The sequence below is a fragment of the Klebsiella sp. 2680 genome, assembly GCF_900198535.1.
GTDB classification, from domain to species: Bacteria; Pseudomonadota; Gammaproteobacteria; order Enterobacterales; family Enterobacteriaceae; genus Klebsiella; species Klebsiella indica.
Map to the genome: position 1 here is coordinate 1 of NZ_FZNJ01000005.1, position 115343 is coordinate 115343.

The window sequence follows — 115343 nt, forward strand, 5'->3', positions numbered from 1 at the left end:
CCGTTCGACTTGCATGTGTTAGGCCTGCCGCCAGCGTTCAATCTGAGCCATGATCAAACTCTTCAATTTAAGTTTGATGCTCGTGAATTAAACTTCGTAATGAATTACGTGTTCACTCAGAGACTTGGTATTCATTTTTCGTCTTGCGACGTTAAGAATCCATGTCACTTTGAGTGCCCACACAGATTGTCTGATAAATTGTTAAAGAGCAGTTGCGACGCGCTTCAGCGCTCTGTCGCGAGGTGGCGTATAATACGCTTTCCTCTTACAGAGTCAACCCTGTTTTTCAGAGTCTTCCCCGCTGACCCGGCGGCTTGCATGCCGTTTCTCCGTGTCAGTGGGAGCGCATTATAGGGAGTTATTCGGCGGTGACAAGCGGTAAAATGCAATTTTATTTCAACCGCTCATCTTTTATACGTAACGCTTATTTTTGCTGCTTTTTAATCGCATTCGGCAGCTCTGCCAGGCTATTTAGCACCCAATCCGCAGCGCTTTCTGCTTCCGGGGTGACAGGCTTGCCGGTGCGCACTAATACTTTTGTGCCCACTCCCGCAGCCTGAGCCGCCTGCATATCTTCTACTTTATCGCCCACCATATAGGAAGCCGCCATATCGATATGCAGGTAATCGCGCGCCGAGATCAGCATTCCCGGATGCGGTTTGCGGCAGTCGCAGGTCTGGCGAAACTCTTTAACGGTTCCCTGCGGATGATGCGGGCAATAATAGATACCGTCCAGATCAACGCCGCGATCGGCCAGCGACCAGTCCATCCACTCCGTCAGCGTTTCAAACTGCTCTTCAGTAAACTTACCGCGGGCAATACCGGACTGGTTAGTCACCAGCACCAACGCATAGCCCATCTCCTTTAATTGACGCATTGCGTCGATAACGCCATCGATAAATTCAAAATTGTCGATTTCATGGACATAGCCGTGATCGACATTAATTGTGCCGTCACGGTCAAGAAAAATTGCGGGTACTGACTTTGCCACCGGTTTGCTCCTGATAAAGGCTAGTGCGCGTAGTATCGCATGTTTATAGACGCAAGAAAGTGCTCATTATACAGAGTCAGATTGATTTAGACGTCTGGATGCCTTAACATCCATTTCATTGACAGGCATCGCCTGAACACGGCAGAAGAAAATGCCACGGCAAACGGCTAAACGATAATAAATAACTGATGATAAAACTTTCAAATATCACCAAGGTGTTCCAGCAGGGGAACCGTAGCATACAGGCGCTGAATGATGTCAGCCTGCATGTCCCTGCCGGACAAATTTATGGCGTCATCGGCGCTTCTGGTGCGGGTAAGAGTACATTAATCCGCTGCGTTAACCTGCTTGAGCGTCCGACTCAGGGCAGCGTACAGGTTGGCGGTCAGGAGCTAACGGCACTTTCCGAAAAAGAGCTGACCCGCGCTCGCCGTCAAATCGGCATGATCTTCCAGCACTTTAACCTGCTTGCCTCGCGTACCGTATTCGGTAATGTCGCGTTGCCGCTGGAACTGGATAACACGCCGCAGGCAGAAATTAAACGCCGGGTGAGCGAACTACTGGAGCTTGTGGGCCTTGCCGATAAGCATGACAGTTATCCCGCTAATCTTTCTGGCGGACAAAAGCAGCGCGTAGCCATCGCCCGCGCTCTGGCCAGCAATCCAAAAGTGTTGCTTTGCGACGAAGCCACCAGCGCTCTGGATCCAGCCACTACCCGTTCGATTCTGGAACTACTGAAAGATATCAACCGTCGCCTGGGGCTGACCATTCTGCTGATCACCCACGAAATGGATGTTGTGAAACGCATCTGTGATTGCGTCGCCGTGATCAGCAACGGCCAGTTAATTGAACAGGATACGGTGAGTGAAGTCTTCTCTCATCCCAAAACGCCGCTGGCGCAGCAGTTTATTCAGTCAACGCTGCATCTGGATATTCCGGATGATTATCAGGCTCGCCTGAAGCCTGAGGCATATCCCGATAGCGTACCGATGCTGCGCATGGAGTTTACCGGCCATTCCGTTGATGCGCCGCTGCTCTCTGAAACCGCGCGTCGCTTCAATGTGAACAACAATATTATCAGCGCGCAGATGGATTACGCCGGCGGCGTGAAATTCGGCATTATGCTGACCGAAATGCACGGCGCACAGGAAGATACCCAGGCCGCAATCGCCTGGCTACAGGAACACCATGTAAAAATAGAGGTACTGGGATATGTCTGAACCCATGATCTGGCTGCTGATTCGCGGCGTATGGGAAACGCTGGCTATGACATTTGTCTCCGGCTTCTTCGGTTTTGTTCTCGGTCTGCCGGTTGGTGTACTCCTGTACGTCACGCGTCCAGGGCAAATTGTCGCTAACGCGAAGCTTTACCGTACACTGTCGGCGGTAGTAAACATTTTCCGTTCGATTCCGTTTATTATCCTGTTGGTCTGGATGATCCCTTTCACCCGCGTGATCGTAGGAACATCCATTGGATTGCAGGCGGCTATCGTTCCGCTGACGGTCGGCGCGGCGCCATTTATCGCGCGGATGGTCGAAAACGCACTGCTGGAGATCCCAACCGGCCTTATCGAAGCATCTCGAGCCATGGGGGCGACGCCAATGCAGATCGTCCGTAAGGTTCTTCTGCCGGAAGCGCTGCCGGGACTGGTCAATGCGGCAACCATTACGCTCATTACGCTGGTCGGCTATTCCGCGATGGGCGGCGCTGTCGGCGCTGGTGGTCTGGGGCAGATTGGCTATCAGTACGGCTACATCGGCTACAATGCAACCGTGATGAATACCGTACTGGTATTACTGGTTATTCTGGTTTATTTGATTCAATTCTCTGGCGATCGTATCGTCCGGGCAGTGACTCACAAATAACATTGCACACAATACAAAATATTACAGGAAGGAAATATCATGGCCTTTAATTTCAAAACCTTTGCGGCGGTAGGTGCGTTAATCGGTTCGCTAGCGCTGGCGGGTTGCGGTCAGGACGAAAAAGATCCGAACCATATCAAAGTTGGCGTTATCGTCGGGGCGGAACAGCAGGTTGCTGAAGTCGCGCAGAAAGTGGCAAAAGAAAAATACGGCCTTGATGTTGAACTGGTCACCTTCAACGACTATGTGCTGCCGAACGAAGCGCTGAGCAAAGGTGATATTGATGTTAATGCCTTCCAGCATAAACCGTATCTTGATCAACAAATTAAAGACCGCGGCTACAAACTGGTTCCAGTCGGAAACACTTTTGTTTATCCGATTGCCGGATATTCGAAAAAAATCAAATCCCTGGACGAACTGCAGCCGGGTTCTCAGGTCGCCATTCCTAACGATCCGACCAACCTCGGTCGCTCCCTGCTGCTGTTGCAGAAAGTTGGCCTGATCAAACTGAAAGAGGGCGTTGGTTTACTGCCTACGGCTCTGGATATTATTGAAAACCCGAAAAACCTGAAAATTGTTGAGCTGGAAGCCCCGCAGTTGCCGCGTTCACTGGATGATGCACAAATCGCTCTGGCGATTATCAATACCACTTACGCCAGCCAGATTGGCTTAACGCCGGCCAAAGACGGTATTTTTGTGGAAGGCAAAGATTCTCCGTACGTCAACCTGATTGTCGCGCGTGAAGACAACAAAGATGCGGAAAACGTTAAGAAATTTGTCCAGGCTTACCAGAGTGACGAAGTTTACGAAGCAGCCAACAAAATCTTTAACGGCGGTGCGGTGAAAGGCTGGTAATCTTTTTTCAGCGTAATATCATTCAGGACGGGCTTTATGCCCGTCTTGTCATTTATGCAATCACCTGATTCAATAGCGCCCTGTTTTATTATTTTTCGAGGAAATACTATGCGTGCTTTACCGGTCTGTTTTTTAGCACTCATGTTAAGCGGCTGTTCTATGCTAAGCAGATCTCCCGTCGAGTCTGAACAAAGCACTGCAACTCCGCCAGCCAAATCGGAACCGGCAAAACCAAGAGCGACGCGCCCGGCACCGGTAAGAATCTATACCGATGCAGCAGAACTGGTAGGTAAACCTTTCCGCGATCTGGGGGAAGTCACCGGTGAATCATGTCAGGCCTCAAACCAGGACTCTCCGCCGAATATCCCTACGGCCCGTAAGCGTCTACAAATTAATGCGGCAAAAATGAGAGCCAATGCGGTTCTGCTGCACCGTTGCGAAGTGACAAGCGGTACCCCAGGCTGCTACCGACAGGCCGTCTGCCTGGGTTCAGCGCTTAACGTTTCGGCGCAATGAGTGCTTTTCAGTTTGCGCAGATAGGCGTGATTCGCTCACCCTATAAAGAAAAGTTTGCCGTCCCTCGCCAGCCGGGAATTATCAAAAATGGCGGCGGTGAATTACAGCTGTTGCCCCCCTATAACCAGGCTGAAGCGGTGCGCGGCCTGGAGAACTTCAGCCATCTCTGGGTGCTGTTTGTCTTCCATCAGACAATGGAAGGCGGCTGGCGCCCGACCGTGCGTCCCCCCCGCCTCGGCGGCAATGTGCGAATGGGCGTTTTCGCCACCCGTTCGACCTTTCGTCCTAATCCCATCGGAATGTCGTTGGTCGAGCTCAAAGCCGTTCGCTGTCATAAAGAGCAGGTTATTCTGGAGTTAGGTAGTCTGGATCTGGTGGACGGCACTCCGGTCGTGGATATCAAACCTTACCTGCCCTTTGCCGAGGCGTTGCCGGATGCCAGCGCCAGCTATGCTCAGCAGGCACCGTCGGCGGAAATGGCGGTGCGCTTTACGCCGGAAACAGACGCGCAGCTTTTAACCCTCGAAAAACGTTATCCTCGGCTCAAATCGTTCATTACCGAGGTTCTGGCGCAAGATCCGCGTCCGGCATATCGTAAACAAGAAGAGGAAGGGAAAACATACGCCGTCTGGCTACTCGATTTTAACGTGCGCTGGCGGGTGATTTCGTCTGGTTTTGAAGTCTTTTCTCTCGAACCACGCTAATTTTATTTTCCTCTCTTTTGGCATCTTTGCCACGCTGGTAAACTAAACCACTTTTTTGTGTCAGGCTGGTTTTCAGCCTGTATCGATCGTTCAACTGGAACCGTAACAACATGCGTACTAGCCAATACCTGCTCTCCACTCTGAAGGAGACGCCTGCCGACGCCGAGGTTATCAGCCATCAGCTGATGCTGCGCGCCGGGATGATCCGCAAGCTGGCCTCCGGGTTATACACCTGGCTGCCGACCGGCGTGCGCGTCCTGAAAAAAGTCGAAAACATCGTGCGTGAAGAGATGAACAACGCCGGTGCCATCGAGGTGTCGATGCCAGTGGTTCAGCCCGCTGACCTGTGGCAAGAGAGTGGTCGCTGGGAACAGTACGGCCCGGAACTGCTGCGTTTTGTTGACCGTGGCGAGCGTCCGTTCGTACTCGGCCCAACCCATGAGGAAGTCATCACCGACCTGATTCGTAACGAGCTGAGCTCTTACAAACAACTGCCGCTGAACTTCTATCAGATCCAGACCAAATTCCGTGACGAAGTCCGTCCGCGCTTTGGCGTGATGCGTTCTCGCGAATTCCTGATGAAAGACGCTTACTCTTTCCATACCTCTCAGGAATCCCTGCAGGAAACATACGACGCCATGTATGCCGCTTACAGCAAAATCTTCAGCCGTATGGGCCTGGATTTCCGCGCGGTACAGGCAGACACGGGGTCAATCGGCGGTAACGCATCCCACGAGTTCCAGGTACTGGCGCAAAGCGGTGAAGATGATGTGATCTTCTCTGATTCTTCTGACTACGCGGCTAACATCGAATTCGCCGAAGCCGTTGCGCCGAAAGCGCCGCGCGCGGCTGCCAGCCAGGAGATGACGCTGGTTGATACGCCAAACGCGAAAACCATCGCAGAGCTGGTTGAGCAGTTCAATCTGCCGATTGAGAAAACCGTCAAAACGCTGCTGGTGAAAGCGGTTGAAGAGAGCCAGTTTCCGCTGGTTGCCCTGCTGGTACGTGGCGATCACGAGCTGAACGAAGTGAAAGCGGAAAAACTGCCGCAGGTTGCCAGCCCGCTGACCTTCGCAACCGAAGACGAGATTCGTGCGCTAGTGAAAGCCGGCCCGGGTTCTCTGGGGCCGGTGAATATGCCGATTCCGGTGATCATTGACCGTACCGTAGCCGCGATGAGCGATTTCGCCGCTGGCGCGAATATCGACGGCAAGCACTACTTCGGCATCAACTGGGATCGCGATGTCGCGACGCCAGACGTCGCCGATATCCGTAACGTCGTGGCAGGCGATCCAAGCCCGGACGGCCAGGGCACGCTGCTGATTAAACGCGGCATCGAAGTGGGTCATATCTTCCAGCTGGGCACCAAGTATTCCGAAGCGCTGAAAGCCTCCGTACAGGGCGAAGATGGTCGTAACCAGATCCTGACGATGGGTTGCTACGGTATCGGGGTAACGCGCGTGGTGGCGGCGGCGATTGAGCAGAACCACGACGAACGCGGGATCGTATGGCCTGACGCCATTGCGCCATTCCAGGTTGCCATTCTGCCGATGAACATGCACAAATCCTTCCGCGTGCAGGAACTGGCGGAAAAACTGTACGGCGAACTTCGCGCCCTGGGTATTGAAGTGCTGATGGATGACCGTAAAGAACGTCCGGGCGTGATGTTTGCGGATATGGAACTGATCGGCATCCCGCACACTATCGTGCTGGGCGACCGTAACCTCGACAACGACGATATTGAATACAAATACCGTCGTAACGGCGAGAAGCAGCTGATTAAAACTGGCGAGATCGTCGATTTCCTGGTGAAAGCCATTAAAGGTTAATTAGCACCTTCAAATGCAAAAAGGCCTCGGAAATAAGAGGCCTTTCTTTTTTACGCCGACAATTTTTACTGGTTACACTCTTTTCCCGGAATAAATTTAATATTCTTATCCGCCACCAACGTTTTGACCATCGCGCCGCTATCCGGGTTGGCATCAAAGGTAAAATGTCCTTCCACCTGTAGCAGCACCGGGCGACTATCCGTACCACGCGCAGCGGCATAATCGCGCTCTAGATGAGCATTGCTGGCTACCACGACGCGTTTGCCGGTTGCGCAATCGGTAAAGGTCGCGGCATCCGCCATAAAGAAGTACATTCCACGCATCGCCATCGGCGTGATGGGCAGACTGGCTTTTACTGATGCCAGCGTATAGTTCAACGCCGATTCAATTGGGTTACCATCACGATCGAGCATTTCAAGCCTGTCGCCTTTATCCCGATAATAAGACTTCTCGCCTTTGCTATCGGTCAGCACCAGCTTATCCGCCGTTCGTGCCCAGGTACCGTATGACGCAAAAGAAGAAGGTTCGCGACTCACGCCCTGATAGCGTTCATTCATCACCCAGGTACCGTCTTTTTCCAGAAAGAGCGACGTTTCGATACCTTCGCAATCGGCACAAGGCAGCACGCCGCGCCAGCTTTGCTGCATGGGTTTCATTTCTGCCATCGGTGCGGCCTGAAGCGTTTCAACCTCCGGGCGATTATTACAGCCAAATAGCACAAAAAGCGAGCAGACTGCGACAACTGAAAATATAGCGGTCTTCACTGTAAATTCCTTATCATCCATTCAACCAGTTTGCCATTCCCTTAATTAATGGCGAACTTTCCCACGCAGCGCTTTGACTGACGACTTTTGCGCCTTCGAAGCGAGTCGGCGCTCTTTTGACGCCCGGGTCGGCCGCGATGGCCGCCGACGCTTTTGCACTGCGGTTAATTCTTGTATTAAGGCAACCAGACGGGCAATCGCCGCTTCGCGATTCATTTCCTGGCTGCGATATTCCTGAGCCTTAATAATAACCACCCCATCGGCAGAAATTAAGTGGTGTCTGGCGGTAAGCAGACGTTCCTTATAATATTCTGGCAGACTTGAGGCCCTAATATCAAAGCGCAAATGAATAGCCGTTGATGCTTTATTTACGTGCTGTCCCCCCGCCCCCTGCGCGCGTATCCCGGAGAGCACAACTTCTTCATCCGCAATGGCCACGCGATGGCTAATCGTAATCATGCGGGTGTTTGCCAGGCCGTCAAATGAATTTCCAGATTATTCTGAGCATCAGATAACCAGATACTGCCATCCTGAATGGTCGCCTGGAGCGACATCGTGCGATCGGCAAAGGTACTGAGCTGAGCCAGTTGAGTATCATCTAAATACCATACCGTCAGCTTCGAAAACTGCGTCATTTTGCTCTTGTTCTGCTGCCACCAAATTTCAGCCGCCCGGCTATTATAGGCAAATAGCACAACCTCTTGCGCCCGTGAGCAAGCCTTTTTAATTCGCCGTTCATCCGGCAGCCCCAGCTCAACCCACAGGTCTACGCCCAGATGATCGTTCAGCAGCCAGAGTTCCGCTTCATCTTCAGAGGACAAACCGCGGGTGAACACCAGACGCTCATCGGCATATTTAATCCACGCCAGCAGACGTAGCATCATGCGCTCCTGGGTTTCTGACGGATGCTGAGCCAGCGTCAGACTGGCATCCAGAAACCGGTTGCGGTCTAGATCGGCTACATTCACCGTTGCTTTATAAATCGTCGCTTTCAGCGCCATGAATCATCTCCTGATAAAAATGGTGTACATTGTAGCGAAACTGGCAACAAAAGGCTGTCAGCATTCAACGGCTCCTGTTTCATCCTGCTGATATTGTTTAAATGCCTATGGTATAGTCACCTTGCTAAACAGAGTTTATCTTCGTAGGCTTAAACTTACATCCCACGGTTGAGTCAGAGCGCTGACAGGAGGGCATGTGGACAAATATTGTGAGTTAATACGCAAGCGGTATGCGGAAATAGCCAGCGGGGACCTGGGATATATCCCGGATGCGCTCGGTTGCGTACTGAAAGTATTGAATGAGATTGCGGTGGATCAGGCTCTTTCTGAGTCAGTCAAGGAAAAGGCCGCGTATGCGGCGGCAAACTTACTGGTGAGCGATTATGTCAATGAATGATACTTATCAACCCATCAATTGCGATGATTATGACAATCTCGAGCTTGCCTGCCAGCACCATCTTGTCCTGGCACTGGCGCTTAAAGATGGCGAGCAGTTGCAGGCGAAGGCCAACGATCTTATCTCACGCAAAAATATCGAGTATCTGGTGGTGGAACTCGCCGGTAACGTCCGCGAGCTACGCCTGGATAAAATCGCCAGCTTCAGCCACCCGGAAATCGGTACCGTGGTGGTCAGCGAGTCCTGACCCCAAACGGGTGGCTCAGCCGCCCGTTTTCCTCCATTCCATCTGTACGCCTTCGCCTTCCCGAACGCGCCCATCTTCCGTAATAAACAGACTGTCTGCCGCGGTAATGAGCGCTTCGCCATAAAACAGTAACGGCGTAGTATTGCGACGCCAGGGAGCAACGCCCAGCTCCTGCCAGAGCTTCTTCAGCTTGCGTCCTCCCTGACGACCCACGATATGCAGATTCCCGCTGGCGCGAAAGCGGATTGTTACCGCTTCCCCCGGATTTGGCCTGCGCAACGGCCCGGCGGGCAGTATCGCCAGCTCACCGAGGCCATCCGGTAACGGCAGCGACTTAAAGATATCATCCCATACCAGCACCGTCTCACTCTGGCCGGGAATATATTTCACCCAATGCAGCCGCTGCTGATAGCGACGAACGGTATAATGGCCAAGACGCAGGCAGGGATAAGCATCTTCACGCGCCAGCGCCACTTCACGCCAGATACGCTCCGGCACCTCGCGGGCAGGCATCGGCGCATTGCGTCCTGCCAGCCAACGGCGCAGCAGCGCCGCCCGACGCGGTGCGCTCATTGTTCGCAATGGCGCAATAGCCAGCGAGCCGTCTTCAGCCACCAGCGTCGCCAGTTCCGTCGCCAGCATTTCGTCCAGCAGTTGTTCCTGTTCGCCGCACAAACTGGCACTGCGCGCAACAGCATCGACAAAGTGCGGCCAGCGAGCCCGGAGCTGCGGGACAATACGCAGACGGAGAAAATTACGGTCGTAAGCGTCGTCCTGGTTGCTTTCATCTTCAATCCAGGTGAGCTGATGGGCGAGCGCCCACTGCTGCAGCGACTCGCGGCTTTCATTCAGTAACGGGCGCAGCAGTTTCGTCGCGGCAAAGTCGGATTCGCCGGCCATCGCCGATAGTCCGGTTGGGCCACTCCCCCGTTTAAGAGCCAGCAGGAAAGTTTCACACTGATCGTCAAGGTGCTGCGCGGTCACCAGCGCTTCACCTGGCAAAAGCGCCTCACGGAATGCCTGATAGCGCGCCTGCCGCGCGTGGGCCTCAATCCCCAGGCCCTCATCGCCGAGCGTCACCCGTTCGACCAGCAGCGGCACCTGCCACTGCTGGCAAATTTGCTGGCAGTGCGCCACCCAACCGTCGGCGTTAGCGCTGAGCCCGTGGTGAATATGCATCGCCCGCAGATGAATTGTTGGGTCCAGTTGGCGCCAGAGCACCAGCCGATACAGGAGCACGGTCGAATCCAGCCCACCGCTGAAGGCCAGCAAAAACTGGCGATGCGGCTGGAGCGTTTGAGCAATATCCGGGATCATCATGATGAGCGTTCTGACTGAAGAAAGCGTGTCCGGCACGTTACCCGGCAGGACACGACCTGACAAGAATTACTGTTGATAAATCTCCAGCGGCAGGCCATCCGGATCCTTAAAAAAGGTGAAGCGTTTATCGGTAAACGGGTCAATACGAATACCTTCGCAAGCGATGCCGTGCAGCTCAAGATGGGCAACAGCGTCGTCAATATCCTCAACGCTAAACGCCAGATGGCGTAACCCGCAGGCTTCGGGACGGCTCGGACGCGAAGGCGGAAACGGGAAAGAAAACAGTTCAATAACATATTCACCATTCAGCGCCAAATCGCCCTTCCATGAATCACGTTCTTCACGGTAAAACTCCGCCAACAGAGTAAAACCCAGAATATCGCAGTAGAAAGCCTTACTCTGCGCATAATCTGTCGCGATGATGGCAATATGATGAACCCGTTTTAAACCCAGCATATTAAAATTCCTCCCGTTGAAGCCGATAACGTTACTCGCTCAGTTGATGACTGCGCAAGCCGCTGAGTCATTTTTTAACACCCGGACCCGATATACGCCATCTTCATCACGCTTCGCCCCGTGGATATCGGTTTCAAAACCAGGATAGTGGCGGCCAATTGAACACAGCATTAACAGGAAATCGAGCACTGCGCGGCTCTCCTCCGTGATCATCTCCCCGGGCATCAGCAACGGCACGCCAGGCGGATACGGCAGGATCATATTCGCTGAAATGCGTCCGACCAGATTCTCCAGTTCAATGGTTTCCACTTCGCCTTTAATCTGCCGCTGCCATGCCTGATGCGGCGTCATTTTCATCTCCGGCAGGACATCAAAGGCGCGTAGCATCAGCTGCGAAAGCTGATGCTGGCGGATCAGACGATGAATGCCCTGCGCCAAATCCTGAATGCGCATATTGCGGTAAAAATCCGGATCTTCGGCGTACAAATCCGGCAGCATATTCCTGACCCGTAAATTCAGATCGTAGGAGCGCTTAAACTCGGTTAACCCGCGTAATAGCCCCATCGCCCGGGTTTTATCAATACCAATGCTGAAGAGAAACAGAAGGTTGTACGGCCCGGTTTTTTCGACCACCACCCCGCGTTCATCAAGAAATTTAGCCACCAGCGCGGCCGGTATGCCTTCGTTATCCATATGACCCTGTTGATCCATACCTGGCGTCAGGATCGTGACTTTCACCGGATCGAGGAACATATGGTCGGCATCGGCATCCTGAAAACCGTGCCACGGCTCACCAGGCGCCACCGGCCAGCACTGCGCATCATTGATCTCCTCCGGCTGCCAGATATCAAAGAACCAGCCGTCAGACTCTTCGCGTAACCGCTGCACTTCTTTACGAAAATCCAGCGCTCGTTCAATTGAACGCTCGATGAGTCGCCTGCCGGAATTACCGCGCAGCATCGCCGCCGCGGTTTCAATGGAGGCGACAATCGGGTAGCTCGGGGAAGTTGAGGTATGCATCATAAAGGCTTCATTAAAGGTATCTTCATCGTAGTTGCCTTTAATATGGATAAGCGAAGCCTGCGAGAGCGCAGCCAACATTTTATGCGTCGACTGGGTTTCAAAGATCACTTTTCCCGGGATGCGATCGCCGCTCATTCCGCTTTTTCCCTGATAGATCGGGTGAAAATGGGTGTAAGGTACCCAGGCGGAATCAAAGTGGATCGACGGCACGTCAAGGGTCTCTTTGATCCAGGTGGTGTTATACAGCAGTCCGTCGTAAGTGGAGTTGGTGATCACCGCATAGGCGGGCCATCCGGCGCCCCCAACGGTATTGACTTTTTGCTGTATCGCATCGCGGGTAAATTCACGCTTCGGAATACCGCCGAGTATCCCCAGTGCGTTACGCGTCGGCTTTAACCACAGTGGCACCACATCGTTCATCATCAGCAGATGCGCCAGCGATTTATGGCAATTGCGATCGATAAGCAGCGTGCTGCCCGCCGGGGCGGAATACATGCCGACAATTTTATTCGACGTCGAAGTGCCATTGGTGACCATGTAGCTCTGTTCGGCACCGAATGCGCGGGCAATATACTCTTCCGCTTCCAGATGTGGACCACTATGATCGAGCAGCGACCCCAGTTCCGTCACCGAAATCGAGACATCCGCCTTTAAGGTATTGCCACCGAAAAAATCATAAAACAGGCATCCCACCGGGCTTTTTTGATAGGCAGATCCGCCCATATGGCCGGGGGTACAGAAAGTATATTTCCCCTCCTGGACATAGTTGAATAATGCTTTGGTAAACGGCGGGGTAATGTTATCAAGGTATTCGCGGGTGTACTGACCAATGCGGGTAGCGATCTCTTCCGCCAGCCCCAGCGCGTATTCAAAGAACCACAGCGTCATACGCAAATCCTGGCCGCTGACATCCATCGTCGAATGTGCGTTGATAAAAGCGTACAGGGGCAGGTATTCATTCAGACGATTAATATCGCTGCACAGATCAACGCTATATTCATCCCAGTCAAAAATAACGCCGCAGATCCGCGGATTATGCTCGATAAACAGCAAAAGGTCGGCGCTGTTCTGCGGCCAGATAGTCTGGAAGCCTTGCCGTTGCAGCGCGGCTTCCAGCTCTTGAATCGGTTCGTCTTTATAATAGACACCCTGGGGACCCATGATCGCGATGATATTCACGCCTTCCTCCTGAAATTTACCCGATGAAAGCATCATAACAACCACGCCAGCGCTTAGCACTGGCGTATTTCTCTTGTTGCATCGCGTTACGCGACAATATCATCCGCTTGCTCATTTCATCGCATCTTCGCGAATGACACATAAAAAAGGCCGGAGAATCCGGCCATTAGCGATAAGAAATCAGATAAATAATCAGGCGTAACCGTAGCTCATCAAACGTTGATAGCGACGGTTCAACAGCTCGTCCTTATCCAGAACATCGAGATCGGCAAGATCGGCCAACAGCTGTTCTTTCAGAGATGCCGCCATCGCTTGCGGATTACGATGCGCGCCACCCAGTGGCTCAGGAATGATGGAATCAATCAGCTTCAGCTCTTTCAGGCGCGACGCGATAATCCCCATCGCTTCGGCAGCCAGCGGCGCTTTGTCCGCGCTTTTCCACAAAATGGACGCGCAGCCTTCCGGGGAGATAACGGAATAGGTGCTGTACTGCAGCATATTCACTTTATCGCCCACGCCAATCGCCAGCGCGCCGCCGGAACCGCCTTCGCCAATAACGGTACAAATCACCGGTACGCTCAGGCGCGACATTTCACGCAGGTTACGGGCGATCGCTTCGGACTGACCGCGTTCTTCCGCCCCCACGCCAGGGTAAGCGCCAGGGGTGTCGATAAAGGTAATAATCGGCATGTTGAAACGCTCGGCCATTTCCATCAGACGCAGCGCTTTGCGATACCCTTCTGGTGCCGGCATGCCGAAATTACGACGGATTTTCTCTTTCGTTTCACGGCCTTTCTGATGACCAATAATCATCACCGGGCGACCATCCAGACGCGCGATACCGCCAACAATCGCTTTATCATCCGCATAGGCGCGGTCTCCCGCCAGTTCGTCAAATTCATCAAACGCCAGACGAACATAGTCCAGCGTGTATGGACGTTGCGGGTGGCGCGCCAGTTGAGCAACCTGCCATGCGCCAAGATCGGCAAAGATTTTGCGCGTCAGTTCTACGCTTTTTTCACGCAGACGATGCACTTCTTCATCGATATTAATATCCAGTTTCTCGTCCTGGCGGCTTACCGCTGTCAGAGAATCGATTTTTGCTTCCAGCTCTGCAATCGGCTGTTCAAAATCAAGGAAATTCAGACTCATAGTATTCCTGTATTAGTCAAACTCCAGTTCCACCTGCTCCGAACCAATGAGGCCACGGAGATCGTTTAGCAAACGATCGCTCGGAGAGACACGCCACGTCGCGCCAAAACGCAACCGCGCGCGTGCATCCGCCCTCTGATAGTAGAGATGTACTGGAATTGTCCCCGAGCGGTGGGGTTCCAGAGACTGACGGAGTCGGTTTAAAAGCTGGTCATCAATTTGCCTGTCCGTCAGCGAGATAGCAAGCCCGCGAGCATATTTTTCCCGGGCTTCGTCAATATCCATGACCTCGCGGGCGGTCATTTTAAGTCCCCCGCTGAAGTCATCAAAGCTGACCTGTCCGCTGACAATAAGTATGCGGTCTTTTTCCAGCAGTTGCTGATATTTATCCAGAGCGTCGGTAAACAGCATAACTTCCAGACGTCCGGAACGGTCATCCAGGGTACAGATGCCGATACGATTGCCGCGCTTGGTGACCATAACCCTTGCGGCAATCACGAGCCCCGCAGCCGTGGTCACTTTGCCACGTTCTGTTGGATGCATGTCTTTCAGCCGGTAGCCTCCGACATAACGCTCAATTTCCTTTAAATACTGATTGATGGGGTGCCCTGTCAGGTAAAGCCCCAACGTTTCACGTTCCCCGTCCAGCACCACCTGCTCTGGCCACGGCTGACAGCTGGCATAGGATTGTTCAATTTGCTCCGGCTCTTCCGCCAGTACGCCAAACATATCGGCCTGACCGATGGCCTCCGCTTTAGCATGCTGATCGGCGGCTTTTAGCGCATCGCCGAGCGAGTTCATCAGCGCGGCGCGGTGCGGACCCAGACGGTCAAACGCCCCGGACATGATCAGTTTTTCCAGCACCCGGCGGTTAAGCTTTTTGGTGTCGGTTCGCGCGCACAAATCGAACAGTTCACGGAAATAACCGCCGTTATTGCGCGCTTCAATAATCGCCTCGATCGGGCCTTCACCCACGCCTTTGATCGCGCCGATACCGTAAACGATCTCACCGTCGTCATTAACATGGAAGTGATACAGCCCGGAATTGATATCCGGCGGCAGAATTTTCAGCCCCATACGCCAGCATTCGTCCACCAGACCTACCACCTTCTCGGTGTTGTCCATATCGGCAGTCATTACCGCCGCCATAAACTCAGCCGGATAGTGCGCTTTCAGCCACAGCGTCTGATAAGAGACCAGCGCATAGGCGGCGGAGTGCGATTTGTTAAACCCGTAACCGGCAAATTTCTCCACCAGGTCAAAGATTTTCATCGCCAGCTCGCCATCGACGCCATTTTTCTTTGCGCCATCTTCAAAAACAGAGCGCTGCTTGGCCATCTCTTCCGGCTTTTTCTTACCCATCGCTCGACGCAGCATATCCGCGCCGCCGAGGGTATAACCGGAGAGCACCTGGGCAATCTGCATAACCTGTTCCTGATACAGAATGATGCCGTAGGTCGGCTCCAGTACCGGTTTCAGGCTCTCATGCTGCCACTGCACATCCGGGTAAGAAATCTCTTCGCGCCCGTGCTTACGGTCGATAAAGTTATCCACCATCCCCGACTGCAGCGGACCGGGGCGGAACAGCGCCACCAGGGCGATCATATCTTCGAAGCAGTCAGGCTGCAGACGCTTAATCAGATCCTTCATGCCGCGGGATTCAAGCTGGAAGACCGCTGTGGTTTCCGAGCGTTGCAGCATGTCGAAACTTTTCTTGTCATCCAGCGGGATCGCGGCGATATCCAGCGGCGGCTCGCCGTTTTTCTCGCGGCGGGCGTTAATCATCTCCAGCGCCCAGTTAATGATAGTGAGCGTGCGCAGCCCCAGAAAGTCGAATTTGACCAGCCCGGCGTATTCCACATCGCTTTTATCAAACTGGGTAACCGGATGGCGCCCTTCTTCGTCACAATACAGCGGCGCAAAATCGGTGATTTTAGTTGGCGCGATAACCACCCCACCCGCATGCTTACCGGCGTTACGCGTGACGCCTTCCAGCTTGCGCGCCATATCGATCAGCGCTTTAACTTCCTCATCCGCCTCGTAAATTTCCGGCAGCTGTGGTTCCGCCTCAAACGCTTTCGCCAGCGTCATGCCCGGATCTGGCGGTACCAGCTTGGAGATACGGTCGACAAAACCGTACGGATGCCCCAGCACGCGCCCCACGTCACGGATAACCGCTTTCGCCGCCATCGTACCGAAGGTAATAATCTGCGATACCGCATCGCGGCCGTACATATCCGCGACGTGCTCGATAACCTGGTCGCGTTTCTCCATACAGAAGTCAACGTCGAAGTCAGGCATGGAGACACGTTCCGGGTTAAGAAAACGTTCGAACAGCAGGTCGAACTCCAGCGGATCAAGATCGGTAATTTTTAGCGCATAGGCCACCAGCGACCCTGCACCGGAACCGCGTCCCGGCCCTACCGGTACGCCGTTATCTTTTGACCACTGGATAAATTCCATCACGATGAGGAAGTAACCCGGGAATCCCATCTGGTTAATCACCTGCAGTTCAATATCCAGACGTTCATCATACTCAGGGCGGCGCTTTTTACGCTCCTCTTCATCCGGGAATAAAAACGCCAGACGCTCTTCCAGACCTTGCTTCGATTTTTGTACCAGGAAGTCTTCGGTGGTCATATCCCCTGTAGGGAACTGTGGCAGAAAATATTCGCCAAGACGCACCGTTACGTTACAGCGTTTGGCGATCTCAACGCTATTTTCCAGCGCTTCCGGGATGTCGGAGAACAGCTCGCACATCTCGTCTTCGCTACGCATATACTGCTGAGGAGAATAATTACGCGGCCGTTTCGGATCGTCGAGCGTAAAACCATCGTGAATCGCGACGCGGATTTCGTGCGCGTCAAAGTCATCGCTGTTAATAAAGCGGACATCATTCGTCGCGACAACCGGTAAGCCACGCGTTTCCGCCAGCTCAACCGCGGCGTGCAAATACGTTTCTTCATCCTGGCGCCCCGTACGGATCAGCTCCAGGAAGTAGCAATCGGGAAAGTGTTCTTCATAAAACGCGACGCACTCTTCGACTAACGCATTGTTGCCGCGCAGCAAGCTACGCCCGACATCGCCCATCCGGCCGCCGGAGAGAAGAATCAAACCTTCTTTCAGCTCGATCAGCCAGTCGCGATCAATGACCGGCCCCGCCGCCCCGTAGCCGCGTTGATAAGCTCTGGAAATCAGCAGCGTCAGGTTCTGATAGCCACTATTGTTGGCGGCAAGTACCGTCAAATGCGTGAGTTCATCGCCCATCAACTCGCTCTGAACATTAAAGTCAGCGCCAACGATGGGTTTAATCCCGACGCCATGACCCGCTCCGTAAAACTTCACCAGACCACAGAGGTTGGTAAAATCGGTAATCGCCAGCGCAGGCATGCCTAACGCGGCAGCCTGTTTCACCAGCGGACCGGTTTTCGCCAGCCCATCAATCATGGAATAGTCGCTGTGCACCCTCAGGTGTACGAAACGTGGTTCAGCCATCTTCAGATCCTGCGTTACTTAATTGCTTGCATATCAATTCAGGATGCCAGGCCCAGCGCACGTTTCACCGGGCCGAAACTACGCCGGTATTGCTCGATGACACCATGTTCCAGCAGCTTTTGCAGATGAAAAGCGGTGGGATAACCTTTATGTTGCGCAAAGCCGTACTGGGGAAAGGCCCGATCAAGTTCAGCCATTTCAGCATCGCGTGTCACCTTCGCCAGAATCGACGCAGCGCTAATTTCCGCCACCCGGCTGTCTCCTTTAACAACCGCCAGCGAAGGCATGGGTAGTGAGGGACAGCGGTTACCATCAATCAGGACAAACTCAGGAGGAATACTCAGGCCAGCGACGGCGCGCTGCATTGCCAGCATAGTCGCATGCAGAATATTCAGCGTATCGATTTCATGCGGTTCCGCACGGCCAAGGCTCCAGCACAGCGCTTTTTCTTTGATCTCGTCAAATAGCGCCAGACGGCGTTTTTCACTTAGTTTTTTTGAGTCATTAAGACCGACGATCGGCCTTTCCGGATCGAGAATAACCGCCGCAGTCACCACAGCGCCAACCAGCGGACCGCGGCCAACTTCATCAACGCCGGCAACCAGACGGGCGTGCGGATAAACGAATTCCATCATTTTGCTAACTCCAGTACTGCATCCGCCGCCTGCTCATCAGCGTTGCAACGGATCTGCTGATGCAGCGTACGGAAAGTCTCATGCATATCGTGGCTGGCTTTGCTATCGTCCAGCAGTGGCTTCAGCGCATCGGCTAACGCCTGTGGCTGGCATTCATCCTGCAGCAACTCTTTCACCAGTTCGCGTCCGGCAAGCAAATTCGGCAACGACACATAGTCGGTTTTAACCAGTCGCTTCGCCAGCCAGAAGGTAAACGGCTTCATCCGATAGCCAACGACCATCGGGCATTTCGCCAGCATACACTCCAGCGCCGCCGTCCCGGAAGCCAGCAGCGCGGCATCACTGGCGATCATCGCATCCCGCGCCTGGCCATCAAGCAGATGCACAGCCAGATCAGGCGCTGTTTGCGCTTTGATGCGCTCAAACTGTTCGCGACGCTTTACATTAACCAGCGGCACGACAATCTCCAGGTCAGGATAATCATTTCGCAGGATCTGCGCCGTTTTCAGGAAATCTGCGCTGAGCATCTCCACTTCCGCGCCGCGGCTACCGGGCAGTAGCGCCAGGCAGTGCGCCTCCCGGGCGATTCCCAGGCGATCGCGCGCCGCACCTTTATCCGGGTCCAGAGGCATCGCATCGGCCATTGTATGGCCGATAAACCGGCACGGAACGTTGAATTTGTCATAAAACGCTTTTTCAAAAGGCAGAAATGCCAGCACCAGATCGGTGGATCTGCCAATTTTGAAAACGCGTTTTTGCCGCCATGCCCAAACCGATGGGCTCACGTAATGGATCGTTTTAATACCCTGTTGCTTCAGGTTGCCTTCGAGCGTGATATTGAAATCAGGGGCATCAATACCGACAAACACATCGGGTTTAAGTTCGGTGAATCGTCGGGTCAGATCGGCGCGAATATGCAACAGACGACGCAGGCGACCGAGCACTTCAACAATGCCCATGACCGCCAGCTCTTCCATCTCATACCAGGCTTCGCAGCCTTCGGCCTGCATTAGCGGCCCCGCTACGCCAACAAAGCGGGCATCAGGTACGCGAGCCTTGAGTGCGCGGATAAGGCCGGCACCAAGAATATCGCCGGAGGTTTCTCCGGCGACCAGGGCAATCGTTAAGGGACGCTGTCCAGCCATTAACGAATCAGACCGCGCGTTGAACGCGCAAAGAAGTCGGTAAATGTCTGAACTTCTGGGTGCTGTGCCGCCAGTTCGGCGATCTCTGCCTTCGCTTCATCCAGCGTTTTGCCGCTGCGATACAGCAGCTTATACGCGTTGCGAATCGCGGTGATCGCTTCACGGCTGAAACCACGGCGCTTCAACCCTTCGATATTGACGCCAAACGGCGTTGCGTGGTTACCCTGCGCAATAACAAATGGCGGAACGTCTTGCGCGACGCCAGAGCAGCCGCCAACCATGACGTGCGCGCCAATAATGCAGAACTGATGCACAGCGGTCATTCCGCCGATGATAACAAAATCATCCAGCGAAACATGACCCGCGAGCGTGGCGTTATTCGCCAGAATACAGCGGTCGCCAAGCGTACAATCATGTGCCACATGGGCGTTGATCATTAGCAGGTTATCACTGCCCACCTTCGTTAATCCACCGCCCTGTACTGTGCCGCGATGAATGGTGACGCTTTCGCGGATGCGGTTGCGATCGCCAATTTCCACACGTGTCGGTTCACCAGCATATTTCAGATCCTGGTTAACTTCACCAATGGAAGCGAACTGATAGATCTCGTTATCGCAGCCAATTTTGGTATGACCGTTAATAACAACATGAGATTTCAGTACGGTGCCTTCGCCAATTTCGACGTCAGCGCCAACAATACAAAACGGGCCAATATGAGCATTTGCGCCAATACGAGCGCCGTCTTCCACAATAGCGGTTGGATGAATAAAGGCGGTTTTATCAATCACGTATCAGGCCTCCCGGCTACGGGCACACATCATCGTTGCTTCGCAAACCACTTTCCCGTCCACCAGCGCAACGCCTTTGAAACGCGTCAAACCGCGACGGGTTTTCTCAAAAGTGACTTCCATAATCATCTGATCGCCTGGCACGACCGGGCGTTTAAAACGCGCTTCATCAATCCCGGCAAAATAATAGAGCTCGCCCGGTTCCAGTTTTCCGACGCTTTTGAACGCCAGAATACCGGTAGCCTGAGCCATTGCTTCCAGAATCAGTACACCAGGTAAAATCGGCTTACCAGGGAAGTGCCCCTGGAAAAACGGCTCATTTACAGAAACATTTTTTACTGCGCGCAGAAAACGGCCTTCTTCAAAATCCAGCACCCGATCGACCAGCAGGAACGGGTAACGGTGGGGCAGAAGTTCCAGAATCTCTTCAATGTGCAGAGTATGAGTGTCAGTAGTCAAAATACTCTTCCTGTCAAATATACTAAAAGACAATAATAACACGGCCTGCAGCAATCCCATGGACGCAACAGGCCGAAAATTTAATGTGCCGGGCAGGGGGACACTAATCTTGTTGATTAACCTTGCGCTCAATGGCTTTGAGACGCTTGCTCATATCATCAATATTCAGCACTAATGCCGCGGTTTTACGCCAAACCTTGTTTGGTTGCAGCGGAATACCCGAAGAGTAAACCCCTGGCTCGGTAATAGGACGCATCACCATCCCCATTCCCGTCACGGTGACCTTATCGCAGATCTCCATGTGCCCGTTAATCACGCTGGCGCCACCAATCATGCAGTAGCGGCCAATTTTCAGGCTACCCGCCATGATTACACCACCGGCAACTGCGGTATTGTCGCCAATCACCACGTTATGCGCAATCTGGCACTGATTATCAATGATGACACCGTTACCGATCAAGGTATCGTCCAGCGCGCCGCGGTCAATTGTTGTGCAGGCGCCGATTTCCACACGATCGCCAATGATGACGCGCCCAAGCTGCGGGATCTTCACCCAGTTGCCGCGATCGTTGGCATAACCGAAGCCGTCCGCGCCAATCACCGTACTGGACTGAATCAGGCAATTTTCGCCAATCTCTATATCGTGATAAACGGTGACATTGGCCCATAAACGCGAACCTGCACCTATTTTCGTATTTTTCCCAACGAAACACCCTGCGCCGATAATGACGTTATCACCGAGAACCACGCCCGATTCGATAACGGCATTCGGCCCAATAGCAACGCCGGCTCCCAGCTTCGCTGTCCCATCAATGACCGCGCTGGGCGCAATATCGTGCGCCGGCTGCGGCGTGGTATCAAGAATCTGAGCCATACGCGCATAGGTCAGGTAGGGATTGCGCACGACCAGCGCGGCACTATGAGCAAAAGGGAGATCATCCTGCGTCATCACAACGGCAGATGCCTGGCAAGCGGCCAGGCGTTCACGGTACTTAGGATTTACCATGAAAGTAATATGGCCCGTTTTCGCGGACTGCATGGACGCAACGCCGGTGATGACGATATCGCCATCACCGTGTAGTTCTGCATCCAACTGCCGGGCTAAATCAGCCAGTCGAATTGAAGGCATTACTTATTTAACCTGTTTCAGCACATCAGCGGTGATGTCTTTCACATCGCTGCTGTTGTATGCAACGGCATTGGAGTCGACAACCAGATCAATATCCTCATCTTTGGCAACTTTCTGCACCGCAGTCTGAATACGCGTCACCAGTTTGCCGCGCTCTTCGTTAGAGCGACGGGCGCGATCCTGTTCGAAAGACTGGGCTTTCTGAGAGAAAGTCTGGCGCTGCGCCATCACGTCTTTTTCCAGTTTGGTCCGGTCAGAGCCCGCTTTCATCGACTGCAGACGCTGCATTTTAGACTGCAGATCGCCTTCCATTCGCTGCAGCTCGCTGGCGCGGCCTTTGAACTCGTTTTCCAGCGTGTTAGAAACGCCAGTTTTCTGGGCAACCTGCTGGAACAGGCTGTTCATGTTAACCATTGCAATTTTATCTGCCGCCTGAGCGGACGTTACTATTGCTAACCCCAGACCTGCAGCTAATAACCACTTTTTCACAATTAACTCCTTACCATCCCATGAGTACCCTGGGGTACCGTTCTTTGCGTGGCCAGGCGATAACCTCGGTTATCGCCAATAGCCAGCGCTATACTGCACGCACATTCCATTGTCGCCAAACACAATTACCAGGTTTTACCGATGTTAAACTGGAACTGTTCAGCTTTGTCTCCATCGTACTTTTTAAACGGCTGAGCGTAGGAGAATACCAACGGCCCTAACGGCGACATCCACTGTACTGCGATACCCGCAGACATACGAATGTTGTTTGGATCGCTGTAGTCCGGATAACCAGCATACGCACCAGAATCCCAGTGAGTATCCCATACGGTCCCCATATCCCAGAAGACGGAAGTACGAACCGAGTTCGCATATTTATCACTGATGAATGGCGTCGGGGTGATCAGCTCAAGGCTGGCGACCGCCATGGCGTTACCGCCCACCGCATCATCAGACTTACATGGCGCGGTTTCCGTACTCTTACATTCATTATCATAGCTATCGTCGTCGTCATGACGGCTGGTCGCCGGATAGTACACAGCTTTAGGACCAATGGTATTAGACTGGAAACCTCGTACTGAGCTTGAGCCGCCAGCATAGAAGTTCTCATAGAACGGCATCTCTTTACCGCCCAGACCATTACCGTAGCCAAAACGAGTACGCCCCAGAACGACCCATTTATGATCGTCATCGATCGGCACATAGGTCGCCGTATCAAGGGTCGCTTTGTAGTATTCGTTATCGGAACCCGGGATGGTTACTTTACCGTTCAGGTTGACGCGCGAACCTTCCGTTGGGAAGAAACCACGGTCCAGTTTGTTGTAGGTCCAGCCATAGTTAAAGGTGAAATCATCCGCGCTGAACGAGTTTCTGTCGTTCGTATCGTCCGGGTATTGCCCCATCGAATGCAGATAACGCCACATCGCTACCTGAGGCTGCATATTCGACAACTTGTTATGCACATAGCCAAGACCCGCGCGCAGCGTATTGTATTCGTTAACCGGGAAGCCCAGCGTAACATCTGTACCATAGCTTTTGTTAGTATAGTCAGAGAGATCCGCATCGCTGGCATCGAAGTCGTTATAGAAAATACGACCACCGAGGCTGACGCCATCCACGGTAAAGTACGGGTTCGTCACCGACAGTTCAGTATAGGTCTGGTAATCATTTTTCGTGCCGCTAATCCCAACGGAGTAGCCGGTACCTAACCAGTTATCTTGTTGAACGCCAGCCTGGAAGCTCACGCCGCTCTCGGTACCGTAGCCGATACCGAAGTTAAAGCTACCGGTATTACGTTCTTTAACCTTATAGACGACATCAACCTGATCCGGACTCCCCGGTACGCGCTGCGTATCGGTATCGACCGTCTCAAAATAGCCTAAGCGATTCAGACGCTCTTTACCCTGCTCGACCAGATCGCTACCCAGCCAGGCACCTTCCATCTGACGCATTTCGCGACGCAGAACGGAATCCTTCGAGGTATCGTTGCCTTCAAAGCGAATTTTACGCACGTAATAGCGGTTGCCCGCATCAACGTTGACATGCAGCTTAACGGTCTTATCAGCATCATTGATTTCCGGCTGAGACTGAACTCGCGGGTAGGCGTACCCGTAGCGACCAAGGAGTTTCTTAATGTCATTCTCCATTTTAGTCACTTTGGTGCCGTTATACAGCTCGCCCGGTTCGACTTTGGTCAGCGCTTCAATTTCTGCCGAATGGCCCGCCAGATCGCCCGTCACCTGCACACCGGAAAGCTTATACTGATCGCCTTCGGTAATGTTGATGGTGATGTAGATACCTTTTTTGTCCGGCGTCAAGCTAACCTGCGTGGAATCAATATTGAAACGGGCATAACCGCGATCCAGATAGTAGCTGCGCAGCGTTTCAAGATCCCCTGCCAGTTTCTGTTTCTGATATTTACGATCGCCAACCACGTTCCACCACGGCACTTCATCGCGCAGCTGGAAGGTTGAAATCAACTCATCGGTGCTGAATGCGTGGTTGCCGACAATATTAATCTGCTGGATTTTCGCCGAGACCCCTTCCTGGAACACCAGCTTCAGGTCGACACGGTTACGCGGCAGCGGCGTCACCACAGCTTTCACGCTGGCGCTATACTTGCCAACACTGTAGTAAAAATCCTCCAGCCCTTTTTCGATATCAACAAGCGTGGTGCGATCGAGGGATTCCCCTACGCGTACGCCAGATGCCTCAAGGTTTTGCTTGAGCATATCGTCCTTCACCGACTTGTTGCCGGAGAAAGTGATGCTGGCAATCGTCGGACGCTCTTTCACCTGCACCAGCAGGGTATCACCATCGCGCAGAACACGGACGTCCTCGAAATTGCCAGTGGCAAACAGAGCACGAATGGTATTACTGATATCATCATCGGTTACGGTATCGCCAGGACGCACTGGCATACTGAGGAGGGCCGCACCAACAGCGACACGCTGCAGGCCTTCGAAATGAATGTCCTTCACCACGAACCCGTCAGCACCGTATACGGTTGCGCTGCTAAACAGCAGCGACGCTATGAGCAACTTTTTCATCGCCATCGTTATTATGCGTTCTTCCTAACAAACTCTCTTACAACCGAGAGAAATCATTGAAAAGTGCAAGCCCCATTAACAGCACCAGCAACAGAGAGCCAATGCGATAACTAAAGTCTTGAACTCGCTCGGATACCGGTCTGCCTTTCAGCTTTTCAAGCGCCAAAAACAGTAAATGTCCCCCGTCAAGAACGGGAAGCGGGAACAAGTTGATTATTCCGAGGTTCACGCTAATCAGCGCAAGGAACATCAGATAATAAATCAACCCAAACTCCGCTGACATCCCAGCCCCCTGGGCGATAGAGATCGGCCCGCTGAGGTTGTTCAGTTTGACATCACCGGTTATCAATTTGCCCAGCATCCTGACCGTTAACGACATCAATCGCCAGGTTTTATCCGTGGCTTCAGCGATGGCGGTAAACGGCCCGTACTGACGCACTGTCTTATATTCATCAGGCAGCGGGATGACCTTCGGTACCACCCCTGCAAACCCTTCAGCTTTGCCCCGGGTGGACTTCGTATCTGGCGTCAAGGTTACCGACAAAGGACTCCCCTGCCGTTCGATCTCCAGAACTAACGCCCTGCCCGGATTATCACGCACCAGATTAACAAACGTCATCCACTGTGTTAACGGTTGACCATCGACTTTCACGATCCTGTCGCCCGCTTGCAAACCCGCCTTCTGCGCCGCCGAGTGAGATTGTACTTCCGCCAGAACCGTATCGATCTGCGCGCTACGCGGCCGAATACCTAACGACGTGACCGGATCTTGTTTATCCGGCTCGAACGCCCAGTGCCGCAGATCGAGGATTTTATCCTGGCGTTGGTTACTCCCGAAAGGGGCGACGGTAACAATTGTCTGCCGATCGCCTATCTTCGCCACCAGAGCCATACGTACCGCATCCCAATCAGGCGTTTCGATACCATCTATCGCTTTAAGTTCCATACCTTTTGCAATTTGTGCCTGCGCGGCGATCGAGTTGGGCGATATATCGCCAACAACCGGACGAACGCCTGGAACACCGATAATGAAGACTAACCACCAGGCAAAAATAGCAAAAAGGAAGTTCGCAACTGGCCCGGCAGCAATCACCGCCGCACGCTGACCAACAGATTTGTTGTTGAACGCATAGTGGCGCATCTCTGGCGCCACTGGCTCGACGCGTTCGTCAAGCATTTTGACATAACCGCCCAACGGGATAAGCGCGATGACAAATTCTGTTCCCTGCTTATCATAGCGATGCCACAGCGCCTTACCAAAGCCAATAGAAAAACGCTCAACGCGGATGCCACAGCGGCGGGCAACCCAGAAATGGCCGAATTCATGGACGGTAATCAGCACGCCCAACGCAATAATAAAAGCAGCCAGATTCCAGAGAATGCTCAGCATAACACCTTCCGTCAAATCGTCCTGAATACTAACAATAGCAGGCATGCGAACACAGGTACCGCAGCCGTCAGGCTATCGATGCGATCCAGAATACCGCCATGTCCAGGTATCAGATTTCCGCTATCTTTGATGCCGGCCTCCCGCTTAAACATACTCTCGGTTAGATCGCCGAGCACTGAGGCCAGGGCCGCGACAACAGAACAAACCAACAGCACCGCAGGCGTAACATCCAGTTGCGCCCACCAACCGTAAACCCACGAAATCACCGCCGCCGTTAATAACCCACCGAAAAAACCCTGCCAGGTTTTACCCGGAGAAACCTTCGGCGCCAGCTTATGCTTGCCAAACATCTTACCAAACATATAAGCCCCGGAATCCGCGCCCCAGACCAGGATCATCACATACAGTAACCACAGCGCGCCGCTATAGTGGTCATCAGCATAATGCCAGGCCCGCAGCGCCAGCATACCCCAAAAAAAAGGGACAATGGTCAGGAAGCCAAAAATCAAACGTAATGTTTTTGAATGCCGCCAGAAGGCCGCTGAAGCGGGATAAGTGAGGACTAAAAAGAGTGCAGCGATCCACCAGCCAAATGACGCCCATAGCGCGCCTTCCACCAGCGGTTGATGAGCGTCATAATGGTATTCTGGCATCAGAAAAAGCATCAACGCCAGCAGCAGACCGCAAAGCAATGATAGCCAGACACGCTGGGCCGTTGAAGTGAAACCGCTAAATTGCCCCCACTCCCAGGCGGCGAGCATACAGACAACCAGCGTGACGATGGCAAACCCCGCGGGCGGCAATAGAAAAAGCGCCGCAATAACGACGGGAATTAAGACGAAAGCAGAAATCAGCCGATACTTCAGCAAAAGTGACCCCCATCAGTCATTGTTGCCACCCGGTTCAGTACCGCCAAATCGACGCTCTCGATTAACAAAGGCATGGAGTGCACCTTCAAAGTCCTCTTCCGCAAAGTCGGGCCAAAGAACATCCGTAAAATAGAGTTCAGCATAGGCAATTTGCCAAATCAAAAAGTTACTGATGCGATGCTCTCCCCCGGTCCTGATAACTAAATCGACGGGCGCCAGTTCATGCATACAGACTTGCTGACTCAGCATCTCTTCCGTAATTTGATCGGGTTGCAGCACCCCATCCTGAACCTGCCTTGCCAGATGGCGAACGCCCTGGACAATATCCCAACGCCCCCCGTAGTTCGCCGCAATGTTCAGGGTCAACCCCGTATTGTTCTCCGTCAACGCTTCCGCTTTACGGATACGATCCTGTAAACGCGCGTTGAAACGCGTCGTCTCGCCGATAATACGCAGCCGCACATTATGCCTGTGCAAACTCTTCACTTCGCTATCCAGCGCCCAGACAAACAGTTCCATCAGCGCACTGACTTCCTGCGCCGGTCGACTCCAGTTTTCACTACTGAACGCGTATAACGTTAACGCTTCAATCCCATTATTTGCCGCGAAAGAGACTGCACGACGAACAGATTTCGCCCCGGCTTTATGACCAAAGGCACGAATCTTCCCCTGGCGCTTCGCCCAACGACCGTTGCCGTCCATAATAATGGCGACATGGCGACAGCCATGTGCAGGCGACATTTCGCTGACAGTTTGATTAGCAGACAACATCACGCGTTTTAAGTCCATAATAAGGATTAGCTAAGCTACCAAACACGGCCACAGGTCAGCGCTGGATACGCATTTTCATCCGGTGCCAGTGCTACGGCCAATCGCAGAGAACAACCAAATGCTTTACGCAAAAAAGCCGTGTCTTGCCACGGCCACCGTAATCTTTCACAACAACATGCAACGATCGGATGGCGCAGACTATATCACCGAAGCCCAGCGCCCACAAATATCACAGCGCGTATCAGATTAGCCCCTCATCGTCAGCAACTGACGCGCGCAGGCCCGGGCCATCGCGTCAATGGTGAGCACCTCATCAATACTTTGCGGGTCGTTCAGCGCCAGTTGATCGAGGACCGCCTGGTTTATCGCCGCAATATCGGTGAAGCGGATATCGCCATTCAGGAAGGCCGCCACCGAAACCTCATTCGCCGCATTCAGTGCCGTTGTCGCCGCCTGACCGACGTCAAAGGCGTCCATCGCCAGCTTCAGACAGGGATAACGCGCATAATCCGGCGCCGAGAAGCTCAGATTGCTCAACTGGCAGAAATCCAGCGGTTTCACCCCGGAACGAAGACGCGTTGGCCAGCCCATCGTGTGGGCAATCGGCGTACGCATATCCGGCTCGCCGAGCTGCGCCAGGACGCTGCCATCCTGATAACGCACCATCGAGTGAATCACCGATTGCGGATGAATCAGGACTTCCATTTGCTGCGCGGAAGCATTAAACAGCCAGCGCGCTTCAATATACTCCAGACCTTTGTTCATCATGGTCGCGGAATCGACGGAAATCTTGCGCCCCATTGACCAGTTTGGATGACGGCAGGCCTGATCCGGCGTCATTGCCGCCAGTTCAGAGATCGCCGTTTCCCGGAACGGACCGCCGGAGCCAGTGAGAAGAATCGACGCCACGCCATTCTGCGTTAGATCAGCATATCCGAGATGATGCTGAACGGTTTCCGGCATACTCTGAAAAATCGCATTATGTTCACTATCCACCGGCAACAGACGTGCGCCATTTTGCTGCACGGCCTCCATAAACAGACGACCGCAGGTCACCAGCGATTCTTTGTTCGCCAATAGCACCGTTTTTCCGGCACGAATCGCCGAAAGCGTTGGTACCAGGCCTGCCGCACCAACAATAGCCGCCATCACCTGATCAACGTCGTCCAGTGCCGCAACATCAGCTGCGGCTTGTTGACCGCTCATGACCTCAGTACGGCTGCTATGCTCACGCAGTTTTGTCCGCAGCAATTCAGCGCTGTGCGCATCATCCATTACCGCGTAACGAGGGGAGAATTCCAGACATTGTTCAACCATACGGTCAACATTTTTCCCCGCAACCAGCGCGGCGATGGAAAAGCTGCCGGGGTTATGACGCACCACATCCAGCGTGCTACAGCCGATAGAACCCGTTGAACCGAGAATGGTTAATTGCTTCATGAGGCGTCCAGAAGAAATAACGACAGGATAAAAAAGCAAAACGCCGTCAGCGCCCGCTGGCATCAATCATCAGGTTATCGGACGGCGGTGCCAGCCTTTGATATAACCAAAAACGGCAAAACCCGCCATCTATACCCGTCATACTTCACGTTGCATGTGCGTTGGCAATACTCGCCCTTTTAGCGTTAACGCCCGCGCAGTTCAAAACGGTTAACCATTTTGCCCTGCAACGCGAATGAATTAGGGTATATACGCAATCCCGAAAATTGAGCGTACGGTCTCCTGTACGGCGTTTCAGATTTTACGCAGACGATTACGGCTACGTATCGGCAAAGAATCAGAACTGCATCAGTTCCGCTTCTTTTTCCGTCAGCGCCGCATCGACTTTTTTAATCGCGGCGTCAGTCAGTTTTTGTACTTCGTCCTGAGAACGGCGATCGTCATCTTCGCTGATCTCTTTTTCTTTCAAAAGAGCCTTCACTTTATCGTTGGCATCACGGCGAACGTTACGAACGGCCACGCGCGCCTGCTCTGCTTCGCCGCGAACGATTTTAGTCAGGTCTCTACGACGCTCTTCAGTCAGCGGCGGCAGCGGAACACGGATATCGCTACCGGCAGAGCTCGGGTTCAGACCGAGATCGGAAGCCATAATCGCTTTTTCAACCGCCGGGCTCATGGAGCGGTCAAAGACGTTGATTTTCAGCGTACGGGAGTCTTCTACCGTCACGCTCGCCAGTTGACGCAGCGGAGTCGGGGTGCCGTAATATTCCACGACAATGCCATCCAGCAGGCTGGGAGAAGCACGACCCGTGCGAATTTTGCTGATTTGGTTTTTAAACGCTTCTACGCATTTTTCCATGCGTGTTTCAGCATCTTTTCTGATATCGCTAATCACGTTACGAATCCTTGAAAACTTGTCTCAGTCAGACCAGACGGTCGCACACAACGGCAGTGTGCTAAGTATAGCCCTGTTAAAATAGTGCGGGTAAGCCCCGCGATTCTGACGCAGAATATTACTCTTATTTCTACACAAAATCATTCAAGTTGTATCAAGACGGCGACTGAGTAACAAATTCGCCAGGAACGAATTTGAACAGCCAGAGATTGCCCCCGGTGAGGAACAAAGACGCCCCTCATTTACCCCCAGGCATTTGACTTCCGTAAGCGACAGGGGTGAGCGAAGACAGCCAACGCAGAGACAGCTTGAAGGATGAAGTGTATCACGGGAATTATTCCGTGATTAATGTTCCTTCTTTTTCACCCATCACCACACGACGCAGTGCGCCAGGCTTATTCATATTGAAAACGCGAATAGGCAATTTGTGGTCACGCGCCAGGGTGAATGCGGCCAGATCCATCACCTTCAGCTCTTTATCCAGCACTTCGCTGTACGTCAACTGATCGTACATGGTGGCTGAGGGATCTTTAGCCGGATCTGCGGTAAACACACCATCGACTTTTGTTGCTTTCAGCACAACATCGGCCTCAATCTCAATACCACGCAGGCAGGCCGCAGAGTCGGTGGTGAAGAAGGGATTACCGGTACCCGCAGACAGAATAACCACCCGGTTATTGCGCAGCAGACTGATGGCTTCTGCCCAACTGTAGTTGTCACACACGCCATTCAGCGGAATGGCGGACATCAGACGGGCGTTCACATAGGCTCGGTGGAGCGCATCGCGCATCGCCAGACCGTTCATTACGGTGGCCAGCATGCCCATGTGGTCGCCCACAACGCGGTTCATACCCGCTTTCGCCAGGCCAGCACCACGGAATAAGTTACCGCCACCAATCACCACACCAACCTGAATACCCAGTTCCACCAGTTCTTTGATTTCCTGAGCCATACGATCCAGTATGCTTGCATCAATACCGAAGCCTTCCGAACCCTGCAGAGCTTCGCCACTCAATTTAAGCAGAATACGTTTATAGACGGGTTTTGCATTGGTAGCCATGTTTCTTTCCTGAGACTGTCAACGATTGAGATGAGTTAATTCCGGCGACATTGTATGTCGACTTTCAGCATGTCCACTAGAGCGACTGGCTGATTTTACACATTAAGCACAAAAAGAAGCCGCCCTCAGGCGGCTCCTTTAGAAAATTAAGACTGCTTGGACATCGCAGCAACTTCTGCTGCAAAATCACTCTCAACTTTCTCGATACCTTCACCCACTTCAAAGCGGATGAAGCCAGTGACGTCAGCGTTGTGCTCTTTCAGCAGTTGACCAACGGATTTGCTCGGTTCCATAACGAACGGCTGGCCGGTCAGAGAAACTTCGCCGGTGAATTTCTTCATGCGGCCTTCAACCATTTTCTCTGCGATTTCTTTCGGCTTGCCAGACTGCATGGCGATGTCCAGCTGAACCTGGTACTCTTTTTCTACCACGTCAGCAGACACATCTTCCGGTTTAACGAATTCAGGCTTGCTTGCCGCAATGTGCATCGCCAGCTGTTTAACCAGCTCTTCACTCGCGCCTGTAGCCGCAACCAGAACGCCGATACGCGCGCCGTGCTGGTAGGACCCCAGAACCTCGCCTTCCAGAGAAGAAACGCGACGGATGTTGATGTTCTCACCAATTTTCGCCACCAGCGCAACACGTTCTTCTTCGAACTGTGCTTTCAGCACTTCAACATCAGTTATTTTGCCAGCAACTGCTGCATCCAGAACCTTGTTAGCAAACGCCTGGAAACCACCATCTTTAGCAACGAAGTCAGTCTGGCAGTTAACTTCCAGAATAATGCCATAGGTGCCGTCGATTTTAGTAATGATCACGCCATCAGCAGCAACGTTACCTGCTTTTTTCGCTGCTTTAATCGCACCAGACTTACGCATGTTTTCGATTGCCAGTTCGATGTCGCCATTCGCTTCAGTCAGCGCTTTTTTGCAATCCATCATGCCTGCGCCGGTACGCTCGCGCAGCTCTTTTACCAGGGATGCGGTAATTTCAGCCATTCTTTAATCCTCGGGAGATGTAATCTGCCCGGTTCAGGGAACCAGACAAACTTGAAAGTGAAAAAGGGGCCGCGAAGAGGCCCCTATTTATACACGGTACTAAATAAGGGTATGCCTTATTATTCAGCTTCTACGAAGCTTTCTTCCGCTTGAGAAGCCAGATCCTGGGAACGGCCTTCACGAACGGTAGCAGCAACAGCGCTCAGGTACAGGCTAACTGCGCGGATTGCGTCATCGTTACCCGGGATAACGAAATCAACGCCGTCCGGATCGGAGTTAGTATCAACGATAGCAAATACCGGGATCCCCAGGTTGTTTGCTTCTTTGATTGCGATGTGCTCGTGGTCAGCGTCGATAACGAACAGTGCGTCCGGCAGACCGCCCATATCTTTGATACCGCCCAGGCTGTTTTCCAGCTTGTCCAGCTCACGAGTGCGCATCAGCGCTTCTTTTTTGGTCAGCTTGTCGAAAGTACCGTCCTGGGATTGCGTTTCCAGGTCTTTCAGACGTTTGATAGACTGACGAACGGTTTTCCAGTTAGTCAGCATACCGCCCAGCCAGCGATGGTTCACGAAGAACTGGTCGCAGCTGTTAGCCGCGTCTTTTACCGCTTCGCTTGCAGCGCGCTTAGTACCAACGAAAAGGATTTTACCTTTACGAGCAGCAATCTTGTTCAGTTCAGCCAGCGCGTCGTTGAACATCGGTACCGTTTTCTCAAGGTTGATGATGTGAACTTTGTTACGCGCGCCGAAGATGAAAGGCTTCATTTTCGGGTTCCAGTAACGGGTCTGGTGACCAAAGTGAACACCAGCCTTGAGCATGTCGCGCATGGAAACAGTTGCCATGTTTAAAACCTCTATAGATAAAAGTTGGGGTTATGCCTCCACGTATCCCATATTACCGACCCCAAAGGGCACCCCGGAATATGTGCCGATACGTGTGTGTTGTTACACAAAGTGAGATTTATCGCTTCCGTCCATCTTGTGTAGTCTTCGAATGGAGCAGAAGTCCGGCGCGCTTTATACCACAAAACAGGACCGGAAACCAACAGTTGTTGACGCGGCCTTGCCGTTAATGATTCTCAATTTGGCAGCAGGACACCCGGACTGTTAACATTGATCGCACATCATTTATTATTGTCGCAAAAACGACGCAGCTGGACACTATCCATGGCTATTTCTATCAAGACACCTGAAGACATCGAAAAAATGCGCGTTGCTGGCCGTCTGGCCGCTGAAGTGCTGGAAATGATCGAACCCTATGTGAAACCGGGCGTCAGCACCGGCGAGTTAGATCGTATCTGCAACGATTACATCGTTAACGAACAAAAAGCCGTCTCTGCCTGCCTCGGCTATCACGGTTTTCCCAAATCCGTCTGTATCTCTATCAATGAAGTGGTATGCCACGGGATCCCTGACGACGAAAAGCGGCTGAAAGATGGCGATATCGTCAACATCGACGTCACCGTGATTAAAGATGATTTCCACGGCGATACCTCAAAAATGTTTATCGTCGGCAAACCAACCATTCTTGGTGAGCGTCTGTGCCGTATCACCCAGGAAAGCCTCTACCTGGCGCTAAAAATGGTCAAGCCTGGCATCAACCTGCGAGCCATCGGCGCGGCAATCCAGAAATTCGTTGAAGCCGAAGGATTCTCCGTCGTACGCGAATATTGCGGTCACGGTATCGGCCGCGGCTTCCACGAAGAGCCGCAGGTATTGCATTACGACTCCCCGGAAACCAACGTGGTGCTCAAACCGGGTATGACCTTCACTATTGAACCGATGGTCAACGCGGGTAAAAAAGAGATCCGCAGCATGAAAGACGGCTGGACGGTAAAAACCAAAGACCGGAGCTTGTCTGCGCAATACGAGCATACTATTGTGGTAACAGATAACGGCTGCGAAATCCTGACGTTACGTAAGGATGACACCATCCCGGCGATAATCTCGCACAACGAATGATGAGAAGCCGGCGCCAGCCGGTTTTTTTATGACGGGCACGCCCGATACCTTCGGGCAGCCACAAGCGATTGTTGATGACGGGCGCCCTGCCCGTCCCCCCTTGGGCCGCCGCAAGCGACGTTAAAAATCGCTCCCGGCGATTTTTTATGGGCGATAGTTTTTTTATGGTGACGCAATGAGCAACTCTTTACCTGACGCTGTCCCCCCCGACCTGTCCGCTCAACCGGATAATCCGGGAGACTGGCCGCAGAGCGACTTTAACTGTGCCGACATTAAAGCGCATCTCGACACTTTCCAGCACTGGCTGGGAGAGGCTTTTGATAACGGTATCGCCGCAGAAAAGTTGATCGAAGCGCGTACCGAATTTATCGATCAGTTGCTCCAGCGACTGTGGATTGAGTACGGTTTCGGTTCGGTTAACCATATCGCTCTGGTGGCGGTCGGCGGCTACGGTCGCGGCGAGCTTCACCCGCTCTCCGATATCGACCTGCTGATTCTGAGCCGTCACAAGCTGCCCGATGGGCAGGCGCAAAAAGTCGGCGAATTGTTAACCTTATTGTGGGATATCAAGCTGGAAGTCGGCCACAGCGTGCGCACGCTCGAAGAGTGCCTGCAGGAAGGGCTGTCAGACCTCAGCGTCGCCACCAACCTGATTGAGTCCCGCCTGCTTATCGGCGACGTCGCGCTCTTCCTTGAACTGCAAAAGCATATATTCAGCGATGATTTCTGGCCATCGGAAACGTTTTTTGCGGCAAAAGTCGAAGAGCAGAATGCACGTCATCAGCGCTATCACGGTACCAGCTATAATCTTGAGCCGGACGTCAAAAGCAGCCCCGGCGGCCTGCGCGATATCCACACACTGCAGTGGATTGCCCGTCGTCATTTCGGCGCCACTTCGCTGGATGAAATGGTCGGCTTCGGCTTCCTCACAGAAGCCGAACGGAACGAGCTTAACGAGTGTCTGCACCAGCTCTGGCGCATTCGCTTCGCCCTTCATCTTGAGCTAAATCGCTATGACAACCGACTGCTATTTGACAGGCAGTTCAGCGTCGCCCGCCGACTGCGCTATGAAGGCGAATGCAATCAGCCTATCGAGCACATGATGAAGGATTTCTTCCGCGTCACGCGACGGGTGAGTGAGCTGAACCATATGCTGATCCAGCTGTTCGAAGAGGCGATTCTCGCGCTCACTGAGGATGAAAAGCCGCGGCCAATTGATGATGATTTTCAACTACGTGGGACGCTTATCGATTTACGTGATGACACGCTGTTTATCCGCGAACCGCAGGCTATCCTGCGCATGTTCTTCACGATGGTACGCAACAGCAGTATTACCGGCATCTACTCCACCACCCTTCGCCACCTGCGCCACGCCCGGCGTCATCTGACGCAGCCGCTGTGCTACATTCCGGAAGCGCGCACCATTTTTCTCAGTATGCTGCGCCATCAGGGCGCGGTGAGCCGGGGACTGCTGCCAATGCACCGCCATAGCGTGTTGTGGGCCTATATGCCGCAGTGGTCGCATATTGTCGGCCAGATGCAGTTCGACCTGTTTCACGCCTATACCGTGGATGAACACACCATTCGCGTGCTGCTCAAGCTCGAAAGTTTCGCCAAAGAGGAGAACCGCGGCATTCATCCACTCTGCGTGGAACTCTGGCCACGCCTGTCGCATCCAGAACTGATTCTTATCGCTGCCCTCTTCCACGACATCGCCAAAGGGCGCGGCGGCGATCATTCGATTCTCGGCGCCCAGGACGTGCTCAAATTTGCCGAACTGCATGGCCTTAATTCCCGCGAAACCCAGCTGGTCGCCTGGCTGGTACGCCATCATCTGTTGATGTCGGTAACCGCCCAGCGCCGGGATATTCAGGACCCGGAAGTGATCAAGCAGTTTGCCGAAGAGGTACAGACGGAAAACCGACTTCACTATCTGATCTGTCTGACCGTTGCCGATATCTGCGCCACCAACGAAAATTTGTGGAACAGCTGGAAACAAAGTCTACTGCGCGAGCTCTATTTCGCCACCGAAAAACAGCTTCGTCGCGGCATGCAAAACATCCCGGATATGCGCGAGCGGGTTCGCCACCACCAGCTACAGGCGCTGGCGCTATTGCGAATGGAAAATATTAATGAACAGGCGCTGCACCAGATCTGGAACCGTTGTCGCGCCAACTATTTTGTGCGTCACACGCCAAACCAGCTCGCCTGGCATGCGCGCAACCTGCTGCAACACGATCTCAGCAAACCGATGATCCTGCTGAGTTCCCACGCTACGCGCGGCGGCACCGAGATTTTTATCTGGAGCCCGGATCGCCCATACCTGTTCGCGGCGGTCTGCGGCGAGCTGGATCGCCGTAACCTTAGCGTCCACGATGCGCAAATCTTTACGACCCGCGACGGTATGGCGATGGATACCTTCATCGTTCTTGAGCCGGATGGCAGCCCGCTTTCCACCGACCGGCACGAGATGATTCGCGTGGGCCTGGAACAGACCATCACCCAGCGCAGCTGGCAACCGCCGGCCCCTCGTCGCCAGGCATCGAAACTCAAACACTTTTCGGTCCCGACCGAGGTTAATTTCCTGCCGACGCATACTGAGCGGAAATCCTTTCTTGAGCTTATCGCCCTCGATCAGCCGGGTCTGCTAGCCTGCGTCGGCCAGGTGTTTGCCGACCTCGGGATCTCACTCCACGGCGCGCGAATTACGACAATCGGTGAGCGAGTAGAAGATTTATTTATAATCGCCACCGCAGACCGGCGTGCCCTTAATAATGAGCTGCAACAAGAAGTGCAACAACGGTTGACAGAGGCCCTCAATCCAAACGATAAAGGGTAGTGTGTTTATTCATATGGAAAGAGTTTAACAATGCAGCAGTTACAGAACGTTATTGAGTCCGCTTTCGAGCGTCGCGCCGACATCACGCCGGCAAACGTGGATACCGTAACCCGTGAAACGGTTAACCAGGTCATTTCTTTGCTTGATTCCGGCGCGCTGCGTGTCGCTGAAAAAATCGACGGCCAGTGGGTAACGCATCAATGGCTGAAGAAAGCGGTTCTGCTCTCTTTCCGTATTAACGATAACCAGGTTATCGATGGTGCGGAAAGCCGCTACTTCGATAAAGTCCCGATGAAGTTTGCGGATTATGATGATGCGCGTTTCCAGAAGGAAGGTTTTCGCGTGGTTCCGCCAGCGGCCGTGCGCCAGGGGGCGTTTATCGCTCGCAATACGGTACTGATGCCCTCCTATGTGAACATCGGCGCATTCGTTGACGAAGGCACCATGGTGGATACCTGGGCAACCGTCGGTTCCTGCGCGCAAATCGGTAAAAACGTTCACTTGTCCGGCGGCGTCGGCATCGGTGGCGTACTGGAGCCTCTGCAGGCTAACCCGACCATCATTGAAGACAACTGCTTTATCGGCGCGCGTTCTGAAGTCGTTGAAGGCGTTATCGTCGAAGAAGGCTCGGTTATTTCTATGGGCGTGTACATCGGTCAGAGCACCCGTATTTATGACCGTGAAACCGGCGAAATACATTATGGCCGCGTACCGGCAGGCTCCGTGGTGGTGTCGGGCAACCTGCCGTCAAAAGATGGTAAGTACAGTCTGTACTGCGCCGTCATCGTGAAAAAGGTCGATGCGAAGACCCGCGGGAAGGTCGGAATCAACGAACTCCTGCGAACCATCGACTAAGCAGTGTAAAAGCGGGATATCTCCCGCTTTTTTTCTCTTTGACGCTGGCGGAAATAGATTTTTTCGTTAATTATTCATAGATTACGATGACATCAAAGGTACCGTTATGTACGATAATCTGAAAAGTCTTGGTATTACCAATCCTGATGAAATCGATCGCTATAGCCTGCGACAGGAAGCCAACAACGACATTCTGAAAATCTATTTTCACAAGGATAAAGGCGAGTTTTTTGCCAAAAGCGTTAAGTTTAAATATCCGCGTCAGCGCAAAACCATTGTTGCTGACGGCGTGGGTCAGGGGTATAAAGAGGTTCAGGAAATTAGCCCCAATCTGCGCTATATCATTGATGAGCTGGATCAAATCTGTCAGCGCGATCGCACTGAAGTCGATCTGAAACGCAAGATCCTTGACGATCTGCGTCATCTGGAAAGCGTCGTTACCAACAAGATCAGCGAAATTGAAGCCGATCTGGAAAAACTGACGCGCAATAAATAAGTTTTGCTCTGTTTCCGGCGGGGATCAGCTCTGCCGGGAACAGCAGACTATCTTTGCTCATCAAGCTGCAGCGCGATATACAGCAACAGACGATCGTCAAAACTCCCCAGATTCAGCCCCGTCAGTTCAGCAATGCGATTCAAACGATATTCCAGGGTATTACGGTGAATAAATAGCGCCTTTGAGGTTGCCAGCGGCTGTACATTATGCCGAAACCATGCCAGCAAGGTACGCCGCAACAGACCGTTATTATCCATCGCTTTCAGGCGCACAAGAGGACGCGCCAGCTCGTTGGCCTGCCAGCCGCCACGCAGGCTATCGAGCAACACCGGCAGCATCAAATCCTGGTAATAATAGCTCCGGCTCTCCGGTATTCTCTGTTTGCCGACCATCATTGTGGTCCGGGCGGTACGATAAGAACGCGCGATGCTGCCCGGGCCGGTGAAGAAGTTGCCCAGCGCCACACGAAAACGCAGCTGGCCATTCTCTTTCATTCTGCTAATTAGCTGCTCAACACGTTTGCGGTGATCTTCCGCATCCCAGCGACCAAAAGCATTCAGAGCCGGTTTCAGCACCACCATTTCAGTCAGCGAAACAATGGCCACCAGATTATTTCGATCCGGGGTTGTCAGCGCGGTTTGTAACTGCTGAAGCTCCGCCATCGCGCTATCGACGCCCAACTGGCCGCTATCCACCTCAATCGTCGCGACCACGCGCGGCTGGTTCAGATCGATCCCCAGGCGCTGCGCCCATTCAGTCAGCGCTGGCGTATTCTCTTCCGCCTGAATCAGGTTCATGACCAGCTCTTCACGCAAACGGCTATCCTGGGCCAAAAGATGCATCAACCGTGATTGCTCCAGCATCATCTCGGCAGTCATACAAACCAGTTCGCCATATTTACGTAGCGACTCCGGTTCACCGGTCAGGCCGATAACGCCAACGATTTCGCCTTCCAGACGCAACGGCAGATTGATCCCCTGACGCACGCCGTGCAGATGCCGGGCTACGGCATCATCAATATCCACAACGCGTCCCTGAGATAATACCAACAGCGCCCCTTCGTGCAATTCCCCAATTCGTTCGCGGTCTCCGCTGCCAATAATGCGCCCGCGAGCATCCATTACGTTAATATTGGTATCAATGATGCGCATCGTGCGCGCCACGATATCCTGCGCCATTTTGGTATCAAGATGCCAGCCAGCCATGTAACCCTCCCGTGAGCAGGCTAACAGAATAGAAGAGTTGGCAACACGTCGCATTGTGCATTTGCACAAAGCCGGAAGAATAAGTATGGAGTTGTGGGAAGCATCACAGAACGCCGGAGAAAATAACCGGCAGCGCCCAAAAAGCCCCTTCCCTTCGCAAGAAGAAAAGAGGCTTCAACGACAGAGAACGATTACTGCATCAGCAGATAGATAGACGTGTCGCCACGCTGAATATTCAGAGCCAGAACCGACGGTTTGGAATCGAATATTTTGCGCAGGTCGGCAATATTTTTCACCGGCTGCTGGTTAGCGCCAACAATAATATCGCCTTTCTTCAGACCAATCTGCGCAGCCGGGGTGCCAGCTTTTACGCTGCTCACCACCACGCCTTTATTCTGGCCTTTATTGCTCATTTCCGCCCCTTCAATACCATTGAAGATGGTGCTGGAGTCAACCTGATTCTGGTTGCTTTGCTGCAGTTCAACGGTCACGGTGACCGGTTTACCCTCACGCAACAGCCCAAGCTCAACTTTGCTGCCGACAGGCATCGTCCCCACCTGAGCACGCAGCGCGGCAAAACTGCTGATCGCCTTGCCATTCAGAGAGGTGATCACATCCCCCGCTTTAATGCCCGCTTTAGCAGCCGCAGAATTCGGCAGAACCTGGCTCACGAATGCCCCGCGCTGAGCGTCAACTTTCATCGCTTTCGCCAGTTCGGAATTCAGCTCGGTTCCCATGATCCCCAGTTCGCCACGTTTAACCTGACCATACTTAATCATCTGATCGGTCAGGTTTTTCACCATGTTGCTGGGGATCGCGAAACCAATACCAATGTTGCCGCCGTCCGGCGCCAGAATCGCAGTATTGATACCGATCAATTCACCGTTCAGGTTAACCAACGCTCCGCCGGAGTTACCGCGGTTAATTGCCGCATCGGTCTGGATAAAGTTTTCATAATTTTCAACATTAAGACCACTACGACCTAATGCGGACACGATCCCTGACGTCACGGTTTCACCCAGACCAAAAGGGTTACCAATCGCCACGGTGTAATCCCCAACGCGCAGAGCATCGGAGTCAGCCAGCTTAATCGCGCTCAGGTTTTTTGGATCCTGGATTTGAATCAGTGCGATATCGGAGCGCGGGTCTTTACCCACCACTTTCGCATCAAATTTGCGCCCATCGCTCAGTTGAACCTTGATGGTGGTGGCATTCTCTACAACGTGGTTATTAGTGACGACATAACCTTTAGCGGCATCAATAATTACCCCAGAGCCGAGAGCCATAAATTTCTGCTGCTGGCTACCATCGTTATTACCTGACGCGCCGCCCTGACAGAATGGAGAACCCTGGAACGGCGAACCATCCTGGCAGAACGGTGAATTATCGCCGAAGAACTGCTGGAAGTTACGCGGCATCCGCGGGGTATTAACGGTGGTGCTCCCCTCAACGTTAATGCTCACAACCGACGGCATCACCTTTTCCAGCATTGGCGCCAGACTCGGCATCTGCTGTGCATTCGTAGCCGAAGAAGCCGTTTCCGCCGCGCTCGCAGAGAGAGGGGACAACGCCAGACCTAAACTCAGAGCCAGAGCACTCATTGCTAACGTGGTTTTTTTCATATGTTTCAATCTCGATTTCAGATAATGAATAGTTGCTGTGTACGTGACTATCAGAGTCATTTTATAGCGCGAAGTTCCGGCATGATGTTTCGGCAAAAAGTAAAAATTTATTGTCCATCTTTACAAAACTCATGCTTATTCCACGGCCATCAGTCGTCGATATTCATCCCATGCGTACAAATCAGTCATCCCGCTGATATAGTCCTGAATGAGACGGCAGCGATAATAATATTCCATCACCGGAAATTCTTTGCTGTCTCGCGGGATCTTATTTACGGCTTCGACATAAGCCAGCCGATGACGGGCTGAAAGTTTCTGCAACAGGCGTGATGCGATGGGTAAGCTTCGCACCCGTTCTTTTTCCACCAGCAGACTGAACTCATCCAGCGATAATTTGAGCAGCGGCTGGTAAATATCTAACAAACCACTAATAACGCGGTAGCCCTGCAATTCCAGCTGCTCAACATCAGGATGACTAAACACATGTTTCACTGCGACATTTTTATAAAGTTCAAGCAACTGACTGCAGTCACTGTCATCCTCAAGCAGCGCGTGATTAAAATCGCCGTGAAAAATTCTCGGCAAGTTATCAATAAATCTACGGGCCGCATATGGCGCCAGCCTATTCAGCGTATTGACCCGTAAATACATAAAGAATTGATCTTCAGTGCCTCGACTAAGAGAATTCGCACGCGATTTTTCCCAGGCATTTTCGACAATTTGATTAAACAGGGAACCTTTTTCGTGAACGCCCCAGGCATCATACAAATGTTGATAAAGCTGTTCCACGCTGAAGATCCGTTTTTCTACCGCGTCTTCAAGATCGGCGACACAATATGAGATGTCATCCGCCGCTTCCATAATCCAGGTTAACGGGAATCGATTGTAAGGGGCCAGATCAAGTTCTTTACGCAACCTCGCGACATACTCTTCTTCGGCTAAATAATAACCAGGCTTCTTCATTAAATAATTATGGCTAACCGGCGGTTCGCCGCGCCACCATGCCGGACGAGTATATTTTAAAATACAGCCTACCTGCGCCCAGGTCAGATTCATACGCATCAGGGTATGAACTAAACGAATACTCTGCGCATTTCCTTCAAACCAACATAAATCCTGGCGAACTTTACGGCGTAAGTCATTCAACGGGCTCTCCCCTTCCAGCAAACGCAGCACCTCAACCACGCAGCGATCGTCCGTTAATGGCTGGCTGGCCGCATCGCCGGGAAACAGCCGCTGGCTGAACCAGTCGTTAATCGCCGCCTCACCAAAATGACCAAATGGCGGATTGCCAATATCGTGCATCAGGCAGGCCATCTCAACGATACTTTCGAACGGCCCGGTGAGCTCATCCAGCCCATAGCTCTCGAGCAGCTTTTGCTCTTTCAGACGACTCAGCACCTCTTTAGCGATGTAGCGCCCAACCTGCTGGACTTCAAGGGAGTGGGTGAGACGCGTACGCACCGCTGCGTTACGCTCCAGCGGAAAAACCTGGGTTTTTTGCTGCAATCGACGGATCGCCGGTGAATTGATGATACGCCCGCGATCGCTTTCAAAAATGCGCAGGATTTCATGCTCCGTTTTGACCCCTTGCGGTGAACGGTAGCGGCGATGCCAGTTAATCTTATTGCGAAAATCAATCTTTGCCATGATCTCCCCCGAGCGAGCAATACGTTTCCTTCTAAGCGCATGATAGACTATGCCGTTAAAACCCACACATCGCGAGTAAATCTATGAAAATCGGCATTATTGGCGCTATGGAAGAAGAAGTTACCCTCCTGCGCGACAAAATCGACAACCGTCAGACTATCGCTATCGGCGGCAGCGAAATCTACACCGGCCAGCTTCAGGGCACCGATGTCGCGCTACTGAAATCGGGTATTGGTAAAGTTGCCGCCGCCATGGGAGCGACTCTGCTGATGGAACACTGTAAACCAGATGTGGTTATTAATACCGGCTCCGCAGGCGGTCTGGCGTCGACCCTGAAGGTTGGTGATATCGTTGTCTCCGACGAAACGCGCTACCATGATGCCGACGTCACCGCGTTTGGCTATGAGTATGGTCAACTGCCGGGCTGCCCTGTTGGTTTCAACGCCGACGAAAAACTGATTGCCGCCGCGGAAACCTGCATCAAAGCGCTGAACCTTAACGCGGTACGCGGCCTGATTGTCAGCGGCGACGCCTTTATCAACGGCTCCACGGGTCTGGCCAAAATCCGTCACCATTTCCCGCAGGCCGTCGCGGTAGAAATGGAAGCGACCGCCATCGCACATGTCTGCCACAGCTACGGTGTGCCCTTTGTTGTCGTTCGCGCCATCTCCGATGTTGCCGATCAGCAGTCTCATCTGAGTTTCGATGAATTCCTCGCCGTCGCCGCTAAGCAGTCCACCCTGATGGTGGAAAACCTGGTGCAGCACCTGTCCCGTGGTTAAGTCGTTTAAAACAGCGCTTGCCGTTCTGCTGCTGGTTCCGGCGTGGCTATTCGCCGCGCCGCGAGTGATTACCCTCTCTCCCGCCAATACCGAACTGGCATTTGCTGCCGGCATTACGCCTGTTGGCGTGAGTAGCTATTCCGATTACCCTCCCGAAGCCGCAAAGATAGAGCAGGTTTCCAGCTGGCAGGGAATGAATCTGGAACGCATCGTCGCACTCAAACCGGACATGGTGCTGGCGTGGCGCGGCGGCAACGCGGAACGACAGGTCAACCAGCTAAGCTCGCTTGGGATTAAGGTTATCTGGGTCAAGACTTCGACCATCGAAGACATCATTGCCACGCTTCGTCAACTGGCGCAGTGGAGCCCGCAGCCAGAAAAAGCGCGACAGGCGGCGCAGAAGATGGAAGAGGCGTACCTGACGCTGAAAGCCCGCTATGCCAGAACGCCCAAAAAACGCGTGTTTTTACAGTTCGGAGCTAACCCTCTCTTTACCAGCAGCAAAGGATCGATTCAGGATCAGGTGCTGACGCTGTGTGGAGGAGAAAACATTTTTGCCGACAGCCGGGTCCCCTGGCCGCAGGTCAGCCGTGAACAGGTGCTGGCAAGGCAACCGCAGGCGATTGTCATTGCTGGCGACGCCAGTGAACTTCCCGCCGTTGCCCGCTTCTGGCGGAATCAGTTAAAAATTTCGCTTATTGCGCTACATGGCGACTGGTTTGAACGGGCAAGTCCACGTATTATCCTCGCCGCAAAACAACTCTGTACGGCGCTTGAGCAGATAAAATAATCACCTGCTAACCAGGTGTCAGGAGCCTATCCCGGTAGGCGTAATTGTTGCAGCCAGTTTGGACACGCACAGCGCGGAACAACCGGAGTGTACATGCAGTACGTGAGGATTGTGAGCGCTGCCTGAGGCCAAAATGGCAAATAAAATAGCCTAATGGGATAGGCTCTAAGTGGAAACTAACGATGCTTGTCTATTGGCTCGATATTATTGGCACTGCCGTATTTGCCATCTCCGGCGTCCTGCTGGCCGGAAAGCTGCGTATGGACCCTTTCGGCGTGCTGGTATTAGGCGTGGTCACCGCAGTGGGCGGCGGCACGATTCGCGATATGGCCCTCGCTAACGGGCCGGTATTTTGGGTAAAAGATCCCACCGACCTGGTGGTGGCGATGGTCACCAGTATGCTCACTATCCTGCTGGTTCGCCAGCCGCGTCGGTTACCTAAATGGGTGCTGCCGGTACTGGATGCCGTCGGCCTGGCGGTATTTGTCGGCATTGGCGTCAACAAAGCGTTTCTTGCCCATAGCGGGCCATTAGTGGCCGTCTGTATGGGCGTGGTTACCGGCGTCGGCGGTGGGATTATCCGCGATGTGCTGGCGCGTGAAATCCCGATGATTCTGCGCACGGAAATCTACGCCACGGCCTGCATCATCGGCGGTATCGTACACGCAACGGCGTATTACATCTTTCATGTTCCGCTTGAAAACGCGGCAATGACCGGAATGGTCGTTACACTGACAATTCGACTGGCGGCAATTCGTTGGCACCTGAAGCTGCCAACTTTTGCGCTTGATGAGAACGGGCGCTGAAAATCTTCTCCGGCGGAGGAATATCCGCCGGGGCAAGTATCAGATGCTGAACGAAGACCCACAGCCGCAGGTGCTTTTCGCATTCGGGTTAGTGACGATAAAACGCGACCCTTCAAGGCCTTCAGTATAATCGACGGAACCGCCGACCAGATACTGCAGGCTCATTGGATCAACCACCAGGCCAACCCCCTGCTTCTCGATAGTCATATCCCCATCGTTAACCTGATCGTCAAAGGTAAAACCGTACTGGAAACCGCTGCAACCACCACCGGTGATATACACCCGCAGCTTCAGGTTCGGATTATCTTCATCCGCAATCAGATCTTTTACTTTTATCGCTGCGGCGTCGGTAAACTCAAGCGGCAACGCTACATCATCACTCATTTTATGCTCCCATTGATACTTCTGACCGGTTAAAGAATGACCCGGTCTTTTGAGCCATTATCCAATACCCGAGTAATTCGTTCAAGTATTCTCCCCACCGACCGGCTGCGCCTTTGCTGCCTGTTCAGCCTCTTGTTTCGCCAGAGTACGCTGCAGAATTGTCGAGTATAAAGGCTTGCCGCCGAGGAACTGCGCCAATAGTGTTGCGCCGAGACAGGTAATAATCATTGGCAAAATGAGCTGATAGTTGTCGGTCATCTCCAGCACCAGCACAATACCGGTCAATGGCGCACGTACCGAGGCTGCAAGCAATGCCCCCATGCCGGCGATGGCAAAGGTTCCCGCATCCAGATGATACGCCGGAAACAGCGGCATCGCAGCCATACCGAATGCCGTTCCCAACAGCGTCCCCAGCGCCAGCATCGGCGCAAAGATACCGCCAGGCGCGCCGGAAGAGAAGCACAGCAGCGTGGTAATCACCCGGGCGATAAAAATAAACAGTAGCAAACCAACAGAAAAGTTGCCTTCTGCGGCAATTGGAATCAGGTTAAATCCACCTCCCGCCGCCGCTGGCTGAATAAAGCCAAGAACGCCGCAGCATCCACCAATCAAGCCGCCAATCAGTACCCACTTCCGGGTATTTCCGCCATGAATATACTGGAACATATCCTGGGTACGCAGCACCAGAGTGTTAAACAACGGGCCGATACAGCCAAAAATCATCCCCAGAATCAAATAGAGCCACAGCGTGTTAACCGGCGCATTGCTCAGTTTACCGACTTCAATAATCGCGTTCTCGCCATTAAAAATGCGATAAACAATGGTCGCCATAATCACGCCGGTAAACACAGCTTTAATGGAGATCAGATTGTAGCGAAACTGCGGGCGCATCTCTTCAATAATAAACAGAATACCGGCCAGCGGCGCGTTAAACGCGGCGGAAAGCCCGGCCGCCGCGCCGGTGGCCAGCAGCGTATGCCGGGCTTCCGCACTGCGCATGCGGAAAATATCGACCACCATACGCCCGATATTGCCGCCAAGCTGCACCATCGGCCCTTCACGCCCCAGCACCATACCTGCTCCCAGCGTTCCCATCCCGCCAATAAATTTTACCGGCAGCACGCGCCACCAGCGTACGGGCCGCAGTTCCTCCAGCGCGCCCTCAATTTCCGGGATCCCGGAGCCCCCGGCTTCCGGCGCAAAAAGACGCACCAGAAAATACCCCACCATCGCCAGCAAGCCGGAAAAAACAAAAGCCAGCAGCCAGACCAAAAAACCGTGGTCCGCCACCTCAACCAACGTACCGATACGTATGTTTTGCACCCACTTAACGCTTTTCTCAAAAGCGACGCCAATCAGCCCGGCCAGGATGCCAACTACAGCCGCCATTAATAAGACCGCGAGGGGCGTTTTATCACGCTGAATCAGTCGCCGCACAGCATCGCCACGGCGAATCCGCACAAACTGATGTTCTGCATAAGAGGGGTTTTCTGCTTTCATGCCATTATCAATTATTGGTAATACAAATGGAAAGAGGGCATTTTAGCCGCACTAATCGGTTCCGTCGCCAAAAAAATGCACAATTGCCATACTGTTTCACTTGGGCAAAGCTTTTATACCTTAAATAATTCGAGTTGCAGGACAAAACGGTTAACCGTTTTGAACAGCGCTTGCGCGGGCCTCACAGAGGTGAGGCCACAGGCGGAATCACGCGGCGACGCAGTGAATCTCCGGGAGCGTACTCCAGTACGTGACTGGGGTGAGCGACAAATCTGTCAGGAACAGATTTGCACGTCGCCGGGCGACGGCCCGTAAGAGTGAGTCTCATGGATGAGACGAGTCGCTCAGAAGCCAGGGCACATACAACAGAAGTATGACGGGTATATAACCTTTCGGGAATAACTTAGAATAGCCAGCAAAACATTTTTCACGAACCAGGACCCTGGCAATGAGCAAATCTGAAAACCTGTATAACGCTGCGCGTGAACTCATCCCCGGCGGCGTGAACTCTCCGGTACGCGCCTTCACCGGCGTCGGCGGAACGCCGCTGTTTATCGAGCGCGCCGACGGCGCCTATCTCTACGACGTCGATGGTAAAGCGTATATCGATTATGTCGGTTCCTGGGGCCCGATGGTTCTGGGGCACAATCATCCGGCAATCCGCAACGCGGTTATTGAAGCGGCCGGGCGTGGTCTAAGTTTTGGTGCGCCAACGGAGATGGAAGTCAAAATGGCGGCGCTGGTCACCGAACTGGTTCCGACGATGGATATGGTGCGCATGGTGAACTCCGGCACCGAAGCGACCATGAGCGCCATTCGCCTGGCCCGCGGCTTTACCGGCCGCGACAAAATCATCAAATTCGAGGGCTGCTATCACGGCCATGCCGACTGCCTGCTGGTGAAAGCCGGTTCCGGCGCACTGACCCTCGGCCAGCCGAACTCTCCAGGGGTCCCGGCTGATTTCGCTAAACACACCCTGACCTGCACCTATAACGATCTGGCATCGGTTCGCACTGCGTTCGAACAATATCCGCAGGATATCGCCTGTATCATCGTGGAGCCGGTCGCCGGAAATATGAACTGCGTCCCGCCGCTACCAGAGTTCCTGCCGGGGCTGCGCGCACTGTGCGACGAGTTCGGCGCGCTGTTGATTATTGATGAAGTGATGACCGGTTTCCGCGTGGCGCTGGCTGGCGCGCAGGATTACTACGGCGTCGTGCCGGATCTGACCTGTCTTGGCAAAATCATTGGCGGCGGTATGCCGGTCGGCGCCTTCGGCGGACGCCGGGAAGTGATGGATGCACTGGCACCGACGGGGCCGGTTTATCAGGCAGGTACCCTGTCCGGCAATCCGATAGCGATGGCGGCGGGCTTCGCCTGCTTAAACGAAGTCGCTCAGCCAGGCGTGCATGAAACCCTTACCGAACTGACTAACCAGTTGGCTCAGGGTCTGCTGGACGCCGCCGGCGACGCCGGAATTCCGCTGGTGGTGAATAACGTTGGCGGTATGTTCGGTATCTTCTTTACCGATGCGCCAGCCGTCACCTGCTATCAGGATGTGGTCAAGTGCGATGTGGCGCGTTTCAGACGCTTCTTCCACCTGATGCTGGAAGAAGGTATCTATCTTGCTCCGTCGGCGTTTGAAGCGGGCTTTATGTCCATCGCCCACAGCGAAGAAGATATTGATAATACCATCGCCGCGGCGCGGAACGCTTTCGCGAAGCTGTAAATAAAAATCCGGGCTATCGGGAGATGAGCGATAGCCCTGGCCTGTTCCGTTCACTGGCAATACGAGAATATTTTTGATATTCCTTGCGTGTGAACGGCATCAGGCCTGAAATCGGGGTTTTACGGTGCAGAGAGATACAAACTACCGACGCTGATTTCTTAGCAGATAAATAAAGTACGGCGCGCCAATAAAGGTCGACAACAGCCCAGCCGGGATCTGATACGGAAACATCATCATCCGCCCGCACCAGTCAGCAAACACTAACAACATTCCGCCAATCAGCCCCGACATCACCATATGCGGCATCGTACGCCGGAACCCCATCATGCGGGCAATATGCGGCGCCATCAGTCCCACGAAACTTAGCGGGCCGATTGTCAGGGTTGCCGCCGCCGTCAGGCATGCCGCTAACAGCAATAATCCAATACGCGACCACGTCAGCGCCATCCCGACGGCCCTCGCCGTCTCAGCACCTAATGGCAGAATCGTCAGCCAGCGACGACAAAATGGAGACACCCCCAGCAGGATCAGCATCACGATACCGCTACGCACCACTAATTCTGGCGTTGCGCTGTAGGTTGAACCGGAAATCCACGTCAGGATCTGCGCCATTCTCGGGTCTCCGCTGGCCTGCAGCATCATCAGCAGCATGGTAAACGCGGTACTCAACGCCATACCGGCCAGCAGCATACGATGCGGCGAAAACCCGCCGCGCCCGGCAGCGATCAGAATAACCAGCAGCGTTGCCGCCGCCCCAAGGCTACCGGCAGGCAGCAACCAACCAAACGCATTACCCGGCACAAAGAACAGCATCACAACCACGCCGAACGCTGCGCCGGAACTGATGCCGAGTACCTCCGGGCTGGCCATCGGGTTACCGGTCAAACGCTGAATAATACAGCCTGCAACCGCCAGCATCATCCCGGCAAACAGCGCCGCCAGGATGCGCGGCCAGCGCCAGGGCAACAGTTGATCCAGTAAGGTACCGCTGGCCCAGTGCCAGCCTTGCGCATCACGGCCAAAGGCCAACGCAACGATGATTGTCAGCAGCAGGATCAGTAGCCCACCGAGCGCAAACCCCAGCACATTTTGTCGTTCAGCCCGGATGTTATCGCCGCCGTTCATCACCGGGGCACTCATACTACGCAGACATGGCAACAGCCACAGCAGTAGCGGCGCCCCAATCAACGCGGTCACCGAACCGGTGGAAACTTCCATCCATACTCGGGTCAGCCACAGGATAAGCTGATCGGAGAGCCACAGTAACAATGCGCCCATCACGGTTGCCAGCAGCAGGCGCGATAGCAACCGGCGGGCGCCGAGCATCTTCGCCAGCAGCGGCGCAAACAGACCGATAAAGCCGATGATCCCCACCGCATTAACCAGCAGCGCACTGAGCACTATCGCCAGGGTCAATACCCCCAGACGCGCCAGAGACAGCGCCAGCCCGAGGTTACGCGCCACGCCATCGTCCAGCCCCATCAGGGTCAGGGGACGCAGGAGCAGTAACGTGAGGATCCCACCGCCCAACAGTTGCGGCCACAGGCGCTGTACCACGCTCCAGTCGGTCTGCGTCAACGTTCCGGTGCTCCACAGGAACATACTTTGCAGCTGGTCATGGTGGAAAATCACCATCAGTTGGTTAATCGCCCCGCAATACAGGCTCACCACCAGCCCCGCCAGGATCAGGGTGACCGGTGACAGGCGTTTTCCCCAGGCGACGCCAAACACCAGCGCCCCCACCACGCACGCGCCTGCCAGCGCCGCAAATTGCGTGGCCAGCGCGCCGGGAATCGCCCACAGCGTCGTTACCGTAATCCCTAGCTGCGCCCCTGTCGCCACGCCAAGGGTCGTTGGCTCCGCCAGCGGGTTACGCAGTACTTGCTGGAATAGCACCCCGACCAACCCAAGCCCGGCGCCAACCAGCAGCGATATCGCCAGCCGCGGCAGCAGGCTGTAGTGGAACAGCATTTGCGCGATATTGTCGATATCCGGCCGCCAGAGCGCCTGTCGCCAGGCGGTTCGCGGCAAAACCGTATTGAGGTTGGAAAGCGTTAACCCGAAAGCGGCGATAAATAGAATGGCGAGTAACACCATCGACAGAGGAGAAATTCGCGCTCTCACGCCGGACCTCCCTGCGCATCGGCCAGAATGCGGGCAAAATGCATCGCCGACAGCGTCGCGCCATAGAACCACACCGCCGGAACGCGCTGAAAACGCCCTGCGCGGACAAAGGGCATCGCTCGCCACAGCGGTGTCGCCATTAATTGCGCCATTTCCCGTTCATTACCATGATCGAAGCAGATAACGTCGATGTCTCTGTAGGCCGCCAGTCGGTCGATGCCGACGGTGACGCTGCCCCAAAAGGTCGTTTCGCCCTGCCAGGCGTTGTTGATACCAAAACGATTGAGCACATCCTGAAACAGACAGTTTTGCGCAAAGATCAGCGCATGACGGGCATCCAGCAAGGTCATCATCAGCAATGGACGATCGCCACGTTTTGCAAAGCGCGGACGAAGGTTCGCCATGAGCGCGTCAAATTCCGCCAGATGGCGCTTCGCTTCCCGCTGTCTGCCGAGCAGCTCAGCCATTTCATTAAGCGATTGCCGGGCCACCTGCAGCGGTTTTTTGCCGTCGCTGAAGGTAAATCCTCTCCCCGGCGCAATACGCGCCAGCTTTTCCACCGAAGGACCATATCCTGCCGACCAGACGAGGAACGAGGGTTTCATCTGCGTCAGCAGTTCCAGATTCGGCTCGGTGCGCAAGCCAACATCAATCACCGATGACGGAAGCGCCGGTTCGTTTACCCATAGCGTATAGTTCGGAATATCGGCGACGCCGTAAGGGGTCACCCCCAGCGCCAGCAGCAACTCCACCGGCAGCCACTCCAGAGCGACAATTCGCCGCGGATCAACCTCTGCCGCCCGTGCGTCGCGCATCTGCCACAGCAGCGGTGACAACGCCATTGCGGCCAGCAAACGTCGCCGCGTGATTACATTCAAATTTTCCATCAATAGACAAAACTTACCGGTGCAGCGCCCGCCGGATGCGGCAGAATTCCCATCGGAATACCATAAATGTGTTCCAGGGTTTCGCCACGCATCAGTTCCGTCGGCGTTCCCTGGGCAATCATTTCACCGCCGCGCAGGGCCACCAGATAGTCACAGTAACGGGCAGCCATATTAATGTCATGCAGCACGGCAATTACCGTCAGCCCTCGCTGCTGGCTGAGGCGATGAACCAGCGCCAGGACATCCACCTGGTGGGCAATATCCAGCGCCGAGGTGGGTTCATCAAGCAACAGGCAGCGGCTATCCTGAGCCACCAGCATGGCAATCCACGCGCGCTGACGTTCACCGCCGGAGAGGCTGTCCACCAGCCGATGAGCCAGGGATTTCAGGCCGACCAGCGCGATGGCCTCTTCCACTTTCTCCCGATCCGCCACGCCAAATCGCCCCAGCGCCCCGTGCCACGGATAGCGGCCAATCGCCACCAGTTCGCGCACCGTCATGCCTTCCGCCGACGGCAACTGCTGCGGCAGGTAGGCGACTTTGCGGGCAAACGCTTTGCTGCCCCAGTTGTCGAGCGGCTGCCCGCCGAGCAGGATATCCCCATCAGAAGGGGGCTGGTGGCGACCAAGCATTTTTAGCAGCGTCGATTTACCGGAGCCGTTATGGCCAATCAGGCCCGTCACTTTCCCCGCAGGGAAAGTTAATGAGAGAGGATGTAAAAGCGTGCGGCCAGGGACGCGAAAAGCGACATGACGGAGGGCGAAAGTCGTATCGTGATGAGAGATGTTTTCCTGCATAGCGGCCAACTTGTCAAGCGGGCACGGTAAACCGTGCCCAAAGGGAAATTAGAAACGGAAGGTTGCGGTTGCCACGACCTGACGGTCGGCGCCCCAGAAGCAACCATAGGTATTAAAGCAGCTTGCGACATACTCGCGATCAAACAAGTTATTCACATGCAATGCCACGTTGGAACCCGTCATACCGACACGTGCCAGATCGTAACGAACCAACGCATCGACGACCGTGTAGCTTCCAACCTTGAAGGAGTTCGCCGGATCGCCATAGCTGGAGCCAGTGAAACGTCCACCGGCCCCCAGCGTCAGACCGGACAATGAACCATCAAAGAAGGTGTAATCACCCCATAGTGACGCCATATGTTTTGGCACCTGAGCAGGCGTATTCCCTTTGTAGCTGGTATCTGTAGTGTATTCAGCATCAGTGTAAGTATAAGATCCCACGACATTGATACTTGCCGACAGCGCCGCTTTCGCTTCAACTTCCACACCACGAGAACGAATTTCACCACCAGCAACGGAGAATATCGTGCCGTTTGGATCCGCCATCAAATTATTCGTTTTGGTCAACTGGTACACAGCACCAGTAATGACAATCGGACGGTCGTTCGGTACATACTTCACGCCGGCTTCGTATTGCTTACCTTTAGACGGCGAGAAAATATTACCGGTTGCCCCCGTTTGTGAAGCTGGCTCAAATGACTCACTATAGCTGAAATAAGGTGTTACCCCATTGTCGAACAAATAGTTAACACCGCCACGCCAGGTAAATTCTTTATCGTTACGGGAATTCTGAACGCCAGAATCACGGTTTAAAGAGTCCTGCTTCGCCCAGTCGTAACGCCCACCGAGGGTCACCAGTACTTTATCCCACTGCATTTGATCCTGTACATACAGACCAGTCTGCTGCTGTTTATTCAGTACCTGATATGCGCCAGACGGCCCCGGATGTGAACTGAAATCAAAGTCGCCGCGATCAAGATTATAAATATCAGACGGCGTGACAGAACCTGCGTAACCAAACCAGGAATTGATATCATTACGCATACGCATATAGTCAATGCCAGTCAGCAGCGTGTGCTCTAAAGCTCCGGTCACAAACTTGCTTTGCAGTTGCGTATCGACAGAAAAGTTCTGTAACTTCTCGCTATCAATCACGTATTGACGAGTCAGCGTGTGATCCCATTGTGATTGTGGAATACTGGCACAAGGGCTGTTATTCGGATCCTTTGTATAGAGAGGATCCGAACACATGCCATAGCCATAAACGCTGTTCTGCGAGACCTTGTTTTGCGCATAGCGCAGGTTCTGACGCACGGTAAAGGTATCGTTGAACTCATGGTCAAAGCTGTAACCCACCATTTTCTCGTTACGAGAGTAAGTATTATTGTCAGCACCTTCATTGAAATCAGTGGGAAGACGCTTACCGTTCGGCAATGTCGTTACCGTTCCCTCTTTTGGCAGCCAGCCGTAATAACCCGTCTCCGGCTCGTTCTGGAAGTAAGAGAGGAACGTAAAGTTGGTTTTATCATCCGGACGCCAACTGAAAGATGGTGCGACTGCATAGCGTTGTTCTTTCGAACCTTGTTGCTGGGCATTCGCAGAACGGGCAAGACCAGTTAAGCGATAAGAATAAACACCGTCATCATCCAGCGCATCACTAAAATCGAAGCTGGTCTGGAACAAGCTGTCGGTACCCATCTTAAATTGAACTTCTTTCAGCGGTTCCGTTGTCGGACGCTTGCTGACCATATTCAACAAACCACCTGGGTTACTTTTTCCGTAGAGAACGGAAACCGGGCCCCGCATGACTTCAGCGCGCTCCAGCATGTACGGATCAATCACTGCGTCATTGTAGAAATTGCCCTGCATCTTCAGGCCATTCAGATAGTTATTCTGGCTTTGGCCGTCAGCGGCGAAACCTCGGATAATCAGGTAATCATATGTGTTAGACGCGCCACGCGTTCCCACAGCAACACCTGGCGTGTAGCTTAGCGCTTCTTTCACCGATTTAGGCTGATGCAGCGCCATCTCCTCCGCGGTCACCACAGAAATAGACTGCGGCACTTTTTGAATGGGGGTATCCGTTTTGGTCGCCGTAGCGGATTGTCTGGCCGCGATAGTCGCCGCCGGCCCCCAGGCGCTCTCTTGTGGGGCTGGTGCCGCGGTAACGGTGATGGTGTCTTCTTTCGGTTCAGTTGCTGCCTGCGCATAAACAGACATGCCGCTAACCGCTGTGGCTACTACCACTGCGAGTTTACGCAGCGAGTGATTTTGCTGAGCAGTTTTTGGACGCGCCATGAGGATATCTCTAATAGAATTGAATGATAAAGAAAACGAGAATTATTATTATGCCGAATGGAATAATAGGCGAAAAATGGAATATATGGCAAGGAATATGCCCCCGAAAAGGAGGCGATGCTGAATAAATAACCAGACAGTTATTATGGAGTTACATTTCCGTTAGGCAGTTTGTAGTCATCATACTTCGGGCTACAGATACCCAACTCATTACGGCAATATGGCAATATAAAGAAAAAACCCCGGCAGCATCGATAACGATGCCACTGGGGTTTCTGAACGTCGCCAACAAAAAGCGGCTTTAAGGCTTAAGCGAGTAATTATTTACTGCCAAACATCTCTCTAATCCAGCCCGCGACGCCGTCGCTTTTCTCCTGCTCAGGCTGCTGATTTTGCTGCTGTTGCGGCGGCTGCCCGGAAGACTGATTGAACGGGTTATTCTCCTGCTGCTGCTGGAGCTGCTGCTGTTGCATCTGCTCTCCCTGGCGACAGAGCTCATCCGGCGACGTTGTCCATACCGGCAGCGAGCGCATCCCACCGCTGCAAACGAAGTTACCGTTACTGTCGATCCCCATATCCACCACATCTTCCGGCGCCGTCAGATCCAACGGCGTTGGGGTTTCGTTAGCCAGATAGCGCTGATAAATCGACATCGCGCCGCTCGCACCATAGAGCTTCGTCGGCTGGTTATTATCGCGCCCCACCCAGGTAATGGTCACCTGGCTACCGTCAATACCGGCAAACCAGGTATCGATGTTATTGTTGGTGGTCCCGGTTTTACCCGCCAGATGGAGTCCGGGATATTTCGCGCCCAGTTGACGACCGGTACCGCGCTGCACCACCTGCTGCATAGTCCATAAGGTCATGTAGGCGGCCTGGGCCGGAACCACGCGCTCCGCCTGCGGATAGCTCTGATACAGCACGGTGCCATCTTCGGCGATAACCGAACGCAACGCCGACAGCGGCGCGCGGTTACCGCCGCTGGCGATGGTCTGAAACGCCTGAGCCACTTCTATCGGCGTCAGGTTCAGTGCCCCCAGCAGCATAGACGGAACCGCATTAAGCTGATCTTTCGATACCCCCAGTTTTGTCCAGGTATCAATCACCGCCGGTAAACCCAGCGTCATGCCGAGGTTCACCGTCGGCACGTTCATTGAACGCGTCAGCGCATCCACCAGCATCACTTTGCCGCCATCGCTATAACGATGATCATCGTTTTGCGGCGACCACGTCTGGCCGTTAGACAAATGAATGGAGATTGGCGCATCGGCAATCCAGGTGTTGAGACGATACAAATTCGGCTGACTCAGGGCGGTTAAATAGGTCGCCGGTTTCGCCAGAGAACCAATCGAACGGCGTGCCTGCATCGCCCGGTTGTAACCGGCAAACTGCGGTTCCGCGCCGCCGACCATCGCCCGCACTTCGCCGGTAAAGCGATCGACTACCACGATCGCGGTTTCCAGATCCGGCAGCTTACGCTGTTTTTTCAGTGCCGGAATACCGTCTATCGCCGCTTTTTCCGCCGCATCCTGCGCGACGGGATCGAAGGTGGTAAAGATCTTCACGCCGGAAAGATCTTTCACTTTATCGCCCAGCTTCGCCTGTAGCTCCTGACGTACCAGTTGCATAAACGCGGGCTGCGGCGAGATCACCCCGCCACGCGGCTGCACCCCCAGCGGACGCGCACTCAGCATGTCATACAGTTCCTGATCGATAATCTTCTGCTGTTGCAACAGACGCAGCACAAGATTACGTCGCTCCAGCGCCAGCTTCGGATTACGCCACGGGTTATAGATCGACGCGCCTTTCACCATCCCCACCAGCAGCGCCTGCTGATCAAGGCTCAGCTCTTCCACCGGGCGGCCAAAGTAATACAGGCTTGCCAGCGGGAAGCCGCGAATTTCGTTGTCGCCGCTCTGACCGAGATAAACTTCGTTCATATACAGCTCAAGGATGCGATCCTTGCTATAGCGCGCATCGACAATCAGCGCCATATAGGCTTCATTAAGCTTACGCCAGTATGAACGTTCGCTGGAGAGGAACAGGTTCTTCACCAGTTGCTGGGTCAGGGTACTCGCGCCCTGCACCGTACGGCCGGCGGTCAGGTTGGCCAGCACCGCACGACCAATGGAGTAAAGGCTAATCCCGTCGTGTTCGTAGAAATGGCGGTCTTCCGTCGCCAGCAGCGTATCGACCAGCAGATCCGGGAAGCCATTGCGCTTCACGAACAGGCGTTGTTCGCCATTCGGCGATTGCAGCATGGTAATCAGACGCGGATCGAGGCGGAAGAAACCGAACTGGCGGTTGTTATCCATATTCACAATGGTTTCCAGATGACCGCCAGAAAAGGTCAGACGCGCGCGCACCTGCCCTTCTTTACTGTCCGGGAAATCGAACGGACGACGGATCATCTCGATGCTGTTGGCCTGAACGGTGTATTCGCCCGGGCGCGTCATAGCGCTCACCTGGCGATACTGCGTGGCGTTGAGCAGACGCACCATTTCGTTTTTGCTGATCTGCATATCCGGTTCAAGGTTAACCATCCGACCGTATACCGCGGCAGGCAGGTCCCAGACTTTACCGTCAATTCGGCTACGGATTTTCTGATCGAGATAAACGCCGTAGGCGGCAATCACTACCGCACAGACGATGCCAATCTTAATCAGCAGCCACAACCAGGTGCGTTTACGACGAGGGGGTTTACCGCCTTTGCCTCTTCCTTTCCTCGGCATCGGTTTTTCATCCTCATAGTCATCATCATCGTAATCATCGTCGTAGTTCTCTTCCCGAACCCGACGGCGAGTTACCTTTTGTTTTGTCGGACGCGAGGGTCTCCCCTTACGTCCGATCGGCTCGCGGTCATCTCCCGCCATGCTGTTTCTCCGCAACTTACAGGCGTAAAGGCCTGATTCTCAATATTTCCCCGAATCAGGGAAAGAAGAAATCTCTCAAATTGACGCCAAAATCTCCTGGCCTTCAGGCTGCCATTCATGGATGACGCCATGGATGACGCCATGGATGATCATTTTGCTTGTATCATTTTTAATTTAAATTAAACATATAAATCAAATAATTAGAAGCATCATCAGCAAAACAGTTCATGACATCGCCCTGCCTGCCCGAAAGAGACAGGATAGCACTAAACCGCGACATTCTTAACCAGCATTTTACATGTTCACCAGCGCCAAAAATGGAAATAATTATGTTTTTTAATGACATAAAAATACATTCTATTCCCACCGGAACCGGGACAGTCACCAACACGCTATGAATACTTTTTGCTGCGCCGGGTTGGGGCGGTATTGACCGGATCGTCCGGCCAGACATGCTTCGGGTAGCGCCCTTTCATCTCTTTTTGTACTTCGCGGTAGCTCCCCTGCCAGAACGCGGCCAAATCGCGGGTGATTTGCAGCGGACGCTGCGCGGGTGAAAGCAGCTCCAGCACCAGCGGCACGCGCCCCCGAGCGATAACCGGCGTAGTGGCTTCGCCAAACATCTCCTGCATCCGTACCGCCAGCGCCGGTGGGTTTTCAGCGTGGTAACGAATCGCGATGCGGCTACCGCCAGGCACCGTGTAGTGCGTGGGCAGTTCGCTATCCAGCTTCTGGCGCAGCGGCCACGGCAGCCAGTTTTGCAGCGCCTGACGCACATCCAGCGCCTTCAGCGCGCGCAAAGAGTGGACTCCGCTCATCTGCGGCAGCAGCCAGGCCTCAAGGGATGCCAGCAGCGAAGCATCATCCACTGCCGGCCATGCCTCTTCCGGCAACCACTGCGCGGCGCAATGCAGTCGCAGACGCAGTTGCTCCGCCTCCGGCGTCCAGTTGAGCACGCTTAATCCTTTATCACGGATACCGTTGAGCATCGCCTGATGCAGCTCTTCTTCAGAAGGCTTCGCCAGCGGCTGAGTCTTGATCACCAGTTGACCAATGCAGGTGCGTCGCCAGGCCTTCAGGGTACCCAGCGCGTCATCCCACTCCACAATATCGGCGCACCGGGCCAGCAACGGGCACCGGGCGATCAGCGCGTGAATATCCACCGGCAGCGCCAGTAAGATCCGCGCATCCGGCGATGAACTGCCCTGCAACAACAGCGGGGCAATCAGCCATTCGTGGCGATTCAGCGCATCATCGACGTCAAGCATCGCCCCCATCCCGTTCGCCAGTTGATAGCGCCCCTCCTGACCACGACGCTGAGCGATACGATCGGCAAACGCGGCAACCAGAAGCTCGGCCATACGATCCGCATCAGGCTGGCCGCTGCGAGCCGCCAGCCGTTTCATTAGTTGCTGCGCCCGCTGCTGCCAGTTGCTCTGCTGACGGGAAAACACGGTACTGAGATCGCCACTACCGCCGCGCGGCGGCTCTTCGAGGATCGCCGCCAGCTTTGCTGCCGTCGCCACGCCATCAGCATCATCTGCGGCTGTCAGCACCGCCGCCAGCCGTGGATCGTTACCCAGAGCGGCCATTTTGCGCCCATGCGCCGACAACCGTTCGCCATCCAGCGCAGAGAGCGCCGTCAGCAAACGACGGGCCGCCGCCAGGTTAACCGCGGGCGGCAGATCCAGCCAGCGAAGCTGGGACGGTTCCGGACATCCCCACAGTAAAAGCTCCAGCAACAGCGCCGACAGATCGCTGTGCAGAATTTCCGGATCGCTCTGCGCCGCCGCGCGCTCGGCCTGCTCTTTACTCATCAGATGCAGACAGATCCCCGGCGCCAGCCGCCCGGCGCGTCCGGCGCGCTGGGTCATTGAGGCCTGACTAATACGCTGCGTCACCAGACGGGTTAATCCCGTCCGGGCATCAAAGCGGGCGACCCGTTCCTGTGCGCTATCGACCACCAGGCGAATACCTTCAATGGTCAGACTGGTTTCAGCAATATTGGTCGCCAGCACCACCTTACGCATCCCGGCAGGAGCGGGAAGTATCGCCTTACGCTGTGCGCTCAGCGGCAGCGCACCATACAGCGGACAGAGGACAACATCGTTCGCCACTCGTTCAGCCAGTTGCTCCTGCACCCGCTGAATTTCCCCGATGCCGGGCAGAAACAGCAGCATCGATCCGCTTTCACCGCGCAGCAACTCGCTGGCGGCAATAGCCACCGCCTCATCAAATCGCTGGTGGATCGGCAGTGGCGCAAAACGCCGCTCAACCGGAAATGCACGCCCTTCAGAAACAATTACCGGCGCATCCGGCAGCAACCGCTGCAGACGGTCGTTATCCAGGGTTGCCGACATGATCAGCAACCTGAGATCGTCGCGAAACCCCTGCTGAACATCCAGCAGCAGCGCCAGCGCCAGATCCGCCTGCAGGCTGCGCTCGTGGAATTCATCAAGGATCACTAGCCCGACATCGGTCAGTTCAGGATCGCGCTGGATCATGCGTGTCAGAATGCCTTCCGTCACCACTTCAAGACGTGTATCCGGTCCGACACAGGTCTCAGCGCGCATACGATAGCCCACGCTCTCGCCGGGTTTCTCCCCTAGCTGTTCCGCCAGCCTTTGCGCCACATTCCGCGCCGCCAGCCGTCGCGGCTCCAGCAGGATAATACGACCGTTAATTTCACCTTCCGCGAGAATACGCAGCGGCAGCCAGGTGGATTTCCCGGCACCGGTCGGCGCATTGAGCAGAACCTGCGGCGCATGCCGCAGGGCAGAGAGAAGTTCAGGGAGAACGGCGGCAACCGGCAATGAAGACACGAAAAACTCCGGAGGTTAACATTTGAAGGCTGGCATTGTAGCATTCTGATAATTCATTACCGAGTCTCTATCATGTCCAAGCCGAAAAGGCTGTTTTTCGCCCTTGAACTTCCTGACGAGGTTCAGCAGCAGATCGTTCACTGGCGCGCCGCCTGCTTTCTCGCCGATGCTGGTCGGCCAGTCGCAGCGGATAACCTCCATCTGACGCTGGCGTTTCTCGGCGAAGTCAGCGCGGAAAAACAGCGGGCGCTGGCGGCGATGGCCGGTCGTATTCGCCAGCCGGGCTTTACCCTGACCCTTGACGATGCCGGGCAGTGGCTGCGCTCACGGGTGGTGTGGCTGGGCATTCGTCAGCCGCCGCGTGGGGTGCTGCAACTGGCGAATATGCTGCGCGCCCAGGCGGCCCGTAGCGGCTGCTACCAGAGCCCGCAGCCGTTCCATCCTCATATCACCCTGCTGCGCGACGTGCGCCACGCGGTGCCTATTCCGCCGCCCGGCTTCAACTGGTCGTTTGCGGTCAATGAATTTGTGCTCTACGAGTCCGGTTTTAGCCGCGGACGTACCCGCTACAACGTGCTGGAACGTTACCCTTTCGACAAGGAAAGCTGATGCAATTTACTCCTCCGCTACAGTCCGCCACCTTAATTAAACGTTACAAGCGGTTTCTCGCCGACGTAGTAACCCCTGATGACCGCGAGCTGACCCTGCACTGTCCCAACACCGGCGCGATGACCGGTTGCGCCGAACCCGGCGATACTGTCTGGTATTCCACCTCGGAGAATCCTAAGCGCAAATATGCGCATACGTGGGAATTAACGGAAACCGCACAAGGCGCGGTAATTTGTGTGAATACTCTACGCGCCAACGCCCTGGCGAAAGAGGCGATTCTGGCGGGAAATATTCCGCAGCTTTTGGGTTATCAAACGCTTAAAAGCGAAGTGAAATACGGTGATGAAGGCAGCCGCATTGATATTTTGTTACAGGCAGATTGCCAACAAGACTGCTATATTGAAGTGAAATCGGTTACGTTGGCGGAGAAAGAATACGGTTATTTTCCCGATGCGGTCACCGTGCGCGGTCAGAAGCACCTGCGGGAACTGATGAGCGTCGCGGCGACGGGTAAACGGGCAGTGATTCTTTTCGCCGTGCTGCATTCGGCAATCGACCGTTTCTCACCCGCGCATCATATTGATGCCAGATACGCACAGTTATTGATTGAAGCGCAAAGCAAGGGGGTAGAAATTCTCGCATACAAGGCGGAACTTTCTACTGAAATGATGACTCTGAATAATCCGATTACCGTGGCGTTAACCCCCGGTAAGTAAACGGCTAAATAGTATTCTGATCGTGAGCGCGAATACGCTTTTCTTCACAGGGTTGTCAAGTGTAACGTTTAGATAATTGCTATCCGGAAAAGCATCTGCTATTTATAGCGGCCTGATTTTCCCCCAACACGGGGATCGATAGTGCGTGTTAAGGAGAAGCAACATGCAAGAAGGGCAAAACCGTAAAACATCGTCCCTGAGTATTCTCTCCATCGCTGGGGTGGAGCCGTACCAAGTGAAGCCGGGCGAAGAGTATATGAACGAAGCCCAGCTGGCGCACTTCAAGCGCATTCTTGAAGCATGGCGTAATCAACTTAGGGATGAAGTGGATCGCACCGTAACGCATATGCAGGATGAAGCCGCTAATTTTCCGGATCCGGTAGACCGTGCCGCTCAGGAAGAGGAGTTCAGCCTGGAGCTGCGTAACCGCGATCGCGAACGTAAACTGATCAAAAAGATCGAGAAAACACTGAAAAAAGTGGAAGACGAAGATTTCGGCTTCTGTGAATCCTGTGGCGTCGAGATTGGTATCCGTCGTCTGGAAGCGCGCCCGACCGCTGACCTGTGCATTGATTGCAAAACGCTGGCGGAAATTCGCGAAAAACAGATGGCAGGCTAATCACTTCGCTGGCATCTTTCCGGCGGGAGTTTTCTCCCGCCCTGATGTTTTTGTCACCTCATGAAAGATTCACACTATATCGGGCGCTTTGCTCCCTCACCTTCCGGCGAACTTCACTTCGGCTCATTGATTGCCGCGCTTGGCAGCTATCTACAGGCACGGGCGCAGAACGGTATCTGGCGCGTACGCATAGAAGATATCGATCCGCCGCGTGAAATCCCCGGTGCCGCAGAGACGATTCTCCGTCAGTTAGAACATTACGGCCTGCACTGGGACGGCGAAGTGCTCTGGCAGTCGCAGCGCCATGACGCTTATCGCGAACGCCTGGCCTGGCTGCATGAGCAGGGACTTTGCTATTACTGCACCTGTCCCCGTGCGCGCATTCACGCAATTGGCGGCCTGTATGATGGCCATTGCCGGAGTTTAAGGCTCGGCGCAGAAAACGCCGCTTTGCGGTTGCGGCAAACCCGCCCGGTGCTGGCATTTTACGATCGGCTGCGCGGCACCATTATCGCCGACGAACCGCTGGCGCGTGAAGATTTCATTATCCATCGCCGCGACGGCCTGTTCGCCTATAATCTTGCGGTGGTCGTGGACGATCACTTTCAGGGCGTCAGCGAAATTGTCCGCGGCGCCGATCTTATCGAGCCGACGGTGCGGCAGATTTCGCTCTATCAGCATTTTGGCTGGCAGGCGCCGGACTATATCCATTTGCCGCTGGCCCTTAATGCGCAGGGCAATAAACTGTCGAAGCAAAACCATGCGCCTGCGCTTTCGCAAGGCGATCCGCGCCCGGAAATTGTGCGGGCGTTAACGTTTCTTAACCAGGATGTTATTCAGGAATGGCAGGCGTTGAGTATTGAAGATTTACTCAAGCACGCGGTAGCAAACTGGCGGCTGGAACAAATCCAGCATTCTCAAACGCTTTCTCCTGAGCTATGATTAGCCGCTATTTTTACTCGTCGACTTTCAGGTTGCTCCGGCGTTGGCTGCGCTTGTTTCCCCCGGTCCGTTGCTTTTCTGTGCGTCCGGGCGTCGCAAGTTTACCATCTTGCTGCAATCCGCAATGCATAGAGTAATATTTTTGTCCTGAAGTCCGTCTGACACTACGAGGTGTACCATTTTTACCCGAGTCGCTAATTTTTGCCGTAAGGTGCTAAGCCGTGAAGAACGCGAGACTGAAGCCGCCGTTGAACAGCAACATATGACGGTTATCCCGCGAGATCAGCATGCAATTTCCCGCAAAGATATCAGTGAAAACGCTCTCAAGGTCATGTACAGACTCAATAAAGCGGGCTACGAGTCGTGGCTGGTCGGCGGCGGGGTTCGCGACCTGCTGCTAGGCAAAAAGCCCAAAGATTTCGACGTTACCACCAATGCGACACCTGAGCAGGTACGTAAACTGTTCCGCAACTGCCGTCTGGTAGGCCGTCGCTTCCGCCTGGCGCACGTGATGTTCGGGCCGGAAATTATTGAAGTCGCCACCTTCCGCGGCCATCACGAAGGCCACACCACCGATCGCGTCACCTCTCAGCGCGGTCAGAACGGCATGCTGCTGCGCGACAATATCTTCGGTTCAATTGAAGAAGATGCCCAGCGCCGTGATTTCACTATCAACAGCCTTTATTACAGCGTGGCTGATTTTAGCGTGCGCGACTATGTCGGCGGCATGAAAGATCTGCAGGATGGCGTGATCCGCCTGATCGGCGATCCGGAAACCCGCTATCGCGAAGACCCGGTGCGGATGCTGCGCGCAGTGCGTTTTGCGGCCAAGCTGAACATGAGTATCAGCGAAGAAACCGCCGAGCCGATTCCACGCCTGGCGACGCTGCTGCACGATGTGCCCCCGGCGCGTCTGTTTGAAGAGGTATTAAAGTTGCTGCAGGCCGGCGACGGATATCAAACCTACCTCCTGCTGCGCGAATACAATCTGTTCCAGCCCCTGTTCCCCAGCATTACCCGCTATTTCACCGAGCGCGGCGATAGTCCGATGGAGCGCATCATCAGCCAGGTGCTGAAAAATACCGATAACCGTATTCGCAACGATATGCGCGTTAACCCGGCGTTCCTGTTTGCGGTGATATTCTGGTATCCACTGCTGGAAACGGCGCAGAAAATCGCCCAGGAGAGCGGTCTGGCCTACTACGATGCCTTCGCGCTGGCGATGAACGACGTGCTGGATGAAGCCTGCCGCACGCTGGCGATCCCTAAACGCATCACCACGCTGGTGCGCGATATCTGGCAGCTTCAGCTACGGATGTCTCGCCGCCAGGGCAAACGCGCATGGAAACTGCTGGAGCATCCAAAATTCCGCGCCGCCTACGATCTGCTGGAGCTGCGCGCGGGTGCGGAAAACAACAGCGAACTGCAGCGTCTGACCAAATGGTGGGGCGAATTTCAGGTCGCCACACCGCCAGATCAGAAAGATATGCTTGACGATTTGGGGGACGATCCTGCTCCCCGCCGCCGTCACCGTCGTCCGCGCAAACGCGCGCCTCGCCGCGAAGGTAGCGCATGACCCGCGCCTGGATTGCCATCGGCAGCAACCTCGCCTCGCCGCTGGCGCAGGTCAACGCTGCCATTAGCGCGCTGGCGGAAATTCCTGACAGCCAGGTAGTCAGCGTATCCTCATTCTACCGTACGCCGCCGCTGGGGCCACAGGATCAGCCTGACTACCTGAACGCCGCCGTTGCGCTGGAAACCACGCTTACAGCTGAAGCGCTGCTCAACCATACCCAGCGCATCGAACGCCAGCAGGGACGCACGCGTAAAGCCGAACGCTGGGGGCCGCGCACGCTGGATCTCGATATCATGCTGTTCGGCGAAGAGGTGATAAATACCTCGCGCCTGACCGTTCCGCACTACGATATGAAAAACCGTGGTTTTATGCTGTGGCCGCTATTTGAAATCGCCCCGGAACTGCGTTTCCCGGACGGGCTGGCGCTAAGTACCGTTCTGGCGAATCTCGCCGCGGATAAACCCGCGTTCTGGTAATATTTCTCCGTTTTTCAACAATGGCGGCAATCGTGGTAATCGGTTGCCTAAAACCATTGCCCCCCCGAGTACTGCTGTTAGAATGCCGATTAATATGACTTTCATCATCAGGAAACGTTATGAAACCGACGACTATCGCCCTGCTGCAGAAATGCAAACAGGAGAAGAAGCGCTTCGCTACCATCACCGCCTATGACTACAGCTTTGCGAAGCTGTTTGCAGACGAAGGGATTAACGTGCTGCTGGTCGGAGACTCGCTGGGCATGACGGTACAGGGCCACGATTCCACTCTGCCAGTGACAGTAGAAGATATCGCCTACCACACCCGTGCGGTGCGTCGCGGCGCGCCGAACTGCCTGCTGCTCGCGGATCTGCCGTTTATGGCTTACGCCACACCGGAACACGCTTTCGGGAACGCCGCTGTCGTGATGCGCGCCGGGGCCAATATGGTGAAAATCGAGGGCGGCGCATGGCTGGCTGATACCGTAAAAATGCTTACCGAGCGCGCAGTACCGGTGTGCGGACATCTCGGCCTGACGCCCCAGTCGGTGAATGTCTTCGGGGGTTACAAAATCCAGGGACGCGGCGATGCCGGGCAAGTTTTGCTTGATGATGCGCTGGCATTAGAGGCGGCTGGCGCGCAGTTGCTGGTGCTGGAGTGCGTGCCGGTCGAGCTGGCGAAACGCATCACTGAAACGCTAAGCATCCCGGTGATCGGCATCGGCGCAGGCAACGTTACCGACGGGCAAATCCTCGTGATGCATGACGCCTTCGGTATTACCGGCGGCCATATACCGAAATTCGCCAAAAATTTCCTTAGCACGGCGGGCGATATGCGCGCTGCGGTGCGGCAATATATTGCCGAAGTAGAAGCCGGCGTTTATCCGGGAGATGAACACAGTTTCCATTAAATTTCTCAGGCATCCCCGGGTGGCGGCGTCATCGTCTTACCCGGGTTATCAGACCATACGAACCTGTCGCCCGCCACGCGGGGATAAGGTTTAGCGCTACAGGAGTGTTGTTGTGCTGATTATTGAAACCCTGCCGCTACTGCGCCAGCATATCCGTCGTTTACGCCAGGAAGGTCAACGCATTGCGCTGGTTCCCACCATGGGCAACCTGCACGAAGGGCATATGAAGCTGGTGGAGACGGCGAAAGCCAGCGCGGACATTGTGGTAGTCAGTATTTTCGTCAACCCAATGCAGTTTGATCGCGCCGATGATTTAACGCGCTACCCGCGCACGCTGCAGGAGGATTGCGAAAAGCTGAATAAACGTAACGTCGATTTTGTCTTCGCGCCGGCCCCGGCGGAAATCTATCCCCTGGGGACCGAAAACCAGACTTACGTTGATGTTCCCGGCCTGTCGACCATGCTTGAAGGCGCCAGCCGTCCGGGTCACTTCCGCGGCGTTTCCACCATCGTCAGTAAGCTGTTCAACCTGGTTCAGCCGGATGTCGCCTGCTTCGGCGAAAAAGATTTCCAGCAACTGGCGCTGATTCGCAAGATGGTGGCCGATATGGGCTATGACATCGAGATTATCGGCGTACCCATTATACGCGCCAAAGATGGCCTGGCGCTGAGCTCGCGTAACGGCTATCTCAGCGCCGATCAGCGCAAAATTGCGCCGGGGCTGCATCAGGTAATGAGCAACATGGCAGAAAAACTGGCAGCCGATGCGCGTAATCCTGATGAGCTAATTGCCATCGCGGCTCAGGAGTTGAACGAGAAAGGCTTTCGTGCCGATGATATTCAGATCCGCGACGCCGACACGCTGCTTGAGCTGACGGAAACCAGTAAACGGGCAGTGATCCTGATGGCCGCATGGCTCGGCCAGGCACGACTGATCGACAACCAGATCGTGACGCTCGCCCGGTAGACAGGGGTTAAAAATCGGGCAATACTTGCCTGGAATTTCCTCAAAGCGGGTGCCGCATCCGCTTTGTTATCAATAAGCTTTAAAGGTAGACGTTATGATTCGTAATATGCTGCAGGGCAAACTCCACCGCGTTAAAGTCACGCAGGCCGACCTGCACTATGAAGGCTCCTGCGCTATTGATCAGGATTTTCTCGATGCATCCGGCATTCTTGAGAATGAGGCCATTCATATCTGGAACGTGACCAACGGTAAGCGCTTTTCCACCTACGCCATCGCCGCGGAACGCGGTTCGCGAATAATTTCCGTCAACGGCGCGGCGGCGCACTGCGCGAGCGTCGGCGATATTCTGATTATCGCCAGCTTCGTGACTATGCCTGACGAAGAGGCCCGCAGCTGGCAGCCGAAAATCGCCTATTTTGAAGGCGACAATGAAATGAAGCGCCAGGCAAAAGCAATTCCGGTGCAGGTGGCCTGATTTACCCCTGCGGCTGGTTGCTAATCATCCGCGACATGGTCTCCAGTGAATCCGTTCTTAAAATATAGAGTCTTTTCAATAAGAACGGATTATCTCCCGGTTTGACCTTTCCTCTCACCGTCGTCACCGCCATGTGAAAACCGGCGTCGTTGGCCGCGTTGATCGCCGTCGCGTTATAGCCGCCAAAAGGGTAAGAAAGATAGATTACATGCGGATTAAACTGCGCCAGCGCCCGCCGTGAATGTTCAAAATCGAACAAAATATTATGATAACTGCGGCTGAGCAGGATCGGATGGCGATGTGCATCAACCCGGTGCAGAAAATGCGTATGCGACTGGATATCAAAGACGTCCTGAATCTGTTTTAATTCAGAAACGCTCATAAACTGCAACGAGTTCGGCGCCCATTTCTGTGGGTGGCGCTTGATGCGTGACGAGATAATAAACGCCGTCGCATGAAAACCATACCGTTTGAGTATGGGATACGCATAGCGATTGACCGACTTCAGACCATCGTCAAAAGTAATAACGACAGCACGCGCAGGAAGATTCACGCTATTGTGCAGATAACCTTCCAGCTGATACATGCTCAGAGTGGTATAACCCTGGTCGCGTAGCCAGGTCATCTGGTTGCTGAAGGCGCGTACGGAGGTGGTGGTCGACGTATGGCGGAATCGGGTGTTTTCTTCGTCACGCAGGATATGATGATAAGTGAGCACTGGAATGCCATTGTCTATCTGCGCGTCCAGGCTACTCACCCATGCCAGCCGGTTGCCGATGCGGATCTGAAACCAGGTTTGATGCAGCCTGTCTTTAAGCTTGCTAATAATGGGATAGCGCAAATTACTGGCCAGCATGCCAAACTTCTCGCTACCGATAGAAGGCGCATTATAGACCGGCGTATCTTTCCAGGTAATGAGGTTTTGATTGCTCAGCGGTTTGTTCAGGTCACCCAGGCTATCTTCAACCCGCCGTTTACCCCGCACCGGCTGCAGATGCCCTTTATCAATAAAACCCGTCGCAAAACCAAAATTAAACGTGTCGTAATCAGCCGCTGATGGCATCACCGCCAGAATTTGCCCTGCCCTTACGTTGCCCACGCTCACCACCTGATGACCAACCTGCGCCCAGATATCGGCATTTTCCGTGGTTTGCATGTAACGAACAGAGGCACTCTGCGGAGTGAGCAGACTGGCGGAAACGCTAAGTGACATAAACAGGAAAAGTAAAGCAAGAACTCGGGCAAACATGCGTATCGAACCGGTAAACAAAGGCGGTTATCATTGTAACAAAAGCGCTATCAATACCAATGCTTAATTCCCGTACGGCTCATGCAACAGCCGGAAAGGCGGATTTTTTTGCTGCTGATGCCAAAGGCTGCTGACGGCAGGGCCGCCGGCGCTGACGATGGCCTGACGAAAGGCCGCGCTGCTCAGCGTCTGGCGCAGGAGATACATCTCCTCCAGCAGGGGGTAACTAATCCCGGAGATCACTTCGCAATGGGTATGTTTATGGCTCATCAGCGCTGCCACGCGATAAGGCGCCGCGCCGGTTTTATCGGTAAGAAAAATCACCCCTTCGCCGCTGTCCGTCTCATGCAGCGCATCGCACATCATGCGACTCAACATATTACTGCTGAGATTACGCCAATAATTCACCGCCCGGCATTGCGCCAGAGGGCCAAACTTTTTCTCCAGACGATCCCGCATTTCCTGCGCCAGTTCATCATGGCAGATAATTACCCAACCTAACATCGCCCCCTCCTTAGCAAGCAAACAATCTAACAAGGAAAGTGATGAATATCGGTGATGACAGTCAAAGATTGCCTGATAGCGCTTCGCTTGATGGGCCGCGAAGCGCTACTGCTGAATTCATTAGCTGCGGAGCCCGCGCCCACGCTGAATCAGATACCAGCACAATAAATAAAAGGTGATGATAAACACCACCAGCACGCCAACAGTGGTGGCCAGTGGCACATCGTTAATGCCGAGGAAACCATAGCGGAAACCGCTGATCATGTAGACGATAGGATTCAGGTGCGACAGCCCTTGCCAGAACGGCGGCAGTAGCGTCAAAGAATAAAAAACCCCCCCCAGATAGGTCAGCGGCGTCAGTACAAAGGTCGGAATCAGGCTGATATCATCAAACGTTTTGGCAAATACCGCATTCAACAGGCCCGCAAGGGAAAATAACACTGCGGTCAATATCAGCGTCAAAGCAACAAATAGCCAGGAGTGAACCTGAAACGGAACGAAAAACAGCGATATCGCGGTTACCAGAATCCCGACGCACAGACCACGGGCGACGCCGCCGCCAACATAACCGGCAATAACCACATGCGTAGGCACTGGCGCGACCAGCAGCTCTTCAATATTGCGCTGAAATTTTGCGCTAAAGAAAGAAGAAGCCACGTTGGCATAAGAGTTGGTGATCACCGCCATCATAATCAGACCCGGCACAATAAACTGCATATAGGTAAAACCGTGCATTTCACCAATACGCGAGCCGATCAGATTGCCGAAGATAACAAAGTAGAGGGTCATCGTAATAACCGGCGGTACCAGAGTCTGGATCCAGATGCGCATAAAACGATGAATTTCTTTGGTCCAGATGCTTTTCAGCGCAATCCAGTACAGCTGTATCATGCTGATTCTCCTTTTCTTTCATGTACCAGCGTGACAAACAGCTCTTCCAGGCGGTTAGCCTTATTACGCATACTTAACACCTGTATTCCCTGCGCACTCAACTGGGTAAATACGCTGTTAATTCCCTGCTCACGCAGCACTTCAACCTCCAGCGTCGAGGTATCAACCAGGCGATAGTGGTAACCCTCCAGTACCGGTAACGGGCTTTTGGGCGCCAGATCGAGAATAAACGTCTCTGATTTCAGCTTGGAAAGCAGCGCTTTCATTGAGGTGTTTTCCACCAGTTCACCACGCTGAATAATGCCGATGTTGCGACACAGCATCTCAGCTTCTTCCAGATAGTGCGTGGTCAGGATAATCGTGGTGCCTTTATCATTTAAATCTTTCAAAAATCCCCACATTGAGCGGCGAAGTTCAATATCCACCCCCGCCGTTGGCTCATCAAGAATCAATAGCTTAGGCTCATGCATTAACGCCCTGGCAATCATCAGGCGACGTTTCATCCCGCCGGAGAGCATCCGCGCGCGTTCATGACGTTTTTCCCAAAGATCGAGCTGTTTGAGATACTTTTCACTACGAGCAGTGGCTACCTTACGTTCAACGCCATAGTAGCCCGCCTGATTGACGACGATCTGTTGTACGGTTTCAAAGGGGTTAAAATTGAACTCCTGCGGCACCAGGCCGAGCTGCCGTTTCGCGTTGACCACATCTTTTTGCAGGTCATAGCCAAATACATTGACCTCGCCGGAGGTTTTATTTACCAGTGAACTGATAATGCCAATAGTGGTGGATTTCCCGGCGCCGTTTGGCCCCAGGAGCGCGTAGAAATCGCCAGCTTCAACCTGCAGATCGATTCCTCGCAGCGCCTGAACCCCGCCGGGGTAGGTTTTCTTCAGCTGTTTTAGTTCCAGAGCAATGGTCATTAAATATCTCTTCTCGTGTCCTGACACGCGATGGGTTGTTTTAAAAACGGTAAGGTTAACCTATATTAGCGCAACGCACTTACTTGGTTACAGGCCCGTAAACATCCATGAACGATATAGATACACTCATCAGCAATAATGCACTATGGTCAAAAATGCTGGTGGAGGAAGACCCCGGTTTTTTTGAAAAACTGGCACATACGCAGAAACCGCGCTTTCTGTGGATTGGATGTTCTGATAGCCGCGTCCCCGCTGAACGTTTGACTGGCCTGGAACCTGGCGAACTGTTCGTCCACCGTAACGTCGCTAATCTGGTGATTCATACCGACCTGAACTGTCTTTCCGTTGTGCAATACGCCGTTGACGTACTGGAGGTTGAGCATATCATCATTTGCGGCCACTATGGCTGCGGCGGCGTACAGGCGGCAGTTGAAAATACCGAACTCGGTCTTATCGACAACTGGCTGCTACATATTCGCGATATCTGGTTTAAACACAGCTCATTGCTGGGCGACATGCCGGAAGAGCGTCGTCTGGACACCCTTTGCGAATTGAATGTGATGGAACAGGTCTACAACCTGGGGCATTCCACAATTATGCAGTCGGCATGGAAACGCGGACAAAAAGTGACTATCCACGGCTGGGCTTACGGTATCCACGATGGGATGTTACGCGATCTTGACGTGACCGCCGTCAGCCGTGAAACGCTGGAACAGCGCTATCGCCAGGGCATTTCCAACATTAAAAGCCGGCACGCCAGCCACAGGTAACTCACCCGCTTGCATCTATCCCGGATAAGCGGCAGCACGCTCCGGGATAGGGTGTAAAATCTTACTCGTCCAGCAGAATCACTTTGCCGATATACGGCAGATGGCGATAGCGCTGAGCATAATCAATGCCGTAGCCCACGACGAACTCATCAGGGATGGCAAAACCAACAAACTCCACCGGAACATCCACTTCACGACGGCTTGGCTTGTCCAGCAAAGTACAAATTGCCAGTGATTTTGGTTCGCGCAGGCTAAGAATTTCACGCACTTTTGACAGCGTGTTGCCAGAGTCGATGATATCTTCCACGATCAGCACATCTTTACCGCGGATATCTTCATCCAGGTCTTTGAGGATTTTTACATCACGGGTAGTAGACATACCGCTACCGTAGCTGGAAGCGGTCATGAAATCGACTTCATGTGGTACCTGAACTTCACGACACAGGTCGGCCATAAACATAAATGAACCGCGTAATAGCCCCACCAGCACCATTTCGCTACCGCTCTCTTTGTAACGTTCGTTGATTTGATGCCCCAGCTCAGCGATACGGGCTTTGATCTCGGTTTCCGGGATCATCACTTCTACAGTATGTTTCATAAACTAACCATTTGATTCTTAATATAAATCATCAAATCCGCTGCTATCGCAGCCGACATTGACCGGCAAGCCACGCAGTATACCAGTAAAAAGAAATTTACGGTGTAGGGATTAATAAAGCCAATTTTGTGATATCGGTCACACTTGTTAAATCCTATAATTAATTGCAGTTAAAAATTTACAAACAACCGAGTGTTTTTTTATGGCAGAAACAAAAAATCAACAATCACGGCGACTCGTGACGCTGACGGCACTTTTTGCAGCGTTCTGTGGCCTGTATCTTTTGATCGGCGGAGTGTGGCTGGTCGCGATTGGCGGCTCATGGTATTACCCTATCGCAGGCCTGGTGATGCTGGGTGTTACCGTTATGCTACTCCGCGGTAAGCGTTCTGCACTTTGGCTTTACGCCGCACTACTGCTGGCGACCATGATCTGGGGCGTATGGGAGGTTGGCTTCGATTTCTGGGCGCTGACGCCGCGCAGCGATATCCTGGTCTTCTTCGGCATCTGGCTTATTCTGCCCTTTGTCTGGCGTCGTCTGCCTGTTCCATCCAGCGGCGCGGTGGCCGGACTGGTTATCGCCCTGCTGATCAGCGGCGGCATCCTGACCTGGGCTGGCTTCAACGACCCGCAGGAGATCAATGGTACATTGAACGCTGATGCGACGCCCGCTGCAGCCATCTCCGATGTTGCCGATAGCGACTGGCCGGCATATGGCCGTAATCAGGAAGGCCAGCGTTACTCGCCGCTGAAACAGATCAATGCCGATAACGTGAAGAACCTGAAGAAAGCGTGGGTTTTCCGTACCGGGGATCTCAAACAACCTAACGATCCGGGTGAAATCACCAACGAAGTGACGCCGATCAAAGTCGGCGACACGCTCTACCTCTGTACCGCTCATCAGCGTCTGTTCGCCCTTGATGCGGCCACCGGGAAAGAGAAGTGGCATTTCGATCCGCAGCTCAATGCCAACCCGTCCTTCCAGCACGTTACCTGCCGTGGTGTCTCTTATCATGAGGCCAAAGCAGATAACACGCCTGCCGATGTGCTTGCAGACTGCCCGCGCCGTATCATTCTGCCGGTCAACGATGGTCGGCTGTTCGCCATCAACGCCGACAACGGAAAGCTGTGTGAATCCTTTGCTAATAAAGGCATTCTCAACCTGCAAACCAATATGCCGGTCACCACACCAGGCATGTATGAACCCACTTCACCGCCGATTATTACCGACAAAACCATTGTCATCGCCGGTGCTGTGACTGATAACTTCTCAACCCGCGAGCCGTCGGGCGTGATTCGCGGTTTTGACGTCAACACCGGTAAGCTGCTGTGGGCATTCGACCCGGGTGCCAAAGATCCAAACGCTATCCCGGCAGATGAACATCATTTCACCCTGAATTCGCCGAACTCCTGGGCACCAGCGGCCTATGATGCGAAGCTGGATCTGGTCTATTTGCCCATGGGCGTGACCACGCCGGATATCTGGGGCGGCAACCGGACGCCAGAACAGGAACGTTATGCCAGCTCCATCGTGGCGCTGAATGCCACCACCGGTAAGCTGGTGTGGAGTTATCAGACCGTTCACCACGATCTGTGGGATATGGATATGCCGTCGCAGCCAACGCTGGCCGATATCGACGTTAACGGCAAAACCGTTCCGGTGATCTACGCCCCGGCAAAAACCGGCAACATTTTTGTGCTGGATCGCCGCAATGGAGAACGGGTTGTCCCGGCGCCGGAAAAACCGGTTCCGCAGGGCGCGGCCAAAGGTGACTATGTTGCGAAAACTCAGCCGTTCTCCGACCTGAGCTTCCGCCCGAAGAAAGATCTGACCGGCGCAGATATGTGGGGCGCCACCCTGTTCGATCAGCTGGTGTGCCGCGTTATCTTCCATCGGTTACGCTATGACGGGATTTTTACGCCGCCATCTGAGCAAGGTACGCTGGTCTTCCCCGGCAACCTGGGTATGTTCGAATGGGGCGGAATCTCCGTCGATCCGAACCGTCAGGTCGCTATTGCTAACCCGATGGCGCTGCCGTTTGTGTCAAAACTGATCCCTCGCGGCCCCGGTAATCCAATGGAGCAGCCGAAAGACGCCAAAGGCTCCGGCACCGAATCCGGTATTCAGCCACAGTACGGCGTTCCTTATGGCGTGACGCTGAATCCGTTCCTGTCGCCGTTTGGCCTGCCGTGCAAACAGCCTGCCTGGGGCTATATCTCCGCACTGGATCTGAAAACTAACGAAGTGATCTGGAAAAAACGTATCGGTACGCCGCAGGATAGTCTGCCGTTCCCGATGCCGATTAAGCTACCGTTCACCCTGGGTATGCCGATGCTAGGCGGCCCCATTTCAACCGCCGGTAATGTGCTGTTTATTGGTGCGACAGCGGATAATTACCTGCGCGCATACAATATGAGCAACGGTGAGAAGTTATGGCAGGCCCGTCTGCCTGCTGGCGGCCAGGCAACCCCAATGACCTATGAAGTGAATGGCAGGCAGTATGTTGTCATTTCTGCCGGCGGTCACGGTTCGTTTGGCACGAAGATGGGCGACTACATCGTCGCTTACGCTTTACCTGACGACGAGAAGTAAACGCAAGGCCCGGAAACCGGGCCTTTTTTAATGGTTCACATCAGGCGCGTTCACCAGAACGACAGGCCCAGGCGATAACATCCTACACCGTAAATCCCAGCATCATGCCGGTATCTTCATGCTCCAGCAGATGACAATGCGCCATATACGCGTGTTCTTTCGGCGCGTCGTGGTCAAATTTCACCAGCACTTCACTGACATCGCCCTCTACCCGCACGGTATCTTTCCAGCCGCTACGATGCGCAGCGGGCGCTTTGCCGTTTTCAGATAAGATACGGAACTGGGTACCGTGGATATGGAACGGGTGGAGCATCATGTCGCCAGTACCAGAAATCACCCAGCGCTCATACTGGCCTTTGGCCGCCGCAAACATGGGAACATTCATATCAAAGGCTTTACCATTGATGCGGTTAGCATTATGAAAATCAAAGCCTGCCTCACCGTGACTCATATGCCCCGTGCCCGCGTGGTTCATATTATTCATATTTCCCATCGCCCCGTGATCCATCATCATGTCCTGATCCATTCCGGACATCGCCTGGTCGCCATATTTTTGCATCAACGCCTGCATGCCCATCATATCAAGCATCGGATCCATAGAAAGCTGTAGCGTCCGCTGCGTTAACCCGTTTAAAGCGGGGAGCGCTGGCATAGCCGCCAGGCGATCAGGCAGTTTACCCGAAGCCTGAATCACCAACGGTTGAATGCGCAGTACCGGCTGCGGTTTATCAAACGGTGGGATCGCCATGCCCATCTGGCTCACCGGCAGCGTTATCAAATCAAAAGGTTTACCGTCAGAGGTATCCACCAGCACTTCGAAACGCTCCCCCATTAACACCGGCAATTCGTCAACTTTCACCGGTTCAGCCAGCAAACCGCCATCGCTGGCGACGACATACATAGGCCGATTATCGCTGGTGGAGAAATTCAACGAACGCGCATTACAGCCATTAAGCAGACGCAAACGCAGCCAGCCGCGAGGCGCAGCATGTTCGGGATAAATCGCCCCATTAGTCAGCAGCGTATCGCCAAACCAGCCAACGGCGGCGCTCATCATATCGAGCTGATAATCAATCTCGCCCGATGAAGTGAATTTTTTGTCCTGTACAATCACCGGGACATCATCGATCCCCCACTGTTTTGGCAGCAGCAGCTTTTCGCTCTCTTCATCGGTAATCACTACCAGGCCTGCCAGCCCCATCGCCACCTGACGACCGGTTTTGCCATGCTTGTGAGGATGAAACCAGCAGGTAGCGGCCCGCTGGGTAGGGGTAAAGCTCACCGAACGGGAGGCACCTGCGGCAATCACGCCCTGCGGGCCGCCATCCACCTCCCCGGCAACCTCCAGACCATGCCAGTGCACGGTAGTCTCCTCTGGAAGGCGGTTATGGATATCGATCGTTACCGTTTCGCCTTGTTTAAGCTGCAGCGCTGGCCCCAGCAAACTGCCGTTATACCCCCAGGTGGTCGTAAGGTGAGAATTAAACTGCGTTTTGCCCGCCTGAATAGTTAAGCCAATATGATTACGCGCATCACCAGTCAACAGATCGGGTACCGGTAGCGCCGGGCGACCGGCAGCCAAAACCGAGCGACTCCACAACGGCAATGCGCTGGTTACGCTAAGCGCAGCGGTTAATTTGAGAAACTCACGACGTTGCATTCTCACATCCTTTCATTCTGCTGATGAATGTTTAAGCTTAAACCTTCCCGTTGCTGGAAGGTCAAGCAGAAGAGTAAGAATAAAGCTCAGCGTACTATAAAGAAGTATGCTAACGTTATTTGTCCGTGATCCAATGGTAGAAAAAATGAAGACGCTTTTCAGAACAATAGTGCTTGGCAGCCTGCTTACTCTTTCCGCCAATAGCTATGCATTAAGCGAGTCCGAAGCGGAAGATATGGCTGATTTAACGGCAGTATTTGTCTTTCTGAAGAACGACTGCGGTTATCAAAATCTGCCTAACACGCAAATCCGCCGGGCGCTGATCTTCTTCGCTCAGCAGAATCAGTGGGATTTAAACAATTATGATAGCTTCAACATGAAAGCATTGGGCGAAGACAGCTACCGGGACCTTCGCGGAATAAAAATCCCCACCAGTAAAAAATGCAAAGCGCTGGCGCGTGATTCACTGAGCTTGCTGGCTTACGTAAAATAATTATCGCCAATAATTCCTGTGACAACGCAGCAGAGCAGGCGCGTATTGATCCTTGCCGACAGGCGCTATAAGCGCGGAAACATCCCCGACAAGCCGCCAGAAAATATCATCCGGCCGCAGCTCACAAAGTCTGAGCCATCCATCAACTACAGAAGCCACTTGATGTTAAATCACACAACAGTGATGACCTGTCGGTGGTTTTGGCGAAAACCCGATATTGTTTACTTATCGGAAGCTTAGATCCTATCCCACCAGGCGTTATTGGCGCAGACAGTTTGAACGCGGCCAGCGCGGAAGAACCGGAGCGTACACGTAGTACGTGAGGATTCTGAGCACTGCCCAGGTTCAAAATGACAAGCAAAATAGCCCTAACGGGATAGGCTCTTAATTCCATCTGAATTATTTCGGTGAGCATTTACTTTTATGACCTTCGGCCCCACGTAGCCACAAGACGTTACCCTCCTTAGAAAATCGGCCTGACCGCGAGGACGACAGCCAGAAGGCGGTTCGTGACAAGGCTATTCACCGGAATCCCCCGATCGACGGCTTAACTGTCCGGCATCAGAGTATCCCCTGCTGATTTATCCACCGTGCATCATCATCTATAGTTGGCTATGATGTTGCGCTCATTTTAATGGGGGTAACGGATGTTAACAAAGGAGGAACGACCTGTGGCTGACAACGAGCTGTGGCATGAAACATTGCACGACCATTTTGGTCAGTATTTCAGTGTGGATAATGTGCTGTATCATGAAAAAACCGCGCATCAGGACTTAATCATTTTCGAAAACGCCGCCTTTGGCCGGGTGATGGCGCTGGACGGCGTGGTGCAAACGACTGAACGCGATGAGTTTATCTACCATGAAATGATGACTCATGTTCCTCTGATGGCCCACGGTCAGGCAAAACATGTATTGATCATCGGCGGCGGCGACGGCGCCATGCTACGCGAGGTCTCTCGTCATCGCAGTATAGAAACCATTACGATGGTTGAGATCGACGCGGGCGTCGTTTCTTTCTGTCGCCAGTACCTTCCTGCCCATAACGCCGGGGCGTATGACGATCCGCGTTTTACGCTGGTGATTGACGATGGCGTCAATTTTGTTAACCAGACAACGCAAACGTTCGACGTAATAATCTCCGACTGCACCGACCCGATCGGCCCCGGTGAGAGTTTGTTTACTTCCGCATTTTATGAAGGCTGTAAACGTTGCCTGAATCCTGGCGGGATTTTTGTCGCCCAGAATGGCGTCTGCTTCCTGCAGCAGGACGAAGCTATTAACAGCCACCGTAAGCTTAGCCACTACTTCCGCGATGTGAGTTTCTATCAGGCGGCGATTCCAACCTATTACGGCGGCATAATGACCTTCGCATGGGCCACGGATAACGAAGCCCTGCGCCACCTTTCCAGTGAAATTATCCAGGCGCGTTTCCATCAAACTGCGCTCAAATGCCGTTATTACAATCCGTCTATCCACACAGCGGCATTCGCGTTACCGCAATATTTGCAGGATGCGCTGTCCACCGTTAAGTAAGGGGGTGATCTAAATTGAAAAAATTGAAACTGCACGGCTTTAACAACCTGACAAAAAGCCTGAGTTTTTGTATTTACGATATCTGCTACGCAAAAACAGCAGAAGAACGCGATGGTTATATCGCCTATATTGATGAGCTCTATAATGCCAACCGCCTGACGGAAATTCTGTCAGAGACATGCGCCATTATCGGCGCAAATATCCTGAATATCGCTCGTCAGGATTATGAACCCCAGGGCGCCAGCGTCACTATCCTGGTTAGCGAAGAACCGGTCGACCCACAGTCTATAGACAAAACAGAGCACCCGGGCCCGCTACCCGAGGCCGTCGTCGCCCATCTGGATAAAAGCCATATTTGCGTGCATACCTACCCGGAAAGCCACCCTGAAGGCGGACTATGCACCTTTCGCGCCGACATCGAAGTTTCCACCTGCGGCGTGATTTCCCCGCTGAAGGCGCTGAATTACCTGATCCACCAGCTAGAGTCCGATATCGTCACCATTGATTATCGCGTGCGTGGGTTTACGCGTGATATCAACGGCATGAAGCACTTTATCGATCATGAAATTAACTCTATTCAGAACTTTATGTCTGAGGATATGAAGTCGCTGTACGACATGGTGGATGTGAATGTCTATCAGGAAAATATCTTCCATACCAAAATGCTGCTTAAGGAGTTCGATCTTAAGCACTACATGTTCCATACCAAACCGGAAGATTTAACTGAAGAAGAGCGCAAGGTCATTACCGACCTGCTGTGGAAAGAGATGCGCGAGATCTATTACGGCCGCAATATCCCTGCCGTGTAAACATAACGGGGGAGCACGGAGGCTCCGCCATATTTAACCTTGCTGGATGAAATGACGATACGCCACCACCACCTGCAGAAAGTCTTCCACGCCGCAGAGTGATAAGCTCTCTTCGTCGTAATAGCGCATCCCCTCTTCAATCTCATCGCCAGAAAAATCCAGCTGATTGGCGCGGATCATCACCTCCTCACCATCCATCCAGAGCGTATACTCATGCCCTGCCCGTTGCCAGGAACGCTCACTGCCCTTTAGCGCACGCGCCGCTTGTTCCACTTCATCAAGCAAGGCCAGGTTCTCTTTCACTTCTTCGTTAAACCAGTGCCCTACCACCTCGTGGCCCATGGACATACGCACTTTTACCACTCCGGTAATATCGCGCAGAAATTCGTAATCCATAATGTGTTCCTCTGCTCCCGGCAATGCGCCATTACCGCATTGCGTCTGTGCTGTAATTATCGCAGTACAACGGAAGAAAAAAAGCGGAACGGGCGGAAGGAATAGAAATAAAAATGCCCGGTGACGCAAGGTTCACCGGGCATTGATGCGTTTTTACGCAGAGCAGGTCGGAGCCGTTACACCGCGGTCTGGAAAATCACTCCGTCGGCTTTCTCAGTATACTGACCCAACTGGTCGAAGTTCAGATAACGGTAGGTATCTGTCGCCGTTTTATCCACCTGCGCAATATAAGTCTGGTACTCTTCCGGCGTCGGCAGTTTACCGATCAGCGCCGCGACCGCCGCCAGCTCTGCTGAGGCCAGATAGACGTTCGCCCCGGTCCCCAGACGGTTCGGGAAGTTACGGGTTGAGGTCGAAACCACCGTCGCTCCATCGGCGACGCGCGCCTGGTTACCCATACACAGGGAACAACCGGGGATTTCAATCCGCGCGCCGCTCTTACCAAAGACGCTGTAGTAGCCCTCTTCGGTCAACTGCGCCGCGTCCATACGGGTTGGCGGAGCCACCCACAGACGAGTCGGCAACTGGCCTTTATGACTATCCAGTAACTTACCGGCGGCACGGAAGTGACCGATATTGGTCATGCAGGAACCAATAAACACTTCATCAATCTTCTCACCCTGCACATCAGAGAGCAGACGCGCGTCATCAGGATCGTTCGGCGCGCAGAGGATCGGTTCTTTGATATCGGCCAGATCGATATCGATCACTGCCGCATATTCGGCATCCGCATCGCCTTCCAGCAATTGCGGATCCGCCAGCCACTTTTCCATCCCCTGAACGCGACGTTCCAGAGTACGACGATCGCCATAGCCTTCCGCGATCATCCACTTCAGCAGGACGATGTTGGAGTTCAGGTACTCGATGATCGGCTCTTTGTTCAGTTTGATGGTACAACCCGCGGCGGAACGCTCGGCAGAGGCATCGGTCAGCTCAAATGCCTGCTCGACTTTCAGATCCGGCAGCCCTTCGATCTCCAGAATGCGGCCGGAGAAGATGTTTTTCTTACCTTTCTTCTCAACGGTCAGCAGACCCTGTTTGATCGCGTACAGCGGGATCGCGTGTACCAGATCGCGCAGGGTAATACCCGGCTGCATTTTGCCTTTGAAGCGCACCAGCACCGACTCGGGCATATCCAGCGGCATAACGCCGGTCGCCGCCGCAAAGGCCACCAGGCCAGAACCCGCCGGGAAGGAGATGCCAATCGGGAAACGGGTATGGGAATCGCCGCCAGTACCCACGGTATCCGGCAGCAGCATCCGGTTCAGCCAGGAGTGGATGACGCCATCGCCCGGGCGCAGAGAGACGCCGCCACGGTTCATGATGAAATCCGGCAGCGTGTGATGGGTGGTCACATCGACCGGTTTAGGATAGGCCGCGGTGTGGCAGAAAGACTGCATCACCAGGTCGGACGAGAAGCCCAGGCACGCCAGGTCTTTCAGTTCGTCACGGGTCATTGGGCCGGTGGTATCCTGAGAGCCTACGGAGGTCATTTTCGGTTCGCAGTAGGCGCCCGGACGGATACCGGCGACGCCGCAGGCGCGGCCAACCATTTTCTGCGCCAGCGAGTAGCCGCGAGCGCTTTCCGCCACGTCTTTCGCCTGACGGAACACGTCACTGTGCGGCAGTCCCAGCGCTTCACGCGCTTTGGTGGTCAGGCCGCGACCGATGATCAGCGGAATACGACCACCCGCGCGTACTTCGTCGATCAGCACGTCGGTTTTCAGTTCAAAGCTCGCCAGCAGTTCACCGGTTTCGTGATGGCGGACTTCACCCTTATACGGGTAAACGTCAATCACATCCCCCATATTCAGGTTGCTTACGTCCACTTCAATGGGCAGCGCGCCCGCATCTTCCATGGTGTTAAAGAAGATCGGCGCAATTTTGCCGCCGAGCACCAGTCCGCCGCCGCGCTTGTTCGGCACGTTCGGAATGTCATCTCCCATAAACCACAGCACAGAGTTGGTGGCGGATTTACGCGAAGAGCCGGTGCCAACAACGTCGCCCACGTAGGCTAATGGGTAGCCTTTTTGCTGTAACGCTTCGATCTGTTTGATCGGCCCCACCACGCCGGGCTGATCCGGGTCGATACCTTCACGGGCATTTTTCAGCATTGCCAGAGCATGCAGCGGGATATCCGGGCGCGACCAGGCATCCGGCGCTGGCGAGAGGTCATCGGTGTTGGTTTCGCCGGTGACTTTAAAAACGGTAACGGTAATTTTGTCAGCCAGTGGAGGACGGCTCAGGAACCACTCCGCGTCAGCCCAGGATTGCATTACCTGTCTGGCATATTCATTGCCCGCTTTGGCTTTCTCTTCAACATCATAGAAGTTATCGAACATCAACAGAGTATGGGACAACGCCTTAGCGGCAATCGGCGCCAGCTTCGCGTCTTCCAGCGCATCAATCAGGGGATGAATGTTGTAACCACCCTGCATGGTGCCCAGCAATTCGATGGCTTTTTCCGGGGTAAGCAGTGGGGAAGTCGCTTCGCCTTTGGCAATCGCGGCAAGGAATCCGGCTTTAACATAGGCGGCTTCATCGACGCCCGGCGGTACACGGTTAATTAACAGGTCTAACAGGAATTCTTCTTCACCCGCAGGCGGGTTTTTCAGCAGTTCTACCAGCGCGGCCATTTGGGTTGCATCTAAGGGTTTGGCAACAATCCCCTCGGCGGCACGCTCAGCTACGTGCTTACGGTATTCTTCTAGCACGACGGTTCTCCTCGCTCTCATTGTAAAATGCGGCAGGCGATTCTCTTCACGCTCCTGTGAGACAGCAGTTTGTAGGGTAAATGCCCGATACCGCATCGGCAGCATAGCAGGATTTTCGCGGGGTGTTAATCTGTTTACAAAAAAGCAACATTAAAAATTAGCTGAATCGTTAAGGACAGGATATTGCAGGTTTTCTGGTCAGTGAGCGGAATATTTGTCCTATGCGATCAGGAGTGTTTGGCAGACAGTGACAGGCATGTCGTATTATTTACACCGAGACGTTCTCAGCATCGGGCATTAAAAAAGCGGCTCACCGAGCCGCCTGTTCATTTTGCCAGAACGAAAGCTTATTTCTTCTTCGCTTTCGGGTTAGGCAGGTCGGTAATGCTGCCTTCGAACACTTCCGCCGCGAGGCCAACAGACTCGTGCAGAGTCGGGTGAGCGTGGATAGTCAGGGCGATGTCTTCAGCATCACAGCCCATTTCGATCGCCAGACCGATTTCGCCCAGCAGCTCGCCGCCGTTGGTGCCGACAATCGCCCCACCAATTACACGGTGAGACTCTTTGTCGAAAATCAGCTTGGTCATACCGTCTGCGCAGTCAGAAGCGATAGCACGGCCAGACGCTGCCCACGGGAAGGTGGCGGTCTCAAAACTGATGCCTTTCTCTTTCGCTTCTTTCTCCGTCAGACCGACCCATGCAACTTCTGGCTCAGTGTAAGCGATGGACGGAATAACTTTCGGATCGAAGTAGTGTTTTTTACCGGCGATAACTTCAGCGGCAACGTGACCTTCGTGAACACCCTTGTGCGCCAGCATCGGCTGACCGACGATATCGCCGATAGCAAAGATGTGCGGTACGTTAGTACGCAGCTGTTTGTCTACGCGGATGAAGCCACGGTCGTCAACTTCTACGCCAGCCTTGCCAGCATCGAGGTTTTTACCGTTCGGCACACGGCCGATAGCCACCAGCACCGCATCGTAACGCTGTGCTTCTGCTGGTGCTTTTTTGCCTTCCATAGAAACGTAAATACCGTCTTCTTTCGCTTCAACGGCAGTCACTTTGGTTTCCAGCATCAGGTTGAATTTCTTGCCGATGCGTTTGGTGAAGACTTTCACGATATCTTTGTCTGCTGCCGGGATAACCTGGTCAAACATTTCGACCACATCGATCTCTGAACCCAGCGCATGGTACACCGTCCCCATTTCCAGGCCGATGATACCACCGCCCATCACCAGCAGACGTTTCGGTACGGATTTCAGTTCCAGTGCATCGGTGGAGTCCCAGACGCGCGGATCTTCATGGGGAATGAACGGCAACTGGATCGGGCGGGAACCGGCTGCGATAATCGCGTTGTCGAAGTTGATCACGGTTTTGCCGTTCTCGCCTTCCACTTCCAGGGTGTTGGCCCCGGTGAATTTACCCAGACCGTTTACCACTTTCACTTTACGGCCTTTCGCCATACCAGCCAGACCGCCGGTCAGTTGAGTGATGACTTTTTCTTTCCAGGTGCGGATCTTATCAATATCGGTATTCGGTTCGCCGAAAACGATGCCGTGTTCAGCCAGCGCTTTCGCTTCTTCAATAACTTTCGCAACGTGCAGCAGTGCTTTAGAAGGGATACAGCCGACGTTCAGGCAAACACCGCCAAGGGTGTTGTAACGTTCTACGATAACGGTTTCCAGACCTAAATCAGCGCAACGAAAGGCAGCAGAATAGCCTGCGGGGCCTGCCCCAAGTACCACGACCTGAGTTTTGATTTCAGTACTCATCATGACCTCTGTAATTTGTATCCGGCGGGTCTGACGCTATTGTTATACACTTCATCCTTCAAGCCGCCTCTGCGTTGGCTGCGCTCGCTCACCCCGGTCACGTACCGCTTGTACGCTCCAGGGATTCACTCCCTTGCCGCCTTGACGCAACTCGAATTTTTTTGTGTAAATTACGCCCATATCCACCGGGACGTTCTATCCGCCTGCATTTTACAAAATTGTTAACAATTTTGAAACAACAAACGAAAAACGATTTTGTCCTTTATTGCCGATAACCTCAAAACACAGAAGAGATTACCAGAAAAAAGCCGGCCGTCAGGCCGGCTTTTTCGCTTACATCACCAGGCGGCGAATATCGCTCAGCATGTTATTGATGATAGTAATAAAGCGCGCGCCATCGGCACCGTCAATCACGCGGTGGTCGAAGGAGAGAGAGATCGGCATCATCAGACGCGGAACAAACTCTTTGCCATTCCACACCGGCTCCATCGCAGATTTAGACACGCCCAGGATGGCCACTTCCGGCGCGTTAACAATCGGCGCAAAGTGAGTGGTACCCAGGCCGCCGATGCTGGAGATAGTGAAGCAACCGCCCTGCATTTCGCCAGCAGTCAGCTTACCATCACGCGCTTTTTTGGAGATAGTCGTCAGTTCGCGAGACAGCTCGGTAACGCTCTTCTTATTCACGTCTTTAAAGACCGGAACAACCAGACCATTCGGCGTATCAACCGCGACACCAATGTTGATGTATTTCTTCAGCGTCAGGCACTGACCGTCTTCAGACAGAGAGCTGTTAAAGCGCGGCATCTGCTCAAGCGCAGCGGCAACGGCTTTCATGATGAAGACAACCGGCGTGAATTTCACGTCCAGTTTGCGCTTCTCAGCTTCGGCATTCTGCTGCTTACGGAACGCTTCCAGATCGGTGATATCCGTTTTGTCGAAGTGCGTAACGTGCGGGATCATCACCCAGTTACGGCTCAGGTTGGCGCCGGAGATTTTCTGGATGCGGCCCAGTTCAACTTCTTCCACTTCACCAAACTTGCTGAAGTCCACTTTCGGCCACGGCAGCATACCCGGCAGACCACCACCCGCAGCAGCCGGAGCCGCTTCAGCGCGCTTGATAGCGTCTTTCACGTAAGCCTGAACGTCTTCGCGCAGGATACGACCTTTACGGCCAGTGCCCTTCACTTTCGCCAGGTTAACACCGAACTCGCGCGCCAGGCGGCGAATCAGCGGGGTCGCGTGAACGTAAGCGTCGTTTTCAGCAAACTCAGATTTGCCTTCCGCTTTTGCCGCAGGCGCGGCGGCCGGTTTAGCGGCCTGAGCAGGTGCAGCGGCAGGTGCCGGAGCAGCAGCAGCCGGCGCTGCGGCAGGGGCGGCGCCTTCCACTTCGAAGACCATAATCAGCGAGCCGGTAGACACTTTGTCGCCAACGTTAACTTTCAGCTCTTTCACCACGCCCGCAAACGGCGCAGGGACTTCCATAGAGGCTTTATCGCCTTCTACGGTGATCAGCGACTGTTCAGCTTCCACTTTATCGCCGACTTTAACCATCACTTCGGTGACTTCAACTTCGTCGCCGCCGATGTCCGGTACGTTAACGTCTTTCGCGCCAGCCGCTGCTGCCGGAGCCGCCGCCGGCCGCCTGAGCGGGCGCAGCAGCAGGCGCAGCGCCCGCTACTTCGAAGACCATGATCAGTGAGCCGGTAGAGACTTTATCGCCAGCGTTGACTTTGATCTCTTTCACGGTACCCGCGAACGGCGCCGGCACTTCCATAGAGGCTTTGTCGCCTTCTACGGTGATCAGCGACTGCTCAGCCGCAACGGTGTCGCCCACTTGCACCAGGATCTCGGTGACTTCAACTTCGTCGCCGCCGATATCCGGTACGTGTACGTCTTTCGCTGCCGCAGCCGCAGGCGCGGCTGCCGGAGCGGCTTCTTTCTTCTCTTCTGCCGGAGCAGGCGCAGCGTCGGCTGCACCGTCGGCGGAATCGAAAATCATGATAAGTGCGCCCGTCTCAGTTTTGTCGCCAACAGAGACTTTAATCTCTTTAACGACGCCCGCCTGCGGCGATGGAACTTCCATAGAGGCCTTGTCGCCTTCTACGGTGATCAGCGACTGTTCAGCTTCAACTTTGTCGCCCACTTTGACCAGGATCTCGGTGATTTCAACTTCATCAGCCCCGATGTCCGGTACGTTGATTTCGATAGACATTATTCTTTTACCTCTTACGCCAGACGCGGGTTAACTTTATCTGCATCGATGTTGAATTTGGTGATGGCTTCCGCTACCACTTTCTTATCGATTTCGCCACGTTTAGCCAGCTCGCCCAGAGCCGCAACAACCACATAAGATGCATCCACTTCGAAGTGGTGACGCAGGTTTTCACGGCTGTCAGAGCGGCCGAAACCGTCAGTACCCAGTACGCGGTAATCATCCGCCGGTACATAAGTACGCACCTGCTCGGCGAACAGTTTCATATAGTCAGTCGATGCCACTGCTGGCGCGTCGTTCATTACCTGAGCAATGTACGGAACGCGTGGCGTTTCCAGCGGGTGCAGCATGTTCCAGCGCTCACAATCCTGGCCATCACGCGCCAGTTCAGTAAAGGAGGTGACGCTGTAAACGTCAGAACCTACGCCGTAGTCTTTCGCCAGGATCTCTGCGGCTTCACGAACGTGACGCAGAATAGAACCGGAGCCCAGCAGTTGAACTTTACCTTTGCTGCCTTCGAGGGTTTCGAGTTTGTAGATACCTTTACGGATACCTTCCTCAGCACCTTCCGGCATGGCTGGCATGTGGTAGTTTTCGTTCAGCGTGGTGATGTAGTAGTAAACGTTCTCTTGTTTCTCACCGTACATACGCTCCAGACCATCGTGCATGATGACCGCAACTTCGTACGCGTAAGACGGATCGTAAGAGATACAGTTCGGGATAGTCAGAGACTGAATGTGGCTGTGGCCATCTTCGTGCTGCAGACCTTCGCCGTTCAGCGTCGTACGACCGGAAGTACCACCGATCAGGAAGCCGCGCGCCTGCTGGTCGCCCGCCTGCCAGCACAGGTCGCCAATACGCTGGAACCCGAACATGGAGTAGTAGATGTAGAACGGGATCATCGGCAGGTTGTTGGTGCTGTAAGAGGTCGCAGCAGCCAGCCAGGATGCCCCAGCGCCCAGTTCGTTGATACCTTCCTGCAGAATCTGGCCTTTCTCGTCTTCTTTGTAATACGCAACCTGTTCGCGGTCCTGCGGGGTGTACTGCTGGCCGTTCGGGCTGTAGATACCAATCTGACGGAACAGACCTTCCATACCAAAGGTACGCGCTTCATCGGCGATGATCGGCACCAGACGGTCTTTTATGGATTTGTTCTTCAGCATCACGTTCAGGGCACGAACGAAGGCGATAGTGGTAGAGATCTCTTTACTCTGCTCTTCCAGCAGCGGGCCGAAATCTTCCAGGGTCGGCAGCTCCAGCTTCTCAGAGAAGTGAGTCTGACGGCTCGGCAGGTAGCCGTGCAGTTTCTGACGCTGCGCGTGCAGGTAGGTGTGCTCTTCGGAACCTTCCGGGAAGGTCACGTACGGCAGTTTTTCGATATCGGCATCGGATACCGGCACGTTGAAACGATCGCGGACGTAGCGTACGCCGTCCATGTTCATTTTCTTAACCTGGTGGGCGATGTTTTTACCTTCAGCGGTGTCGCCCATGCCGTAACCTTTAATGGTATGGGCGAGAATGACGGTTGCTTTGCCTTTGGTTTCCTGCGCTTTTTTCAGTGCAGCGTAGACTTTCTTCGGATCGTGGCCGCCACGGTTCAGCGCCCAGATCTGTTCGTCAGTCCAGTCAGCCACCAGAGCGGCGGTTTCCGGATATTTACCGAAGAAGTGCTCACGCACGTAGGCGCCATCTTTGGATTTGAAGGTCTGATAATCGCCGTCAACGGTTTCTTCCATCAACTGGATCAGTTTACCGCTGGTGTCTTTACGCAGCAGTTCATCCCAGCGACCACCCCAGATAACCTTGATAACGTTCCAGCCAGCACCGCCAAAGATGCCTTCCAGCTCGTTAATGATTTTGCCATTACCGGTAACCGGGCCGTCAAGGCGCTGCAGGTTACAGTTGATAACGAAGACCAGGTTGTCCAGCTTTTCACGGGTGGCAATGGTGATAGCCCCTTTGGATTCCGGCTCGTCCATCTCGCCGTCGCCGAGGAAAGCGTAAACGGTTTGTTTTGACGTGTCTTTCAAACCGCGGTGTTCCAGATATTTCAGGAACTTAGCCTGGTAGATCGCACCGATTGGACCCAGACCCATGGAAACGGTCGGGAACTGCCAGAATTCCGGCATCAGTTTCGGGTGCGGGTAAGAGGAGAGGCCTTTACCGTGGACTTCCTGACGGAAGTTGTTCATCTGCTCTTCAGTCAGACGACCTTCCAGGAAGGCGCGCGCATATACGCCCGGAGAGATGTGGCCCTGGAAGTAAACCAGATCGCCGCCATCCTGCTCGTTGCGGGCGCGGAAGAAGTGGTTAAAGCACACTTCATAGAAGGTTGCAGAAGACTGGAAGGAAGCCATATGGCCGCCCAGTTCAAGATCTTTTTTCGATGCGCGCAGAACGGTCATAATGGCGTTCCAGCGGATCGCAGAACGGATACGACGTTCCAGATCCAGATTACCCGGATATTCGGGTTCATCTTCAACGGCAATAGTGTTCACGTAACCGCCAGTCGATGTGCCAGCAGCCACTTTCACCCCGCCTTTGCGGGCTTCAGAAAGGAGTTGGTCAATCAGATACTGAGCACGCTCAACACCTTCTTCACGGATGACCGATTCGATCGCCTGTAGCCAGTCGCGAGTTTCGATCGGATCCACGTCATTTGGTAAACGTTCTGACATGGGGGTATTCCTTATCTATCTAATCGTTGATTAATCTGGAACCTGTCCCATTGCGCTCTTTGTTCTTCATCTTGCTTTCCGGTGATATCCGGCCTGGCAATACCGCCTCCCCTGACACATAGTTCACTATGTTTTGGGGGTCAGTCACTTGCCGTCGTGATACATCGAAAAGTATTTTGAACAACTAAAAGTGCAATAAGACAGGTTCTGCGTTTAGTTGCCGCGCTCTAAAAGTGGCGCTTAAGAACCGGAGTTCTCATCCTTTCTTTGCTGTAAACGACGCAATGAGCGTTCACGACGGCTCTGCTCACGGCTACGATCCAGCAAGATTTCCTCAATAAACGCCAGGTGACGGTGCGAAGCTTCACGCGCCTGCTCCGGCTGCCCGGCGATGATCGCCTCGAAAATTCGAGTACGATGATTGCTGACCTGCGGGAGCATCTCCCGACGGGCATACAACAATTCAAAATTCTGGCGAACGTTCTGGGCCAGCATGGGCTCCATACAGCGTAGTAGATGGAGCAACACCACATTGTGCGCCGCTTCAGTCACGGCAATTTGATACTGGAGAACCGCGTCGGATTCGGCGTCCAAATCGCCGGACTGTTGCGCAAGCTCGATGGCATGATGAAGTTCACGAATGCGGGTTTTGTCTTCATCCGTGCTACGTAACGCCGCGTAATAAGCGGCGATGCCTTCCAGCGCGTGGCGGGTTTCCAGCAGATCAAATTGGGATTCAGGGTGGTCGGACAGTAGCTCAACCAGCGGATCGCTGAAGCTCTGCCATAAGCGGCTCTGTACAAACGTTCCGCCGCCCTGGCGACGAAGCAACAATCCCTTGGCTTCGAGGCGTTGAATCGCCTCACGCAGCGAGGGACGGGAAACGTCGAACTGCTTTGCCAGTTCACGTTCGGGCGGAAGCTTTTCTCCGGGGCGCAACGTCCCCTCAAGGATTAAAAACTCCAGTTGCTGCTCTATCACATCGGATAATTTTGGTTGGCGGATCTTGCTGTAGGCCATATTCCCTGTCTCTGCCATTAGCCCGGAGTCAATTGGTCTTACCAATTTATAATTCGTATCGCTAAAGTAACAAAGTATTCACCTTCTGTCCATACAGGTTTTGATTGAAATCATTAATGCAGGCATGTTTTAACAACCTTACAGAAATAACATTTCAAAAATGTAACTATGCACAAATGTTGCGTTTACCAGCAAAACAGGGGAATTAACTTAATCGAAACGAAAAACTACGCTATCTGAACCGATTCAAACCCTCACTTAATGAATATAAATTCATTAAATGTGAATAGCTAAATGAGTGACAACAAATGTTAAATTGCGGGGCATCATTTACAAATGGTTTCTTTTTGTTCGCTTCGCCTTCATCCCTTCACAAAGCAGGTGCATTCCCCGGCACTTACCACTATTCTCGATGATACGAAAGGCTTTTACATGAATTACTACCAGGCCTTAAGTAAAGAAATGAGTACAAAAACGGAATTCCATAATTACACAAACACAACAATATGTGCGTTACATCACTCTGGGCGAAACGGACCGCAGACTGACTGACTCGTCGCTGACGATGCGCCCGCCAGCGACGAAAAGAAAAGAGGTCACCTGAAGGATGACGCGTACAAACATAATAACCATAACCACACACGAGGTTTCATGATGGAAGGTCAACAGCATGGCGATCGGCTAAAGCGCGGCCTTAAAAACCGCCATATTCAGCTTATTGCGCTAGGAGGGGCTATCGGTACCGGCCTGTTCCTGGGTAGCGCATCCGTCATCCAAAATGCAGGTCCCGGTATTATTCTGGGCTATGCGATTGCCGGTTTTATCGCCTTTCTTATCATGCGTCAACTGGGCGAAATGGTCGTAGAAGAGCCGGTAGCAGGTTCATTTAGTCACTTCGCTTACAAATACTGGGGCGGCTTTGCGGGCTTCGCATCCGGCTGGAACTACTGGGTGCTTTATGTCCTGGTGGCGATGGCCGAGCTGACTGCCGTCGGGAAATACGTTCAGTTCTGGTGGCCGGAGATCCCAACCTGGGTATCTGCTGCCGTTTTCTTTATTGTCATCAACGCCATCAACCTGACCAACGTCAAAGTGTTTGGCGAGCTGGAATTCTGGTTCGCGATCATTAAAGTTGTCGCCGTTGTGGCGATGATCCTGTTCGGCGGCTGGCTGCTGTTCAGCGGCAATGGCGGCCCGCAGGCCACCGTGCGCAACTTGTGGGAGCAAGGTGGATTTCTGCCGCACGGATTCTCCGGGCTGGTGATGATGATGGCGATTATTATGTTCTCGTTTGGCGGCCTGGAGCTGGTGGGTATCACCGCAGCAGAAGCTGACAACCCGGAACAAAGCATTCCCAGAGCCACCAACCAGGTTATCTACCGCATCCTGATTTTCTATGTGGGATCACTGGCGGTGTTGCTCTCCCTGCTGCCGTGGAGCCGCGTGACCGCAGATACCAGCCCGTTCGTCCTGATCTTCCATGAGTTGGGCGATAACCTGGTGGCCAATGCCCTGAATATCGTGGTATTAACCGCCGCGCTTTCCGTTTACAACAGCTGCGTTTACTGCAATAGCCGTATGCTGTTTGGCCTCGCCCAACAGGGTAACGCGCCAAAAGCGCTGATGAGCGTTGATAAACGCGGTGTGCCGGTCAACACTATCCTCGTCTCCGCAGTGATCACCGCGCTGTGCGTACTGATTAACTACTTTGCCCCGGAATCAGCGTTTGGTCTGCTGATGGCGCTGGTGGTTTCTGCCCTGGTAATCAACTGGGCAATGATTAGCCTGGCGCACATCAAATTCCGTCGCGCCAAACAGCAGCAGGGCGTAGTGACTCGCTTTCCCGCGCTGTTTTATCCGCTAGGAAACTGGATTTGCCTGCTGTTTATGGTGGGTGTACTGGTTATCATGCTGATGACTCCAGGCATGGCCATTTCCGTCTACCTGATCCCGGTATGGATTGCCGTTCTCGGCGTCGGCTATCTGTTTAAACAGAAAACCGCAAGTGCGATAAAGGCATAACATACCCAGACTCTGTGCCCGCCTGTACGGTGGGCGGGCGCAGAGCATTTGATGTGTTCGAAAGACGGAAAACGGATTAAATCAGCGTCCCGTAAATCGTCAGCAGCGCCATAATCACCACTACCACCAGCGATGTTTTTTTCGCCATTGAGACCGCCGCTTTCGGCGTAGCCACATTATCCACGTGCGGCTCACGCGCCAGAGAATACTGCGCCAGGCGTGTCAGCACCTGATACTGAGAAGCGTGCAAATCGCCCAGCGACGCAAACCAGGCCGGTAAGGCTTTTTCTCCATGTCCCACCAGAGCATAGACCACGCCGACCAGGCGTACCGGAACCCAGTCGACCACGTGCAGGATAGCGTCAATCCCCGCCTGTAAACGATGGCGCGGCGTCTGGTAACGTGCGAGCCATGTCTGCCAGGCTCGCAGTGTACAGTAGGCAATAAGCGTTAACGGCCCCCATGCGCCACCGACAACAAACCAAAACAGCGGAGCAAGATAGTAGCGATAGTTAATCCACAACAACGCATTTTGCAGTTCGCTCAGATACTCACGCTGATCGCACCCTGGCGGCACGCCATGAATCAGGGTCAGTTCGCTGGCCATAGCATCGCAGGCACGGCTGTCACCACGGGAGGCGGCTTTCAGGTAAGCATGATAGTGCAAACGGACCTTACCCGCGCCGATACACAACAGGCCAAGCAGGATCCAGAACACCAGCAGCGGAACATTAAACAACTGCCCTTGCAACAGACGCTGAATAATAAAAACGACCACCACCGCTGCGACCACCATCAATACAGTGCTCAAGAGGGAATAATGCTTCACACGGCGAAATAACACTTCCAGCCGGTGATCGAGCTGCCAGTGTTCGCCCAGCTTAAACAAACGCTCAGCAATCAGGACTAGCAGCGTAGTAAACAACGTCATAGCCTCTCCTTATCGGACATCGGGGTCAACAGACCGCGAAACCTTGCCCAGTCAAAGGCCGGGCCGGGATCCGTTTTACGTACTGGCGCAATATCGCTATGGCCAGTGATATTGTCAGCAATCGCTGGATAGCGCGCAACCAGCGACCGGGTAACAGCCGCCAGTTGCTGATACTGCGCATCGGTATAGGCCAGTGTATCGGTCCCTTCCAGCTCAATACCTATCGAAAAGTCATTGCAACGCTCACGCCCGTGGTAGCAGGAAACGCCTGCGTGCCACGCGCGCTTATCGAAAGGCACATACTGCACGATTTCGCCGTCGCGACGAATCAGACAATGCGCCGAAACACGCAGATGCGCTATCTCAGCAAAGAAAGGGTGTGCATCAGGATCAAGCTTGCCGGTGAACAGCGCATCAATCCATGGACCACCAAATTCACCTGGCGGCAGGCTAATATTATGCACCACCAACAAAGAAGGAATTTCATTATCCGGGCGGTTATCGTGATGGGGTGAAGGAACCCGACGCACATCCACCAGCCATCCCCCGTTCAACTGCATGTTGAGTCTCCTTTTACTAACTTATGCACCTGCAGCATTGTGGCCAAAGCATACCTGCCGCCATACGCACTCTCATTCATCCCTCTGGAGCTAAAGCCCCGGCGCTGAAACAGCCTGCAAAATGAAGTGGATGTGGTACGGAAACGTTGTTCAGGTTAGCATGTTTCCTACTTCTGAATCTTATCTATCTGGAGCTTTATCATGTCGCCTCGTCGCTACAATCCCGACCTCCGCCGTGACGCGCTGCTGGAACGTATTAATCTTGATATTACCGATGCCGTCGCCCAATCCCTGCGGGAAGATCTGGGCGGTGAAGTGGATGCGAACAATGACATCAGCGCCCAATTGTTGCCGCAAGAGGCGCGTTCCCATGCAGTGGTGATCACCCGTGAGGATGGCGTATTTTGCGGTAAGCGCTGGGTAGAAGAAGTGTTTATTCAACTGGCGGGAGATGACGTCAACCTCACGTGGCATATTGCCGACGGCGACGTGGTGAAGGCAAATCAGCAGTTATTCGAACTGGAAGGCCCCTCACGAATCCTGCTCACCGGAGAGCGTACCGCGCTTAATTTCGTACAGACGCTATCCGGCGTGGCGAGCGAAGTCCGTCGCTATGTTGATCTGCTGGCAGGTACGAAAACCCAACTGCTTGATACGCGTAAAACGCTACCCGGCCTGCGCACGGCGCTGAAGTACGCGGTCTTATGCGGCGGCGGCGCCAATCATCGTCTGGGCCTGTCCGATGCTTTCCTGATTAAAGAGAACCACATTATCGCTTCCGGCTCGGTACGGCAGGCGGTAGAAAAGGCGTTCTGGCTGCATCCGGATGTCCCGGTCGAAGTTGAAGTCGAAACGCTTGATGAACTAGAGGAAGCACTGAAAGCCGGTGCCGACATCATTATGCTCGACAATTTCACTACCGACCTGATGCGTGAAGCGGTTAAACGCACTCATGGGCAGGCTGCGCTGGAAGTATCCGGTAATGTCACCTTTGATACCATCCGCGAATTCGCCGAGACCGGCGTCGATTACATCTCCGTAGGCGCGCTGACCAAACACGTTCACGCTCTCGACCTCTCTATGCGTTTCCGCTAACCGCCCTTCCCCGGCAGATGCGTCATGCCGGGGCTCTCTTTTACGAGCCGATTCGCATCCCTGTAGCCATTCAGTGCAATCGGCTGAAAAAGCCAGGGATCCGGCTTCACAGCCGACAATCCCCTGCTCGCATCATCTTCTGCTGCCCGGCACAGTGCTCCCGAAGATAACAAGGAGCAACATATGGACAAACAACGCGGCTTTACGCTAATCGAACTGATGGTGGTTATCGGGATCATCGCCATTCTCAGCGCTATCGGCATTCCCGCTTATCAGAACTACCTGCGAAAAGCGGCCCTCACCGACATGCTACAAACCTTCGTGCCTTTTCGCACCGCGATTGAGCTATGCGCGCTGGAGCACGGCGGATTAACCACCTGTGATGGCGGCAGCAACGGAATCCCGGAGCCCGCAACCACCCGCTATATTTCAGCGATGAATGTAGCCACAGGCGTTGTAACGCTCACCGGTCAGGAAAGCCTCAATGGTTTAAGCGTCACCATGACCCCGGGCTGGGATAACGCCAGCGGCATCACCGGCTGGCAGCGCGTATGTAGCATTTCCGGAGACAGCGCGCTTAAGCAGGCCTGCGAAGACGTGTTCCGTTTTAATTGAGGGCCATACCGTGAACACTGAACAATTAACCCCTCTCTGCCAACGCTACCAGGCGCTGCTACTCGACAGCGATGATTCCACCATGACTATCGCCGTCGTTGATGCGCCAGCACCGGAGTTGATGGAAGCATTACGTTTCTCTACCCGGAAACGGATCGACATCGAGTGCTGGAGCCAGGAGCAGATGGACAAGCGGCTACAGGCTCCGGGAACAGCGCTGGCCTCACTCCACAGCGAAACGTCAGTCAATGTAATTGACAAGGTTAATCACATTCTGGAGCAAGCGCTACGCCAACGCGCATCCGATATCCATATTGAACCCAGTGAAAATCACCTGAGAATTCGTCTGCGTGTCGATGGCGTCCTTCAACCGCTGGTGCCGCTTGCTCCGGAGCTCGCCGCTCCCGTCACCGCCCGGCTTAAGGTGCTCGGCAATCTGGACATTGCCGAACACCGCATACCACAGGACGGCCAGTTTACGCTGACACTGGCAGATCGCCCGATCTCTTTCCGTATCGCCACACTACCCTGTCGCGGTGGGGAAAAAATCGTTCTTCGCTTATTGCACCAGGTCAAACAAGCTCTGGATATTGAGGCGTTGGGGCTCTCATCTCAGCAGCTTGCTCTCTTCCATTCGGCGCTTAATCAGCCGCAGGGGCTTTTGCTGGTCACCGGCCCGACGGGAAGCGGAAAAACCGTCACTTTATATAGTGCGCTACAGGTGCGAAATCGTGATGAAGTCAACATCTGCAGCGTAGAGGATCCGCTGGAGATCCCGATTTTGGGCATGAATCAAACGCAGATTAACCCTAAGGCCGGTTTGACCTTCCATAGCGTGCTGCGCGCCCTGCTACGTCAGGATCCTGATATCATCATGGTCGGTGAAATACGCGACGCGGAAACCGCTGAAATAGCCATAAAAGCGGCACAAACCGGGCACCTGGTTCTCTCCACTCTGCACACCAATTCGACCAGCGAAACCCTGCTCCGCCTGCAGCAAATGGGCGTTGCGCGCTGGATGATCTCATCTGCGCTGTCACTGGTTATTGCTCAACGTCTGGTACGCAAACTGTGTCCACACTGTCGTCGGGAAACCGACAGCGTAACCGAGATACCGCACAATCTCTGGCCACGGGCGCTTCCGCGTTGGGAAACCCCGGGTTGCCAGCACTGCTATCACGGTTACTATGGTCGCCTGGCGCTATTTGAACTTTTACCCGTCAATAGTGCGCTACGCCAGGCGATTACTCAGGGCTTTAGCGCCACGGAGATTGAGTCCCTGGCACGAGGCGCCGGAATGATAACGCTCTTTGAAAGCGGGTGTCTGGCCGTGGAGCAAGGAATGACCACATCGGAAGAAGTGATTCGCGTTTTAGGGCTCCCCCATGGCGACTAAACGACTCTGGCGCTGGCGCGGTATCAACCTTCAGGGCATCCCCTGCCAGGGAACACTCTGGCATGATAATCGCTCGCAGGCAGTGCAAATGTTACAGCAGGAACGCATCATCCCGCTTTCGCTACGCCGCTGCAGCGTCCAAAACAGCCTCTGGCATCCCCGCCACAGCGGCGAAATCATCCGCCAGTTAGCCACGCTGCTGCAGGCTGGCCTCCCTCTGTCGGAAGGGCTGGAATTGCTGGCACAACAGCAACCTCAAGCACAATGGCAGGCGCTTCTGCAAACGCTGGCGGAGGATCTGGCGCAAGGCGTTTCGCTTTCCAGCTCGCTGGAAAAATGGCCAGAAGTATTCCCCCCACTGTATCTGGCCATGATCCGTACCGGTGAACTGACCGGTAAACTGGAACGTTGCTGCACCCAGTTGGCACAGCAGCAGCGAGAGCAGTTACTTCTTACCGAGAAAGTGAAAAAAGCGCTACGCTATCCGGGCATTATTTTATCCCTGGCGCTACTGGTGATTATGGGAATGCTGTACTTCGTTTTGCCAGAATTTGCCGCTATTTATCAGACTTTTAATACTCCGCTGCCGCTACTGACCCGTGCGGTCATGCGCGCTGGCGCAGGGCTAACCCACTCCTGGCCGTTGCTCGTTGCATCAGGCATTTTACCGATCGTTCTCAACAGGCTCATTCGCCAGAGACCAGACTGGTTGCTCCGCCGTCAAAAACTGCTGCACTCACTCCCGGTATTTGGAAAATTGCTATCCGGGCAACGACTTAGCCAAATTTTTACCGTACTCGCCTTAACGCAAAGCGCAGGTATTAGCTTTTTACAAGGCCTGCAAAGCGTAGAGGAAACCTTAAGCTGCCCGCTGTGGCGACAAAGGCTACAGCAGGCCTGCCTGCACATTACTCACGGCGATCCCATCTGGCAGGCGCTCACCCGCAGCGGAGGTTTTACACCGCTTTGTCTGCAACTGATTCGTACCGGTGAAGCCTCGGGATCGCTGGATACCATGCTGGAGAATCTGGCTCGCCATCACAGTGAGCAGACACATCAGCAGGCAGATAACCTGGCAACCATACTGGAACCCGTCTTACTGATCGTCACCGGAACGCTTGTCGGCTTACTGGTAGTGGCAATGTATTTACCCATTTTTCATCTCGGCGACGCCATTAGCGGGATGGGGGGATAGCGCTGGCGCCCACGCGCCAGCGCGCAGTATCACAGTGTGTTAAACACGCGATTCTCTTGTTCCTGTACGCGAATGAAAGTCGTGCGTTTGGTTAGCTCTTTGAGGCGTGATGCGCCAACGTAAGTGCAGGCGGAGCGCAAACCGCCAAGTATGTCGCGCACGGTGTTATCCACCGGGCCGCGCAGAGGCAGCTTAACGGTCTTGCCTTCAGCCGCACGGTACCCGGCGACACCGCCAACGTGACGTGTCATCGCCGACTCTGAGCTCATACCGTAGAACAGCATGAATTTTTCGCCATTCTCTTCGACTACAGCGCCACCACTTTCTTCATGGCCCGCCAGCATACCGCCAAGCATAACGAAATCCGCGCCGCCACCGAACGCTTTAGCCACATCCCCAGGCATAGTGCAGCCACCATCGCTGATGATCTGTCCTCCCAGACCATGCGCCGCATCCGCACATTCAATCACGGCGGAAAGCTGCGGATATCCCACGCCGGTTTTCACGCGAGTCGTACATACCGAACCGGGACCAATCCCTACTTTCACAATATCAGCGCCAGAAAGAATCAACTCTTCACACATTTCACCGGTGACAACGTTACCTGCGATAATGGTTTTTTGTGGCCAGGCTTCGCGGGCTTTGGCGACAAACTGCACAAAATGCTCCGAATAACCATTCGCAACATCAATACACACAAAGTTAATCTGTGGGCTCTGCGTCAGAATCTGTTCCGTTTTGGCAAAGTCCGCATCGGAAGTACCGGTAGAAACCATCACGTAGCGTAGTACATCTGCAGATACGCTTTGTACAAACGCCTGCCATTGTTCAGCGCTGTAATGCTTGTGTACCGCAGTCAGAACGCCAAAAGCGGCAAGGGCTTTCGCCATAGCAAAGGTGCCGACGGTGTCCATATTGGCCGCGATAATCGGCACGCCGGACCAGGTCTGATCTGAATGTATGAAAGTGAATTCACGTTCCAGCTGTACGTCAGAACGGCTTTTGAGGGTAGAGCGTTTCGGGCGGATAAGAACGTCTTTAAAACCAAGCTTCAAATCTTCTTCAATACGCATGAGCGAATTCCTGGGGTTAATTGCATTATTGTGAGAGCACAACTCCAGTAACGTTATCATACGCATGAATCATAGCCGCGCAAGACTGCGATTTTCGCTTTTTTTACGCTACAATTGTATAAATTTACCTGGTGAATAGCCAAAGCGAATACGCGGTAGCGACTCGCCAGCGAATTATCTTTAACCATTTGATTTACATGCACCCAAAAATCAGAATGCGTGGTGACAACAGTTTGTCGGTTTGATATCACATCGATAAAATCACTGCCGCAGAGTCGTTGTGCTGTAAATAACGGTCCTGTTTATTAAACAATATGCATGTAGTCAGTTTCAGGATTGAGGTGTATGACCTACACAGTGGCGTTAACAGGCGGAATCGGCAGTGGTAAAAGTACCGTAGCCGACGCATTTGCACGCCTCGGAGTTAACGTTATTGATGCAGACATCATCGCGCGCCAGGTTGTCGAGCCCGGCACGCCGGCGCTCGACGCAATTGCTGAACGCTTCGGCCCGCAGATACTCAACAACGAAGATGGCACTCTGAACCGTCGCGTTCTGCGTGAACGCATCTTTGCCCACGTCGAGGATAAGCGCTGGCTGAATGCACTGCTGCACCCGCAAATTCAACGGGAAACGCATCGGCAGATGCAACTTGCCACCTCGCCTTATCTTCTCTGGGTTGTGCCGTTACTGGTCGAAAATCGTTTGTTCGCCAAAGCCGATCGCGTGCTGGTTGTCGATGTGCCGCAAGAGACGCAAATAGAGCGCACGATGCTTCGCGACCGGGTAAGCCGCCAACATGCGGAACATATTCTTGCCGCACAGGCAACGCGCGAACAGCGCCTTGCCGTTGCGGATGATGTTATTGAAAATATGGGCTCACCTGATGCCATCGCTTCGGATGTTGCCCGCCTGCATGCAAAGTATCAACTGCTGGCATCGCAGGGCGTCTCACAGGAAAAAACGTAATGCATACCGCTGTTCTGTTTGAACATCCGCTTAATGAAAAAATGCGCACCTGGCTACGTATTGAATTTTTGCTACAGCAACTGTCCGTATATCCGGCCATTACCAGCCATGCGGATGCGCTGCATTTTTTCCGCAATATCGGCGATCTTTTAGATGTTTTTGAGCGCGGTGAAGTCCGTACCGATCTGCTGAAAGAGCTTGAGCGCCAGCAGCGCAAGCTGCAATCGTGGGCGGAAGTTCCAGGGGTTGATCAGGATCGTATCGACACGCTTCGCCAGCAACTGAAACAATCGGGCAGCACATTAATGTCCGCCCCGCGTATCGGCCAATATCTGCGAGAAGATCGCCTGATTGGGCTGGTGCGCCAGCGCCTAAGTATTCCGGGCGGCTGCTGTAACTTTGATCTCCCGACGCTGCATCTCTGGTTGCATATACCGCAGGAACATCGGGATGAGCAGGTCTCGACATGGCTGACCAGCCTTGACCCTCTATCGCAATCGCTGACGCTTATTCTCGATCTGATTCGCAACTCAGCCACATTCCGCAAGCAAACCAGCCTGAATGGCTTTTATCAGGATAACAGTGAGGATGCCGATCTGCTGCGCCTGCGTCTGGACCTTGCCAGCCAGCTCTATCCACAAATTTCAGGCCATAAGAGCCGTTTTGCCATTCGTTTTTTACCGCAGGACAGCGAACACGGCATCATCCCGCAGCGGTTTGATTTTGAACTGGCCTGCTGTTAAGGAGTCAAGAACATGTCAGAAGAGATAACCGTCAACTGCCCGACCTGCGGCAAACTTGTGGTCTGGAACGAACTGAGCCGCCACCGTCCGTTTTGTTCCAGACGCTGCCAGCTTATTGATTTAGGCGAATGGGCTGCGGAAGAAAAACGCATCCCAAGCAGCAGCGACCTGTCCGACAGCGACGGCTGGAGCGAAAAGGAAGCGTAAGTTAATCAAAGGCGGATACGCGTTGCGCAGCCGCCACAATTCACCAAAGTTACCTTATTCTGCCTGAACCTGCTGAACTAACTTCGCAATCACGGATGCATTTGCTGGAGGGAAATCGGCGGCAGTCAGCGCACGCTGTGCGATCCAGCGCCCCGGTTGCCCTTCTTTGCCCCACGGCTCGCCTTCCCACTCCTCCACCAGCCAAAACCACAGCGTAATATGACGGTCAGGAAACTGATGTTGCAGTTGCTCAAACAGGCGGGATGATTTTACCGTAATTCCCACTTCTTCCTGCAGTTCGCGAACCAAAGCCTGCTCAGCCGACTCACCCGTTTCTATTTTTCCACCGGGGAATTCGAGTTTATTCGCCATATGCGCGTCGGCAGCCCGCTGGGTAATAAAGATCTCCCCTTGCGAATTACGGATAATGCCCACTGAAATTTGCAGATTTTTCATTGTACTTATTCCATAAAAAAGGCGCAGATATCTGCGCCTTTATACTCAATTTTATCAAGCTTAGCTCAGACGTCCATGGCACTGTTTATATTTTTTGCCGGAACCGCATGGGCAAGGATCGTTACGCCCTACTTTACGATCGCCGGTTTGCCCGGCCAGCGCTGCGGCAGCGGCGGCGTCATCATCCTGATGGCTCAGGCGTTGCATCTGCGCCAGACGCTCGGCTTCTTCGCGACGCTGCTGTTCCATCGCTTCAACCTCTTCCGGCATCCGCACCTGAACTTTACTCAGCGTACTGATCACTTCATATTTCAGCGACTCCAGCATCGAAGCAAACATGGAAAAAGATTCACGCTTATACTCCTGCTTCGGATCTTTCTGCGCATAGCCGCGCAGATGGATACCCTGACGCAAGTAGTCCATTGCGGCCAGGTGCTCTTTCCACAACGAGTCCAGAGTCTGCAGCATGACGCCTTTTTCGAAATGACGCATCATCTCAGCGCCAACCACTTCTTCCTTACTATGATAAGTTTCGATGGCGCTCTGCAAAATACGCTCGCGAAGAGTTTCTTCGTGCAGCTCTGGCTCTTTATCCAGCCACTCTTTGATCGGTAGATCAAGATCGAAGTCATTTTTCAGACGTTCCTGCAAACCTTCGACATCCCACATCTCTTCCAGCGACTGAGGAGGAATATGCGCATCAATGGTCACTTTGAACACGTCTTCACGAATACTGTTAATCGTTTCGCTAACATCAGTCACATCAAGCAGTTCATTACGCTGGGTATAAATAGCGCGGCGCTGGTCGTTGGCCACGTCATCATATTCCAGCAGTTGCTTACGAATATCAAAGTTGCGGCTTTCAACTTTGCGCTGGGCATTGGCGATCGCCTTGGTCACCCACGGGTGCTCAATCGCCTCACCAGGCTTCATACCCAGTTTACGCATCATGCCGGACACGCGGTCAGAAGCGAAGATACGCATCAGGGCATCTTCCATCGACAGATAGAAACGGGAAGAACCGGGATCCCCCTGACGACCAGAACGACCACGCAACTGGTTATCGATACGACGAGACTCATGGCGCTCAGTACCGATAATATGCAGACCGCCAGCAGCCAGAACCGCATCGTGACGTACCTGCCAGTCGGCTTTGATCTGCGCGATCTGTTCCGGGGTCGGGTCTTCCAGTTGGGCGACTTCAGCCTGCCAGCTCCCCCCCAGCATAATGTCCGTACCACGACCAGCCATGTTAGTCGCAATGGTCACCGCGGACGGATAACCAGCCTGAGCAACGATATCCGCTTCGCTGGCGTGGAACTTCGCGTTCAGCACGTTGTGCTTGATACCCGCTTTAGTCAATTGATGAGAGACCACTTCCGATTTTTCGATAGAAATAGTCCCCACCAGAACCGGCTGACCCGCAGCGGTACGCTCTTTAATATCTTCAATAATGGCCTGAATTTTTTCCGCTTCGGTCATATAGACCAGATCCGCCATATCTTTACGAATCATCGGACGGTTGGTCGGTACCACCACGGTATCCAGCTTGTAAATCGAGCTAAACTCAAACGCTTCGGTATCCGCAGTACCGGTCATCCCCGCCAGCTTCTCATACAAGCGGAAATAGTTCTGGAAAGTAATTGATGCCAGCGTCTGGTTCTCGTTCTGGATTTCAACGCCCTCTTTCGCTTCTACGGCCTGATGTAGCCCATCAGACCAGCGGCGCCCCTGCATGGTACGGCCGGTATGTTCATCGACGATAATAACTTCACCCTCTTTCACGATATAATCAACATCGCGGGTGAACAGCGCATGCGCACGCAGCGCAGCGGTAACATGGTGCATCAGCATAATGTTAGCTGGCGAATACAAAGACTCACCTTCGTCCATAATACCTTCCTGCACCAGCAGTTCTTCAATCAATACCAGACCGCGTTCCGTCAGGTTAACCTGGCGCGCTTTCTCATCAACCGAGAAATGCCCCTCGCCGGTAAAAGTGTCGGAGTCTTCTTTCTCCTGACGCACCAGATGCGGAATAATTTTGTTCACTTTCTTATACATTTCGGAGCTGTCTTCAGCCGGGCCGGAAATGATAAGCGGAGTACGCGCTTCATCGATCAGGATGGAGTCGACCTCATCCACCAGCGCATAGTGCAGTTTGCGCTGCACGCGCTCTTCAGGACTGAACGCCATATTGTCGCGCAGATAGTCAAAACCATATTCGTTGTTGGTACCATAAGTGATATCGGCGGCGTAGGCTTCACGTTTAGCCGGTGCAGGCAAGCCGGACATGTTAATGCCTACGGTCATACCGAGGAATTCAAACAGCGGGCGGTTGTTCTCCGCGTCGCGCTGCGCCAGGTAGTCGTTGACGGTTACGACGTGAACGCCTTTGCCCGTCAGCGCATTAAGATATGCAGGCAGGGTTGCGGTCAGGGTTTTACCTTCCCCTGTACGCATTTCGGCAATGCAGCGATCGTTAAGTACCATGCCGCCCAGTAACTGGACATCGAAATGGCGCATACCAAAGACGCGTTTGCTGGCTTCACGAACAACCGCAAACGCTTCAGGGATCAGACTTTCCAGGCTTTCGCCCTTTTCCAGACGCGCACGAAACTCAGCGGTTTTCCCTTTCAACTCGTCATCAGAGAGCTTCTCCATGGCCGGTTCCATGGCATTGATAACGTTGACAGTTTTGCGCATACGACGCAGCGTACGGTCGTTACGGCTACCGAACACTTTAGTTAATAACTTGATTAGCATAATAAAATCTCAAACGCCCCGCGATGCGGAGTCACAAAAATGGAATGGTTTATTTTTGGTTTAGCTGAGACGTTGAGGCCCGGCGCGAATACCAGCAACCTGGCTAATCCAGGTACTGACGCGAAATGCGCAGTGGGAATAAGATGGGTTATACGCCACCGGGTGAACAACGGCTGGCGGTTTGCTCTCCTGGGTTAACAGGGCACTAAGCGTATCAAGCAGAGCCAGATGCTGGGCCTGGAGCGGCGAAGACTCTTCGGCTACTGGCAGCGTTTGCGGCGCCATCGCGAAAGACAGATGACGAATGACCGTGCGAATCGCGTGCTGATGCCAGTAATCAACGGCAAAATTGGGCCGACGGCTGGAAGACTCCAGCAGCGCCAGCTGAGAGAAATTAACTTTAGCAGGATTATGGTTGCTGGAGGTCGTCTTTGCAGGCGATGCGCTTTCATGATCATGACCGTTGCTAAGCGCAGGCAAACCGAGACTTGCCGCGACCATTCCTAACAGGAGATGCGGCCAGAAATATCGTCTGCCAAACTGTCGCCAGCGCGTCAGCAATCCACTCACTTGCATTACCTTTTGTTTATCGCAACCCAGAGAAAATTTTTGCGTTCAAATACTAACATTAATACGCCTTCACAGCAGCATGAATGAGGCGCCACATAAGGTAAAAACGTTTAAAAAAGGAACAAACGCGCAATAAATACGGATGAGAAATCGAAGCGGGAAACAAATATATCAAAAGAAAACGACTGGCTTCCTGGCCGGAGAGAGTACCAGGTCACCAGTCGCATTTAGCATGGACTGACTTATTACGCCAGAACCATAGTCGGCGCTCGAAACGCCAGCGGCATTTCTGCTTCGTCCTCGAAGGTCACATATTCCCAGGCTTCCTGTTTGGCCAGAACAGCCTGCAGCAATTTGTTATTTAACGCGTGACCGGATTTGTACGCCGTAAACGCGCCGATAATATTGTGCCCGCACATAAACAGATCGCCAATCGCATCCAGCATTTTGTGGCGGACAAACTCATCTTCAAAACGCAGCCCGTCTTCGTTCAATACGCGATAATCGTCAACAACGATGGCACAATCGAAACTACCGCCCAGGCACAGACCGCGGGACTGCAGATATTCGATATCGCGCATGAAGCCAAAAGTACGTGCACGGCTAATCTGGCGCATGAACGCATCAGCCGAGAAGTTCATCGCATAGCGCTGGTTGCTGGAATCAATCGCCGGATGGTTAAAATCAATGGTGAAGTCCAGTGAAAAACCATTGTACGGTTTGAATTCAGCCCATTTATCGCCATCTTCAACGCGAACCGTCTCTTTGATACGCACAAATTTCTTCGCGCTGTTTAGCTCATCAATGCCGGCATCCAGCAGCAGATAAACGAACGGCGCTGCACTACCGTCCATAATCGGGACTTCCGGCGCATCGACTTCAATAATAATGTTGTCGATACCTAAGCCTGCCAGCGCGGCATTAAGGTGCTCGACCGTCGATATCCGTACGTCATGCTCGTTTACCAGGCAAGTACAGAGCATGGTATCACGCACAGATTTGGCATCGGCCGGGAAATCAACCGGTGGATTCAAGTCAGTGCGACGATAGATGACCCCGGTATTTGCCGGCGCAGGGCGCAACGTCAGGGTGACTTTCTTGCCGGTATGCAAACCGACGCCAGTCGCCTGAACGATACGTTTAAGTGTCCTTTGTTTGATCATCGTATAATCTCGCCAGGTTACCTATTCAACCGATAGTGTACAATACATTTAGCACATTCGGCAGAGCAGTTTAGCATAAAGAGCACAGATGCCCAACTTCCGGCCAATTCTTAATCGGCTTGCTTGCGCAGGAAGGCTGGGATATCCAGATAATCCGGCTCTTTAGCGGTTTGCGGCGTATTGTCGTTAACCACTTTAGCGACCGATTTCTGCTCTTGCGTCAATGGAGACATACCGTGCTGCTGGTAACGATCCATTACCGGCTGCTGAACCTGCTTGTTGGTTACCAGGGTAATCTCCGGACGTTTATCCATACCGATACCGGTTGCCACAACGGTCACGCGCAGTTCGTCGTTCATATCCGGGTCCAGAGAGGTACCGATAACCACGGTCGCGTTATCCGACGCAAATGCGCGGATAGTGTTACCCACGGTTTCGAACTCATCCAGACGCAGGTCGAAGCCCGCAGTGATGTTGACCAGTACGCCGCGCGCGCCGGACAGATCGATATCTTCCAGCAGCGGAGAAGAGATTGCCATTTCCGCCGCTTCTTCCGCACGGTCTTCACCGCTCGCCACGCCGGAGCCCATCATTGCGTAGCCCATTTCAGACATCACGGTACGCACATCCGCAAAGTCAACGTTCATTAAGCCTGGGCGGGTAATCAGTTCTGCGATACCCTGCACCGCGCCTTTCAGCACGTCGTTTGCCGCGCCAAAGGCGTCGAGCAACGAAATGCCGCGGCCCAGGACTTTCAGCAGTTTGTCGTTCGGGATGGTAATCAGCGAATCGACATGTTTGGACAGCTCGGTAATACCCTGTTCAGCGAATGCCATGCGCTTCTTGCCTTCGAAATTGAAAGGCTTAGTCACGACAGCAACGGTCAGGATCCCCAAATCCTTTGCCACTTCAGCCACCACTGGCGCGGCGCCGGTGCCGGTGCCGCCGCCCATACCGGCGGCGATAAACACCATATCTGCGCCTTCAAGCGCATCACGCAGCGCTTCACGGTCTTCATCAGCGGCGTTACGACCGACTTCCGGGTTTGCGCCTGCGCCAAGACCTTTGGTAATACCGCTACCGATCTGGATTGTCTGACCAACAGCCGTTTTACGCAACGCCTGCGCATCGGTGTTCACCGCGAAAAATTCGACACCCTCAATGCGCTCGCGCACCATGTGCTCAACGGCGTTGCCGCCGCCGCCACCGACGCCGATGACTTTAATCACCGCGTCGTTGGTTAATTCCATAGGTTCAAACATAATTTCTCTCTCCGTTTTACACTTCGCTCTTCAGGCCGCCTCTTTGTTAGCGCCTTCGTTCCTTCCCGGTCGCTTACCCATATAAGCGCCCGGAAACTCACGTCGTTGCCGACTCGATGCGACATAAATGGCTTTGTGTATTGTGCCTGTCGCCTGAGAACGCTAATTTTCTGCGTTCTCTTAAAAAATTAAAACTCTTTTCGCAACCAACTGTTGAGCCGCTTGATCCACGACCCGACCGTCACGCGTTTTTCCACTTCAGCTTCACCACTGAGATGAGATTCCTTCCCGTAGTGCAGCAGCCCAACCGCCGTTGAGTAATACGGCTCCTGGGCATAATCCGTTAATCCGGTGATGTTCAGCGGCGCCCCAATTCGTACCTGCGTATGGAACACGCGCTGCGCACAGGCGGCAAGGCCTTCGATTTGCGCCGCGCCGCCGGTTAATACAATTCCTGCCGCCAGGTGGTGCTTAACACCTTGTTGACGGAGTTGCTCCTGCAACTGCAGAATCTCTTCATTGACAAGGTTGAGCAATTCGGTATAACGCGGCTCAATCACCTCGGCCAGGGTCTGACGCTGCAGGCTACGCGGCGGACGCCCGCCAACGCTCGGAACTTCGACGTTTTCATCTTTACCGACAATGGAGCCCAGCGCGCAGCCGTGACGCACCTTAATGGCTTCCGCGTCGCTCGGCGGCGTTCCGAAGGCGTAAGCGATATCGCTGGTCACCACATTGCCCGCATACGGGATCACTTTGGTATGACGCAGCGCGCCACCGGTGTATACGGCGATGTCCATTGTACCACCGCCGATATCCACCACGCAGACCCCCAGTTCACGCTCGTCCTCCGTTAATACGGAATAGCTGGAGGCTAACCCGGCGAAAATGAGCTGATCGACTTTCAGGCCGCAGCGTTCCACCGCTTTGACAATATTTTTCGCCATATCGTTATGGCAGGTAATCAAATGCACCTTCGCCTGCATACGCACGCCAGAGAGCCCGACGGGATTTTTAATCCCCTCCTGGTAATCAATCGCGTACTCTTGCGGAATCACGTGCAGAACGCGATGCTCATCACGTACACGCACCGATTTCGCGGTGTGCACCACATTCTCGACGTCATCCTGCGTCACTTCTTCTTCCGAAATCGGCACCATACCAATTTCATTTTGACAACTGATATGCTTGCCGGAAAGCGCCAGATAGACTGACGAAATCTGGCAATCCGCCATCAGTTCAGCCTGGTCAATGGCGCGCTGTACGCATTTCACCACGGATTCCAGGTCGTTCACTCCGCCTTTATCCATACCACGCGATGGGCAACTGCCCACGCCAATGATATTAATCATACCGTCGGGCAGAACTTCCCCTACTAAAGCGGCCACCTTCGCGGTGCCGATCTCCAGTCCAACTACCAGTTTTCTGTCCGTCGCCTTGATCATTGTTGTTCTGCCTGTGCCTGATTCTGTTGTTGATTACTCTCTTCCACGGGAACCGGTGCCCAACCGACTGCTGCCCCCGAGTCATAACGCAAATCAACGTAGCTTATCCGTTTGCCGTCGGTCTGCGCCTGCTGCTGAAGAACCGGGTAGAGTTCTATAAAGCGCTGAAGCCGTTTCATGGTATCGCCCCGACCAAGGTTGAGCTTAATATCGTTATTCAGCGTCAACTGCCAGGAACGACGCGCGGTCATGGCCGCCACTTTCACCGTAAATTTATCTTTTGCCAGCGCCTGCCCCATCTCGCGGTATCCCTGCAGAACTTCGTTCTCACTGCCTTCGGGACCGTATAACATCGGTAAATTCTGTTTGCCGATGCGCTCGGCAGGCACGCTGAAAGAATTCCCGTCCGCATCGACCATATGCTGATCATTCCAGCGCGCAAACGGCACATATTCAACCAGATGAATCTTCAATTCGTCCGGCCACTGCTTTCTGACGCTCGCCTGCTTAATCCACGGCAGACGCTCAATCTGGCTTTGAATAATATTGACATCCTGAGTCATAAAGGTGCCCGGAGGCCCTAACGCAAGAATCGCCTGACGGATATCATCGTTGCGCGTATAGTGGCGCTCGCCGGTGACCACCATTTTCGACAGCGGTAAACGCTGTGCATCTTCCATCCAGCCCAGAACCATCCATCCGCTGACCAGCACGGTACACAGGACCACCAGCAGGAAGAAGATACCTGCCAGACGAGTTCCATTGCTTCGACGCGAAGAGATCCCTTCGTCCTCTTCGTGGTTCCGCGTATTCAGCGCAGCCTGCGACATATCACCCCGCCAGGTCCAAAATTCGAACAACAAGCTGCGAGAAGCTCATCCCTGCCTGGCGCGCCGCCATTGGCACCAGACTATGGCTGGTCATGCCAGGAGATGTGTTTGCTTCCAGCAGATAAAACTGACCATCGCTGTCCATCATCACGTCAATTCGCCCCCATCCGCGACAGCCAAGACTATCCCAGGCTTTTTGCGCCAGCGTCTTGATTTCGGACTCGCGGGCAGGATCTTCAAGACCAGGACAGAAATATTGTGTCTCATCAGAAAGATACTTCGCCTCATAATCATAGAAGGTTCCAGCCGCCAGGATACGTATTGACGGTAAAATGTCTTCTCCAAGGATAGCGACGGTAAATTCAGGCCCACTGAGCCATTTTTCAATTAAAACTTCGTCATCGTGCTGAAAAGCCAGCGTCAATGCGGCTTGCAATGCACAACTTTCACTCACTATCGACATACCAACGCTTGAGCCTTCCCGGCTGGGTTTAACAACCAGCGGCAGACCAAGCGCCGAAATTTGCTGTTCAACTTCAGGGGACAGCCCTGCATTAAATTGTTTTCCCGTCACGGTCACCCATGGCGCAACGGGTAAGCCAGCCCCCTGCCACAGCAATTTGCTGCGCAACTTATCCATTGAAATCGCCGAGGCCATCACGCCACTACCGGTATAAGGCAGTTGAATCAATTCCAGCAGCCCCTGCAATGTCCCATCTTCACCACCACGACCATGCAGCGCAATAAACGCTTTCTGAAATCCCATATTTTTCAATTGGGTAATATCAACATCGCGCGGATCGACAGGATACGCATCAACGCCAGCATCACGCAAAGCGGCCAGCACAGCCGAGCCTGACTTGAGCGAGACATCACGTTCAGCCGAAGTCCCACCAAAGAGAACGGCGATTCTATCAGCCATGGCGCTCCTCCGGCGTTTTCTGCGGTTGCAATTTAATTTCAGCCAGATGGCGGGCGATTTTACCGATATTTCCCGCGCCCTGAACCAGCACCAGATCGTTGCCGGTCAATACGGAAGCCAGCATTTCCGCCGCCTGGTTCGGATCTGAAACCAGAATCGGATCCACTTTCCCGCGCCCGCGAATCGTGCGGCACAGCGAACGGCTATCCGCACCTGGGATAGCGGCTTCTCCGGCTGGATAGACATCCAGCATCAGCAAAGCATCAACCTGAGTTAGCACGTTGGCGAAATCGTCGTACAGATCGCGCGTACGGGTAAAACGGTGCGGCTGAAACAGCATCACCAGATGTTTATCCGGCCAGCCCGCGCGTGCCGCTTTAATGGTGGCGTCAACTTCCGTCGGATGATGGCCATAATCATCAATCAGCATGGCGGTGCCATCTTTACCGTTCACCGCAGCTAACGGATATTCGCCAAGGAAATCAAAACGACGTCCGGTTCCCTGGAAGTTTTCCAGCGCATGCAGGATGGCGACATCGTCAATGCCCTCTTCCGTCGCAACGGCAACCGCCGCAGCCGCGTTCAGTGCGTTATGACGCCCCGGTGCGTTCAGCGTCACCTGGATAACGTCTCTGTCCTGGCGCACCAGACGGAAATGCCCCTGAGCGCCGATCTGGCGATAATCTTCAACGCGCACATCAGCATCATCGCTGAATCCGTAGGTCGTGATCTGGCGACCAACGCGCGGCAGCAGTTCACGGATAACCGGATCGTCCACGCACATCACCGCGCGTCCGTAGAACGGCAGATTGTGCAGGAAGTTAATAAACGTCTGCTTCAGATTTTCGAAGTCGCCGTGGTAAGTATCCATATGATCGGCTTCGATATTCGTCACGATAGCGACCATCGGCTGCAAATGCAGGAACGAAGCGTCGCTCTCATCCGCTTCAGCGATCAGATAACGGCTATTCCCCAGGCGTGCATGCACGCCCGCGGCTTTCACCAGTCCGCCGTTAACAAAGGTGGGATCAAGCCCCGCCTCTGCATAAATGCTCGATACCATCGCCGTCGTCGTGGTTTTTCCGTGCGTCCCGGCAATGGCAATACCGTGACGAAAACGCATCAATTCCGCCAGCATCTCGGCGCGACGAATCACCGGAATACGCGCTTCATGAGCAGCGACAATTTCCGGGTTATCCGCAGAAATCGCGCTGGAAACAACAACCACGCTCGCATCACGCACGTTCTCAGGGCGATGGTTGAAATAAATCGTGGCGCCAAGCCGGGTCAACTGCTGGGTTACCGGGTTCGGCGCCAGATCGGAGCCGCTAATCTGATAACCTTCGTTAGCCAGAACTTCGGCAATACCGCCCATGCCGGCACCACCAATGCCAACAAAGTGAATGTGCCGGACGCGACGCATCTCGGGCACGATGGAACGGAGTTTTGCCAGATCTTGTGTATTCATTCTTTACGCCATCAACTTCTTTATTCGGACGGTGATATTCACCGCGATTAGCGCGCCAGTGCTGCGGCGCTCACTTCTTCTGCTACCCGCTCGGTAGCGTCCGGAATCGAGGCTCTACGCGCTCGCTCCGCCATATCCAGCAGCGTTTCCCGATCCCAACTGGCCAGGATCCGGGCGACGGCATCCACGGTAAACTGCGGTTGTTCAAGGATCTTTGCTGCGCCCGCTTTCTCCAGCGGCAGTGCATTCCAGTACTGCTGACGATCTTTGTGCTGAAAAGGCACAAACAGCGCCGGTAACCCCGCGGCGGCAATTTCACTCACCGTCAACGCGCCGGAACGACACACAACAACATCGGCCCAGGCATAAGCTGCCGCCATGTCATCAATAAATTCGGTCACTTTATGCTGCGGCTGGCCGGCATCGGCATATGCCTGCTGCACGGTTTCCTCGCCACCTTTGCCGCTCTGGTGCCAGATGGTCACGGCAGATCCCAGCTTCGCCGCCACCTGCGGCATCGTCTGGTTGAGCACGCGCGCGCCCTGCGAACCGCCTATCACTAATACGCGCGTCGGCCCTTGACGCCCGATCAAGCGCAGCTCCGGCAGCGGCAGCGCCAGCACATCCGTGCGCACCGGGTTACCGACGACATCGGCATGGGGAAAAGCGCCGGGAAACGCCTGCATCACCTTTTTGGCAATTTTCGCCAGCCATTTATTGGTCAACCCGGCAATACCGTTTTGCTCATGCAGCACAACCGGGATCCCCAACGACCATGCCGCCAGACCGCCAGGCCCGGAAACATATCCGCCCATGCCCAGCACCACATCCGGCTTAAAACGCTGCATAATCGCCCGAGCCTGGCGCCAGGCGTTGAAAATACGGAGCGGCGCCAGCAGTAGCGCTTTCAGACCTTTGCCTCGCAGACCAGAAATCTGAATAAAATCAATGTCAATACCGTGCTTCGGCACTAAATCCGCTTCCATACGATCCGCGGTACCCAGCCAGCGAACCTGCCAGCCCTGGTCCATTAAATGGTGCGCAACGGCCAGTCCCGGGAACACATGCCCGCCGGTACCGCCCGCCATCACCATTAACCGCTTTTCCTGACCGCTCATCGCACACCCCGTGTAAACGCCTGGGCTTTTTCCAGACGCGTTTCATAATCAATACGTAACAACAACATGATGGCCGTCGACATAATCAACAAACTCGAACCACCGTAGCTAATCAGCGGTAACGTCAGACCTTTGGTCGGCAACATACCCGCCGCCGCGCCGACATTAACCAGCGCCTGAAAGCTAAACCAGATGCCAATGGCGCAGGCCAGAAAACCGGAGAAACGATGGTCGATTTCCAGCGCTTTACGTCCAATGGACATGGCGCGAAAAGCGACGAAGAATACCATTAAAAGCGCAAGAACCACACCGATATAACCGAGTTCTTCACCGATAATGGCGAAGATGAAATCGGTATGCGCTTCAGGCAAATACTCCAGTTTCTGTACTGAGTTGCCGAGGCCCTGCCCCCACATCTCACCACGACCAAAAGCCATCAGCGACTGAGTTAACTGGTAACCGCTGCCGAACGGATCTTCCCACGGATTCCAGAAAGAGGTGACACGGCGAATACGATACGGCTCGGCGAGGATCAGCAGCACCACTGCAGAAATGCCCATACCAATAATCGCGATAAACTGCCACAGCTTGGCGCCCGCAAGAAACAGCATGGCCAGAGTGGTCACAAACAGCACGACGACTGTACCGAGATCGGGCTGCGCCAGCAGCAAAATCGCCAGCACAAAAATCACGCCCATCGGCTTGAGGAAGCCGCGCAGATTATTACGAACTTCATCAGCCTTACGCACCAGGTAGTTGGCGATGTAGCAGAACAGTGACAGCTTGGTAAACTCCGCAGGCTGAATACGTAACGGCCCCAGTGCAATCCAGCGCGACGCGCCGTTAACCGAGCTGCCGACCACTAAAACGATCAACAGCATCACGATAGAGGCGATCAGCATCGCGGTACTGTAGCGCTGCCAAAACTCCATTGGCAGGCGCAACGTCACCATCGCCAGCCCCAACGCCAGCAGAATGTATAAACCATCACGTTTGGCAAACAGAAACGGATCGTTGGCCAGACGCTGTCCTACCGGCATCGAGGCCGAGGTCACCATAATGAAACCGATTGCCGCCAGGCCAAAGGTCAGCCACAGCAGCACGCGATCGTACATCACCAGGCTATCGCTGTCCTTCGGACGCGAACCCATCACCCACCCTTTCAGCGCGGCGAACAGCCAGGCGAAAATAGACATTCCCGGCAGTCTCAGTCGCGGTATTTTCAGGCGCGGGAGTGATAAACGCATCAGCCTAACTCCTTCGCCAGACGCGCAAAAACATCGCCGCGTTGTTCAAAGTTCTTAAACTGATCGAGGCTGGCGCACGCCGGCGACAGCAGCACCATATCGCCGGCAACGACCAGAGGAGCGATCAGGCGCATTGCCTGTTCCATGGTTTCCGTCTGCACAGCAACCTCCGGGCGCAGCGCCGCCAGCTGCGCGCCATCGCGGCCAAAGCAGTACAGCCGGATATTTTCCCCTGTCAGATAGCGGCTTAACGGAGTGAAATCGGCGGATTTCCCATCGCCCCC

The 115343-nt window shown here is 53.8% G+C and carries 99 protein-coding genes, 1 rRNA gene and 1 pseudogene (1 of these 101 running past the window's edge); 38 read left to right on the forward strand and 63 right to left on the reverse strand.

All coding sequences use genetic code 11. From position 1 onward, the window contains the following. A 16S ribosomal RNA gene (locus FN037_RS19085) occupies positions 1–69 on the reverse strand; the annotation flags it as partial. Between the two features lie 355 nt (positions 70–424). Continuing rightward, positions 425–991, reverse strand: coding sequence for a D-glycero-beta-D-manno-heptose 1,7-bisphosphate 7-phosphatase (gene gmhB / locus FN037_RS19090; RefSeq protein WP_138362047.1), 567 nt, complete (start codon positions 989–991; stop codon positions 425–427). A 188-nt stretch (positions 992–1179) separates the two neighbouring features. On the opposite strand from gmhB, the gene metN reads away from it, so the two are divergent. The 6 genes from metN (at position 1180) to proS (ending at position 6761) form a co-directional block, all read left to right on the forward strand. Then, entirely contained in the window at positions 1180–2211 is a 1032-nt protein-coding gene (metN, locus tag FN037_RS19095) for a methionine ABC transporter ATP-binding protein MetN (RefSeq protein WP_138362046.1), read from the forward strand. After that, entirely contained in the window at positions 2204–2857 is a 654-nt protein-coding gene (locus FN037_RS19100; RefSeq protein WP_142502976.1) for a methionine ABC transporter permease MetI, read from the forward strand. The genes metN and FN037_RS19100 overlap by 8 nt, the downstream gene beginning before the upstream one ends. 39 nt (positions 2858–2896) lie before the next feature. Continuing rightward, positions 2897–3712 carry a MetQ/NlpA family lipoprotein gene (locus FN037_RS19105; RefSeq protein WP_138362044.1) on the forward strand — a complete coding sequence of 272 codons (816 nt, stop codon included), beginning with the start codon at positions 2897–2899 and terminating at the stop codon, positions 3710–3712. Positions 3713–3820: 108 nt separating this feature from the next. Beyond that, positions 3821–4228, forward strand: a complete 408-nt coding sequence (gene rcsF / locus FN037_RS19110; protein ID WP_142502977.1) for an Rcs stress response system protein RcsF — start codon at positions 3821–3823, stop codon at positions 4226–4228. Beyond that, entirely contained in the window at positions 4225–4932 is a 708-nt protein-coding gene (gene tsaA / locus FN037_RS19115) for a tRNA (N6-threonylcarbamoyladenosine(37)-N6)-methyltransferase TrmO (protein ID WP_138362042.1), read from the forward strand. Before rcsF ends, tsaA begins: the two co-directional genes overlap by 4 nt. 110 nt (positions 4933–5042) lie before the next feature. Next, on the forward strand, positions 5043–6761 hold the full coding sequence (gene proS, locus FN037_RS19120) for a proline--tRNA ligase (protein ID WP_142502978.1): 1719 nt from the start codon (positions 5043–5045) through the stop codon (positions 6759–6761). 65 nt (positions 6762–6826) lie between these two features. On the opposite strand, the gene nlpE is transcribed toward proS, so the two are convergent. From nlpE to FN037_RS19135, 3 genes are read right to left on the reverse strand one after another with little or no spacing between them, the layout of a single operon-like run. After that, positions 6827–7525, reverse strand: coding sequence for an envelope stress response activation lipoprotein NlpE (gene nlpE, locus FN037_RS19125; protein WP_138362040.1), 699 nt, complete (start codon positions 7523–7525; stop codon positions 6827–6829). A 45-nt stretch (positions 7526–7570) separates the two neighbouring features. Beyond that, positions 7571–7984: an alternative ribosome rescue aminoacyl-tRNA hydrolase ArfB gene (gene arfB, locus FN037_RS19130; RefSeq protein WP_142502979.1), complete on the reverse strand. Its 414-nt coding sequence runs from the start codon at positions 7982–7984 to the stop codon at positions 7571–7573. After that, on the reverse strand, positions 7981–8526 hold the full coding sequence (locus FN037_RS19135) for a YaeQ family protein (RefSeq protein WP_138362038.1): 546 nt from the start codon (positions 8524–8526) through the stop codon (positions 7981–7983). Before FN037_RS19135 ends, arfB begins: the two co-directional genes overlap by 4 nt. A gap of 196 nt (positions 8527–8722) precedes the next feature. Here FN037_RS19135 and FN037_RS19140 point away from each other — a divergent pair, with 196 nt between their 5' ends. Continuing rightward, complete coding sequence (locus FN037_RS19140; RefSeq protein ID WP_138362037.1) at positions 8723–8923, forward strand: YaeP family protein; 201 nt, start codon at positions 8723–8725, stop codon at positions 8921–8923. Then, entirely contained in the window at positions 8910–9170 is a 261-nt protein-coding gene (rof, locus tag FN037_RS19145) for a Rho-binding antiterminator (RefSeq protein WP_138362036.1), read from the forward strand. Before FN037_RS19140 ends, rof begins: the two co-directional genes overlap by 14 nt. Before the next feature lie 15 nt (positions 9171–9185). Here the strand turns inward: rof and tilS are convergent, their stop codons facing one another. The 20 genes from tilS to rpsB form a co-directional block, all read right to left on the reverse strand. After that, on the reverse strand, positions 9186–10487 hold the full coding sequence (gene tilS / locus FN037_RS19150) for a tRNA lysidine(34) synthetase TilS (RefSeq protein ID WP_142503076.1): 1302 nt from the start codon (positions 10485–10487) through the stop codon (positions 9186–9188). 69 nt (positions 10488–10556) lie between these two features. After that, a complete protein-coding gene (locus FN037_RS19155) occupies positions 10557–10946 on the reverse strand; it encodes a VOC family protein (RefSeq protein WP_142502980.1) in 390 nt (129 codons plus the stop codon). Between the two features lie 39 nt (positions 10947–10985). Continuing rightward, entirely contained in the window at positions 10986–13148 is a 2163-nt protein-coding gene (locus FN037_RS19160; protein ID WP_138362061.1) for a lysine decarboxylase LdcC, read from the reverse strand. A gap of 192 nt (positions 13149–13340) precedes the next feature. Further along, a complete protein-coding gene (gene accA / locus FN037_RS19165) occupies positions 13341–14300 on the reverse strand; it encodes an acetyl-CoA carboxylase carboxyl transferase subunit alpha (RefSeq protein ID WP_142502981.1) in 960 nt (319 codons plus the stop codon). A gap of 12 nt (positions 14301–14312) precedes the next feature. Continuing rightward, complete coding sequence (gene dnaE, locus FN037_RS19170; protein WP_142502982.1) at positions 14313–17795, reverse strand: DNA polymerase III subunit alpha; 3483 nt, start codon at positions 17793–17795, stop codon at positions 14313–14315. A gap of 38 nt (positions 17796–17833) precedes the next feature. Next, positions 17834–18430, reverse strand: a complete 597-nt coding sequence (gene rnhB / locus FN037_RS19175) for a ribonuclease HII (protein ID WP_138362032.1) — start codon at positions 18428–18430, stop codon at positions 17834–17836. Continuing rightward, positions 18427–19575 carry a lipid-A-disaccharide synthase gene (lpxB, locus tag FN037_RS19180; protein WP_142502983.1) on the reverse strand — a complete coding sequence of 383 codons (1149 nt, stop codon included), beginning with the start codon at positions 19573–19575 and terminating at the stop codon, positions 18427–18429. The genes rnhB and lpxB overlap by 4 nt, the downstream gene beginning before the upstream one ends. Further along, complete coding sequence (lpxA, locus tag FN037_RS19185; RefSeq protein ID WP_138362030.1) at positions 19575–20363, reverse strand: acyl-ACP--UDP-N-acetylglucosamine O-acyltransferase; 789 nt, start codon at positions 20361–20363, stop codon at positions 19575–19577. Before lpxA ends, lpxB begins: the two co-directional genes overlap by 1 nt. 3 nt (positions 20364–20366) lie before the next feature. After that, a complete protein-coding gene (gene fabZ / locus FN037_RS19190) occupies positions 20367–20822 on the reverse strand; it encodes a 3-hydroxyacyl-ACP dehydratase FabZ (protein WP_004145858.1) in 456 nt (151 codons plus the stop codon). A gap of 103 nt (positions 20823–20925) precedes the next feature. Continuing rightward, positions 20926–21951: a UDP-3-O-(3-hydroxymyristoyl)glucosamine N-acyltransferase gene (gene lpxD / locus FN037_RS19195; RefSeq protein ID WP_142502984.1), complete on the reverse strand. Its 1026-nt coding sequence runs from the start codon at positions 21949–21951 to the stop codon at positions 20926–20928. A 3-nt stretch (positions 21952–21954) separates the two neighbouring features. Beyond that, positions 21955–22440, reverse strand: coding sequence for a molecular chaperone Skp (skp, locus tag FN037_RS19200; RefSeq protein WP_138362028.1), 486 nt, complete (start codon positions 22438–22440; stop codon positions 21955–21957). Between the two features lie 125 nt (positions 22441–22565). Continuing rightward, positions 22566–24995, reverse strand: a complete 2430-nt coding sequence (gene bamA / locus FN037_RS19205; protein ID WP_138362027.1) for an outer membrane protein assembly factor BamA — start codon at positions 24993–24995, stop codon at positions 22566–22568. Positions 24996–25026: 31 nt separating this feature from the next. Then, the gene (rseP, locus tag FN037_RS19210; protein WP_142502985.1) at positions 25027–26379 is read right to left on the reverse strand and encodes a sigma E protease regulator RseP; all 1353 of its coding nucleotides are present in this window, start codon (positions 26377–26379) and stop codon (positions 25027–25029) included. 11 nt (positions 26380–26390) lie between these two features. Then, complete coding sequence (cdsA, locus tag FN037_RS19215; RefSeq protein ID WP_138362025.1) at positions 26391–27248, reverse strand: phosphatidate cytidylyltransferase; 858 nt, start codon at positions 27246–27248, stop codon at positions 26391–26393. Between the two features lie 12 nt (positions 27249–27260). Further along, on the reverse strand, positions 27261–28019 hold the full coding sequence (gene ispU / locus FN037_RS19220; protein WP_142503077.1) for a (2E,6E)-farnesyl-diphosphate-specific ditrans,polycis-undecaprenyl-diphosphate synthase: 759 nt from the start codon (positions 28017–28019) through the stop codon (positions 27261–27263). Between the two features lie 246 nt (positions 28020–28265). Further along, positions 28266–29459, reverse strand: a complete 1194-nt coding sequence (gene ispC, locus FN037_RS19230; protein WP_142502986.1) for a 1-deoxy-D-xylulose-5-phosphate reductoisomerase — start codon at positions 29457–29459, stop codon at positions 28266–28268. A 337-nt stretch (positions 29460–29796) separates the two neighbouring features. Next, the gene (gene frr, locus FN037_RS19235) at positions 29797–30354 is read right to left on the reverse strand and encodes a ribosome recycling factor (RefSeq protein WP_142502987.1); all 558 of its coding nucleotides are present in this window, start codon (positions 30352–30354) and stop codon (positions 29797–29799) included. Between the two features lie 334 nt (positions 30355–30688). Then, on the reverse strand, positions 30689–31414 hold the full coding sequence (gene pyrH, locus FN037_RS19240) for a UMP kinase (RefSeq protein WP_004098747.1): 726 nt from the start codon (positions 31412–31414) through the stop codon (positions 30689–30691). 146 nt (positions 31415–31560) lie between these two features. Then, the gene (gene tsf, locus FN037_RS19245) at positions 31561–32412 is read right to left on the reverse strand and encodes a translation elongation factor Ts (protein ID WP_138362022.1); all 852 of its coding nucleotides are present in this window, start codon (positions 32410–32412) and stop codon (positions 31561–31563) included. A 119-nt stretch (positions 32413–32531) separates the two neighbouring features. After that, positions 32532–33257 (reverse strand): 30S ribosomal protein S2, encoded by a 726-nt coding sequence (gene rpsB / locus FN037_RS19250; protein WP_138362021.1) that lies wholly within the window; start codon positions 33255–33257, stop codon positions 32532–32534. A 324-nt stretch (positions 33258–33581) separates the two neighbouring features. On the opposite strand from rpsB, the gene map reads away from it, so the two are divergent. From map to FN037_RS19270, 4 genes are all read left to right on the forward strand, one after another. Beyond that, on the forward strand, positions 33582–34376 hold the full coding sequence (gene map / locus FN037_RS19255) for a type I methionyl aminopeptidase (RefSeq protein ID WP_138362020.1): 795 nt from the start codon (positions 33582–33584) through the stop codon (positions 34374–34376). Positions 34377–34551: 175 nt separating this feature from the next. Further along, a complete protein-coding gene (gene glnD / locus FN037_RS19260) occupies positions 34552–37215 on the forward strand; it encodes a bifunctional uridylyltransferase/uridylyl-removing protein GlnD (protein WP_138362019.1) in 2664 nt (887 codons plus the stop codon). 30 nt (positions 37216–37245) lie between these two features. Further along, complete coding sequence (dapD, locus tag FN037_RS19265) at positions 37246–38070, forward strand: 2,3,4,5-tetrahydropyridine-2,6-dicarboxylate N-succinyltransferase (RefSeq protein ID WP_138362018.1); 825 nt, start codon at positions 37246–37248, stop codon at positions 38068–38070. 106 nt (positions 38071–38176) lie between these two features. After that, the gene (locus FN037_RS19270; protein WP_138362017.1) at positions 38177–38566 is read left to right on the forward strand and encodes a DUF3461 family protein; all 390 of its coding nucleotides are present in this window, start codon (positions 38177–38179) and stop codon (positions 38564–38566) included. Between the two features lie 47 nt (positions 38567–38613). Here the strand turns inward: FN037_RS19270 and FN037_RS19275 are convergent, their stop codons facing one another. From FN037_RS19275 to dgt, 3 genes are all read right to left on the reverse strand, one after another. Next, positions 38614–39771, reverse strand: a complete 1158-nt coding sequence (locus tag FN037_RS19275) for a CdaR family transcriptional regulator (RefSeq protein ID WP_138362016.1) — start codon at positions 39769–39771, stop codon at positions 38614–38616. A 191-nt stretch (positions 39772–39962) separates the two neighbouring features. Beyond that, on the reverse strand, positions 39963–41393 hold the full coding sequence (gene degP, locus FN037_RS19280; RefSeq protein ID WP_138362015.1) for a serine endoprotease DegP: 1431 nt from the start codon (positions 41391–41393) through the stop codon (positions 39963–39965). A gap of 135 nt (positions 41394–41528) precedes the next feature. Beyond that, positions 41529–43043, reverse strand: a complete 1515-nt coding sequence (gene dgt / locus FN037_RS19285; RefSeq protein WP_138362014.1) for a dGTPase — start codon at positions 43041–43043, stop codon at positions 41529–41531. 83 nt (positions 43044–43126) lie between these two features. On the opposite strand from dgt, the gene mtnN reads away from it, so the two are divergent. The 3 genes from mtnN to FN037_RS19300 all read left to right on the forward strand — a co-directional run bounded on the left by mtnN (position 43127) and on the right by FN037_RS19300 (position 45421). Further along, entirely contained in the window at positions 43127–43825 is a 699-nt protein-coding gene (mtnN, locus tag FN037_RS19290) for a 5'-methylthioadenosine/S-adenosylhomocysteine nucleosidase (protein ID WP_142502988.1), read from the forward strand. After that, entirely contained in the window at positions 43818–44615 is a 798-nt protein-coding gene (btuF, locus tag FN037_RS19295; protein WP_142502989.1) for a vitamin B12 ABC transporter substrate-binding protein BtuF, read from the forward strand. The genes mtnN and btuF overlap by 8 nt, the downstream gene beginning before the upstream one ends. Before the next feature lie 182 nt (positions 44616–44797). Further along, positions 44798–45421, forward strand: a complete 624-nt coding sequence (locus tag FN037_RS19300) for a TRIC cation channel family protein (RefSeq protein ID WP_138362011.1) — start codon at positions 44798–44800, stop codon at positions 45419–45421. 39 nt (positions 45422–45460) lie between these two features. Here the strand turns inward: FN037_RS19300 and erpA are convergent, their stop codons facing one another. Both erpA and clcA read right to left on the reverse strand, forming a co-directional pair. Then, positions 45461–45805 (reverse strand): iron-sulfur cluster insertion protein ErpA, encoded by a 345-nt coding sequence (gene erpA / locus FN037_RS19305; protein WP_138362010.1) that lies wholly within the window; start codon positions 45803–45805, stop codon positions 45461–45463. Positions 45806–45886: 81 nt separating this feature from the next. Beyond that, positions 45887–47305, reverse strand: a complete 1419-nt coding sequence (gene clcA, locus FN037_RS19310) for a H(+)/Cl(-) exchange transporter ClcA (protein ID WP_142502990.1) — start codon at positions 47303–47305, stop codon at positions 45887–45889. Positions 47306–47753: 448 nt separating this feature from the next. On the opposite strand from clcA, the gene hemL reads away from it, so the two are divergent. Then, a complete protein-coding gene (hemL, locus tag FN037_RS19315; protein ID WP_138362008.1) occupies positions 47754–49034 on the forward strand; it encodes a glutamate-1-semialdehyde 2,1-aminomutase in 1281 nt (426 codons plus the stop codon). Positions 49035–49175: 141 nt separating this feature from the next. Here hemL and fhuB read toward each other — a convergent pair whose 3' ends face one another. The 6 genes from fhuB to hrpB all read right to left on the reverse strand — a co-directional run bounded on the left by fhuB (position 49176) and on the right by hrpB (position 60835). Beyond that, on the reverse strand, positions 49176–51158 hold the full coding sequence (gene fhuB / locus FN037_RS19320) for a Fe(3+)-hydroxamate ABC transporter permease FhuB (RefSeq protein ID WP_142502991.1): 1983 nt from the start codon (positions 51156–51158) through the stop codon (positions 49176–49178). After that, complete coding sequence (fhuD, locus tag FN037_RS19325) at positions 51155–52045, reverse strand: Fe(3+)-hydroxamate ABC transporter substrate-binding protein FhuD (RefSeq protein ID WP_142502992.1); 891 nt, start codon at positions 52043–52045, stop codon at positions 51155–51157. Before fhuD ends, fhuB begins: the two co-directional genes overlap by 4 nt. Next, positions 52045–52842 (reverse strand): Fe3+-hydroxamate ABC transporter ATP-binding protein FhuC, encoded by a 798-nt coding sequence (gene fhuC, locus FN037_RS19330; protein WP_138362005.1) that lies wholly within the window; start codon positions 52840–52842, stop codon positions 52045–52047. Before fhuC ends, fhuD begins: the two co-directional genes overlap by 1 nt. Before the next feature lie 48 nt (positions 52843–52890). After that, positions 52891–55140: a ferrichrome porin FhuA gene (gene fhuA / locus FN037_RS19335; protein WP_142502993.1), complete on the reverse strand. Its 2250-nt coding sequence runs from the start codon at positions 55138–55140 to the stop codon at positions 52891–52893. A 320-nt stretch (positions 55141–55460) separates the two neighbouring features. Next, positions 55461–58013, reverse strand: coding sequence for a bifunctional glycosyl transferase/transpeptidase (gene mrcB / locus FN037_RS19340; RefSeq protein WP_138362003.1), 2553 nt, complete (start codon positions 58011–58013; stop codon positions 55461–55463). 392 nt (positions 58014–58405) lie between these two features. After that, positions 58406–60835, reverse strand: a complete 2430-nt coding sequence (gene hrpB / locus FN037_RS19345) for an ATP-dependent helicase HrpB (RefSeq protein WP_142502994.1) — start codon at positions 60833–60835, stop codon at positions 58406–58408. Positions 60836–60907: 72 nt separating this feature from the next. Here hrpB and thpR point away from each other — a divergent pair, with 72 nt between their 5' ends. The 9 genes from thpR to panD all read left to right on the forward strand — a co-directional run bounded on the left by thpR (position 60908) and on the right by panD (position 68126). Beyond that, positions 60908–61444, forward strand: coding sequence for an RNA 2',3'-cyclic phosphodiesterase (gene thpR, locus FN037_RS19350; RefSeq protein WP_142502995.1), 537 nt, complete (start codon positions 60908–60910; stop codon positions 61442–61444). Then, positions 61444–62160: a DNA/RNA nuclease SfsA gene (gene sfsA, locus FN037_RS19355; RefSeq protein ID WP_142502996.1), complete on the forward strand. Its 717-nt coding sequence runs from the start codon at positions 61444–61446 to the stop codon at positions 62158–62160. The genes thpR and sfsA overlap by 1 nt, the downstream gene beginning before the upstream one ends. Positions 62161–62323: 163 nt before the next feature. Further along, complete coding sequence (gene dksA / locus FN037_RS19360; protein WP_004098689.1) at positions 62324–62779, forward strand: RNA polymerase-binding protein DksA; 456 nt, start codon at positions 62324–62326, stop codon at positions 62777–62779. A gap of 60 nt (positions 62780–62839) precedes the next feature. Then, positions 62840–63721: a tRNA glutamyl-Q(34) synthetase GluQRS gene (gene gluQRS / locus FN037_RS19365; RefSeq protein WP_138361999.1), complete on the forward strand. Its 882-nt coding sequence runs from the start codon at positions 62840–62842 to the stop codon at positions 63719–63721. 178 nt (positions 63722–63899) lie between these two features. Next, complete coding sequence (gene pcnB, locus FN037_RS19370; RefSeq protein WP_138361998.1) at positions 63900–65297, forward strand: polynucleotide adenylyltransferase PcnB; 1398 nt, start codon at positions 63900–63902, stop codon at positions 65295–65297. Beyond that, positions 65294–65773, forward strand: coding sequence for a 2-amino-4-hydroxy-6-hydroxymethyldihydropteridine diphosphokinase (gene folK / locus FN037_RS19375; protein WP_138361997.1), 480 nt, complete (start codon positions 65294–65296; stop codon positions 65771–65773). Before pcnB ends, folK begins: the two co-directional genes overlap by 4 nt. A 119-nt stretch (positions 65774–65892) precedes the next feature. After that, the gene (gene panB / locus FN037_RS19380; RefSeq protein ID WP_138361996.1) at positions 65893–66684 is read left to right on the forward strand and encodes a 3-methyl-2-oxobutanoate hydroxymethyltransferase; all 792 of its coding nucleotides are present in this window, start codon (positions 65893–65895) and stop codon (positions 66682–66684) included. A 112-nt stretch (positions 66685–66796) separates the two neighbouring features. Then, positions 66797–67651 (forward strand): pantoate--beta-alanine ligase, encoded by an 855-nt coding sequence (gene panC / locus FN037_RS19385; RefSeq protein ID WP_142502997.1) that lies wholly within the window; start codon positions 66797–66799, stop codon positions 67649–67651. 94 nt (positions 67652–67745) lie between these two features. Next, a complete protein-coding gene (panD, locus tag FN037_RS19390; protein ID WP_138361994.1) occupies positions 67746–68126 on the forward strand; it encodes an aspartate 1-decarboxylase in 381 nt (126 codons plus the stop codon). A gap of 1 nt (position 68127) precedes the next feature. Here the strand turns inward: panD and FN037_RS19395 are convergent, their stop codons facing one another. The 4 genes from FN037_RS19395 to FN037_RS19410 form a co-directional block, all read right to left on the reverse strand. Continuing rightward, on the reverse strand, positions 68128–69381 hold the full coding sequence (locus FN037_RS19395; protein WP_138362059.1) for a polysaccharide deacetylase family protein: 1254 nt from the start codon (positions 69379–69381) through the stop codon (positions 68128–68130). A 57-nt stretch (positions 69382–69438) separates the two neighbouring features. After that, the gene (locus tag FN037_RS19400; protein ID WP_138361993.1) at positions 69439–69879 is read right to left on the reverse strand and encodes a PTS sugar transporter subunit IIA; all 441 of its coding nucleotides are present in this window, start codon (positions 69877–69879) and stop codon (positions 69439–69441) included. A gap of 120 nt (positions 69880–69999) precedes the next feature. Beyond that, entirely contained in the window at positions 70000–70770 is a 771-nt protein-coding gene (locus tag FN037_RS19405) for an ABC transporter permease (protein ID WP_138361992.1), read from the reverse strand. Further along, positions 70767–71693, reverse strand: a complete 927-nt coding sequence (locus FN037_RS19410) for an ABC transporter ATP-binding protein (protein ID WP_138361991.1) — start codon at positions 71691–71693, stop codon at positions 70767–70769. Before FN037_RS19410 ends, FN037_RS19405 begins: the two co-directional genes overlap by 4 nt. Positions 71694–71800: 107 nt before the next feature. On the opposite strand from FN037_RS19410, the gene can reads away from it, so the two are divergent. Next, on the forward strand, positions 71801–72463 hold the full coding sequence (can, locus tag FN037_RS19415) for a carbonate dehydratase (protein ID WP_138361990.1): 663 nt from the start codon (positions 71801–71803) through the stop codon (positions 72461–72463). Between the two features lie 61 nt (positions 72464–72524). On the opposite strand, the gene hpt is transcribed toward can, so the two are convergent. After that, the gene (gene hpt / locus FN037_RS19420) at positions 72525–73061 is read right to left on the reverse strand and encodes a hypoxanthine phosphoribosyltransferase (RefSeq protein ID WP_142502998.1); all 537 of its coding nucleotides are present in this window, start codon (positions 73059–73061) and stop codon (positions 72525–72527) included. 202 nt (positions 73062–73263) lie between these two features. Between hpt and FN037_RS19425 the strand changes: the two genes are divergently transcribed. Next, positions 73264–75654, forward strand: a complete 2391-nt coding sequence (locus FN037_RS19425) for a glucose/quinate/shikimate family membrane-bound PQQ-dependent dehydrogenase (protein WP_142502999.1) — start codon at positions 73264–73266, stop codon at positions 75652–75654. 82 nt (positions 75655–75736) lie between these two features. Here FN037_RS19425 and cueO read toward each other — a convergent pair whose 3' ends face one another. Then, positions 75737–77314 (reverse strand): multicopper oxidase CueO, encoded by a 1578-nt coding sequence (gene cueO, locus FN037_RS19430; protein WP_142503000.1) that lies wholly within the window; start codon positions 77312–77314, stop codon positions 75737–75739. A 145-nt stretch (positions 77315–77459) separates the two neighbouring features. Here cueO and FN037_RS19435 point away from each other — a divergent pair, with 145 nt between their 5' ends. The 3 genes from FN037_RS19435 (at position 77460) to speD (ending at position 80151) form a co-directional block, all read left to right on the forward strand. Further along, positions 77460–77807: a YacC family pilotin-like protein gene (locus FN037_RS19435; protein ID WP_138361986.1), complete on the forward strand. Its 348-nt coding sequence runs from the start codon at positions 77460–77462 to the stop codon at positions 77805–77807. A 671-nt stretch (positions 77808–78478) separates the two neighbouring features. After that, positions 78479–79342 (forward strand): polyamine aminopropyltransferase, encoded by an 864-nt coding sequence (gene speE, locus FN037_RS19440; RefSeq protein WP_142503001.1) that lies wholly within the window; start codon positions 78479–78481, stop codon positions 79340–79342. 14 nt (positions 79343–79356) lie between these two features. Continuing rightward, a complete protein-coding gene (gene speD, locus FN037_RS19445; RefSeq protein ID WP_138361984.1) occupies positions 79357–80151 on the forward strand; it encodes an adenosylmethionine decarboxylase in 795 nt (264 codons plus the stop codon). A gap of 33 nt (positions 80152–80184) precedes the next feature. Here speD and yacL read toward each other — a convergent pair whose 3' ends face one another. The 6 genes and pseudogenes from yacL to pdhR form a co-directional block, all read right to left on the reverse strand. Next, positions 80185–80547 carry a protein YacL gene (gene yacL / locus FN037_RS19450; RefSeq protein WP_138361983.1) on the reverse strand — a complete coding sequence of 121 codons (363 nt, stop codon included), beginning with the start codon at positions 80545–80547 and terminating at the stop codon, positions 80185–80187. Positions 80548–80723: 176 nt separating this feature from the next. Further along, entirely contained in the window at positions 80724–83321 is a 2598-nt protein-coding gene (gene acnB / locus FN037_RS19455; RefSeq protein WP_138361982.1) for a bifunctional aconitate hydratase 2/2-methylisocitrate dehydratase, read from the reverse strand. 347 nt (positions 83322–83668) lie between these two features. Then, entirely contained in the window at positions 83669–85093 is a 1425-nt protein-coding gene (gene lpdA, locus FN037_RS19460) for a dihydrolipoyl dehydrogenase (RefSeq protein ID WP_138361981.1), read from the reverse strand. 333 nt (positions 85094–85426) lie between these two features. Continuing rightward, a pseudogene (gene aceF, locus FN037_RS19470) lies at positions 85427–87308 on the reverse strand (pyruvate dehydrogenase complex dihydrolipoyllysine-residue acetyltransferase). A gap of 14 nt (positions 87309–87322) precedes the next feature. After that, complete coding sequence (gene aceE, locus FN037_RS19475; protein WP_142503003.1) at positions 87323–89986, reverse strand: pyruvate dehydrogenase (acetyl-transferring), homodimeric type; 2664 nt, start codon at positions 89984–89986, stop codon at positions 87323–87325. A gap of 240 nt (positions 89987–90226) precedes the next feature. Then, a complete protein-coding gene (gene pdhR, locus FN037_RS19480) occupies positions 90227–91006 on the reverse strand; it encodes a pyruvate dehydrogenase complex transcriptional repressor PdhR (protein ID WP_138362058.1) in 780 nt (259 codons plus the stop codon). Between the two features lie 651 nt (positions 91007–91657). Between pdhR and aroP the strand changes: the two genes are divergently transcribed. Next, the gene (gene aroP, locus FN037_RS19490; RefSeq protein ID WP_171034907.1) at positions 91658–93028 is read left to right on the forward strand and encodes an aromatic amino acid transporter AroP; all 1371 of its coding nucleotides are present in this window, start codon (positions 91658–91660) and stop codon (positions 93026–93028) included. Between the two features lie 76 nt (positions 93029–93104). Here aroP and ampE read toward each other — a convergent pair whose 3' ends face one another. Together ampE and ampD are read right to left on the reverse strand one after the other, a co-directional pair. After that, on the reverse strand, positions 93105–93959 hold the full coding sequence (ampE, locus tag FN037_RS19495; RefSeq protein ID WP_142503004.1) for a beta-lactamase regulator AmpE: 855 nt from the start codon (positions 93957–93959) through the stop codon (positions 93105–93107). Then, complete coding sequence (gene ampD, locus FN037_RS19500) at positions 93956–94519, reverse strand: 1,6-anhydro-N-acetylmuramyl-L-alanine amidase AmpD (RefSeq protein WP_138361975.1); 564 nt, start codon at positions 94517–94519, stop codon at positions 93956–93958. The genes ampE and ampD overlap by 4 nt, the downstream gene beginning before the upstream one ends. Positions 94520–94720: 201 nt before the next feature. On the opposite strand from ampD, the gene nadC reads away from it, so the two are divergent. The 4 genes from nadC (at position 94721) to hofC (ending at position 98820) form a co-directional block, all read left to right on the forward strand. Beyond that, positions 94721–95614 carry a carboxylating nicotinate-nucleotide diphosphorylase gene (nadC, locus tag FN037_RS19505; protein WP_142503005.1) on the forward strand — a complete coding sequence of 298 codons (894 nt, stop codon included), beginning with the start codon at positions 94721–94723 and terminating at the stop codon, positions 95612–95614. A gap of 183 nt (positions 95615–95797) precedes the next feature. Then, positions 95798–96229 carry a prepilin peptidase-dependent pilin gene (gene ppdD, locus FN037_RS19510; protein ID WP_138361973.1) on the forward strand — a complete coding sequence of 144 codons (432 nt, stop codon included), beginning with the start codon at positions 95798–95800 and terminating at the stop codon, positions 96227–96229. A gap of 10 nt (positions 96230–96239) precedes the next feature. Then, positions 96240–97625, forward strand: a complete 1386-nt coding sequence (gspE, locus tag FN037_RS19515; RefSeq protein WP_142503006.1) for a type II secretion system protein GspE — start codon at positions 96240–96242, stop codon at positions 97623–97625. After that, positions 97615–98820 carry a protein transport protein HofC gene (hofC, locus tag FN037_RS19520; protein ID WP_142503007.1) on the forward strand — a complete coding sequence of 402 codons (1206 nt, stop codon included), beginning with the start codon at positions 97615–97617 and terminating at the stop codon, positions 98818–98820. Before gspE ends, hofC begins: the two co-directional genes overlap by 11 nt. Before the next feature lie 29 nt (positions 98821–98849). Here the strand turns inward: hofC and FN037_RS19525 are convergent, their stop codons facing one another. Further along, positions 98850–99893 carry a GMP reductase gene (locus tag FN037_RS19525; RefSeq protein ID WP_138361970.1) on the reverse strand — a complete coding sequence of 348 codons (1044 nt, stop codon included), beginning with the start codon at positions 99891–99893 and terminating at the stop codon, positions 98850–98852. A 345-nt stretch (positions 99894–100238) separates the two neighbouring features. On the opposite strand from FN037_RS19525, the gene coaE reads away from it, so the two are divergent. Genes coaE through yacG form a run of 3 tightly spaced genes read left to right on the forward strand, consistent with a single transcriptional unit; the run spans position 100239 to position 101812 of the window. After that, positions 100239–100862: a dephospho-CoA kinase gene (gene coaE / locus FN037_RS19530; RefSeq protein WP_142503008.1), complete on the forward strand. Its 624-nt coding sequence runs from the start codon at positions 100239–100241 to the stop codon at positions 100860–100862. Further along, entirely contained in the window at positions 100862–101605 is a 744-nt protein-coding gene (zapD, locus tag FN037_RS19535; RefSeq protein WP_138361968.1) for a cell division protein ZapD, read from the forward strand. The genes coaE and zapD overlap by 1 nt, the downstream gene beginning before the upstream one ends. Before the next feature lie 12 nt (positions 101606–101617). Then, positions 101618–101812, forward strand: coding sequence for a DNA gyrase inhibitor YacG (yacG, locus tag FN037_RS19540; RefSeq protein WP_138361967.1), 195 nt, complete (start codon positions 101618–101620; stop codon positions 101810–101812). Between the two features lie 54 nt (positions 101813–101866). Here yacG and mutT read toward each other — a convergent pair whose 3' ends face one another. The 12 genes from mutT to murD all read right to left on the reverse strand — a co-directional run. Next, complete coding sequence (gene mutT, locus FN037_RS19545) at positions 101867–102268, reverse strand: 8-oxo-dGTP diphosphatase MutT (RefSeq protein WP_138361966.1); 402 nt, start codon at positions 102266–102268, stop codon at positions 101867–101869. Between the two features lie 60 nt (positions 102269–102328). Next, positions 102329–105034, reverse strand: coding sequence for a preprotein translocase subunit SecA (secA, locus tag FN037_RS19550; RefSeq protein WP_138361965.1), 2706 nt, complete (start codon positions 105032–105034; stop codon positions 102329–102331). 60 nt (positions 105035–105094) lie between these two features. Continuing rightward, positions 105095–105604: a secA translation cis-regulator SecM gene (secM, locus tag FN037_RS19555; RefSeq protein ID WP_221887634.1), complete on the reverse strand. Its 510-nt coding sequence runs from the start codon at positions 105602–105604 to the stop codon at positions 105095–105097. Between the two features lie 245 nt (positions 105605–105849). After that, positions 105850–106767 (reverse strand): UDP-3-O-acyl-N-acetylglucosamine deacetylase, encoded by a 918-nt coding sequence (gene lpxC / locus FN037_RS19560; protein ID WP_138361963.1) that lies wholly within the window; start codon positions 106765–106767, stop codon positions 105850–105852. A 110-nt stretch (positions 106768–106877) separates the two neighbouring features. Then, positions 106878–108029 carry a cell division protein FtsZ gene (gene ftsZ, locus FN037_RS19565; protein WP_138361962.1) on the reverse strand — a complete coding sequence of 384 codons (1152 nt, stop codon included), beginning with the start codon at positions 108027–108029 and terminating at the stop codon, positions 106878–106880. Positions 108030–108217: 188 nt separating this feature from the next. Further along, on the reverse strand, positions 108218–109474 hold the full coding sequence (gene ftsA, locus FN037_RS19570) for a cell division protein FtsA (protein ID WP_138361961.1): 1257 nt from the start codon (positions 109472–109474) through the stop codon (positions 108218–108220). Further along, complete coding sequence (gene ftsQ, locus FN037_RS19575) at positions 109471–110304, reverse strand: cell division protein FtsQ (RefSeq protein ID WP_138361960.1); 834 nt, start codon at positions 110302–110304, stop codon at positions 109471–109473. Before ftsQ ends, ftsA begins: the two co-directional genes overlap by 4 nt. Position 110305: 1 nt before the next feature. Further along, on the reverse strand, positions 110306–111226 hold the full coding sequence (locus FN037_RS19580; RefSeq protein ID WP_142503010.1) for a D-alanine--D-alanine ligase: 921 nt from the start codon (positions 111224–111226) through the stop codon (positions 110306–110308). Further along, positions 111219–112694, reverse strand: coding sequence for a UDP-N-acetylmuramate--L-alanine ligase (gene murC / locus FN037_RS19585; protein ID WP_138361958.1), 1476 nt, complete (start codon positions 112692–112694; stop codon positions 111219–111221). The genes FN037_RS19580 and murC overlap by 8 nt, the downstream gene beginning before the upstream one ends. A 47-nt stretch (positions 112695–112741) precedes the next feature. Further along, positions 112742–113812 (reverse strand): undecaprenyldiphospho-muramoylpentapeptide beta-N-acetylglucosaminyltransferase, encoded by a 1071-nt coding sequence (gene murG / locus FN037_RS19590; RefSeq protein WP_142503011.1) that lies wholly within the window; start codon positions 113810–113812, stop codon positions 112742–112744. Further along, positions 113809–115059 carry a cell division protein FtsW gene (ftsW, locus tag FN037_RS19595; protein WP_138361956.1) on the reverse strand — a complete coding sequence of 417 codons (1251 nt, stop codon included), beginning with the start codon at positions 115057–115059 and terminating at the stop codon, positions 113809–113811. The genes murG and ftsW overlap by 4 nt, the downstream gene beginning before the upstream one ends. Next, on the reverse strand, positions 115059–115343 hold the final stretch of the coding sequence (murD, locus tag FN037_RS19600) for a UDP-N-acetylmuramoyl-L-alanine--D-glutamate ligase (RefSeq protein WP_142503012.1). Its footprint extends 1032 nt past the window's final position; 285 of the gene's 1317 nt are visible here — the last part of the coding sequence; the start codon falls outside the window, past its right edge; it ends in the stop codon at positions 115059–115061. Before murD ends, ftsW begins: the two co-directional genes overlap by 1 nt.

What these genes read in the sequence shown, in the direction of transcription:
- dgt (WP_138362014.1), bottom strand. Translation starts at nt 43,043, where the DNA reads ATGGCAAAGATTGATTTTCGCAATAAGATTAACTGGCATCGCCGCTAC.
- zapD (WP_138361968.1), top strand. Translation starts at nt 100,862, where the DNA reads ATGCATACCGCTGTTCTGTTTGAACATCCGCTTAATGAAAAAATGCGC.
- nadC (WP_142503005.1), top strand. Translation starts at nt 94,721, where the DNA reads ATGTCGCCTCGTCGCTACAATCCCGACCTCCGCCGTGACGCGCTGCTG.
- pdhR (WP_138362058.1), bottom strand. Translation starts at nt 91,006, where the DNA reads ATGGCCTACAGCAAGATCCGCCAACCAAAATTATCCGATGTGATAGAG.
- folK (WP_138361997.1), top strand. Translation starts at nt 65,294, where the DNA reads ATGACCCGCGCCTGGATTGCCATCGGCAGCAACCTCGCCTCGCCGCTG.
- panD (WP_138361994.1), top strand. Translation starts at nt 67,746, where the DNA reads ATGATTCGTAATATGCTGCAGGGCAAACTCCACCGCGTTAAAGTCACG.
- bamA (WP_138362027.1), bottom strand. Translation starts at nt 24,995, where the DNA reads ATGGCGATGAAAAAGTTGCTCATAGCGTCGCTGCTGTTTAGCAGCGCA.
- rnhB (WP_138362032.1), bottom strand. Translation starts at nt 18,430, where the DNA reads ATGATGGAATTCGTTTATCCGCACGCCCGTCTGGTTGCCGGCGTTGAT.
- FN037_RS19435 (WP_138361986.1), top strand. Translation starts at nt 77,460, where the DNA reads ATGAAGACGCTTTTCAGAACAATAGTGCTTGGCAGCCTGCTTACTCTT.
- lpxB (WP_142502983.1), bottom strand. Translation starts at nt 19,575, where the DNA reads ATGGCTGGACAGCGTCCCTTAACGATTGCCCTGGTCGCCGGAGAAACC.
- hpt (WP_142502998.1), bottom strand. Translation starts at nt 73,061, where the DNA reads ATGAAACATACTGTAGAAGTGATGATCCCGGAAACCGAGATCAAAGCC.
- secA (WP_138361965.1), bottom strand. Translation starts at nt 105,034, where the DNA reads ATGCTAATCAAGTTATTAACTAAAGTGTTCGGTAGCCGTAACGACCGT.
- thpR (WP_142502995.1), top strand. Translation starts at nt 60,908, where the DNA reads ATGTCCAAGCCGAAAAGGCTGTTTTTCGCCCTTGAACTTCCTGACGAG.
- pyrH (WP_004098747.1), bottom strand. Translation starts at nt 31,414, where the DNA reads ATGGCTACCAATGCAAAACCCGTCTATAAACGTATTCTGCTTAAATTG.
- yacL (WP_138361983.1), bottom strand. Translation starts at nt 80,547, where the DNA reads ATGGATTACGAATTTCTGCGCGATATTACCGGAGTGGTAAAAGTGCGT.
- FN037_RS19100 (WP_142502976.1), top strand. Translation starts at nt 2,204, where the DNA reads ATGTCTGAACCCATGATCTGGCTGCTGATTCGCGGCGTATGGGAAACG.
- panB (WP_138361996.1), top strand. Translation starts at nt 65,893, where the DNA reads ATGAAACCGACGACTATCGCCCTGCTGCAGAAATGCAAACAGGAGAAG.
- FN037_RS19425 (WP_142502999.1), top strand. Translation starts at nt 73,264, where the DNA reads ATGGCAGAAACAAAAAATCAACAATCACGGCGACTCGTGACGCTGACG.
- fhuD (WP_142502992.1), bottom strand. Translation starts at nt 52,045, where the DNA reads ATGGAAAATTTGAATGTAATCACGCGGCGACGTTTGCTGGCCGCAATG.
- dksA (WP_004098689.1), top strand. Translation starts at nt 62,324, where the DNA reads ATGCAAGAAGGGCAAAACCGTAAAACATCGTCCCTGAGTATTCTCTCC.
- mtnN (WP_142502988.1), top strand. Translation starts at nt 43,127, where the DNA reads ATGAAAATCGGCATTATTGGCGCTATGGAAGAAGAAGTTACCCTCCTG.
- FN037_RS19405 (WP_138361992.1), bottom strand. Translation starts at nt 70,770, where the DNA reads ATGATACAGCTGTACTGGATTGCGCTGAAAAGCATCTGGACCAAAGAA.
- ftsZ (WP_138361962.1), bottom strand. Translation starts at nt 108,029, where the DNA reads ATGTTTGAACCTATGGAATTAACCAACGACGCGGTGATTAAAGTCATC.
- accA (WP_142502981.1), bottom strand. Translation starts at nt 14,300, where the DNA reads ATGAGTCTGAATTTCCTTGATTTTGAACAGCCGATTGCAGAGCTGGAA.
- FN037_RS19105 (WP_138362044.1), top strand. Translation starts at nt 2,897, where the DNA reads ATGGCCTTTAATTTCAAAACCTTTGCGGCGGTAGGTGCGTTAATCGGT.
- tsf (WP_138362022.1), bottom strand. Translation starts at nt 32,412, where the DNA reads ATGGCTGAAATTACCGCATCCCTGGTAAAAGAGCTGCGCGAGCGTACC.
- hemL (WP_138362008.1), top strand. Translation starts at nt 47,754, where the DNA reads ATGAGCAAATCTGAAAACCTGTATAACGCTGCGCGTGAACTCATCCCC.
- ampE (WP_142503004.1), bottom strand. Translation starts at nt 93,959, where the DNA reads ATGACGTTGTTTACTACGCTGCTAGTCCTGATTGCTGAGCGTTTGTTT.
- metN (WP_138362046.1), top strand. Translation starts at nt 1,180, where the DNA reads ATGATAAAACTTTCAAATATCACCAAGGTGTTCCAGCAGGGGAACCGT.
- gluQRS (WP_138361999.1), top strand. Translation starts at nt 62,840, where the DNA reads ATGAAAGATTCACACTATATCGGGCGCTTTGCTCCCTCACCTTCCGGC.
- cueO (WP_142503000.1), bottom strand. Translation starts at nt 77,314, where the DNA reads ATGCAACGTCGTGAGTTTCTCAAATTAACCGCTGCGCTTAGCGTAACC.
- FN037_RS19135 (WP_138362038.1), bottom strand. Translation starts at nt 8,526, where the DNA reads ATGGCGCTGAAAGCGACGATTTATAAAGCAACGGTGAATGTAGCCGAT.
- FN037_RS19400 (WP_138361993.1), bottom strand. Translation starts at nt 69,879, where the DNA reads ATGTTAGGTTGGGTAATTATCTGCCATGATGAACTGGCGCAGGAAATG.
- glnD (WP_138362019.1), top strand. Translation starts at nt 34,552, where the DNA reads ATGAGCAACTCTTTACCTGACGCTGTCCCCCCCGACCTGTCCGCTCAA.
- mrcB (WP_138362003.1), bottom strand. Translation starts at nt 58,013, where the DNA reads ATGGCGGGAGATGACCGCGAGCCGATCGGACGTAAGGGGAGACCCTCG.
- proS (WP_142502978.1), top strand. Translation starts at nt 5,043, where the DNA reads ATGCGTACTAGCCAATACCTGCTCTCCACTCTGAAGGAGACGCCTGCC.
- rpsB (WP_138362021.1), bottom strand. Translation starts at nt 33,257, where the DNA reads ATGGCAACTGTTTCCATGCGCGACATGCTCAAGGCTGGTGTTCACTTT.
- FN037_RS19275 (WP_138362016.1), bottom strand. Translation starts at nt 39,771, where the DNA reads ATGGCTGGCTGGCATCTTGATACCAAAATGGCGCAGGATATCGTGGCG.
- ftsA (WP_138361961.1), bottom strand. Translation starts at nt 109,474, where the DNA reads ATGATCAAGGCGACGGACAGAAAACTGGTAGTTGGACTGGAGATCGGC.
- ftsW (WP_138361956.1), bottom strand. Translation starts at nt 115,059, where the DNA reads ATGCGTTTATCACTCCCGCGCCTGAAAATACCGCGACTGAGACTGCCG.
- aroP (WP_171034907.1), top strand. Translation starts at nt 91,658, where the DNA reads ATGATGGAAGGTCAACAGCATGGCGATCGGCTAAAGCGCGGCCTTAAA.
- degP (WP_138362015.1), bottom strand. Translation starts at nt 41,393, where the DNA reads ATGAAAAAAACCACGTTAGCAATGAGTGCTCTGGCTCTGAGTTTAGGT.
- ispC (WP_142502986.1), bottom strand. Translation starts at nt 29,459, where the DNA reads ATGAAGCAATTAACCATTCTCGGTTCAACGGGTTCTATCGGCTGTAGC.
- FN037_RS19580 (WP_142503010.1), bottom strand. Translation starts at nt 111,226, where the DNA reads ATGGCTGATAGAATCGCCGTTCTCTTTGGTGGGACTTCGGCTGAACGT.
- coaE (WP_142503008.1), top strand. Translation starts at nt 100,239, where the DNA reads ATGACCTACACAGTGGCGTTAACAGGCGGAATCGGCAGTGGTAAAAGT.
- sfsA (WP_142502996.1), top strand. Translation starts at nt 61,444, where the DNA reads ATGCAATTTACTCCTCCGCTACAGTCCGCCACCTTAATTAAACGTTAC.
- lpxD (WP_142502984.1), bottom strand. Translation starts at nt 21,951, where the DNA reads ATGCCTTCAATTCGACTGGCTGATTTAGCCCGGCAGTTGGATGCAGAA.
- erpA (WP_138362010.1), bottom strand. Translation starts at nt 45,805, where the DNA reads ATGAGTGATGATGTAGCGTTGCCGCTTGAGTTTACCGACGCCGCAGCG.
- hofC (WP_142503007.1), top strand. Translation starts at nt 97,615, where the DNA reads ATGGCGACTAAACGACTCTGGCGCTGGCGCGGTATCAACCTTCAGGGC.
- murG (WP_142503011.1), bottom strand. Translation starts at nt 113,812, where the DNA reads ATGAGCGGTCAGGAAAAGCGGTTAATGGTGATGGCGGGCGGTACCGGC.
- ampD (WP_138361975.1), bottom strand. Translation starts at nt 94,519, where the DNA reads ATGCAGTTGAACGGGGGATGGCTGGTGGATGTGCGTCGGGTTCCTTCA.
- lpxC (WP_138361963.1), bottom strand. Translation starts at nt 106,767, where the DNA reads ATGATCAAACAAAGGACACTTAAACGTATCGTTCAGGCGACTGGCGTC.
- fhuA (WP_142502993.1), bottom strand. Translation starts at nt 55,140, where the DNA reads ATGGCGCGTCCAAAAACTGCTCAGCAAAATCACTCGCTGCGTAAACTC.
- can (WP_138361990.1), top strand. Translation starts at nt 71,801, where the DNA reads ATGAACGATATAGATACACTCATCAGCAATAATGCACTATGGTCAAAA.
- yacG (WP_138361967.1), top strand. Translation starts at nt 101,618, where the DNA reads ATGTCAGAAGAGATAACCGTCAACTGCCCGACCTGCGGCAAACTTGTG.
- rof (WP_138362036.1), top strand. Translation starts at nt 8,910, where the DNA reads ATGTCAATGAATGATACTTATCAACCCATCAATTGCGATGATTATGAC.
- FN037_RS19300 (WP_138362011.1), top strand. Translation starts at nt 44,798, where the DNA reads ATGCTTGTCTATTGGCTCGATATTATTGGCACTGCCGTATTTGCCATC.
- rcsF (WP_142502977.1), top strand. Translation starts at nt 3,821, where the DNA reads ATGCGTGCTTTACCGGTCTGTTTTTTAGCACTCATGTTAAGCGGCTGT.
- fhuC (WP_138362005.1), bottom strand. Translation starts at nt 52,842, where the DNA reads ATGCAGGAAAACATCTCTCATCACGATACGACTTTCGCCCTCCGTCAT.
- tilS (WP_142503076.1), bottom strand. Translation starts at nt 10,487, where the DNA reads ATGATCCCGGATATTGCTCAAACGCTCCAGCCGCATCGCCAGTTTTTG.
- FN037_RS19270 (WP_138362017.1), top strand. Translation starts at nt 38,177, where the DNA reads ATGTACGATAATCTGAAAAGTCTTGGTATTACCAATCCTGATGAAATC.
- map (WP_138362020.1), top strand. Translation starts at nt 33,582, where the DNA reads ATGGCTATTTCTATCAAGACACCTGAAGACATCGAAAAAATGCGCGTT.
- mutT (WP_138361966.1), bottom strand. Translation starts at nt 102,268, where the DNA reads ATGAAAAATCTGCAAATTTCAGTGGGCATTATCCGTAATTCGCAAGGG.
- dapD (WP_138362018.1), top strand. Translation starts at nt 37,246, where the DNA reads ATGCAGCAGTTACAGAACGTTATTGAGTCCGCTTTCGAGCGTCGCGCC.
- tsaA (WP_138362042.1), top strand. Translation starts at nt 4,225, where the DNA reads ATGAGTGCTTTTCAGTTTGCGCAGATAGGCGTGATTCGCTCACCCTAT.
- lpdA (WP_138361981.1), bottom strand. Translation starts at nt 85,093, where the DNA reads ATGAGTACTGAAATCAAAACTCAGGTCGTGGTACTTGGGGCAGGCCCC.
- murC (WP_138361958.1), bottom strand. Translation starts at nt 112,694, where the DNA reads ATGAATACACAAGATCTGGCAAAACTCCGTTCCATCGTGCCCGAGATG.
- FN037_RS19410 (WP_138361991.1), bottom strand. Translation starts at nt 71,693, where the DNA reads ATGACCATTGCTCTGGAACTAAAACAGCTGAAGAAAACCTACCCCGGC.
- arfB (WP_142502979.1), bottom strand. Translation starts at nt 7,984, where the DNA reads ATGATTACGATTAGCCATCGCGTGGCCATTGCGGATGAAGAAGTTGTG.
- ispU (WP_142503077.1), bottom strand. Translation starts at nt 28,019, where the DNA reads ATGTTGTCTGCTAATCAAACTGTCAGCGAAATGTCGCCTGCACATGGC.
- ftsQ (WP_138361960.1), bottom strand. Translation starts at nt 110,304, where the DNA reads ATGTCGCAGGCTGCGCTGAATACGCGGAACCACGAAGAGGACGAAGGG.
- dnaE (WP_142502982.1), bottom strand. Translation starts at nt 17,795, where the DNA reads ATGGCTGAACCACGTTTCGTACACCTGAGGGTGCACAGCGACTATTCC.
- aceE (WP_142503003.1), bottom strand. Translation starts at nt 89,986, where the DNA reads ATGTCAGAACGTTTACCAAATGACGTGGATCCGATCGAAACTCGCGAC.
- rseP (WP_142502985.1), bottom strand. Translation starts at nt 26,379, where the DNA reads ATGCTGAGCATTCTCTGGAATCTGGCTGCTTTTATTATTGCGTTGGGC.
- FN037_RS19155 (WP_142502980.1), bottom strand. Translation starts at nt 10,946, where the DNA reads ATGCTGGGTTTAAAACGGGTTCATCATATTGCCATCATCGCGACAGAT.
- FN037_RS19525 (WP_138361970.1), bottom strand. Translation starts at nt 99,893, where the DNA reads ATGCGTATTGAAGAAGATTTGAAGCTTGGTTTTAAAGACGTTCTTATC.
- clcA (WP_142502990.1), bottom strand. Translation starts at nt 47,305, where the DNA reads ATGAAAGCAGAAAACCCCTCTTATGCAGAACATCAGTTTGTGCGGATT.
- ppdD (WP_138361973.1), top strand. Translation starts at nt 95,798, where the DNA reads ATGGACAAACAACGCGGCTTTACGCTAATCGAACTGATGGTGGTTATC.